The organism is Azospirillum mesophilum (genome assembly GCF_053470405.2).
In genome coordinates this window covers 1-112350 of the sequence record NZ_JBPXMQ020000006.1, presented here as the reverse complement: position 1 = coordinate 112350, position 112350 = coordinate 1, and the positions used below count along the sequence as shown (strand labels likewise).

General features: G+C 68.0%; 107 protein-coding genes and 2 tRNA genes (1 of these 109 only partly in view). 28 read left to right on the top strand and 81 right to left on the bottom strand.

Going from position 1 to position 112350, the window contains the following annotated elements:
- Both ACSVC7_RS08930 and ACSVC7_RS08925 read left to right on the top strand, forming a co-directional pair.
- On the top strand, positions 1–3117 hold the 3' portion of the coding sequence (locus ACSVC7_RS08930; protein ID WP_448205587.1) for a tetratricopeptide repeat protein. 462 nt of this gene lie to the left of the window's left edge; the window shows 3117 of its 3579 coding nt (coding positions 463–3579); the start codon falls outside the window, past its left edge; its stop codon occupies positions 3115–3117.
- Positions 3118–3342: 225 nt separating this feature from the next.
- The gene (locus ACSVC7_RS08925; RefSeq protein ID WP_448205588.1) at positions 3343–3525 is read left to right on the top strand and encodes a YdcH family protein; all 183 of its coding nucleotides are present in this window, start codon (positions 3343–3345) and stop codon (positions 3523–3525) included.
- A gap of 71 nt (positions 3526–3596) precedes the next feature.
- Here the strand turns inward: ACSVC7_RS08925 and ACSVC7_RS08920 are convergent, their stop codons facing one another.
- The 12 genes from ACSVC7_RS08920 to ACSVC7_RS08865 form a co-directional block, all read right to left on the bottom strand.
- Positions 3597–9584 (bottom strand): tetratricopeptide repeat protein, encoded by a 5988-nt coding sequence (locus ACSVC7_RS08920; protein ID WP_448205589.1) that lies wholly within the window; start codon positions 9582–9584, stop codon positions 3597–3599.
- A 47-nt stretch (positions 9585–9631) separates the two neighbouring features.
- Entirely contained in the window at positions 9632–10060 is a 429-nt protein-coding gene (locus tag ACSVC7_RS08915) for a flagellar biosynthesis repressor FlbT (protein ID WP_448205590.1), read from the bottom strand.
- Between the two features lie 132 nt (positions 10061–10192).
- Positions 10193–12064: a flagellin N-terminal helical domain-containing protein gene (locus ACSVC7_RS08910; protein WP_483508195.1), complete on the bottom strand. Its 1872-nt coding sequence runs from the start codon at positions 12062–12064 to the stop codon at positions 10193–10195.
- A 163-nt stretch (positions 12065–12227) separates the two neighbouring features.
- The gene (locus tag ACSVC7_RS08905) at positions 12228–13325 is read right to left on the bottom strand and encodes a 3-oxoacyl-ACP synthase III family protein (RefSeq protein ID WP_448206566.1); all 1098 of its coding nucleotides are present in this window, start codon (positions 13323–13325) and stop codon (positions 12228–12230) included.
- A gap of 21 nt (positions 13326–13346) precedes the next feature.
- Positions 13347–14081: an SDR family NAD(P)-dependent oxidoreductase gene (locus ACSVC7_RS08900; protein ID WP_448206565.1), complete on the bottom strand. Its 735-nt coding sequence runs from the start codon at positions 14079–14081 to the stop codon at positions 13347–13349.
- Positions 14078–15307 carry a class I adenylate-forming enzyme family protein gene (locus tag ACSVC7_RS08895; RefSeq protein ID WP_448206564.1) on the bottom strand — a complete coding sequence of 410 codons (1230 nt, stop codon included), beginning with the start codon at positions 15305–15307 and terminating at the stop codon, positions 14078–14080. The genes ACSVC7_RS08900 and ACSVC7_RS08895 overlap by 4 nt, the downstream gene beginning before the upstream one ends.
- On the bottom strand, positions 15304–15567 hold the full coding sequence (locus ACSVC7_RS08890) for a phosphopantetheine-binding protein (RefSeq protein WP_448206563.1): 264 nt from the start codon (positions 15565–15567) through the stop codon (positions 15304–15306). The genes ACSVC7_RS08895 and ACSVC7_RS08890 overlap by 4 nt, the downstream gene beginning before the upstream one ends.
- Positions 15564–16424 carry an alpha/beta fold hydrolase gene (locus ACSVC7_RS08885; protein ID WP_448206562.1) on the bottom strand — a complete coding sequence of 287 codons (861 nt, stop codon included), beginning with the start codon at positions 16422–16424 and terminating at the stop codon, positions 15564–15566. The genes ACSVC7_RS08890 and ACSVC7_RS08885 overlap by 4 nt, the downstream gene beginning before the upstream one ends.
- A 6-nt stretch (positions 16425–16430) precedes the next feature.
- Positions 16431–16664 (bottom strand): acyl carrier protein, encoded by a 234-nt coding sequence (locus ACSVC7_RS08880; RefSeq protein WP_448206561.1) that lies wholly within the window; start codon positions 16662–16664, stop codon positions 16431–16433.
- 15 nt (positions 16665–16679) lie between these two features.
- Positions 16680–17456: a cytidylyltransferase domain-containing protein gene (locus ACSVC7_RS08875; RefSeq protein ID WP_448206560.1), complete on the bottom strand. Its 777-nt coding sequence runs from the start codon at positions 17454–17456 to the stop codon at positions 16680–16682.
- Entirely contained in the window at positions 17453–18505 is a 1053-nt protein-coding gene (pseI, locus tag ACSVC7_RS08870) for a pseudaminic acid synthase (RefSeq protein ID WP_448206559.1), read from the bottom strand. The genes ACSVC7_RS08875 and pseI overlap by 4 nt, the downstream gene beginning before the upstream one ends.
- A 59-nt stretch (positions 18506–18564) precedes the next feature.
- Positions 18565–20163, bottom strand: a complete 1599-nt coding sequence (locus tag ACSVC7_RS08865) for a glycosyltransferase (RefSeq protein ID WP_448206558.1) — start codon at positions 20161–20163, stop codon at positions 18565–18567.
- A gap of 176 nt (positions 20164–20339) precedes the next feature.
- Here ACSVC7_RS08865 and ACSVC7_RS08860 point away from each other — a divergent pair, with 176 nt between their 5' ends.
- A complete protein-coding gene (locus ACSVC7_RS08860; RefSeq protein ID WP_448206557.1) occupies positions 20340–21146 on the top strand; it encodes a transporter substrate-binding domain-containing protein in 807 nt (268 codons plus the stop codon).
- On the opposite strand, the gene ACSVC7_RS08855 is transcribed toward ACSVC7_RS08860, so the two are convergent.
- The 5 genes from ACSVC7_RS08855 to ACSVC7_RS08835 all read right to left on the bottom strand — a co-directional run bounded on the left by ACSVC7_RS08855 (position 21124) and on the right by ACSVC7_RS08835 (position 26346).
- Complete coding sequence (locus ACSVC7_RS08855; RefSeq protein WP_448206556.1) at positions 21124–22899, bottom strand: tetratricopeptide repeat protein; 1776 nt, start codon at positions 22897–22899, stop codon at positions 21124–21126. The genes ACSVC7_RS08860 and ACSVC7_RS08855 overlap by 23 nt on opposite strands.
- 13 nt (positions 22900–22912) lie before the next feature.
- On the bottom strand, positions 22913–23620 hold the full coding sequence (locus ACSVC7_RS08850; RefSeq protein WP_448206555.1) for a sugar phosphate nucleotidyltransferase: 708 nt from the start codon (positions 23618–23620) through the stop codon (positions 22913–22915).
- A 137-nt stretch (positions 23621–23757) separates the two neighbouring features.
- The gene (locus ACSVC7_RS08845; protein WP_448206554.1) at positions 23758–24309 is read right to left on the bottom strand and encodes a GNAT family N-acetyltransferase; all 552 of its coding nucleotides are present in this window, start codon (positions 24307–24309) and stop codon (positions 23758–23760) included.
- A 127-nt stretch (positions 24310–24436) separates the two neighbouring features.
- Complete coding sequence (locus tag ACSVC7_RS08840) at positions 24437–25207, bottom strand: SDR family NAD(P)-dependent oxidoreductase (RefSeq protein WP_448206553.1); 771 nt, start codon at positions 25205–25207, stop codon at positions 24437–24439.
- Positions 25204–26346 (bottom strand): aromatic ring-hydroxylating oxygenase subunit alpha, encoded by a 1143-nt coding sequence (locus tag ACSVC7_RS08835; protein ID WP_448206552.1) that lies wholly within the window; start codon positions 26344–26346, stop codon positions 25204–25206. The genes ACSVC7_RS08840 and ACSVC7_RS08835 overlap by 4 nt, the downstream gene beginning before the upstream one ends.
- Before the next feature lie 112 nt (positions 26347–26458).
- On the opposite strand from ACSVC7_RS08835, the gene ACSVC7_RS08830 reads away from it, so the two are divergent.
- On the top strand, positions 26459–27541 hold the full coding sequence (locus ACSVC7_RS08830) for a 3-oxoacyl-ACP synthase III family protein (RefSeq protein WP_448206551.1): 1083 nt from the start codon (positions 26459–26461) through the stop codon (positions 27539–27541).
- A 6-nt stretch (positions 27542–27547) separates the two neighbouring features.
- The gene (locus ACSVC7_RS08825) at positions 27548–28318 is read left to right on the top strand and encodes an SDR family NAD(P)-dependent oxidoreductase (RefSeq protein WP_448206550.1); all 771 of its coding nucleotides are present in this window, start codon (positions 27548–27550) and stop codon (positions 28316–28318) included.
- Here the strand turns inward: ACSVC7_RS08825 and pseG are convergent.
- The 4 genes from pseG to ACSVC7_RS08805 are packed head-to-tail and all read right to left on the bottom strand — an operon-like array spanning position 28305 to position 32517.
- Complete coding sequence (gene pseG / locus ACSVC7_RS08820) at positions 28305–29354, bottom strand: UDP-2,4-diacetamido-2,4,6-trideoxy-beta-L-altropyranose hydrolase (protein WP_448206549.1); 1050 nt, start codon at positions 29352–29354, stop codon at positions 28305–28307. The genes ACSVC7_RS08825 and pseG overlap by 14 nt on opposite strands.
- Before the next feature lie 14 nt (positions 29355–29368).
- Complete coding sequence (locus tag ACSVC7_RS08815) at positions 29369–30046, bottom strand: hypothetical protein (RefSeq protein WP_448206548.1); 678 nt, start codon at positions 30044–30046, stop codon at positions 29369–29371.
- A 49-nt stretch (positions 30047–30095) separates the two neighbouring features.
- Positions 30096–31103 (bottom strand): cytochrome d ubiquinol oxidase subunit II, encoded by a 1008-nt coding sequence (cydB, locus tag ACSVC7_RS08810; RefSeq protein WP_448206547.1) that lies wholly within the window; start codon positions 31101–31103, stop codon positions 30096–30098.
- Between the two features lie 4 nt (positions 31104–31107).
- Positions 31108–32517 (bottom strand): cytochrome ubiquinol oxidase subunit I, encoded by a 1410-nt coding sequence (locus ACSVC7_RS08805; RefSeq protein ID WP_448206546.1) that lies wholly within the window; start codon positions 32515–32517, stop codon positions 31108–31110.
- 312 nt (positions 32518–32829) lie between these two features.
- Between ACSVC7_RS08805 and rpoH the strand changes: the two genes are divergently transcribed.
- The gene (gene rpoH / locus ACSVC7_RS08800; RefSeq protein WP_448206545.1) at positions 32830–33714 is read left to right on the top strand and encodes an RNA polymerase sigma factor RpoH; all 885 of its coding nucleotides are present in this window, start codon (positions 32830–32832) and stop codon (positions 33712–33714) included.
- Positions 33715–33825: 111 nt separating this feature from the next.
- Here rpoH and ACSVC7_RS08795 read toward each other — a convergent pair.
- The 4 genes from ACSVC7_RS08795 to ACSVC7_RS08780 all read right to left on the bottom strand — a co-directional run bounded on the left by ACSVC7_RS08795 (position 33826) and on the right by ACSVC7_RS08780 (position 38972).
- Positions 33826–33901: transfer RNA gene (locus tag ACSVC7_RS08795), tRNA-Lys, on the bottom strand.
- A gap of 167 nt (positions 33902–34068) precedes the next feature.
- Positions 34069–34614 (bottom strand): pantetheine-phosphate adenylyltransferase, encoded by a 546-nt coding sequence (gene coaD, locus ACSVC7_RS08790; RefSeq protein ID WP_448206544.1) that lies wholly within the window; start codon positions 34612–34614, stop codon positions 34069–34071.
- A gap of 22 nt (positions 34615–34636) precedes the next feature.
- Positions 34637–37438, bottom strand: a complete 2802-nt coding sequence (gene gyrA / locus ACSVC7_RS08785; protein WP_448206543.1) for a DNA gyrase subunit A — start codon at positions 37436–37438, stop codon at positions 34637–34639.
- 178 nt (positions 37439–37616) lie between these two features.
- Positions 37617–38972, bottom strand: a complete 1356-nt coding sequence (locus ACSVC7_RS08780) for an MATE family efflux transporter (protein WP_448206542.1) — start codon at positions 38970–38972, stop codon at positions 37617–37619.
- 188 nt (positions 38973–39160) lie between these two features.
- On the opposite strand from ACSVC7_RS08780, the gene ACSVC7_RS08775 reads away from it, so the two are divergent.
- From ACSVC7_RS08775 to ACSVC7_RS08760, 4 genes are all read left to right on the top strand, one after another.
- The gene (locus ACSVC7_RS08775; RefSeq protein WP_448206541.1) at positions 39161–39313 is read left to right on the top strand and encodes an entericidin A/B family lipoprotein; all 153 of its coding nucleotides are present in this window, start codon (positions 39161–39163) and stop codon (positions 39311–39313) included.
- Positions 39314–39377: 64 nt separating this feature from the next.
- A complete protein-coding gene (locus ACSVC7_RS08770) occupies positions 39378–39566 on the top strand; it encodes a hypothetical protein (protein ID WP_448206540.1) in 189 nt (62 codons plus the stop codon).
- Between the two features lie 294 nt (positions 39567–39860).
- On the top strand, positions 39861–40487 hold the full coding sequence (locus ACSVC7_RS08765; RefSeq protein WP_448206539.1) for a calcium-binding protein: 627 nt from the start codon (positions 39861–39863) through the stop codon (positions 40485–40487).
- A gap of 119 nt (positions 40488–40606) precedes the next feature.
- The gene (locus ACSVC7_RS08760; RefSeq protein WP_448206538.1) at positions 40607–41089 is read left to right on the top strand and encodes a hypothetical protein; all 483 of its coding nucleotides are present in this window, start codon (positions 40607–40609) and stop codon (positions 41087–41089) included.
- Positions 41090–41193: 104 nt separating this feature from the next.
- Here the strand turns inward: ACSVC7_RS08760 and ACSVC7_RS08755 are convergent, their stop codons facing one another.
- The gene (locus tag ACSVC7_RS08755) at positions 41194–41694 is read right to left on the bottom strand and encodes a single-stranded DNA-binding protein (RefSeq protein WP_448206537.1); all 501 of its coding nucleotides are present in this window, start codon (positions 41692–41694) and stop codon (positions 41194–41196) included.
- 451 nt (positions 41695–42145) lie between these two features.
- On the opposite strand from ACSVC7_RS08755, the gene uvrA reads away from it, so the two are divergent.
- The 5 genes from uvrA (at position 42146) to ACSVC7_RS08730 (ending at position 49218) form a co-directional block, all read left to right on the top strand.
- The gene (uvrA, locus tag ACSVC7_RS08750) at positions 42146–44998 is read left to right on the top strand and encodes an excinuclease ABC subunit UvrA (protein WP_448206536.1); all 2853 of its coding nucleotides are present in this window, start codon (positions 42146–42148) and stop codon (positions 44996–44998) included.
- A gap of 101 nt (positions 44999–45099) precedes the next feature.
- Positions 45100–45300: a hypothetical protein gene (locus ACSVC7_RS08745; protein ID WP_448206535.1), complete on the top strand. Its 201-nt coding sequence runs from the start codon at positions 45100–45102 to the stop codon at positions 45298–45300.
- Between the two features lie 91 nt (positions 45301–45391).
- Positions 45392–45619, top strand: coding sequence for a nucleotidyltransferase domain-containing protein (locus ACSVC7_RS08740; protein ID WP_448206534.1), 228 nt, complete (start codon positions 45392–45394; stop codon positions 45617–45619).
- Positions 45620–45656: 37 nt separating this feature from the next.
- Positions 45657–47021 (top strand): methylenetetrahydrofolate--tRNA-(uracil(54)-C(5))-methyltransferase (FADH(2)-oxidizing) TrmFO, encoded by a 1365-nt coding sequence (gene trmFO, locus ACSVC7_RS08735; protein ID WP_448206533.1) that lies wholly within the window; start codon positions 45657–45659, stop codon positions 47019–47021.
- A gap of 202 nt (positions 47022–47223) precedes the next feature.
- A complete protein-coding gene (locus tag ACSVC7_RS08730) occupies positions 47224–49218 on the top strand; it encodes a methyl-accepting chemotaxis protein (RefSeq protein ID WP_448206532.1) in 1995 nt (664 codons plus the stop codon).
- A 22-nt stretch (positions 49219–49240) separates the two neighbouring features.
- Here the strand turns inward: ACSVC7_RS08730 and ACSVC7_RS08725 are convergent, their stop codons facing one another.
- Positions 49241–50095 carry a phytoene/squalene synthase family protein gene (locus ACSVC7_RS08725; protein WP_448206531.1) on the bottom strand — a complete coding sequence of 285 codons (855 nt, stop codon included), beginning with the start codon at positions 50093–50095 and terminating at the stop codon, positions 49241–49243.
- A gap of 122 nt (positions 50096–50217) precedes the next feature.
- On the opposite strand from ACSVC7_RS08725, the gene hpnC reads away from it, so the two are divergent.
- The 4 genes from hpnC (at position 50218) to ACSVC7_RS08705 (ending at position 54017) form a co-directional block, all read left to right on the top strand.
- Positions 50218–51090 (top strand): squalene synthase HpnC, encoded by an 873-nt coding sequence (gene hpnC / locus ACSVC7_RS08720; protein ID WP_448206530.1) that lies wholly within the window; start codon positions 50218–50220, stop codon positions 51088–51090.
- 43 nt (positions 51091–51133) lie between these two features.
- Complete coding sequence (hpnD, locus tag ACSVC7_RS08715; RefSeq protein WP_448206529.1) at positions 51134–52039, top strand: presqualene diphosphate synthase HpnD; 906 nt, start codon at positions 51134–51136, stop codon at positions 52037–52039.
- Positions 51988–53343 (top strand): hydroxysqualene dehydroxylase HpnE, encoded by a 1356-nt coding sequence (gene hpnE / locus ACSVC7_RS08710; RefSeq protein WP_448206528.1) that lies wholly within the window; start codon positions 51988–51990, stop codon positions 53341–53343. Before hpnD ends, hpnE begins: the two co-directional genes overlap by 52 nt.
- A gap of 68 nt (positions 53344–53411) precedes the next feature.
- Positions 53412–54017 carry a superoxide dismutase gene (locus ACSVC7_RS08705; protein ID WP_448206527.1) on the top strand — a complete coding sequence of 202 codons (606 nt, stop codon included), beginning with the start codon at positions 53412–53414 and terminating at the stop codon, positions 54015–54017.
- Between the two features lie 186 nt (positions 54018–54203).
- Here the strand turns inward: ACSVC7_RS08705 and ACSVC7_RS08700 are convergent, their stop codons facing one another.
- From ACSVC7_RS08700 to yajC, 4 genes are all read right to left on the bottom strand, one after another.
- A complete protein-coding gene (locus ACSVC7_RS08700) occupies positions 54204–54581 on the bottom strand; it encodes an Mth938-like domain-containing protein (protein WP_448206526.1) in 378 nt (125 codons plus the stop codon).
- Between the two features lie 26 nt (positions 54582–54607).
- Positions 54608–55558 carry a protein translocase subunit SecF gene (gene secF, locus ACSVC7_RS08695; RefSeq protein WP_448206525.1) on the bottom strand — a complete coding sequence of 317 codons (951 nt, stop codon included), beginning with the start codon at positions 55556–55558 and terminating at the stop codon, positions 54608–54610.
- Between the two features lie 128 nt (positions 55559–55686).
- The gene (secD, locus tag ACSVC7_RS08690; RefSeq protein ID WP_448206524.1) at positions 55687–57285 is read right to left on the bottom strand and encodes a protein translocase subunit SecD; all 1599 of its coding nucleotides are present in this window, start codon (positions 57283–57285) and stop codon (positions 55687–55689) included.
- A 36-nt stretch (positions 57286–57321) separates the two neighbouring features.
- Entirely contained in the window at positions 57322–57729 is a 408-nt protein-coding gene (gene yajC, locus ACSVC7_RS08685) for a preprotein translocase subunit YajC (RefSeq protein ID WP_448206523.1), read from the bottom strand.
- Between the two features lie 206 nt (positions 57730–57935).
- Between yajC and ACSVC7_RS08680 the strand changes: the two genes are divergently transcribed.
- The gene (locus ACSVC7_RS08680; protein ID WP_448206522.1) at positions 57936–58796 is read left to right on the top strand and encodes an ATP-binding protein; all 861 of its coding nucleotides are present in this window, start codon (positions 57936–57938) and stop codon (positions 58794–58796) included.
- On the opposite strand, the gene ACSVC7_RS08675 is transcribed toward ACSVC7_RS08680, so the two are convergent.
- From ACSVC7_RS08675 to serS, 4 genes are read right to left on the bottom strand one after another with little or no spacing between them, the layout of a single operon-like run.
- Positions 58753–60069 (bottom strand): peptidoglycan DD-metalloendopeptidase family protein, encoded by a 1317-nt coding sequence (locus ACSVC7_RS08675; protein ID WP_448206521.1) that lies wholly within the window; start codon positions 60067–60069, stop codon positions 58753–58755. The genes ACSVC7_RS08680 and ACSVC7_RS08675 overlap by 44 nt on opposite strands.
- Positions 60066–60755, bottom strand: a complete 690-nt coding sequence (locus ACSVC7_RS08670; RefSeq protein ID WP_448206520.1) for a protein-L-isoaspartate(D-aspartate) O-methyltransferase — start codon at positions 60753–60755, stop codon at positions 60066–60068. Before ACSVC7_RS08670 ends, ACSVC7_RS08675 begins: the two co-directional genes overlap by 4 nt.
- Positions 60752–61534, bottom strand: coding sequence for a 5'/3'-nucleotidase SurE (surE, locus tag ACSVC7_RS08665; RefSeq protein WP_448206519.1), 783 nt, complete (start codon positions 61532–61534; stop codon positions 60752–60754). Before surE ends, ACSVC7_RS08670 begins: the two co-directional genes overlap by 4 nt.
- Positions 61534–62805: a serine--tRNA ligase gene (gene serS, locus ACSVC7_RS08660; protein WP_448206518.1), complete on the bottom strand. Its 1272-nt coding sequence runs from the start codon at positions 62803–62805 to the stop codon at positions 61534–61536. Before serS ends, surE begins: the two co-directional genes overlap by 1 nt.
- A 195-nt stretch (positions 62806–63000) precedes the next feature.
- Between serS and ACSVC7_RS08655 the strand changes: the two genes are divergently transcribed.
- Entirely contained in the window at positions 63001–64164 is a 1164-nt protein-coding gene (locus ACSVC7_RS08655; protein WP_448206517.1) for a GGDEF domain-containing protein, read from the top strand.
- Between the two features lie 13 nt (positions 64165–64177).
- Here the strand turns inward: ACSVC7_RS08655 and tatC are convergent, their stop codons facing one another.
- From tatC to ACSVC7_RS08600, 11 genes are all read right to left on the bottom strand, one after another.
- Positions 64178–64972: a twin-arginine translocase subunit TatC gene (gene tatC, locus ACSVC7_RS08650; RefSeq protein ID WP_448206516.1), complete on the bottom strand. Its 795-nt coding sequence runs from the start codon at positions 64970–64972 to the stop codon at positions 64178–64180.
- Positions 64973–64995: 23 nt separating this feature from the next.
- Complete coding sequence (tatB, locus tag ACSVC7_RS08645) at positions 64996–65478, bottom strand: Sec-independent protein translocase protein TatB (protein WP_448206515.1); 483 nt, start codon at positions 65476–65478, stop codon at positions 64996–64998.
- 49 nt (positions 65479–65527) lie between these two features.
- Positions 65528–65779, bottom strand: coding sequence for a twin-arginine translocase TatA/TatE family subunit (locus ACSVC7_RS08640; protein WP_448206514.1), 252 nt, complete (start codon positions 65777–65779; stop codon positions 65528–65530).
- Between the two features lie 113 nt (positions 65780–65892).
- Positions 65893–67026: an ABC transporter ATP-binding protein gene (locus ACSVC7_RS08635; protein WP_448206513.1), complete on the bottom strand. Its 1134-nt coding sequence runs from the start codon at positions 67024–67026 to the stop codon at positions 65893–65895.
- A gap of 93 nt (positions 67027–67119) precedes the next feature.
- Positions 67120–67755 carry an SMC-Scp complex subunit ScpB gene (scpB, locus tag ACSVC7_RS08630; RefSeq protein ID WP_448206512.1) on the bottom strand — a complete coding sequence of 212 codons (636 nt, stop codon included), beginning with the start codon at positions 67753–67755 and terminating at the stop codon, positions 67120–67122.
- Positions 67756–67769: 14 nt separating this feature from the next.
- Positions 67770–68552, bottom strand: a complete 783-nt coding sequence (locus ACSVC7_RS08625; RefSeq protein WP_448206511.1) for a segregation and condensation protein A — start codon at positions 68550–68552, stop codon at positions 67770–67772.
- Between the two features lie 2 nt (positions 68553–68554).
- Positions 68555–69214: a site-2 protease family protein gene (locus tag ACSVC7_RS08620; protein WP_448206568.1), complete on the bottom strand. Its 660-nt coding sequence runs from the start codon at positions 69212–69214 to the stop codon at positions 68555–68557.
- A 43-nt stretch (positions 69215–69257) separates the two neighbouring features.
- Entirely contained in the window at positions 69258–70343 is a 1086-nt protein-coding gene (gene nagZ, locus ACSVC7_RS08615) for a beta-N-acetylhexosaminidase (protein ID WP_448206510.1), read from the bottom strand.
- Entirely contained in the window at positions 70330–71394 is a 1065-nt protein-coding gene (locus tag ACSVC7_RS08610; protein WP_448206509.1) for an SPOR domain-containing protein, read from the bottom strand. Before ACSVC7_RS08610 ends, nagZ begins: the two co-directional genes overlap by 14 nt.
- The gene (argS, locus tag ACSVC7_RS08605; protein WP_448206508.1) at positions 71391–73154 is read right to left on the bottom strand and encodes an arginine--tRNA ligase; all 1764 of its coding nucleotides are present in this window, start codon (positions 73152–73154) and stop codon (positions 71391–71393) included. Before argS ends, ACSVC7_RS08610 begins: the two co-directional genes overlap by 4 nt.
- Positions 73155–73169: 15 nt before the next feature.
- Positions 73170–74369: a deoxyguanosinetriphosphate triphosphohydrolase gene (locus tag ACSVC7_RS08600; RefSeq protein WP_448206507.1), complete on the bottom strand. Its 1200-nt coding sequence runs from the start codon at positions 74367–74369 to the stop codon at positions 73170–73172.
- A gap of 200 nt (positions 74370–74569) precedes the next feature.
- On the opposite strand from ACSVC7_RS08600, the gene erpA reads away from it, so the two are divergent.
- From erpA to ACSVC7_RS08580, 4 genes are all read left to right on the top strand, one after another.
- On the top strand, positions 74570–74938 hold the full coding sequence (gene erpA, locus ACSVC7_RS08595; RefSeq protein ID WP_448206506.1) for an iron-sulfur cluster insertion protein ErpA: 369 nt from the start codon (positions 74570–74572) through the stop codon (positions 74936–74938).
- Between the two features lie 35 nt (positions 74939–74973).
- The gene (gene xth, locus ACSVC7_RS08590) at positions 74974–75747 is read left to right on the top strand and encodes an exodeoxyribonuclease III (protein ID WP_448206505.1); all 774 of its coding nucleotides are present in this window, start codon (positions 74974–74976) and stop codon (positions 75745–75747) included.
- A gap of 16 nt (positions 75748–75763) precedes the next feature.
- The gene (locus ACSVC7_RS08585) at positions 75764–76336 is read left to right on the top strand and encodes a hypothetical protein (protein WP_448206504.1); all 573 of its coding nucleotides are present in this window, start codon (positions 75764–75766) and stop codon (positions 76334–76336) included.
- Between the two features lie 60 nt (positions 76337–76396).
- A tRNA-Ser gene (locus tag ACSVC7_RS08580) sits at positions 76397–76486 on the top strand.
- A gap of 490 nt (positions 76487–76976) precedes the next feature.
- Here ACSVC7_RS08580 and ACSVC7_RS08575 read toward each other — a convergent pair.
- A complete protein-coding gene (locus tag ACSVC7_RS08575; protein WP_448206503.1) occupies positions 76977–77720 on the bottom strand; it encodes a hypothetical protein in 744 nt (247 codons plus the stop codon).
- 643 nt (positions 77721–78363) lie between these two features.
- On the opposite strand from ACSVC7_RS08575, the gene ACSVC7_RS08570 reads away from it, so the two are divergent.
- The 3 genes from ACSVC7_RS08570 to ACSVC7_RS08560 all read left to right on the top strand — a co-directional run bounded on the left by ACSVC7_RS08570 (position 78364) and on the right by ACSVC7_RS08560 (position 81503).
- Complete coding sequence (locus ACSVC7_RS08570) at positions 78364–78909, top strand: hypothetical protein (protein WP_448206502.1); 546 nt, start codon at positions 78364–78366, stop codon at positions 78907–78909.
- 89 nt (positions 78910–78998) lie between these two features.
- Positions 78999–80993: a hypothetical protein gene (locus ACSVC7_RS08565; protein ID WP_448206501.1), complete on the top strand. Its 1995-nt coding sequence runs from the start codon at positions 78999–79001 to the stop codon at positions 80991–80993.
- Positions 80994–81503 carry a hypothetical protein gene (locus tag ACSVC7_RS08560; protein ID WP_483508182.1) on the top strand — a complete coding sequence of 170 codons (510 nt, stop codon included), beginning with the start codon at positions 80994–80996 and terminating at the stop codon, positions 81501–81503. It begins immediately after the preceding gene.
- Here the strand turns inward: ACSVC7_RS08560 and ACSVC7_RS08555 are convergent.
- From ACSVC7_RS08555 to ACSVC7_RS08390, 34 genes are all read right to left on the bottom strand, one after another.
- Entirely contained in the window at positions 81447–82238 is a 792-nt protein-coding gene (locus ACSVC7_RS08555; protein ID WP_448206499.1) for a hypothetical protein, read from the bottom strand. The genes ACSVC7_RS08560 and ACSVC7_RS08555 overlap by 57 nt on opposite strands.
- A 77-nt stretch (positions 82239–82315) precedes the next feature.
- Positions 82316–82867: a hypothetical protein gene (locus ACSVC7_RS08550; RefSeq protein WP_448206498.1), complete on the bottom strand. Its 552-nt coding sequence runs from the start codon at positions 82865–82867 to the stop codon at positions 82316–82318.
- 191 nt (positions 82868–83058) lie between these two features.
- Positions 83059–85191, bottom strand: coding sequence for a hypothetical protein (locus ACSVC7_RS08545; RefSeq protein ID WP_448206497.1), 2133 nt, complete (start codon positions 85189–85191; stop codon positions 83059–83061).
- Positions 85191–87005 carry a lytic transglycosylase domain-containing protein gene (locus ACSVC7_RS08540; RefSeq protein WP_448206496.1) on the bottom strand — a complete coding sequence of 605 codons (1815 nt, stop codon included), beginning with the start codon at positions 87003–87005 and terminating at the stop codon, positions 85191–85193. The genes ACSVC7_RS08545 and ACSVC7_RS08540 overlap by 1 nt, the downstream gene beginning before the upstream one ends.
- Positions 87002–87751: a phosphoadenosine phosphosulfate reductase domain-containing protein gene (locus ACSVC7_RS08535; protein ID WP_448206495.1), complete on the bottom strand. Its 750-nt coding sequence runs from the start codon at positions 87749–87751 to the stop codon at positions 87002–87004. The genes ACSVC7_RS08540 and ACSVC7_RS08535 overlap by 4 nt, the downstream gene beginning before the upstream one ends.
- A complete protein-coding gene (locus ACSVC7_RS08530; protein ID WP_448206494.1) occupies positions 87751–87990 on the bottom strand; it encodes a hypothetical protein in 240 nt (79 codons plus the stop codon). Before ACSVC7_RS08530 ends, ACSVC7_RS08535 begins: the two co-directional genes overlap by 1 nt.
- A gap of 10 nt (positions 87991–88000) precedes the next feature.
- Complete coding sequence (locus ACSVC7_RS08525; protein ID WP_448206493.1) at positions 88001–89041, bottom strand: hypothetical protein; 1041 nt, start codon at positions 89039–89041, stop codon at positions 88001–88003.
- A gap of 3 nt (positions 89042–89044) precedes the next feature.
- Positions 89045–89467 carry a GNAT family N-acetyltransferase gene (locus ACSVC7_RS08520; protein ID WP_448206492.1) on the bottom strand — a complete coding sequence of 141 codons (423 nt, stop codon included), beginning with the start codon at positions 89465–89467 and terminating at the stop codon, positions 89045–89047.
- The gene (locus ACSVC7_RS08515) at positions 89464–90999 is read right to left on the bottom strand and encodes a hypothetical protein (RefSeq protein WP_448206491.1); all 1536 of its coding nucleotides are present in this window, start codon (positions 90997–90999) and stop codon (positions 89464–89466) included. The genes ACSVC7_RS08520 and ACSVC7_RS08515 overlap by 4 nt, the downstream gene beginning before the upstream one ends.
- The gene (locus ACSVC7_RS08510) at positions 90996–91706 is read right to left on the bottom strand and encodes a hypothetical protein (protein ID WP_448206490.1); all 711 of its coding nucleotides are present in this window, start codon (positions 91704–91706) and stop codon (positions 90996–90998) included. Before ACSVC7_RS08510 ends, ACSVC7_RS08515 begins: the two co-directional genes overlap by 4 nt.
- A gap of 3 nt (positions 91707–91709) precedes the next feature.
- On the bottom strand, positions 91710–92279 hold the full coding sequence (locus ACSVC7_RS08505; protein ID WP_448206489.1) for a hypothetical protein: 570 nt from the start codon (positions 92277–92279) through the stop codon (positions 91710–91712).
- 94 nt (positions 92280–92373) lie between these two features.
- Positions 92374–92643 (bottom strand): hypothetical protein, encoded by a 270-nt coding sequence (locus tag ACSVC7_RS08500; RefSeq protein WP_448206488.1) that lies wholly within the window; start codon positions 92641–92643, stop codon positions 92374–92376.
- 24 nt (positions 92644–92667) lie between these two features.
- Positions 92668–93648 carry a phage major capsid protein gene (locus tag ACSVC7_RS08495; RefSeq protein ID WP_448206487.1) on the bottom strand — a complete coding sequence of 327 codons (981 nt, stop codon included), beginning with the start codon at positions 93646–93648 and terminating at the stop codon, positions 92668–92670.
- Positions 93649–93675: 27 nt separating this feature from the next.
- A complete protein-coding gene (locus ACSVC7_RS08490) occupies positions 93676–94728 on the bottom strand; it encodes a hypothetical protein (RefSeq protein ID WP_448206486.1) in 1053 nt (350 codons plus the stop codon).
- A gap of 39 nt (positions 94729–94767) precedes the next feature.
- The gene (locus tag ACSVC7_RS08485; RefSeq protein WP_448206485.1) at positions 94768–95088 is read right to left on the bottom strand and encodes a hypothetical protein; all 321 of its coding nucleotides are present in this window, start codon (positions 95086–95088) and stop codon (positions 94768–94770) included.
- Positions 95085–97328 (bottom strand): hypothetical protein, encoded by a 2244-nt coding sequence (locus ACSVC7_RS08480; RefSeq protein WP_448206484.1) that lies wholly within the window; start codon positions 97326–97328, stop codon positions 95085–95087. Before ACSVC7_RS08480 ends, ACSVC7_RS08485 begins: the two co-directional genes overlap by 4 nt.
- Positions 97329–97330: 2 nt before the next feature.
- On the bottom strand, positions 97331–97615 hold the full coding sequence (locus ACSVC7_RS08475; RefSeq protein ID WP_448206483.1) for a hypothetical protein: 285 nt from the start codon (positions 97613–97615) through the stop codon (positions 97331–97333).
- A 10-nt stretch (positions 97616–97625) separates the two neighbouring features.
- On the bottom strand, positions 97626–99551 hold the full coding sequence (locus tag ACSVC7_RS08470; protein ID WP_448206482.1) for a right-handed parallel beta-helix repeat-containing protein: 1926 nt from the start codon (positions 99549–99551) through the stop codon (positions 97626–97628).
- Entirely contained in the window at positions 99548–100906 is a 1359-nt protein-coding gene (locus tag ACSVC7_RS08465; RefSeq protein WP_448206481.1) for a hypothetical protein, read from the bottom strand. The genes ACSVC7_RS08470 and ACSVC7_RS08465 overlap by 4 nt, the downstream gene beginning before the upstream one ends.
- 3 nt (positions 100907–100909) lie before the next feature.
- On the bottom strand, positions 100910–101482 hold the full coding sequence (locus ACSVC7_RS08460; protein ID WP_448206480.1) for a hypothetical protein: 573 nt from the start codon (positions 101480–101482) through the stop codon (positions 100910–100912).
- Positions 101483–101485: 3 nt separating this feature from the next.
- Positions 101486–101827: a hypothetical protein gene (locus tag ACSVC7_RS08455; protein ID WP_448206479.1), complete on the bottom strand. Its 342-nt coding sequence runs from the start codon at positions 101825–101827 to the stop codon at positions 101486–101488.
- A 130-nt stretch (positions 101828–101957) separates the two neighbouring features.
- The gene (locus ACSVC7_RS08450) at positions 101958–102692 is read right to left on the bottom strand and encodes a hypothetical protein (protein WP_448206478.1); all 735 of its coding nucleotides are present in this window, start codon (positions 102690–102692) and stop codon (positions 101958–101960) included.
- Between the two features lie 38 nt (positions 102693–102730).
- Positions 102731–102973: a response regulator transcription factor gene (locus tag ACSVC7_RS08445; RefSeq protein WP_448206477.1), complete on the bottom strand. Its 243-nt coding sequence runs from the start codon at positions 102971–102973 to the stop codon at positions 102731–102733.
- Positions 102974–102984: 11 nt separating this feature from the next.
- Complete coding sequence (locus tag ACSVC7_RS08440; protein WP_448206476.1) at positions 102985–104754, bottom strand: toprim domain-containing protein; 1770 nt, start codon at positions 104752–104754, stop codon at positions 102985–102987.
- On the bottom strand, positions 104751–105782 hold the full coding sequence (locus ACSVC7_RS08435) for a hypothetical protein (RefSeq protein WP_448206475.1): 1032 nt from the start codon (positions 105780–105782) through the stop codon (positions 104751–104753). The genes ACSVC7_RS08440 and ACSVC7_RS08435 overlap by 4 nt, the downstream gene beginning before the upstream one ends.
- A 4-nt stretch (positions 105783–105786) precedes the next feature.
- Complete coding sequence (locus ACSVC7_RS08430; RefSeq protein WP_448206474.1) at positions 105787–105981, bottom strand: hypothetical protein; 195 nt, start codon at positions 105979–105981, stop codon at positions 105787–105789.
- Positions 105978–106721 carry a hypothetical protein gene (locus ACSVC7_RS08425; RefSeq protein WP_448206473.1) on the bottom strand — a complete coding sequence of 248 codons (744 nt, stop codon included), beginning with the start codon at positions 106719–106721 and terminating at the stop codon, positions 105978–105980. The genes ACSVC7_RS08430 and ACSVC7_RS08425 overlap by 4 nt, the downstream gene beginning before the upstream one ends.
- Before the next feature lie 155 nt (positions 106722–106876).
- Entirely contained in the window at positions 106877–107740 is an 864-nt protein-coding gene (locus ACSVC7_RS08420) for a hypothetical protein (protein ID WP_448206472.1), read from the bottom strand.
- A 2-nt stretch (positions 107741–107742) separates the two neighbouring features.
- The gene (locus ACSVC7_RS08415) at positions 107743–108528 is read right to left on the bottom strand and encodes a phage antirepressor KilAC domain-containing protein (RefSeq protein WP_448206471.1); all 786 of its coding nucleotides are present in this window, start codon (positions 108526–108528) and stop codon (positions 107743–107745) included.
- 2 nt (positions 108529–108530) lie between these two features.
- Complete coding sequence (locus tag ACSVC7_RS08410; protein WP_448206470.1) at positions 108531–108695, bottom strand: helix-turn-helix domain-containing protein; 165 nt, start codon at positions 108693–108695, stop codon at positions 108531–108533.
- Positions 108696–108807: 112 nt separating this feature from the next.
- Positions 108808–109512, bottom strand: coding sequence for a hypothetical protein (locus ACSVC7_RS08405; RefSeq protein ID WP_448206469.1), 705 nt, complete (start codon positions 109510–109512; stop codon positions 108808–108810).
- A 19-nt stretch (positions 109513–109531) separates the two neighbouring features.
- Positions 109532–110230 (bottom strand): hypothetical protein, encoded by a 699-nt coding sequence (locus ACSVC7_RS08400; protein ID WP_448206468.1) that lies wholly within the window; start codon positions 110228–110230, stop codon positions 109532–109534.
- A 128-nt stretch (positions 110231–110358) separates the two neighbouring features.
- A complete protein-coding gene (locus ACSVC7_RS08395; protein ID WP_448206467.1) occupies positions 110359–111570 on the bottom strand; it encodes a tyrosine-type recombinase/integrase in 1212 nt (403 codons plus the stop codon).
- Between the two features lie 348 nt (positions 111571–111918).
- The gene (locus ACSVC7_RS08390) at positions 111919–112218 is read right to left on the bottom strand and encodes a transposase (protein WP_448206466.1); all 300 of its coding nucleotides are present in this window, start codon (positions 112216–112218) and stop codon (positions 111919–111921) included.
- Positions 112219–112350: the final 132 nt, after the last annotated feature.

The window sequence follows — 112350 nt, the reverse complement described above, 5'->3', positions numbered from 1 at the left end:
TGGTACAATCTCGGAAACGCGCTGCGCGCCCAGCACCGGACCGCCGACGCCCTGCGTGCGCTGGCGCGCGCGGTGGCGCTGTCCCCCGGCATGGTGGAGGCGCACAACAACCTGAGCGACGCGCTGGTGGCCGCCGGCCGGCTGGACGAGGCGCTGGCGCAGACCCGCCTCGCGCTGCGGCTTCGCCCCGACGACGCCAAGGCCCACTACAACCTGGGCGCCGTCCTTCAGAAGAAGGAAGCCTATGAGGGGGCGGAGATCGCCTACCGCCAGGCCCTGCGGCGCGATCCGAACCATCTGATGGCCCTGAACAATCTGGGCGGCGTGTTGCAGAAGCTGGGCCACCCGGAACAGGCGGAGCTGTGCTATCGGCAGGCCCTGAGGCTGCACCCCCATTTCGTCGAGGCGATCTACAACCTCGGCAACGCCTTGCAGGCACAAGGCAAGCTCGACAAGGCGGAGGTCTGCTACGAGGAGGCGCTGGCGCAAAACCCTGAACTTGCCACCGCCAGCTACAACCTCGCGCTGCTGGCGCTGCTGCACGGGCAGATCGAGCGCGGCTGGCACGGCTATGGGACGCGCTTCGCGGCTGGACAGGCCGTTCCGGACCGCCGCATCGACGCCCCCCTTTGGCAGGGCGAGGGGTTGCGCGGGCGCCGCCTGCTGATCTGGCGGGAGCAGGGCGTGGGCGACGAGATCCTGTTCGCCTCCTGCTACGCCGACGTGATCGCCTGGGGCGGCGGGCCGGTGACGATCGAGACCGACCGCCGGCTGGTGGGCCTGTTCGCCCGCTCCTTCCCCCGCGCGACGGTGCGGGCGCAGACGATCGATCCCGAGGGGCGGGAGACGGTGGTGCCGCCCGATTGCGACCTTCAGATCCCCGCCGGCTCCCTGCCGCTCCTGCTCCGCTCGACCCTCGGCGGATTCGACCAGACCGGCCCCTGGATGAGGCCGGACCCGGCGCGGGTGGCGCTGTGGCGCGAACGGCTGGACGCCCTGGGGCCGGGGCTGAAGGTCGGCATCGGCTGGCGTTCCCAGCTGATCACGCGAGAGCGCAAGGGCGCCTACACCACGCTGGACCAGTGGGGCCCGATCTTCGCGGTGCCCGGCGTGGTCTTCGTAAACCTGCAGTACGACGACTGCGCGGCGGAGATCGCGGCGGCGGAGGCGCGCTTCGGCGTGCGCATCCACCGCTGGGACGATTTGGACCTGAAGGACGATTTCGAAGGGGCGGCGGCCCTGACCGCGAACCTGGACCTCGTGATCTCGCCGGCGATGTCGGCGGGCGAACTCGCGGGCGCGCTGGGCGTGCCGGTCTGGCGCTTCGGCGCCCAGGACTGGACGCAGCTCGGCTGCGCTGTCCGCCCCTGGTTCCCGACCATGCGGCTGTTCCAGCCCCGGACCGGCGAAAGCTTCGATGACGTGCTGGCCCACATGGCCGCAACGCTCAAGACGCTCCGCGGGCCGCTGCCCGTGCCGACGGAGGCCGAAACGCCCACCCCCGATGCGCCCACCCTCAACGCCGAGGAATGGCTGACGCAGGCCATCGCCCTGCATCGGCGCGGCCATCTGGCCGACGCCATGACCGCCTACCGGAACGTCCTCAATCGCGACCCGGGCAACAGCGACGCGCTGCATCTGCTGGGCCTTGCCGCGCATCAGGCCGGCCGGCATGCGGAGGCGGAGACCCACATCGCCGAAGCCCTGCGGCTCGATCCGGACTTCCCCGCCGCCTGGAACCACCTGGGGCTGGTCCTTCAAGCGCTGGACCGCACGGACCGGGCGCGGGCCTGCTTCAGCCGCGCCCTGGCCCTGCGGCCGGACTTCCCGGAGGCGCTGACCCATCTCGGCCTCGGGCTCCACAAGCCGGCAAGCGTCGCCGCGGCCAAGCGCTGGCACCGGCGATCCATCGCGCTGGCTCCGGAAAACCCGGCGGCGCACACGAACCTCGGGCACGCCTGCGAGGTCGAGGGGCGCTTGGCCGACGCGACCATCCAGTACCGCAAGGCGCTGGCGCTGCGGCCGGATTCGGCGGAAACGCTCAACAATCTCGGCGCGATGGCGAAGGCGGACGACCGGATGGCGGACTCCCGCAAATACGTCCGGCGCGCCTTCCACACCGAGCCGGGATCGGCGCTGGCGGCCTGGAACCTGGGCCTTCTGCAACTGATGGACGGGAATCTGGACGCCGGCTGGACCGGTTACGAGCGGCGCTTCTCCGCGCGGCAGCTTCAGCGGGCGCGCCGCATTCCGCGCCCGTTCTGGCGCGGCGACGATCTCGCCGGCCGGCGCCTGCTGGTGTGGCCGGAACAGGGGCTCGGCGACGAGATCCTGTTCGCCTCCTGCTTCGACGGACTGAAGGATCGCGGCGGGCCGGTGGTGCTGGAATGCGACCGACGGCTGGTTCCGCTGTTCGCCCGCGCCTTCCCCTGGGCTCATGTGCGGGCGGAGTCCGTCAACCGGTCCGGCGGCGAGGCGATCGATTCCCCGGACTGCGACCTCCAGATCCCGGCCGGCTCCCTGCCCTCCCTGCTTCGCCGGCGACTGGACGCCTTCCCCACCCGCCCCGCCTTCCTGCACGCGGATCCGGCCCTGGCGGCGCTGTGGAAAGAGCGGGTGGACGCGCTCGGTCCCGGTCTGAAGGTCGGCATCGCCTGGCGCAGCCAAGTGGTCACCGCGCTTCGCCAGTCCGCCTACACACAGGTCGAGGACTGGTTCCCGGTGCTGGATCTGCCCAACGTCCAGGTGGTGAACCTGCAATACGGCGACTGCACTGCGGAGCTCGCCGCCGTCGAGCGGTCCGGGCGGCGGCTGCACGGCTGGGACGACCTGAACCTCAAGGACGATCTGGACGGGGTGGCGGCGCTGACGTCCGCCCTCGACCTCGTCATCCTCCCCGCGACCGCGGCGGGCGAACTGGCCGGGGCTCTGGGCGTGCCGGTCTGGCGCATTGGCGGTCAGGACTGGACGCAACTCGGAAGTGCGGTCCGCCCCTGGTTCCCGGCCCAGCGCCTGTTCCAGCCGAGCGTCGGCGAACCGCTCGCCGACGTCGTCGGCCGGATCGCCGCTCTTTTGGCCCGGATCACGGCACCGGCGACCCTGGCCGAAAGGCCGTAACCCCGCAAGGAAACTCCGCCGAACGGGGAATTCACGCAACGAATGGCATGTTTGGGTCTTATGCGACGTATTGTCCCACCCTCTATCGTTCGGTGCGGTGATTCCCCGTCTTTGGAGTACTAGGCTGAAAGTTTAGGGTTGTTTGGCGGCTCGTATGGGTGAACACTATGGTCTCCGGCCTGCCGGGCTTGGCAGGAGCCGGTTCGATCCGACGGAGAGCAGCCCATGCACACCGATGCTCGCCTATCTTCCCTGCAGGAAAAGCACCTTCGCCTCGACCGCGCGATCCTCGACGAGGAAAAGCGCTCCTGGCCTGATGAAAGCGCCATCAAGCGCCTGAAGCTTGAGAAGCTGCACATCAAGGAAGAGATTGATCGTTTGGCCAGAACCAGCCGCAGGGTGAATTAACACCCTAAAGAACTCCCCCACCGACGAGAAGCCAGGGGCGGTTTTCGCGGCCGTCCTTGGCTTTTTTTATTTTAAAATCCTGCCTTCTTGTCGGAATTCGAAAGAGTCCGCAGGCGGCGGGCGATCGCCTCCAACGCACTGGATAGGGAACTGCCGCGCGGCGGGACGATAAGGTCCATGCTGGGAAACCAGGGGCGCACGCAGGTGCCGAGGGCGGTCCAATCGCCCGCATGCCCGAACCGCCAGACCGGAACGCCGAGCGCGCCGGCCATCTCCCCCACCGAACTGGACGGCGCGATGACGAGGTCGAGCCCGGACATCAGGGCCGCCACCTCGTCAAGATCGTCCTTGAGGTCGATGTCCGGCCAGCGGTGGAGCGCGACCCCGAAGCGCCGCTCCGCGTCCTGAAGTTCCTGGACGCAATCGCCGTATTGCAGGTTGACGAAGGTCACGCCGGGGATGGCGAAGACTGGCCCCCAGTCGTCCAGCGTGGTGTAGGCACCGAGGCGCTCCGCCGTCATCAGCCCGCTGCGCCACGCGATCCCCACCCTCAGCCCCGTCCCGAGCGCGGCGAGCCGTTCCTTCCAATGACTCACGCGCTCCGGATCGGCGACGAGATAGGACCGCCGCGCCGGGAAATCGGCCAGCCGGGACCGGGTCCATCGGGGGAGGGAGCCCATGCCGGCGTGACGGTCGATGCCGGCGCAGGGCGCCTCCGGATCGGCGGGCGATGGCCGGACCTCGGCCGTAGGGAAAGACCGGGCGAACAAGGGAACCAGCCGCCGGTCGCATTCCACGATCACCGAGCCCGCCCGCGCGATCACCTCGGGCAGGCAGCCGGCGAACAGGATCTCGTCGCCGACCCCCTGCTCCCGCCACACCAGCAGCCTGCGGCTTGAAAGATCCTCCCCCCGCCATTCGGGAACGGGAAGAACGCGCGCCGCCCCGGCAAGCTCCCGCGCGCGGAAGCGGCCGTCGCAGTTCCTCCACCCCTCCTCCAGATCGCCACGGGCCAGAGCGAGCAGCCCTTTGTTGAAGGCGGCGGCGGGGTGGCCGGGCTCCAGCGCGAGGGCGCGGTCGCTCCACCGCTCGGCCTCGGCCATCTGGTCCATGCTCCGCAGCAGCCGGCCCAGGTTGGCAAGTCCGTCCGCAGCGTCCGGCTCCAGGGCGAGCGCCCGGTGCAGCGCATGGCACGCGCCGTTCAGCCGCCCGGCCCGGCGCAAGACCACGCCGAGGTTGAGCCAGCCGGTGCCCCGCGTCGGCGCGAGCGCCACGGCGCGGCGGTGGCGGGCCTCCCCCTCGTCCAGGCGGCCGAGTCGGGTCAACACGGCGCCCCAATTGTCGTGGGCCTCCGCCAGGGCCGGGTCGACCGCCGCGGCGCGGCCGTGGGCCGTCGCCGCGCCGGCAAGGTCATGCCCGGCCTCCAGAGCGTTCCCAAGATTGGTCAGGGCTGCGGCCGAGGACGGTTGCAGCGCGAGCGCCCGCCGGAATCGCCCGGCCGCGGCACTGGCCCGCCCCAGCGCCAAAAGGACGGTGCCGAGGCTGGCCTGCGCGGCGGCGTAGTCCGGCATCCGCGCGATGGCTTGGCCGATCCGCTCCGCCCCCATTTCGGAATCGCCGGTCTGGTGGGCGAGCAGCCCGGATAGGTGGAGCGCCACGGGATGGTTCGGCTGCGCCTGGAGCACCCGCTCATACAGCGGGGCAGCCTCGGCAAGGCGGCCGGCGCGATGGTGATCCGCCGCCTGCTCCAGCAGCCGATCGACCTCCGGCGCGGGAGTCGGGGCGGAAGCGGACACGCAACGGCGAAGCTGCTCCGCGATCTGGGGAAGCACGTCGCCCATGGACATGCCGGCCCGGGGCTGGAACAGCCGCATGGTCGGAAACCAGGGGCGCACGCCGGTGCCGAGCTGCGTCCAATCCTGGACCCCAAAGCGCCAAGCCGGCACGCCCAACGCCCCGGCCAGTTCCCCCGCCGACATCGCCGGCGAGATCACGAGGTCGAGATTGGCCATCAAGGCCGCGACGCCTTCGAAATCATCCTTCAGGTTCAGGTCGTCCCAGCGGTGGATGCGCACGCCGAAGCGCGCTTCCGCAGCCGCAATATCCGCCGCGCAATCGCCATACTGCACGGTGACGAAGGTGATGCCGGGCAACGCAAAGACGGGTCCCCATTGGTCCAGGGCGGTGTAGAGCGCCCTGCGTTCGCCGGTCATGAGCTGACTGCGCCACGCGATGCCGACCTTCAGCCCCGGCCCCAGGGCGTCCAGCCGCTTGCGCCACAGCGCCACCCGCACCGGGTCGGGAACCAGCCACGGCCGCGCGGGAAAGCGTTTCAGGTCGGGCCGCAAAAGGCGCGGCAGGCTGCCGGCGGCAATCTGGACGTCCACGTCGCGGGGATCGACCGTCGGCGCGCGGACCGTGGCGCCGGGGAACGACCGCGCGAACAGGGTGACAAGGCGCCGGTCGCACTCGATGACCAGATGCCCCGCGCGGTTCATCAGGTCAGGGTAGCAGGACGCGAGGAAAATCTCGTCGCCCACCCCCTGCTCGCGCCAGACGAGGAGGCGTGCGGACGCGACGTTCTCGCCACGCCACGTCCGCGCCGCGAAGCGCCGGGCATGGCCGCGGAACTGCGGGGTGTCAAAGCGCCATTCATGCTCCGCCCAGCCCTGGCGCAACACGCCGCCTTCCAAAAGCAAAAGCGCCAGGTTGTAGTGGGCGGTCGGCAGGTTCGGATCGGCCTGAACGGCCTGGAGATAGGCCTCCCTGGCCTCGTCCAAACGCAACTGGCGGGCATGATGCATGCCCAGGTTGGCGAGGGCTTCGGCCATGGCGGGCGCGCGGTCCAGCGCCCGCCGGTGACAGTGCAGCGCCTCCTCCACACGGCCGAGGCGGTCCAGGACGCTGCCGAGATGGCTCCAGGCCGCGGCCTGCTCCGGGGCGACGACGGTCGCGCGCCGCAGCAGGCGCTCGGCATCCGGCAGGCGCTCGCCCTCTTGAAGGATGGAGCCGAGATTGACCAGCGCGTCGGCGCCCGCCGGCGACAGGGCGAGCGCCCGGCGATGGCTGCGCACAGCCCCCTCCGCATCGCCGAGCCCGCCGCGCAGAAGCCCGAGATGCGTGTGCGCCAGCGCCACGGTGGGACGGAGCCGCAGGGCACGGCGGATGCTCCGCTCCGCATCCGGGGCGCTCCCCAGACGGCGCAGCAGTGCGGTGCGGTTCACCCAATGCTCCGCCGCGTCGGGCCGCGCCGCGATGGCGTGGCGTTGCGCGGCCTCCGCGGCGTCGAACCGGCCCAGCGCCTGCAGCGCGTCGGACAAGGCCGCGTGGGCGGCGGCGTTGCCTGGATCGCTGGCCGTCGCCCGCACAAGCGTCTCGGTCGCTTCCGTCGCTTCCCCCCGGCGCAGCAACAGAACGCCCAGCAGATGCAGCGCCACGCCATGCCCCGGCGCAGCGTCGAGAGCCGCGCGGCACAGCCGCTCCACCTCGTCCGCCTCGCCGGCCCGGTAACGGGCGACAGCGTCCGTGACAAGCGACTCCGCGTCCGCCGGCTCCACGTTTGCAGGCTCCGCGTTCGCTGGTTCCGATGCGGCGGGTGCATCGTGTGGTCGGAGCCGCTCCAACGCCCGCGCCATTCGGTGGAGGCTGTCGGCGAGCGCTTCCCCCTCGCATGGTTGGAACAGGCGTTGCGTCGGAAACCAGGGACGGACGGCGGTGCCGAGCTGTGTCCAGTCGACGAAGCCGAAGCGCCACACCGGCACGCCCAGCGCCCCGGCCAGTTCGCCCGCCGACATCGCCGGGGTGATGACCAAATCCAGGTTCACCGTCAGGGCCGCCGCCCCCTCGAAGTCATCCTTCAGGTTCAAATCGTCCCAGCAATGGATGCGCGGGCCGAAGCGCGCCTCCGCCGCCGCGATCTCCGCCGCGCAATCGCCGTATTGCAGGTTCACGAAGACCAGCCCCGGCACGGCGAACAGGGGCGCAAAGGCGTCCAGGGTGACGTAGGCGGCCTTGCGGTCGGTCGTCATCATCTGGCTGCGCCACGCGATGCCGACCTTCAGCCCCGGCCCCAGGGCCTCCACCCGCTCCCGCCACTGCTCCACGCGCTGCGGATCGGGAACGAGCCATGGACGGTCATGGGGAAAGGCGGTGATCGTCGGGCGCAGTAGGCGCGGCAAGGCACCAGCCGCGATGTGGGCGTCGCAGTCCAAGGGGACGATGGTCTCCCGCCCCTCGGCGTCGAGCGATTCCGGACGCACGGTGGCGTCGGGGAACGACCGGGCGAACAGGCTGACGAGGCGGCGATCACACTCGATCACCAGATGGCCGATCACCAGATGGCCGCCCTTCAGATGGCCGCCCATCAGATGGCCGCCCATCAGATGGTCGGTGTGGCCGGCCAGCGCCGGGAAGCAGGAGGCGAACAGAATCTCGTCGCCCACGCCCTGCTCCCGCCAGACCAGCAGGCGTTTGCCGGGCATGGGCTCCCCCTGCCAGACGGGAGCGTCGATGGCCCGGTCCTGATACCCCTTGGCGCGGAAACGCCAGGCGTAGTCGTCCCAACCAATGCCAAGCTTGCCCTTGGCCAGAGTGACGAGGGCGAAGTTGAGATGCGCCGCGCCCAGCGACGGGTCGGCCTCGATCGCGCGCCGCAGGGAGACTTCCGCTTCCTCGACGCGGTTGCTCTGCCACTGAAGCATGCCAAGGTTGGCGTAGGCTTCCGCATGCCGGTCATCAATCGCCAAGGCCGCAAGATGGGCAGCCTCGGCCTCCGCTATCTGGCCGAGCATATGGAGCGCCAGCCCCAGTCCGGTCAGCGCACCCGTGTGGGACGGCGCCAGTTGGATCGCGCGCCGATGCAGGCGCTCCGCCTCCGCCCACCGGTCCAGATCCTGCACCGCCACGCCAAGGCTGGTGTACGCGTCGGAGAAGTCCGGTGACGACGCAATGGCCATGCGGTGCAGCCGAAGCGCCTCATCATGCCGCCGGCAGTTCTTGCAGACATTGCCGAGATTGTTCAGCGCTTTCTCGTATTCCGGCCGGATGAGAAGGGAGCGGCGATACACCCGCATCGCCTCGTCCGGGCGCGCCAGGCTTTCAAGGCTGGTGCCGAGGTTGTTGAGCGCCACCGCGTGGCTTGGGCTCAGCGCCAGACAGACGCGCAGGGCCACCACGGCCTCGTCGTTGCGGTCGAGTTCCGCAAGCACCATCCCAAGGTTGTTCCATGGGCCGCTGAGGTGCGGCTCCCCCGCCAGGGTACGCCGGTAGCAGGCCGCGGCAGGCTCGAAGCGGCGCAGGCCCTGCCACGCGCTGCCAAGCGCGAAATGAAGGCGCGAATGCGCAGGGTTGGCGGCAATGGAGGGCCGAAGCACGGCCGCCGCCTCGTCGTAACGGTGCTGCTCGTTCAGGAGCGTGCCCAACTCCAACGCGAGTTGGGCGTCGCCGGGGGTGTCGGACAGGGCGCGCCGAAGGCAAAGCTCCGCATCGGGATGATCCAGCGACCGCATCGACAACGCCAGGGCTCGCCATGCCCCGGCATGATCCGGGGACGCCGTGACGACCGCATAGAAACAGGCCGCCGCCTGCTCCAATCGCCCCATGCGCTCGTGCATGCGGCCAAGGTTGTAACGGGCACCGATGCTGCCGGGATCGAGCCTGTGCGCCTCGTCGTAGACCGCCAGGGCATCCGCGAAGCGGTCTTGAGCCTCGAAAACGGTTCCGAGATTCACCAGCGCGTCGGCGTAGCCGTCCTGCAAGCGGGTGGCTCGGCGATAAGCCTCGATGGCCCCCTCGAACTGCCCGGCATCGGCCAGAATGTTGCCCAGGCTGTTGTAGGCCCCGGCGAAGTCCGGACGGGCGGCGAGCGCGCACCGGACACGCCCCAGGGCCATGGCCGGCTGGCCCGCCTGATGCCGCAGGATACCCGACAGATGCAGGGCGTCGACGTGTTCGCGCTCCACGCCGAGAATTTCGGCGTAGAGTCGTTCCGCCTCGTCAAGCCGGCCCATCCGATGGTGCGCGATGGCCAGATTCAGCGCATCGTCCAAGCACTCGGTCATGGGCGTCAAATCCGTCGATCCGGCAGGACGTCCGGTCTCGGCATCCGTTACGGTGCCGGATCGTTGGAGGAATCGCCCCCCACGCCGCGCGCCCCGTCGTCGGAGGCATCGAGCCCGCCCTTGAACATCTTCCGGCACAGTTTCAGGGCGCGGTAGTAGTTCCGGGCCTCCACCAATTGCTCGATCTCGTCGAGATCCTTGCGGCAGTCGGGGCGTGCCTCGCGCGTTTCGGCCAGGATCGAGGCGAAGCGCTGCAGGTTCAGCACCGCGTCTTCCGGGAAGATGTAGACGAGCTGGATGACGAAGTAGAGCTTCTTCTCGATGCAGTCGATCTGCTCTTCCTTCAGCACCTCGCGACCGCGCAGGAAGTTGGCGGTGTTGTAGAGGAAGAACGAGCCCGGGCGATCGCCGGCGCCGATGACGGCACCGTTGATGATGACTTTTTCGTTGGGACGGAGGACGAACTTCAGAGGCATGGAAACGGACCCGGTCTTTGCTGTGCGGCGCATGGCACCGGGGGCCGAGCCCCGGCGCGCCGAGCGCCAAATGGAACGGGCGGCGGCTTGCGCCGCCGCCCGCCGGGCGTGATCCTACCCGAAGTCCCTGGCTTAGAACAGGCGCAGGATGGACTGCTGCGACTGGTTGGCCAGCGAGAGAGCGATGGTGCCGAGCTGCTGACGGGTCTGCAGCATCAGCAGGTTGGCGCCTTCCTCGTTCTGGTCGGCCAGCGTCAGCTTGCTGGCACCTTCCTGCAGCACGTCGCTGAACTCCTTGGTGAAGTTCTCGCGGGTCGTGATGACGTTCAGGTTGGTCGACAGCGTCTGCGAGGCCGAACGCAGGTTCTGCTTCGCATAGTCGATGCCGGAGACCGCCTTGTCGATGTCCGAGCGGTCGGTCCAGTCGTTCTGCGCGTAGTCAATGCGCAGGCCCTGGCCGCTGGTCGTCAGGTTCTGCGCCTTCACCGTGATCGCGTTGGTGTTGCGCTCGTTCAGCTGGACGCTCAGGTCGTTCGACGTGTTGGCGTCGGTCACCTGCACCGTCACCAGGTTCGCCGCCGAGTTGGCCGAGGCGGCCTGCTTGATGGTCTTCTGGTCGACGTTGAAGCGCACCGTGCCGGTGTCGAACGCGAAGGCGTTCTCGCCCTGCGACAGCTTGCCCTCGCCGCGGTTGGCCATGCCGTCGCGGGTCTGGGTGGCGCCGCTGAGGTTGGTCACGCTGATCTGGATGTCGACCTTCTTCTCGATGGTCGAGATGCCGTTGCCGCCGTTGGCGGCCTGCTCCAGCAGCTTGCGGTCGACCGTGAAGGAGACGATCGTGCCCGAGGCGAAGCTCTCGGAGATGCGCTTGGTCAGGGCGTTTTCCTGGGTCGCCTTGACCGTCATCTCACGGGCGGAGTTGGACGCGGTGGCGCCCGACAGGGTGATCGTGCCGCCGGTCGAGTTGACCGTCACCGAGGCCACGTCCTTGCCGCTCAGGCGGCCGCCGGAGGTGGTCAGCGCGTTGTTGATCGAGGCCTTCAGCTGGTTGGCGATGTTGATCCGGGCCGTCTGGCCGGTGGCGACGTCGCCGGCGGTCGTGGTGTAGGTGAAGGTCTGGTCTTCGACCGTGATGGTGAAGCTGTCGCCCGCCTCGATCGTGCCGCCGATCTGCACGTTGGTGACCTGGGCGGTGCCGCTGGTGGCCGCCCGGGTGGTGTTGGCGGCGATGGTCTGGCTGTTGTCGAAGTACTTGATCGTGCGCGATTCGTTGCCGTCGGTCACGATGAACGAGCGCTCACGGCCAGCCGCGCCGCGCACCTCGATCTGCACGTCGGAGAAGCTGCCCTGGGTGGTCGCCATCGTGCCGGACAGCTTCAGGCCGACCAGGCCGTGGTCCATTTCGGCGCTGTTGATGTCGCCGGCCGCACCCTCGATGGAGCCGTCGCCCTTGACGCGGACCGTGTAGGTATCGGCCGCCACCACGTTGGTCACGCGGGCGTTCTCGATGCCCTGGATGGTGTTCACCGCCTGGCGCGAGGAGCTGGTCGAATCCATGCGCAGGCCGTTGCCGGCCAGCAGGTTCTTGCCACCGTAGGCGCTGTCACCGGCCAGCTTGTCGATCTGGTCCTTCAGCGAGTTGAACTGCGAGGCCAGCGTCTTGCGGGTGGCCACCGAACCGGCGTCGGTGCCGAGCGCCGCATACGCGGCGGTCGTCAGACCGCGGGCCTGTTCGATCATGTTGTCGATGGAGCTGAGGCCCTTGTCAGCCGCCTTGATGGTGCTGATCGCCTGGCCCATCGTGTCCTTCAGCGCGGTCAGGTCGCCGGCGCGCTGGTTCAGGCCCTTCGCCGCGAAGAAGGCGGTCGGGCCGTCGAGGGCGGTGTTGATCTTGTTACCGGTCGCGAGGACGTTCTGCTTCGACGCGATCTTTTCCTGGACGCCCTGCAGCTGCAGCAGGTTCGTGCGCATCGACGCAGAGAGGGAGATGTCGCCAACAGCCATGGTAGTCACTCCTTTTGGAGGATTTCGGTCCGGCCCGACGTTTTCGGGCGGAGAGGGACTAATTCCCTTGGGACTACGCTAGGCAAAAAGCGGGCCAGTTCAAAATTGCCGCCCGCCCGTGGTAATTCCTTCCTCCCGGCAGAATAAGGCCGGCAAATTTTGCCTAGAGGCCGGCAGAAGTTGCCGGGTCCCCGGCACCCTTTGCCTCCCGCCGGGTGCGATCGGCAGAATCTGCCGGGTCCCCGCCGGTGCCCAGCCGCATGGCTTCGCACACGGCAAGCGGGCCGGTCGCCACCGCCGCACTTCCCCAGGACCAGCCGACGCCGAAGCCCGACAGCAGCAGCCGGGACGGGCCGGCCCGCAACGCTCCGCCGAGTTCCGACGCGAGCGCCAGCGGGATGGAGGCGGAACTGGTGTTGCCGTAGCCGGCCAGCCCCAGAACCGTCTGGGCGGGCGTGGCGCCGAGCTTCTGCGCCAGATGGCGGATCATCTGCGCGTTGGCCTGATGCAGGACGAGGTGGTCCACCGCCTCCATCCCCCAGCCCGCGAGGTCCAGCGCCGCTCGGACGTTGCCCGGCACCTCCCGGAGCGTGAAGGCGAAGACCTGCGTGCCGTCCATGAACAGGTGTGCCGGCGCCTCGGGCTCGCGCATCCCCCCGCCGGCCACGGTCAGGTAGGGCGCACCGGCGCCGTCGCTGCCGAGCGCGAAAGCCATGGGCGCAGCACCGTCGTCGGCTTCCAGCGCCGTGGCCGCGGCGGCGTCGCCGAACAGGGGCGCCACCGCGCGGTCGTCGGGGTCGAGCACGCGCGAGGTGGTGTCGCCCGCGATCAACAGCGCCCGACGCCCACCGGCCGCCTTGAGCATCGCCGCGGCCGTCCACAGGCCGTAGACGTAGCCCGAACAGCCGAGCGTCAGGTCCAGGACGGCCGCCCCCTTGCCCAGCCCCAGCCGTTGGTGCAGCAGAAGGCCCGTTCCCGGCATGATGCGGTCGTGGGTCTGGGTGACCATGACCAGCAGGTCGACGGAAGCCGGGTCCCACCCTATCCCGTCGAGCAGGCGCCGCGCCGCGGCCTCCGCGAGGTCGGAGGTGCATTGGTGCGGGGGCACGAGGTGCCGGGCCTCGATCCCCGTCGCCTTGGCGATCTTGCGGGCGGCATCCTCGCCGAAGCGGGCGGCCAGATCCTCCACGGTCTCGCGCCGGTCCGGCACGCAGGCGACGACCCCCTTCAGCCCGACGCCCTCGATCACGCTGGCGACCATGGGGTGCTCCTTCTCTCGGCGTCAGCCGGTGATGCCGCCATCCACCACGATGGTCTGGCCGGTGATGAAGGCGGCACCGTCGCCCAGCAGGAAACGGACCACGGGCACCACGTCGGCCACCTCGCCCAGCCGGCCGAGCGGCGTGCGGCGCACGATCTGGTCCCGCTGCCCCTCCGCCAGGGTGCCGGACATCTCCGTGGTCAGATAGCCCGGCGCCACCGAATTGACCGTCACCTGAAGCCGCCCGACCTCGCGCGCCAGCGCGCGGGTCAGCCCGTCCAGCCCGGCCTTGGACGCCGAATAGGCCGCAAGGCCGGTGTAGCCGCGCTGCCCGATGATGGAGGAGATGTTGACGATCCGCCCCGGCCCCCGCTTCAGCAGCTTGGCGCGCAGGAAGGCACGGGCAACCTGGATTGCGCCGGTGAGGTTGGTCTGGATGACCTCCTCCACATCGATCTCCGGGAAGGTGGCGAGCACCCCTTCCCGGGCGATGCCGGCGTTGTTGACCACCCCCCACAGCGGCGACGCCCCGCCCCACTCGACCGCCGCGTCGATGAAGGCGCGCACCTCCGCCCCGTCGCCGACGCGGCAGGGCTGCCAGAACAGGTCTGGGCCGGCCAGCCGCTCCAGCGCCTCGCTGCCGGAGCGGCTGCAGGTGGACACGCGGTAGCCGTCGGCCAGCAGCGCTTCCACCAGCCCGAGGCCGAGCCCCCGGCTGCCGCCGGTGACGATGACGTGACGCTTGGTGTCGGTCATGCGGTCCCTTCCCGCTTCTTCTTGCCCGCCGAACCCAGCGGGATGCGCTCCACCAAGGTGAGAATCCGGGGCCGCGCGGCCGCCGGGAGGGCGCCCATCGCTTCGCGGATGGCGGCGCGCAACGCGGGCTCTTCCGCGCCGGGCTGCGCGACGATGGAGGCGGTCAGGATGTGGCCGGTGATCGGGTTGGCCACCGCCTGCACCAGCGCGTCCTGCACGCCGGGCACGGCCAGCAGCGCCTGCTCCACCGCCTCGGGCGAGACCTTCACGCCGCCGACGTTCACCCGGCCGTCCAGGCGCCCGGCGAACAGCACGCGGTCTCCCCGGACCTCCACCACGTCGCCGGTGGACAGCCACGGTCCGGCCGGAGCCTCCGCGCCGTCGTAGCCGAGCATGGCGCGGGGGCTGGCGACCTCCAGAACGCCGTCGCGGACGCGCAGCCGCACGCCGTCCACCGCCGTCTCCAGCCACGCCGCCGGGAAGCCGGCGCGCCCGTCGGTGACGGCGAACAGCGCCCCCGCCTCGGTCGAGGCGTAGATGTGCCGGATCTTCGCCGGGGGAAACCGCTCCGCCAGCCGGTCGAGCAAGGGCTGATCCGCCGCCTCCCCGCCCAGCGTGATGGAGGCCAGCGGAGGCTGCTCCCCGCCGAGGGTCAGGAGAAAAGCGCGCCAGAAGCTGGGCGTTCCGCTGACGTGGGTAACGCCGTGCTCCAGTGCCGCAAGGGCGAGGTCGGCCGCTCCAGCACCGGGCACGGTGACGAGGGTCGCTCCGGAGGCCAGCGCGGTCAGGATGACCTGAAGGCCGGCGAAGGCCGCCGGCTCGTAGGTCAGCAACCAGCGCGCACCCGGATCGCCGGTGCCGCGCAGCCGGCCGCACAGCTTTTGGAAGTCGTGCCGCGCGCGCTTCGGCGTCCCAGTCGTGCCGGAGGTCTCCAGCAGCACCGCAAAGCCGGGCGAGGCCGGCGTTGCGTCTTCAGCGACGGCGCATTCACCGACGGGGCCGGGAAAGCGTGTCAGGAACAGTTCGACGCCGGCCCGCTCGGCGGCCACCAGGGCGGCCACGACCGTGGACACGCGATTGCCCGCCACCGTCGCGCGACCGGCGGTCCGGCGAAACTCCGCCTCAAGCCCGGCGGCGCGTGCGGCGATGTCGATCCAGGAGAGGGAGGCGCCGCCTTCGATCAGACGGAAGCTGGGTATAATCCAGGGCGGCGGGGCGGCCGTCATGCCGCGCCGACGGGCGTGTCGGAGCGGTAGAGCGCGGCGAGTTCGCCCACCGTCGTGAACTGGATGAAACCGGCGCGGAAGGGGTCCTGCCCTGTGCGCTGCTCCAGCACCACAAGCAGCGTGGCGAGGTCCAGGGAGTCGATCGGCAGGTCGCCGCCGAGAAAGCGCGTGTCCGGCCCGATGACCGGCAAGCTCTCCCCCTTGTCGGAGGCGATGCGGGCAAGCTCTTCGGCGATCAGGGCAAGCATGGAGTCGGTCATTGGCAATGGGCGTTGGGAGAATCGCAGCGGGAGAGGAAATCGCGCAGGAGGGTCGTGACGGGGGTCGCAGCCTCAATATGCGGCAAGTGCCCTGCCTTGTCGAAGACATGAAACGGGGCGGAGGGCGGCAGCTGGTCGCGGGACGGCGGCGGGATGACGCGGTCGTCGCGCCCCCACAGCAGTTGGATGGGCATGGCGAAGGCCGTCCAGTCTACGGGCCGCCAGCGCTCCGCCGCGTCGGCGAAGGAGCCCGCGATGATCCGATCCAGCGCCGCGCGCCGGGCCGGATCGGCGGCCTGGGCGTGCAAATCCTCGCCGATGCGTTCCGCCAGCGGCGAGGGCTGGGCGAACAGGTGGGCGGCGCAGGCTTCTCCCTCCGCCACCGATCCCAGGGTGGTGACGCGCCGCAGGAAACCCAGGTCGAAATCGGGGCCGATCCCGGCACCGGCGATCAGTGACAGGCTCGCCACCCGCTCCGGGGCGTGGCGCGCCAGTTCCAGCGCGACGAAGCCGCCCATGGAGTGGCCAACCGCATGAACGCGCGGGATTTCCAACGCGTTCAGCAGCCGCACCAGCCATGGCGCGAAGCCGCCGACCCGCCCGTCCCCGACGTCGAGAGTCGAGCCGCCATGCCCCGGCAGGTCGACCGCCAGCACCCGGCGCCGGGCGCCGATCGGCGAGAGCGTGTATTGCCAGGTCAGCGAATCCCCGGCGAAGCCGTGCAGCAGCAAGGCCGGAACGCCACCGTGCCCGAGCGACAGGTAGGCGGCGGGGCCGCCTTCGATGTCGGCCCGCGCGCGGCGGAGACGGCCGACGGGTCCAAGCGAATTGCTGTCGGTCGGATTGATCTGGGGCACGGGAGATCAGGCTTCGACGGCAACGCCGGCCAGTTCCAGCAGGTCGTTCACAGTCTTCGCCTTGGCCAGCTTTTCGCCCGCGACGACGAGGCCCAGCTTCTCGTCCACCAGCGCGATGAAGCTGATGACGGCCAGCGAATCCCAGTTGTCGAGGGAGTCCAGCGCCTCCGCCCCGGTCAGGGTGCCGGCGTCCAGTTCCAGCATCTCGTCGAGGGCGAGCAGAAAGTCCTTGCGGTCCATGGAAATAACTCCGTGTCAGTGAAGCGTGTTCTGACGCACGCTGCGGTTGATGTCGGCCCAATCGGGATGCTGACGCAGGAGATTGCAACAATCCTGCCAGCCGAAGTCGGGCTGTTCGGGAAGAAGCGCTTCCAGCAGGCGCCGGACGAGGGCGAGGTCGCTCGGCTCGTCCACGCACCAGCGCTGCTCGACCGGCTCGCCGTCCGGCTGGACGGGATGGCCGAGGCGGAAACGCTCCGGGCGGCGGTAGAGATGGGCGGTGACGTGCTCCCGCTCGGCCGGGTCGGTCGCGTTGGCGGCGGCCTCGTCGAGCGCGGCGCGGGAGAAAGCCTCCGCGTCCAGCCCGCGCGGGAAGCGCGTCACGTCGAGGTGCAGGTAATCGACCGGCGGGTCGGCGTCCAGGAAGGCCGCGACAACGCGGTCCACCAGCTCCGGGTCGATCAGCGGGCAGTCGGCCGTGACGCGGACGACCACGTCGGCGTCCGCCATCGCAGCGGCCCCGGCGAAGCGCGACAGCACGTCATGCTCGCTGCCCCGGAAGACCGGCACGCCGAGGACGGCGGCAAGCTCCGCCACCGGATCGTCGGTGGCGTTCACGGTGGTCGCCAGCACCAGCCCGTCGAGACGGCGGCAGCGGGACAGCCGGCCCAGATGGTGCGCCAGCAGCGGCTTGCCCGCCGCCTCCATCAGCACCTTGCCGGGCAGGCGGGTCGAGGTCATGCGCGCCTGCGAGATGCAGACGACGCGGGGCTTGGCAGTCTTCGTTCCAGAAGTCTTCGTTCCAGGGGTCATGAGCCCTCCGGCAGCAGCATGTCCCAGCGCAGCGGCTCGCCGCGCGACAGCGCGCGGGCGGTCCGGCGGCCGAGGACGGCGGGAAGATGCTTCGGCTCCATGCCGAAGCCGGGACGGATGGAGCGGACGTTGGCCGGGGTCAGCGGCGCCCCCGCCGGCACGTCGGCCACGACGTAGAGCGACCGGCGGTAGTCGCGCCCACCCGCCTCGCTCGGCTCCACGCCGTAATGGACGCGGCCCAGCGCCGCCCAGGCGGTGCGGACGGACTCGGCCATCGCCTTGAACTCGGCGGGCTCCAGGGAGAAGGCGCTGTCCACCCCGCCCTCGGACCGGGACAGGGTGAAATGCTTTTCGATCACCACCGCCCCCAGCGCCGCCGCCGCCACGGGCACGGCGACGCCATGGGTGTGGTCGGACAGGCCCACGCCAGCCCCGAACGCCTCCGCCAGATGGGGGATGGTGCGCAGGTTGCAGTCTTCCGGCGGGGTGGGATAGCCGCTGACGCAGTGCAGCAGGACCAGCGGAACGTTGCCCGCCGCCTCCACCGCTTCCCCCACCTCGCCCAGCGTGGCGAGGCCGGTGGACATGATCAGCGGCCTGCCCGACCGGGCGGCGCGGCGGATCAGCGGCAGGTCGTTCAGCTCGAAGGAGGCGATCTTGAAGGCCGGCGCGTCCAGCCGCTCCAGCACCTCCACCGCCGTTTCGTCGAAGGGGGAGCTGAAGATGGTCAGGCCGATGGCGCGGGCGTGGGCGAACAGGGGCTCGTGCCATTCCCAGGGGGTGTGCGCCTCGCGGTAGAGGTCGTGCAGCGTGCGCCCCTGCCATAGCCCGCCCTCCAGCCGGAAGCCGGGGCCGTCGTGGTCGATGGTGATGGTGTCGGCGGTGTAGGTCTGAAGCTTCACCGCGTCGGCGCCCGCCGCCTTCGCGGCGTCGACCAGCGCGAGCGCGCGGCCGAGGTCGCCGTTGTGGTTGCCCGACAACTCGGCGATCAGATAGGGCGGGTGGCTGGGGCCGATGGGGCGGCCCCCGATGACGACGTCGCGCGGCACGGGGCGGGTTCTCGGACTGGTGGTTGCGGCCACTTTGCCACGGCTTGGGTTAACAGGTATTAATTTTGTGCGGGTTCGGTTTCGTGTGCATGCAGAGGGCGCAGCAGGTCGCGGGCCTCCTCGCCATAGGCCAGCAGGCGGGCGGTGCAGCGGTGGCGGTCGCCGACCGTCTCGAACCGGATGCGCGACAGCTCGGACTGGCGGGCGCGCGTCTCGGGATCGGCGAACAGGGCGGCGGCGCGCTCCACGAAGGCGGCGTTGTCCGGCACCGGGATGCCCGCCCCCGCGACGCTCGCCACGTCGCCCCAGGCCAGCGTCACCACGGGCAGCCCTTCCGCGATGGCGTAGGCGGCGCTGCCCCCGCCGCCCTGGCGGGACGGGTTGAGGTAGGCGTGGCTGCGCCGGTAAAAGGCGCGGATGTCCGTCAGATGGCCGAGGCTGCGCATGCGCGTGGCGTTGCGCGTGGCGGCAAGGCGTTGCGGAAGCTGCTCCGCCGCGCCGGCGAAGGCGATGACGGCACCGGGGCAGTGGTCCAGGATCCGGTCGGCCAGATCCAGGAACTCCGCCGTCACCTCCAGGTCGAGGCGGGTGCCGACCACCGCGAAGACGAAGGGCGCGTCGCCCAGCCCGAAGTCGCCCGCGTCGCCCGCCGTCGGCGGCGGGGAGAAGCCCAGCGTGAAGGGCCGGAAGCGCCGCGCAAAGGGTTCCCGGTAAAGCGCCGGCATATGGTCGGTGTGGTTGCCCTCCTCGTAGCCGAGCACGAGGTGGGCGAGCGAGATGGTCATGCCGGAGGTGGTCGGCAGGCACACCACGGGCCGCGCGTCGGTGTCGGCGTACAGGTCGCCCACGACGTTGGCGCCGCCGAAGCACACCAGCAGGTCCGGGTCATAGCCGTCGATGGCCTCGACGATGGCGGACAGCTTGTCCCGCGAGAAGGCCCGGTCGGTGAAGGACGCCACCTTGACCTGCCGCCCGAACATGCGCAGGGCCAGCACGCCTTCGTAGGACTCGACCATCTCGGCGGACATGGGCGGGATGAACAGGTTTTCCACCCGCAGGGGCATGGTGTTGCAATTGATGATGGCGACGTCGAGCCCGAAGTCGTCCTGCAGGCGGCTGGCGTAGTCGAAACAGTCGCGGGTCGGCTGGTGCTGGTCGTTGGTGAACTGGTTCGTCAGGACCGCCACCTTGCGGATCGGCCCGTCGCGCGGGATGTGGCACGCCGGCACGACGCCCCAGCGCCGCGCCACCGCGCGCACCAGCTCCTCGTAGAAGCGGAACAGGTCGCAGACGCCGAAGCTGGCCGCCTTTTCCGGTGCGGCGGCGCCCAGGAAGAGCTGCCGCGCGATGCACCAGTAGGTGTAGTGCATCAGCTCCGGCCCCACCCGCTCCCCGCCCAGCAGCAGGTAGTGCAGGATGCGCTCGTAATGGTAGAGGTCGCCGGTCAGCTGGAACAGGACCGAGTGCAGCAGCACCGTGTCGCCGGCCGGGGCGCTCCGGCGCAGCCGTTCGGCAATGGCGCGGCGCGTTTCGGCGTCCAGGTCGCGGCGCAGCGCATCGCACTGGGCCGTCAGGGCGTTGATCCGGTCGGCGTTGAACTGGCGGTCGGCCAGGAAGCCCAAAAGGGTGGCGGTCTGTGCCTCGACGATGCCGGACATTGTTGTTCTCCGCGCCTTCCGCGTGCTGCCTGTCGATTCCACCCCTGATAGGTCCGGCATGGTTAAGGATTCGAGAATGCGGACACGCCCGCCCGGCGGGCCGGAAATCGCTTTCCTAGCCACGGCGGGGCGGTAAAGTCGTCGTCCGACAACGAAAAATATCGGGAGGGTTCCCCATGCTCCGTTTCACCCGCCGGATCGTCCTGGCGCTTTGCCTCGCCGCCGCGCCGGTGGCCGCCATGGCCCAATCGGCCGCGCCCGCCGCGCAGCAGCCGGCGGCCTCGAAGCTCGACTCGATCCTGGCGTCCGGCGTGCTGCGCGTCGGCATGACCGGCGACTACAAGCCCTTCACCTACCTGAACCCGACGACCCAGGCCTTCGAGGGCATCGACGTCGATCTGGCGCAATCGCTCGGCAAGGCGCTGGGCGTGAAGGTTGAGTTCGTGAAGACCAGCTGGTCGACCCTGATGGCCGACCTTGATGGCGACAAGTACGATGTCGGGGTCGGCGGCGTCTCCGTGACGCTGGAGCGCCAGAAGAAGGCCTATTTCTCCGACCCGATCATGCGCGACGGCAAGACGCCGATCACCCGCTGCGAGAACAAGGACCGCTTCCAGACCATCGCCGACATCGACAAGCCCGGCGTACGCCTGATCGTCAACCCCGGCGGCACGAACGAGAAGTTCGCCAAGGCCAACGTCCACACCGCCTCCGTCGAGGTCTTTCCGGACAACGTCTCGATCTTCGAGCAGATCGTCCAGGGCAAGGCGGACCTGATGATCACCGACGCGGTGGAGACGAAGCTCCAGCAGAAACTGCACCCGGAGCTGTGCGCCGTGCACCCGGACCAGCCCTTCGACTTCTCGGAGAAGGCGTATCTGCTGCCGCGCGACATGCCGCTGAAGCAGTTCGTGGACCAGTGGCTGCGCCGCGCGCAGATGACCGGGGAGCTTCAGGCGGTCAACGACCACTGGCTGAAGTAGCCGCCACCCGCTCCGCCAGGGCCGCCGTCACGTCGCGCGCGACGGCGGCCCAGTCGCCGGGGTGCTTCTGCCGGAACAGGCGGGCGGTAGGGTACCAGGGGCTGTCGTCGCGGTCGAGCAGCCAGCGCCAGTCCGGGACGTAGGACAGCAGCACCCACACCGGCACGCCCAGCGCCCCGGCCAGATGCGCGGTCACGGTGCAAGAGGTGACCACCACGTCCAACGCCAGGATCGCCGCCGCGTTGTCGCGGAAATCCACGATGTCCTGACCGAGGTCGATGAAGGACGCCGGCAGGACCCGCCCGGCCAGCGCGTCCCGGCCGGGGCCGAACTGGAGCCCGAACACGCGGCACCCTGCCACCTCCAGCACCGGCAGCAGGGGCTCCAGGCCCGGCGAGCGCTCCCGGTCGCCGGCGAAATTCGGGTTGCCGGCCCACACTAACCCGATCTTCAATTCCGGTCCGGCCAGCCGCTCCCGCCAGGCCGCCGCCCGCTCCGGCTCCACGCTCAGGTAGGGAACCTCGGCCGGGATGCTGTCCAGCGTGGTGCCGAAGGCGCGCGGCAGGCTCAGCAGCGGGCAGTGCAGGTCAAAGGCGGGCAGCGCCTCCCCGCGCGCGAAAACCCGCTCGACGCCCGGCAGCGACTGGAGCAGGGGGACGAGGTCCGCGCCGGCCTCCAGCAGCACGCGGGCGCCCCGGCAGGCCACCATCGGGGCGTAGCGGACGAACTGGATGGCGTCGCCGCGCCCCTGTTCCTCGTGCAGCAGGATGGTGCGCCCCGCGATGTCCTCCCCCTGCCAGAGCGGCTGGGAAAACCCGCGCGGCTTGGTCGGAAAACCGGGGGCGCTCCAGCGCGCCTCGTAATCCTCCCACCCCTCGGGCAAGCGGCCGGCCAGCAGGCGGGTGAGCGACCGGCTCCACCGCGCGTCGGTGCTCTCGGGGCGGGCGTGGAGGGCGCGGTCGTGCAGGGCAAGGGCCGTGTCGATCTCCCGCCGGCCGCGCGCGCCCTTCGCGAGGCCGCTCAGCGCTTCCGCCGATGCGGGGTCGAGCGCCAGCGCGCGCCGCAAGGCCCTTTCCGCCGCGTCCTCCCCGCCGGCGTCGGACAGCGCGTGGGCGAGGTTCACATGGACATTGGCGTCCTGCGGCAGAAGCCCCGCCGCCCGGCACAGCGCGTCCAGAGCGTCCAAATCCTTGGCCTGCTGCAAGGCGACGCCGAGGTGGTGCCACGCCTCCCCAAGGTCGGGGCGGAGGCGGACGGCGTGGCGGAGCGCGGCGACCGCTTGGGCGCCCCGCCCGGTCCGGCGCCCCAGGATGCCGACCTGGGCAGTGGCCTCGCCGTGGTCGGGCTGGATGACCAGCGTGCGGCGATAAGCGGCCAGGGCGCGCTCATTCCGGCCGCACCGCCGGTCGAGCTGGGCGAGCGGAAAGGACAGCGCCGCCGAATCGGGACAGAGCGCCAGCGCCGCGCAATATTCGTCCGCCGCCGCCGAAAGATCGCCTCGCGCCTGATGAAGCTTGGCGAGGTTGGCGCGGTACTCGGCCACGTCGGGCCGCACCGCCACGGCCTTCCCGATCAGCGCGACCGCCTCGTCCAGCCGTTGTCCTTGCGCGCACAGCAGGCCATGCAGGTGGAGAGCGTTCGGCTCCTCCGGAACGGCGTCGAGGATGCGGACGTACAACTCCTCCGCCTCCTCCAGCCGGCCCGCGGTGTGGAGGTCGAGCGCCAGGGCGAGCGCCTCGTCGAGCGTCGCCACGACGCCGGCCCTCTCAGGTGTCGCGGCCGCCGATCACGCTGGCCGCGACGGCCAGGCTTTCGGGCGTGCCCATGTCGATGAAGCGGGCCTTGGCGATGTGGGCGTTCAGCGTGCCCGGCGGCGCCTTGTGCAGCACGTCGCGGGTGAGCGACCCGGCGTCGGCAGCCACCAGCCGGTCGAGGAAGGCGGCGGAAAACAGATAGACCCCGGCGTTGATGACGCCGCGTCCGGGTTCCTTGTCGGAGAAGCGGCGGACACGGCTGTCCGGACCGACCTCGACCCGGCCGAATCGAGCGGCATCCTCCACCTCCACGCAGAGGACAGACGCCTCCGCCCCCGATAAGCGGTGCGAGGCCACGAAGGCGCGCAGGTCCGCGTCAAGGAAGGTGTGGCCGCTCATCACCAGCACGGTGCCGGTCCGCAGATCCTTGCGGATGTACTTCAGCGCCTCCGCCGAGCCGAGGGGGCTCGGTTCGATCTGGCAGACGACGTCGAGCGACCCGTTGGTGTCGCCCTGGGCCAGCCAGGCGGTCACACGGTCGGCAAGATGGCCCAGGCACAGCACCACCCGGCGCGCGCCGTAGGCGGCCAGATGGTCCAGCACATGGCCGAGAAAGGCGCGGCCCGCAATGGGAGCCAGCACCTTCGGCGCGTCGCCGGACACGCCCCGCATGCGCGAGCCGAGCCCGCCGGCCAGCAGCGTGACGTCGATATCCGCCAAGGCTTCCTCAGGCCGCACCGGTGGTCCCCTTCCTGCTCTCGGCGCCGCAGCGCCGCCCGACACCCGCCGCATACCGCGTTGACGGTGGACAGGTCAAACATTCGGTAGGGGTGTACACGAGTTTCGCGCGCCGGGGGCTACTCCGCGAAGGCCGCCAGCGTGGTTTCGCGGGGGAACAGGTGGGGGTGGGACTCCCACTCGCTGCGCAGCGTTTCGAAGACGAACACGTCGTGGAAGCGGCCGTACTTGAAGACATGCTGCCGCAAAACGCCGACCTCGTGTGCCTTCAGAAGACGCTGGATGCGGATGACGCCGTCGTTCCCTTCCATGAAGTAGTTGACGATCTTGTTCATCCCCAACCCATAGAAGCAATAATCCATGATGAATGGGTGCAGCAGGCCGGCGACCGCACGCCGGTCCTTCTCCTCCACGATGTAGGATCCGGAGGAGCAGCGCTGGTGGATCGCGTCAATGTCGGAGTAGGACAAATATCCGACGGGGCGTTCCTCATGCTCGATGATGAAGTGGCGGAAGTCCCGGCGCTGCTCCATGGCCTGGAGCCAGGCGCGCTGCCGCTCCACGTCGGGGTTCTCCAGATCGGTGAACATGAAGCGGGTGATCCCCGGATCCGTGCGCCAGCGCAGCAGCATCTCAGCATCGTCGAGCGTCGGGCGGCGGAAGCGAATCATCAAATCCCCTTCATCTTAAATTTGTAGGTTGGGTTGAGCCGCAGGCGAAACCCAACGTCGTTCGCTTGGCGGCGTGTGTTGGGTTTCGCTGCACTCAACCCAACCTACGAACTAAAAACTGCAATCGCTACTTGGCGAGGTAACCGCCATCCACCGGCAGCATCACGCCGTTGATCCAGCGGCTGGCGTCCGACAGCAGGAAGGCGATGGCGCCGGCGACGTCCTCCGGCTTGCCGAAGCCCATGGGGTGGGCAGCGCGGATGGCGTCGAACTGCTCCGCCGTGGTGGTCTGGCGGAAGCGCTCCATCATCTCCGTCTCGACCATGGCCGGGGCCACGCAGTTGACACGGATGCCGTCGCGCAGGAATTCCATGGCAAGGCCGCGCGTCGCCGACACCAGCCCGCCCTTGGCCGCCGAATAGACCACGTTGCCCGGCTGCCCGATCTCCGCCGCGACGGAGGAGACGAGCACCAGGGCCGCCGTTTCCGCGTGGCAGCCCTTCTGCCGGAAGCCGCGGGCCAGCGCCAGGGCGCTCAGCAGGTTGGTGTGCAGGATCTGGTCGAAAAAGGCTTGGTCCACGCTGCGCACCGGCTTGCCGACCTGCACGCCGGCGCAATGGACCAGCCCGTCGAACGGCCCGCCGGCCTCGGCCTGCGCCTTGATCCAGCCGGGGATTGCGTCGGTGTCGGACAGGTCGAAGGGGGCGGCCCGGTGCCCCTCCCCCGTCAGCAGGGCCAGCGTTTCGGTCAGCCGGGCGGCGTCGCGGCCGTTCGCCGTCACCCGCGCGCCGAGCCTTGCGGCCAGGACCGCTGTCGCCCGCCCTATGCCGGCGGAGGCGCCGGTGACCAGGACATGCCGGCCGGACAGGTCGACCAGCGGAGCGCCAGAGCCTGTCATTCCGCCGCCATGCGGTCGAGATAGGCCTTGTGGAAGGCGTGGATGCGCTCCTCGCACCAGCCGGGCACGGCGGGGCGGCTGACCTGCTTCAGGCCCTTGTGCGCGGCCTCCGACACGATCTGATCCTCGCGCAGGACCTGGCTGTTGAAGCCGCGCAGGTTGTCCTCCACCGCCTTGCGGGCGGCCCCGCCCTTGGTCTGCGGCTTGGAGGTCTCGCCCAGGAACAGCCGGTAATGCAGGTTGCAGTGGTCGGGGTCGACCGGGTCGTAGGTCTGCACGCTCATCAGCGACCCGTGCGTGATGCCGATGGCGAGGTTCGGGAAGATGAAGAAGTGGTCGTAGTTCCGCAGCATCTCGCTGCGCGGCAGGCCCATCTTCTGGATCACGCCGTCCCACCAGCGCACGCTGCCGTCGGCGAGGTGGGTCGTGCCGCGCGAATGCTCCTTCTCGTAGGAGCAGATCCAGACCTTCTTGGTGAACTTCTTGAAGGTTTCCGGGTGGGTGGCGTCGACGTGGTAGACCTCCAGCACGCTTTCCACGCCGGCCTTCCAGTTGGCCGCCCAGGGCAGCACCTCGTCCCCGATGCGGTCGGTGAAGGTCTCCGACAGGTGGTCGAGCACGATGCCGTAGGCGCCGAGCTGGTCGTCCAGGCTTGGGCCGCCGGCGTCCAGCCGGACGAAGACGAAGCGGCCGCGCGTCGCCACCTCGAACCGCGGCAAGGCGAGGCGGCGCTTGGCCTCCTCATCGAAGCCGAAATGCTCTTTGTTGCCGGGGATGCCGACCGGCACGCCGTCCTTGTTGAAGACCCAGCCGTGATAGGGGCAGACCGGCTTGCCGTTGCCGCAGGGCTTCAGGTGGATCAGCGAGTAGCGGTGCGTGCAGACGTTGTGGTAGGCCCGCAGCTCCCCATCGAAGTTCTGGACGAGAACCGAGGTGCCCGCGATGTCCGCCGTGATGAAATCGTTGTCGTTGCGCAAATCGTCGGTAAATCCAACGAACATCCAGGACTGGCGGAAGATCTTCGCCACTTCGTCGGCATAAGCCGCGTCACCGGAATAGCGCTGGGGCGGGATGACCGTGGTCGGCAAGGGGGGAAGCTGGCCCGGTGAAAGCTGGCTCGGCAAAACCCGGTCGTCCATGGTTTTTCCCATTTATCGGTTCGTTAATCATTCGAGCCTAGCGTCGGGTCGGTTAATATTTCCCGAATTCGCGCCGCTGGCGGCCGTCAGCATATGATAGAGGGAGTAGGCGGTGAAGGGGATCATCGAAGGCGTGCGCATCGCGGGGTTCCGGGCCGCCGTGCCGCCGCACCGTCATTCCTTCATGGAAGACCATTCGCTTTTCACCGCCGAGGAGGCGGAAAAGCTGCTGGCCACCATCGGCGTGTACGAACGCCGGATCGCCCCGCCGCACATCTGCGCGTCGGACATGTGCGTGGCGGCGGCGGAAGGGCTGCTGGCGCAGCTCGGCTGGGATCCGGCCAGCGTCGACGTGCTGATCTTCGTGTCGCAGGACCCGGACTACAACGTCCCGGCGACGTCCTGCGTCATGCAGAAGCGGCTCGGCCTGCCGACCAGCGCGGCCTGCTTTGACGTGAACCTCGGCTGCTCGGGATTCGTCTACGGGTTGTGGATGGCCGGGCGGCTGCTCGGCGGGTCGTCGGGGAAGCGGGCCTTGGTTCTGTGCGGCGACACCAGCTCGCGCCACCTGCTGCCGGGCGACCGCTCCACCCTGCCCCTGTTCGGCGACGCGGGCGGGGCCGCCGCACTGGAATGCACCCCGGACGCCACGCCGATCCACGTCGTGGTCGGCACGGACGGCGGCGGGGCAAGCAACATCTGGGTCAAGGCCGGCGGCCGGCGCAACTCCCTGGTGCCCGGCAAGGAGCCCTGGCCGCCGGAGAAGCAGGAGCGGATGTTCGCCGATTCCCGCCTGTCGCTGAACGGGGCGGAGGTCTTCGCCTTCACGCTGCGCGCGGTCCCGCCGCTGGTCCGCGAGGCGCTGGAGTTCGCCGGCGTGGGCGTTGAGGACATCGACCTGTGCGTCATGCACCAGGCGAACGCCTTCATGCTGGAGCATCTGCGCAAAAAGACCAAGTTCCCGCCGGAGAAGTTCGTCGTGGACATGCACGACTTCGGCAACACCAGCTCCGCCTCCATCCCGCTGGCGGTCAGCCATCGCCTGGGCGAGGCGCTGTCCACGGGCACCCGCAAGATACTGCTGGCCGGCTTTGGGGTGGGTTGGTCCTGGGGCGCGGTGGTGGCCGACGTCGGCCCGATCCCGGCACCGGAAATTCAGGAAATTCCCGATGACTTCCCCGTCCTGACGCCGTAATCCGCCATGCGCAACCCGCTCGACCTCACCGGCCGGCGCGTCCTGGTGACCGGGGCCTCCGCCGACAGCGACATCGGCCGGGAGCTGTGCCGCACGCTGGCCGACCTCGGCGCCGCGCTGACGCTGGTCGGCCGCCGGGCGGAGGCGCTGGAGGCCACGCGCGCCCTGCTGGCGGACCCGGACCGGCACGCCGTCGCTCCCTTCGACCTGACCGACCTGGACGCGATCCCCGGCTGGATGAAGGGGCTGGCCGAGGCCGGCGGCCCGTTCGACGGGCTGGTGCACTCCGCGTCGGAGCAGGGCTATTCGGTGTTGCGGCAGGTCAACCGCGCGCAGTTCGACCGCTATTTCACCCTGAACGTCGGGGCGGCGCTGATGCTGGCGCGGGGGTTCCACCAGAAGGGCGTGTTCGCGCCCGGCGGCGGATCCATCGTCTATGTCGGCTCGGTCGCCGGACTGAAGGGGCAGAAGGGGCGCTCCCTCTACGCGGCCAGCAAGGCGGCGCTGGTGTCGGTGGCGCAATCGCTGGCCCTGGAACTGGCCGACCGCAAGATTCGGGTCAATGTGGTGGCCCCCGCCGTCGTGCTGGGCGCCAAGGCCGAGAAGCAGTTCGCGATGCTGCCCGCCGAGCAGAACGCCGCGCTCGCGGCGGCCCACCCGCTGGGCTACGGCGCGCCGCAGGACGTGGCGGACGCGGTGGCCTATCTGCTGGCCGACAGCGGGCGCTGGATCACCGGAACGGCCCTGCCCGTGGATGGCGGCTTCACCGCCCAGTAAGGCTTTCGCGCAGGGCCTCGGCGATCCGCACCGCGCCCTGACCATCGACGATCCCGGCCAGCCGTTCGGCCATGGACAGCCGCCGCGCCGGATTGGCCCAGAGCGCCAGCGCCACCTCTGCAATCCGCTCCGGCGCGTCGGATGACCGCCCATCGACCAGCGCGCACCAGCCGAGCGCTTCGGACTGACGGGCGGCCTCGTCCTGGTTGTCGGCGATGGTGACGAGAACGGCCGGCGTGCCGATGGCCGCCAGTTCCGCCGTGGTGGTGCCCGCCGCCGACACGGCGAGCCCGGCCTCGGCCATCAGGTGCCCCATGCGGGGCGTGTCGCGGTGAACACGAACCCGGTCGCCGAGCCGGCGGGCCGCCGCCTCGACCGCGCCCGCGTTGGGCGCGGCCCCGCCGACCACCACATCGAGCCGGACACCGGCCGGCAGCGCCGGGGCGAGGCGGACCATGACAGGCTCCGTCAGGCCGAGCGGGTCGGATCCGCCGAAGGTCACCAGCAGGGCGCGGCGGTCCGGCAGAGGGGCCTTAGGCGATGCCGCCGCCTCCCGCACCTCGCGCCGCAGCGGGGCGTGGGCCGGGCCGAGCAGCAGGACGGCCTCCGGGTTCCCGCGCCGATAGGGCAAGCGGTGTGCGTCCGGCGCGGCGTTCACGATCAGGCCGGCGTGCAGCGGCTCCCCCGTCCCGGCGTCATCGAAGGTGAGCACGCACAGTCCGGATTTTGCCAGCCCGGCCCGCCAATCCTCGCCGAATCGATAGCCGTCCACAATGGCCGCCACCGCTCCGGTCGCCCGCGCCACAGCCAGTGTGCCGGCGAGGTCCGCCCCGCTGCCGGCTTCGGCATCGATGCGGTGGACGCCCATCCCGGCGGTCCGCAGGCGCTCCTCCAGGGCCGGGGACAGCGCGGCGGCCACGAAATGGGGGGTGAAGCCCTGGTCCTGCAAGGCCTCGGCGAGCGCAAGGCAGCGCATGACATGCCCGGTGCCAATGGACGCGCTCGCGTCCGCGCGCAGCAGGATCGCGGAATCCATGAGGCGCCAGCCGGTCAGTGCAGCGTCGGCGCGTTGGGTCCCGTCGGCCGCAGCCGGGCGCGGGCGCTGGACAGGAAGAAAGCGTGCCAGAACAGCGCCACCAGAGCCGCCGGCAGGCCGGTGACCTCGTGCCCCGGCAGGGCGTTGATGCCGGCCGCGTGCGCCATGGCGGCGTTGGCCGCGTTCACGCTCTTCTGCGCGGCCGGGCCGATCAGGGCCAGCGTCTGCCCCAGCGCCTTGGCGTCGAAGCGCAGGGTCGCCGGGGCGACAGTCATTTGCGCGGCGCCGTCGCGCATGCGGCCGATGGCGATGTAGGCTTCCAGCAGGTCATGCCGTTCGCCGGGGCGCAGGACGGCGGCCACGACACGGTTGCCGGTCAGCGGGCCGGTGCCGTCGAACTCGAAGACCACCGCGCGCTCCACCTGCCGGGCCTCGGCGAGCGCCGCGGCGCGCTCCCCCGCCGACGCGCCGGTGAGGCGCATGGCCTCCGCGAACATTTCCGGCCGCTCCCCGCCCTCAGCGTGGACGACCAGCGGCGCGTCCACCGTCGCCGCGACGGCGAGGCGGCGGGCCATGATGTCCACCGCGTCCTCCGGCCCCTCGCCCATGGTCTCCTGGAGCAGTTCGGCCCCCTTGCGCAGCATGACCTCGGCGAAACTGATCTCCGGGGCGAAGGCGGTCTGTTGGTTCATGGCGCTGTCTCCTGCCGCAAGGGGTGAATGTTGTACGCCAGCCGCGTGGTCAATGATAGCCGATCGCGCCCGTCACCTTGCCGCGGAATACCCAATAGCTGTAGGCGGTGTAGATCAGAATCGTCGGGATCAGGAACGCCATGCCGACCAGCAGGAAGACCTGCGTTTCCGGCGGGGCCGCCGCCTGCCAGATGGTGATCGACGGCGGGATCAGGTTCGGCCACAGGCTGATCGCCAGCCCCAGGTAGGACAGCGCGAACAGCCCCATGGACAGCACGAAGGGCAGAGCCTCCCTCCCCTCGTCCAGCGCGCGCCACAGGGCGACGGCCAGCACGCCGACCATGATCGGCACCGGCGACAGCAGCAGGATGTTCGGGACGGAGAACCAGCGCTGGGCGATGGCCGGCGCCAGGAAGGGCGTCCACAGGCTGACGATGCCGACGAGCAGCAGCACCGCGATCATCAGCCGCCGCGCCACGCGGAAGCACCAGTCCTGCAATCGCCCGATGGTCCGCCAGATCAGCCACGTGCTGCCCAGCAGGGCATAGCCGGCGATGAGCGCCAGCCCGCAGAACAGGCTGAAGGGCGTCAGCCAGTCGAGCATCCCGCCGGCGAAGCTGCGCCCCTTCACCTCGATCCCCTGGATGAAGGTGCCCAGCACCACCCCCTGCGCGAAGGTGGCGAGCAGCGAGCCCAGGAAGAAGGCCTTGTTCCACCAGTGCCGGCTGGTGCGCGCCTTGAACCGGAACTCGAAGGCCACGCCGCGGAAGACCAGGGCGATCAGCATCAGCAGCAGTGGCAGGTACATGGCCGGCAGCACCACCGCGTAGGCGATGGGAAAGGCGGCGAACAGCCCCGCTCCGCCCAGGATCAGCCAGGTCTCGTTGAAGTCCCAGACCGGCGCCACGGAGTTCATCATGACGTCGCGGTCCTCCTCCCTCGGCACGAAGGGATAGAGGATGCCGATTCCCAGGTCGAAGCCGTCCATCAGCACATACATGAAGACGGCGAAGCCGACGATGCCGACCCAGGCGAGGGTGAGGAGACTGCCTTCCATGGGCTTACTCCGCCGGTTCGATGGATTCGTCGGGGAGCGACAAGGGCCGCTTGGGCCGCAGCGCCTCCTGCACGGCCTGGGGCTCCAGATCCTCGTCGTGCATCACGGTCGGCCCGATCTTCAGCAGCCGGATCAGGTAGTATGTCCCGGACCCGTAGATGATCGCATAGACCACCATGAAGGTGATGAGCGAGGTCAGCACCGCCCCCGTGGTCAGCGCCGGCGTCACGCCGTCCGACGTGCGGATCAGGCCGTAGACCACCCAGGGCTGGCGCCCGATCTCCGTGGTGAACCAGCCGGCCAGGATCGCCACGAAGCCGATGGGCATGCAGGCCACCAGAACCCGGTGGAACCAGCCGGGCCGGTAGAGCCGCCCCATCACCCGCAGCACCAGATGGACCACGGCGATCAGCAGCATCAGCAGGCCAATCCCAACCATGATGCGGAAGGTCCAGAACAGGATCTCCGGGTTGGGGCGCTGGTCGGCGGGGAAATTCTTCAGGCCCGGCACCTTGCCCTCGATCTCGTGGGTCAGGATGATGCTGGACAGGCCGGGGATGGCGACCTCCCAGTGGTTCTTCTCCTGCTCCACGTCGGGGATGGCGAAGAGGATCAGCGGCGCCCGCGCCCCACCCTCCCAATGGCCTTCCATGGCGGCGATCTTGGCCGGCTGGTGGTCCAGCGTGTTCAGCCCGTGCATGTCGCCCAGAAAAATCTGGAGCGGCGCCAGCACCGTGATCAGCCCCAGCGCCATGTTGAGCCCCACGCGCGCATGGTCCAGATAGCGGTTCTTCAGCAGGTAGAAGGCGCTGATGCCCGCCACCACGAAGCTGGTGGTCAGGAACATCGCCGTCAGCATGTGGCTGAGCCGGTAGGGGAAGGAGGGATTGAAGACCACCTGCCACCAGTCGGTGACGTAGAACTTCCCATCCCGCAGCTCCGCCCCCGCCGGGGTGTGCATCCAGCTGTTGGCCGACAGGATCCAGAAGGAGGACAGCACCGTCCCCGACGCCACCAGCACCGCCGACAGGAAATGGATCCCGCGCGGCACGCGGTCGCGGCCGAACAGCAGGATGCCAAGGAAGGCGGCCTCCAGGAAGAAGGCGGTCACCACCTCGTACTGGATCAGCGGTCCCAGCACGTTGCCCACGATGTCCGACCAGCGGGACCAGTTGGTGCCGAACTGGTAGGTCATCACGATGCCCGACACCACCCCCATGCCGAAGGAGATGGCGAAGATCTTGGTCCAGAACTCGGCCAGGCTGCGGTAGAGCGCCCGGCCGCTGAACAGCCAGCGCGCCTCCAGCACCGCGATCCAGCAGGCCAGCCCCACGGTGAACGCCGGAAACAGGATGTGGAAGGAGATCACGAAGGCGAACTGGATTCGCGATAGGATCAGCGGGTCGAGGTCCATGGGCAAGGGCCCTTCGGCAACGGCATCATGGGGCGGATCACGGGGGCGGCTTTTGCCTGCCAACGCAACCGCAGCCGTCGGGTTCCCGGTCTCCCGCGGGGTAATTTATTCTCCCCACGCCCTCTTGAAGGACAGCCTCCCCTGACCATTTATAAGCTCTTCCCGACATCCACCCATTGACTGGCTGGCCCTGGGCCAAAAGCCGACCGTTCCCCGTTCCCCTGGTCCTTACGCGGCTGACCGAAGGGGAAATCGACCGGGGTCCGGCGGAGTTCGCAGGGCGTTCACGGATGCCGGAACGGGAGATGGTCTTTGACGGAACAGGTTGTTTCTGGCGAACCCCTCAACCTCTTTTTGAAGGAAACCCGCAAGTACCAGTACCTGACGCCCGAGCAGGAGCGTGACCTCGCCGTCCGCTGGCGGGACGCGCAGGACCGGGCGGCGCTCGACACGCTGGTGGGCAGCCACCTGCGCCTTGTCTTCAAGATGGCACGGGGCTATCAGGGCTATGGCCTGCCCCTAACCGACCTGATCGCCGAGGGCAACGTCGGCCTGATGCAGGCGGCGCAGAAGTTCGACCCCGACAAGGGGTTCCGCTTCGCCACCTACGCCAGCTGGTGGATCCGCGCGGCGATCCAGGAATACGTGCTGCACAACTGGTCGCTGGTGAAGATCGGCACCACCGCGGCGCAGAAGAAGCTGTTTTTCAGCCTGCGCCGCCTGAAGGCCCGCATGCACGACCTGGAGACCGGCGACCTGTCGCCGGAGGCGGTGGACAGCATCGCCACGGAGTTGAGCGTGTCCAAGGCCGAGGTGGTGGAGATGAACCGCCGCCTGGGCTACGACCGCTCGCTGAACGCCCCTCTGGCCGAGGACGGCGACAGCGAATGGCAGGACCTGCTGACCGACGAGCGCCCGGACCAGGAAGCCATCCTGGCCGGCACCGAGGAACGCGCCCGTCGCGCCCAGTTCCTGAAGCTGGGCTTGGGCGTGCTGGACGACCGAGAGCGGCAGATCCTGGTTGCCCGCCGCTTGCGCGAGGAACCGCTGACCCTGGAAGAGCTGAGCCAGCACTTCCACGTCTCGCGCGAGCGCGTCCGCCAGTTGGAGGTTCGCGCCTTCGAAAAGGTCCAGAAGGCCGTAATGGCCCAGGCCCGCCAGCAGGCGGGCGGCGGCAAGGTGCTTGCGAACGCGTGAGTGACAGCCCGAGGGGACGCCGACCGTCCCCTCGGGCGTTGCTTTGTGCCCCAAAACGCCGAAGGGGCCGCCGAAGCGACCCCTTCAGGAAGGCCAAAGCCTTGAATCGGTTGGTGATCCGGGTGGGATTCGAACCCACGACCACATGATTAAAAGTCACGTGCTCTACCGACTGAGCTACCGGATCACAGATCGCGGCACCCTGGCTGGTGCGGGTGGCGGTGAGGGCCGCACCATAGGGGGGGATGGCTTTTCGGTCAACCATCGGGTTGGGCTTGGCGCACAAAAATTGCCCGTCAACCCCAGGCCTTTCCCCAGGCTTTTCCGATAGCCCCTCCGGCACGCCCCGGCCGGTTACTGCTTCAGCGTCTGGACCTGCTTGCTGTTGTCGCCGTTGCCGGCTTCCAGGGCGAAACGCTCGGTGAGGTGCTCGGCAACGCGGGGGCTCACGAAGTGGCGGATGTCGCCGCCGAGGCGCCCGATCTCCTTCACGAAACGTGAGGAGATGAACTGGTGCTTCTCCGAGGCCATGAGGAACATGGTCTCGACCTTCGGGTTCAGGCGCGCGTTCATGCCCGCCATCTGGAACTCGTACTCGAAGTCCGAGACGGCGCGCAGGCCGCGGATGATGACGTTGGCGTTGCTCTCCACCGCGAACTGCATCAGCAGCGTGTCGAAAGCCCGCACCTCGATGCTGGCGCCGTTGTTCAGGGCGGCCACATCCTCCTGCACCATGGCGACCCGCTCGTCGGTGGAGAAGAGCGGGCCTTTGCCGGCGTTGCGGGCAACGCCGACGATCAGGTGATCGACCAGCCGCGAGGCGCGCTGGATGATGTCCAGGTGCCCGTTGGTGATCGGGTCGAAGGTGCCGGGATAGACACCGATGCGGCGCTTCGCCATGGGAGTACCCTTCCGCCCTTTCTTATTCGCTCAGACCGTCGGAGTCGCTTTCGGTAACGCCGGCATCCGTGGCGCCGTTCTCGCCGGCACCGTTTTCGGACAGGCCGTTGCCGTTCCCGCCGTTGGTGCCGTTCCCGTTGTCCTCATCCTCCGCGATGGAGGCGACGGAGACCACGCGCTCCTCCGCGCCGACGCGGAACAGGGTGACGCCCAGCGTCTTGCGGCCGGCGATGCGCACGTCGTGGATGGGCATGCGGATGACCTGGCCGCCGTTGGTGACCATCATCACCTGGTGCGTGCCTTCCACCGGGAAGGCCGCGACGATGGCGCCGTTGCGCTCGCCCATCTCCATGTTCCAGATGCCCTGGCCGCCGCGGCCGGTCACCCGGTACTCGTAGGAGGAAGTGCGCTTGCCATAGCCGCGCTCGGTCACCGTCAGGATGTACTGTTCCTGGCGCTTCAGATCCTCGTAGCGCTCCTGCGTCAGCGTGACGGCCTCGGTCGGGACCTCGTCGGCCTCCGGCGCCGCCTCGCCTTCCATGTCCACGCCTTCCTCGCGCTTGCGCTTCAGGTAGGCGGCGCGCTCCTCCGGCGTGGCGTCGACGTGGTGCAGCGTGGTCATGGAGATGACCTCGTCACCGTCCGACAGGCGGATGCCGCGCACACCGGTGGAGGTACGGCCGGCGAAGACGCGCACGTCGCCAACCTCGAAGCGGATGCACTTGCCGCCGTTGGTCGCCAGCAGCACGTCGTCGGCTTCCGAGCAGGTGCGAACGGCGATCAGGCGCTCGCCCTCTTCCTCCAGCTTCATGGCGATCAGGCCGTTGGAGCGGATGTTGGCGAAGTCCGACATGCGGTTGCGGCGCACGTTGCCCTTCGACGTGGCGAAGACCACGTGCAGGTTGGCCCAGACGGCCTCGTCCTCGGGCAGCGGCAGGACGGTGGTGATCGTCTCGCCGTCGATCAGCGGCAGCAGGTTGACGAAGGCCTTGCCGCGCGCCTGCGGGTTGCCCAGTGGCAGGCGGTAGACCTTCAGCTTGTAGACCATGCCGCGCGATGAGAAGAGCAGCAGCGGCGTGTGCGTGTTGGCGACGAACAGGTCGCTGACCGCGTCCTCCGCCTTCATCGACATGCCGGACCGGCCCTTGCCGCCGCGCTTCTGCGCGCGGTAGGTGGACAGCGGCACGCGCTTCACATAGCCGGACTGGCTGACCGTGACGACCATGTCCTCGCGCTGGATCAGGTCCTCGATGTCGGCCTCGAACTCCAGCTCCTGGATCTCGGTGCGGCGCGGGGTGCCGAACCGCTCCTTCATCTCCACGAGCTCGTCGCGCAGGATGCCCAGCAGCTTCGCGCGGTTCGCCAGCGTCTCCAGGTAATCGGCGATCTGGTCGGTGACGTCCGTCAGCTCGGCGCCGATCTTGTCGCGCTCCAGCCCGGTCAGGCGGTGCAGGCGCAGGTCGAGGATGGCGCGGGCCTGCTCTTCGGACAGGCGGTAGGTGCCGTTCTCGCTGACGCCCCGGCCCGGCTCGTCGATCAGCTCGATCAGCGGGGCGACGTCCATCGCCGGCCACTCGCGCTCCATCATCCGCTCGCGCGCCCAGACGGGGTCGGGGGCGCTGCGGATCAGCGCGATCATGTCGTCCAGGTTGGCGACGGCGACCGCCAGACCGACCAAGGTGTGGGCACGCTCGCGCGCCTTGCCCAGCAGGAACTCCGTGCGGCGGGTGATGACCTGCTCGCGGAACCGGACGAACGCCTCGATGATCTGGCGCAGGTTCATCAGCTCCGGACGGCCACCGTTCAGCGCCAGCATGTTGACGCCGAAGGAGGTCTGGAGCTGCGTGTGCCGGAACAGCTGGGCCAGCACCACGTCGGGCACGGCGTCGCGCTTCAGCTCGACGACCACGCGCACGCCGTCGCGGTCGGATTCGTCGCGCAGGTCGGCGATGCCCTCGATGGTCTTGTCGTTGACCACCTCGCCGATGCGTTCCAGCAGCTTGGACTTGTTGACCTGGTACGGGATTTCCGTCGCGACGATGGCAAGGCGGTCCTTGCGGATCTCCTCGATCTCGGTCTTGGCGCGGATGATGACCGAGCCGCGGCCGGTCGTCAGCGCCGAGCGGATGCCCGAGCGGCCCAGGATCAGGCCGCCGGTCGGGAAGTCCGGCCCCGGCACGAACTCCATCAGCTCGTCGTCGGTGATGTCGTTGTTGTCGATGTAGGCGCAGCAGGCGTCCACCACCTCGCCCAGATTGTGGGTCGGGATGTTGGTCGCCATGCCGACGGCGATGCCGCCGGCGCCGTTCACCAGCAGGTTCGGGAAGCGCGCCGGGACGACCGTGGGCTCCTTGCCCGAATCGTCGTAGTTGGCCTGGAAATCGACCGTGTCCTTGTCGATGTCGTCGAGCAGCGCCTCCGCCGCCTTGGCCAGCCGCGCCTCGGTGTAGCGCATGGCCGCCGGCGGGTCGCCGTCCATCGAGCCGAAGTTGCCCTGCCCGTCGATCAGCGGCAGGCGCATGGAGAAGTCCTGCGCCATGCGGACCATGGCGTCGTAGATCGCGCTGTCGCCGTGCGGGTGGTATTTACCCATCACGTCGCCGACGATGCGCGCCGACTTCTTGTAGGGCTTGGTCGAGTCGTACCCGCCCTCCTTCATCGCGTAGAGGATGCGCCGGTGGACGGGCTTCAGGCCGTCGCGGACGTCGGGCAGCGCGCGGCTGACGATCACGCTCATCGCGTAATCGAGATACGACCGGCGCATCTCGTCTTCGATCGTGACCGGCGCGATATCGGAGGCGGGAGGAAGGGGCGTCGTGCTCAAGGAGACAAACTCATTCTACGGGCTGCGGCGATGCTCAAGCGGCTCGAAAATTGGCACTTCCGCACGGCCCAGCGGGCCGCTGCATGTAATATAGGAATCCCTACCAGCTTTCGCATGTGCACACAACGTCCCGGCCGGTTCCCGAATTCTGGAGTTCCCAGGGTCTGGTTTTCCCAATTCAGCGACGGCACAGGAGCGCGAAGCGCGATGCGAGCACGGTGACGGATACCACACTGGCGATGAGAATTCCCTCAAAAAGACCACGCTCGCCCCGTTCCAGTCCGAACGCGAGCAGCGCGGAGACCGGAATCATCACCACCGCGTAGGAAACGAAGTGCAGGGCCGTGGGAATCCAGGCGTCGTTCCGCCCACGCAACGCGCTGGCCATGACCGTCTGCCCGCCGTCGGCGACCAGCACCCAGGCCGTGAAGGCGATCAGCGGCGCCACGCGCCCCAGCAGATCCGGGTCGGAGGTGTAGATGCCGGCGAGCATTTCGGGCGCCCAGCGGTACAGCACGCCCACGCCGGTCAGAATCAGGCTGGTGACCGCCAGCCCGGTCCAGCCGGCCAGCGCCATATCCAGCCGGTCGCGCCGGCCGTAGGCAACGCCGACGCGCACCGCCGTCGCCGAGGCCAGCCCCACCGCCGCCATGAAGGGCAGCGCCGTCAGGTTCAGGCCCACCGTGTAGGCGCCGAGCGCCAGCGGCGAGATCATGCCGGCGAACAGGCCCAGCGTCCCGAAGGCCCCGCTCTCCACCGCCTGGCTGAGACCGGCGGCGTAGCCGAGATGGCGCTGGGCGTGGCTGTCGCGCCACCAATGCCCCACCCGGTCCCGCAAGCCCCAGCGCGCGTGGTCGCCCATGCGCCAGGCGTAAGCGAACAGCCCCAACCCCATGCCCCAGCGCACCGTCGTCGTCGCCCAGGCGGACCCGACCGCGCCCATGGCCGGGAAGCCCAGATGCCCCCAGACCAGCGCCCAGGCCAGCAGCGCGTTGGCCAGATTGCCGGCGATCATCGCGACCATGCCCGGCAGGGGGCGCTTCAGCCCTTCCAGGAAAAAGCCGGTGGCGATGTACAGCATCATGCCCGGCGCACCCAGCCCCAGCACGGCCAGCACCGCCCCGCCACCGACGGCCAGTTCCGGCGACTGGCCGGTCAGGCGGAAGAAGGGCGCCCCGGCCAGAGAGGCCAGCCCGAACAGGACGCCCAGCAACAGCGCGTAGGGAATCGAGCGGCGCCAGACGCGCCCGCACTCCTTATCGTCCCCGGCGCCCAGCGCGTGGGCAGTCATGGCGACCACCCCCATCAGCAGGCCGACTCCGGTCGCCACCATGATGTTTCCCGGAAGGTGGGCAAGGCCGTAATAGGCAAGCTCCTGCGCGCTGAAACGGCCGACGATGGCCGTGTCCACCGCCATCATCACGATCAGCCCGGCCCGAGAGACGATCACGGGCGTCGCCAAACGCAGCAGTTCGCCCGCATGGGCGCGCAGGCGGTCGGCGGAACTGGGGGACGGCAGCGCGGTTTCGGTCATGATGGGTCAGGTGGTGGGTGTGGGGGATTGGTCGGGGCGAAGCCGGCCATCTTGACCGCGCGGCGTACCACGTCAAGTGGTAGCCCATTCGCCTTCCGCCCTGTTGCAAAATGGACGCGCCCGTCCGGAACCAACCCGCCACGCACGGCGTTGAAAAGCCAGACGCATTCACTGAGGAGTTCGGGATCATGAGCCGCACGATGCAGTTCCCCGTGCGCCAAATCGCGCTCGCCAGCTTCATTCTGACCTTCGCTGCGCTGCTTGCCGGCTGCAACACGGTCGAGGGAGCGGGGCAGGATCTGAAGGCCGGCGGCCGCGCCATTGAACGCACCGTCCAGTAGCGCGCGGATCCAAGAGCGGACTGACCACCAAGCGCGCCGGCTTCCACAACCAAAGGCTTGTTTCATGAGCGATCCGATGACGCCGGGCGGCCCCGGCGAGATTCCCAGCCCGTCCACGCCCAGCACGCCCGAACCCTACCAGCCGAACACGCCGCAGCCCTACCCCGTGCCGTCCAACCCGGACGTGCCGCCGGAAATGCCCCCGCCTGCCGGCGAACCGGTGCCGGGCGAGCCGACCCCGACTCAGGCTTGAGAATCGGCAACCGGAAGAACGGTTGAGCCTCCCCAACGACGGCCGGCGCTCCACAAGGGCGCCGGCCGTTTCGCGTCTGCGGGGGTGTTGCGCCGGAAACATTCACTCAATGAAGAAGCGCGATGCCACTCCGGCTTTCGAAGATTCGAATCTGGAAACAAGACCAAAACGAAGCGACAACAAGCATCGCGCAGCGCGTGGCAAATTTCAGATGATTCGAATCAATCGTTTTTTTACCTTTCATCCTCTCCACCTCGATGTTAACAATTCGTTAACCACAAATGGAGAGGAACCATGGCCAGTTTCTGGGGGAAAGACACCGCCGACCGGTTCACCGGGACCAGCGACGCCGACTCCATCTATGGCGGGGGCGGCAATGATTCGCTCGCGGGCGGCCTCGGCAACGATCTGCTCGACGGCGGCGCCGGAAACGACTGGCTCGGCGATCCCTACACCGGCGATCCGGGCAACGACCGCATGTACGGGCGCGCGGGGAACGACCAGATCTTCGGCGGCGAGGGCAACGACTATGTGGACGGCGGCGCGGACGCCGACACGGTGAAGGGCGGGCGAGGCGACGACACGCTGGTTGGCGGGTCCGGGGACGACTGGCTGGTGGACACGCTGCGCGACGGCGGAACCGACCTGTTCCTGCCCGGCACCGGGAACGACCACATGGTCAGCTATTTCGACGGCTTGGCCGACGTCTTCCGCATGCAGGCCGCGCCGGGGGGGTTCGGCCATGACAGCATCCAGTATTTCGAACGGGGCATCGACCGGATCCAGTTCCAGGGCTACACGGCCGGGGGCATGACCGTATCGTCCAGCCAGACCGGCACGACCTTCTCCTTCCAGGACGGGTCGAGCCTGACCGTGGACAGCACCGGCCTCCAGGCCGGCCGAGACTACGTGTTCGTCTGACCCTATCGGGTGAAATCCCAGGTGATTCCGGGGGTCGGCGGCGCGGCCGGCCCCTTTTCCGCACCCGTTCGGCCTCCAGCCGCGTTATCGCTTCATCAACGCGATGGAGGAGGCAAACCATGCACACCCCCTGGACGGGTTCATCGTCGAAGAGAGTGCCGCCGACAGGACGGCCGGCGGCGCGCCTGCTGGCGGCCGGCGCGATCCTGGCGCTCGGCGCTTGCGCGGAGGCCGGCGACCCGCCGCGGCCGATGGCGTCCATCTCCCCGCTGGAACTCGTCGGCCTGTCCGTGGAAACCATCGAGCCCGACCGCATCCTGGGCACGGTGGAGGACGTCGTCCTCACCCCGAACCGCGAGCCGGTCCAGCTGCTGGTGGCGAGCGGCGCCCCCATGTACCCGCTGAAACGCCGCGTCGCGGTGGACACCGGAAACGTGCGCTATTCGGGGGAACGGCAGGCGCTGGTCCTGGTCGGCATGACGCCGGAACAGTTCGCCGCCCTGCCCGACCGGTCCGGCGCCATCCCGGCGGGGCTCGCCCCACTTCCCGGAGCGACGGACGCCACCAACTGGTACCGGGCCACAGCCCCGGCTCCCCGCTGACCGCACAAGCCCATTGGCCGCACAGCCCCATTACCGCACAAACGAACAGCGCCGCGAGGGATGCTCGCGGCGCTGTCGATTCGGGATCGTCCGACGCGGAGGCGTCAGAACGGGATCTCGTCGTCGAGGTCGTCGTGCCGGGGCGGAGCGCCACCGCCGCTGCGGCCACCACCCCCGCCGCCGCCATAACCGCCGCCGCCGCTACCCCCACCGGAGTAGCCGCCACCGCCGCCACCGCGCGACTCGTAGCCCCCGCCGCCACCGCCGCCGTAGCCGCCACCACCGCCGCCTTCCTCACGGCTGCCGCCGGTGAAGTCGATCTCGGCGACACGCACGGAGAGGCCGGCGCCACGGGTGCCGTCGCGCTTCTCATACTCGCGGATCGTCACCTCGCCGGAGACGACGACCTGCTTGCCCTTGGTCAGGTGCGGAGCCAGTGCTTCCGCGCGGCGGCCCCAGATGGAGCAATCGACCCACTGGGTGGTCTTGCGCTCGCCGAAGCCAACGTCGTTGGCGACGCGGAAGCCAAGGACCTTCTCGCCGCTCTGCGTCGAGCGCAGCTCGCCATCCGCGCCCAGGCGCCCCGTAAACGTCCATACATTCATCGCACGTGTCTCCTAGCGCGAGTGCCCGGCATCCTGTCCGACCCGTTCGGGCGCCCGGCGGAGGAGCGTCCAGATGCCGACGGTTCCTGTTCGCAGGGTCGGTTTCGTGTGTGTCCCCCCGCCCCGCTCACGCTCCGTAGAGCATGCGCCGGGGGCGCGGGTCAACCGCCGTGGAGCGCTGTTTCCCCTCCGCACCGGCCCACTCGCCCGACCGGCACGAAAGAGAACACTCCATGAACATTTATAGCAGACTGCGCGCCTCGAAGAAACCGATTCCTTCGCCGTCACCCGGCTTTTCCGGCCGAATCATCCCCTTGCCCAACCGAATCGGGTGAGGTGCGCGGCGCGGAGGTGGCAATTCTGTCGCATCCTCCACATATCTGACCGGCCTCATATGTGTCCGTACTCCGAACCGCTTCCCTTCCCTATGAGTTTCGGCTAAGAACACTCCATGAACAAGCACATCAGCGTCCGCGGCGCGCGGGAACACAATCTCAAGAACGTCGACGTCGATCTGCCGCGCGACGAGCTGATCGTCATCACCGGCCTGTCGGGATCGGGCAAATCCTCGCTCGCCTTCGACACGATCTACGCCGAGGGACAGCGCCGCTACGTGGAAAGCCTGTCGGCCTACGCGCGCCAGTTCCTGGAACTGATGCAGAAGCCGGACGTCGATTCGATCGAGGGGCTGTCGCCGGCCATCTCCATCGAGCAGAAGACGACCTCCAAGAACCCGCGCTCCACCGTCGGCACGGTGACGGAGATCTACGACTACATGCGCCTGCTCTGGGCGCGGGTCGGCATCCCCTACTCGCCCGCCACCGGCCTGCCCATCGAAAGCCAGACGGTCAGCCAGATGGTGGACCGCATCCTAGCCATGCCGGAGGGCACGCGCCTGCTTCTCCTGGCGCCGCTGATTCGCGGCCGCAAGGGCGAGTACAAGAAGGAAATCCAGGACCTCCGCAAGCGCGGCTTCCAGCGCGTGCGCGTGGACGGGACCATGCACGAGATCGATGAGGTCCCGGCGCTCAACAAGAAGCTGAAGCACGACATCGACGTGGTGGTGGACCGCATCGTCGTGCGCGACGGGCTGGGCAACCGGCTTGCCGATTCGCTGGAGACGGCGCTCGGGCTGGCCGACGGCATCGTCTTCGTCGAGAACGCCGACAGCCACGAGCAGACCGTCTTCTCCCAGAAGTTCGCCTGCCCGGTCAGCGGCTTCACGATCCCGGAGATCGAGCCGCGCCTGTTCTCCTTCAACAACCCCTTCGGCGCCTGCCCGGCCTGCGACGGGCTGGGCAGCAAGATCTATTTCGACCCCATGCTGGTCGTGCCGGACGAGCGGCTGTCGCTGAAGAAGGGTGCCATCGCCCCCTGGGCCGGCTCCACCTCGCAATATTACGTCCAGACGCTGGAGAGCATCGCCAAGCACTTCAACGTCAGCATGGACACGCCCTGGGAGGACCTGCCGGAGGCGGTCAAGCAGACCATCCTCTACGGCTCCGACGGCGCATCGATCACGATGACCTACGACGACGGCCTGCGCAGCTATGAGACGCACAAGGCTTTCGAGGGCATCGTCAACAACCTGGAGCGCCGCTACCGCGAGACGGAAAGCGCCTTCATGCGGGAGGAGCTGTCGAAGTACCAGTCCTCCCAGCCCTGCGAGACCTGCAAGGGCGCCCGCCTGAAGCCGGAGGCGCTGGCCGTGAAGGTGAACGGCCTGCACATCTCCCAGGCGTCCGAAATGTCCATCGCCGACGCGGCGACCTGGTTCAGCACCCTGAACGAGCATCTGCGCCCGAAGGACAAGGAGATCGCCTACCGCATCCTGAAGGAAATCAACGAGCGGCTGGGCTTTCTCAACGCGGTGGGGCTGGAGTATCTGACGCTCAGCCGCGGGTCCGGCTCCCTGTCCGGCGGCGAGAGCCAGCGCATCCGCCTCGCCTCGCAGATCGGGTCGGGGCTGACCGGCGTGCTCTACGTGCTGGACGAGCCGTCCATCGGCCTGCACCAGCGCGACAACGACCGGCTGCTCGCGACGCTGAAGCGCCTGCGCGACCTCGGCAACACCGTGATCGTGGTGGAGCATGACGAGGACGCCATCCGCACCGCCGACTATCTGGTGGACATGGGGCCGGGTGCGGGCCAGCACGGCGGCACCGTGATCGCCCAGGGCAAGCCGGAGGAGGTGCGGAAGAACCCCAACAGCGTCACCGCCCAGTTCCTGAACGGCACCCGCTTCGTGCCGGTGCCGGACCAGCGCCGCCCCGGCCACAAGGGCCAGTTCCTGGAGGTGAAGGGCGCCCGCGCCAACAACCTGAAGGACGTGTCGGCGCGCATCCCGCTGGGCACCTTCACCTGCGTCACCGGCGTGTCGGGCGGCGGCAAGTCCACGCTGATCATCGAGACGCTCTACAAGGCCGTGGCGCGCAAGCTGATGGGTGCCCGCGAGCATCCGGCGGAGCACGACGCGCTGCTGGGGCTGGAGCATCTGGACAAGGTCATCGACATCGACCAGTCCCCCATCGGCCGCACCCCGCGTTCGAACCCCGCGACCTACACCGGGGCCTTCACCCCGATCCGCGACTGGTTCGCCGGCCTGCCGGAGGCGAAGGCGCGCGGCTACGGTCCCGGCCGCTTCTCCTTCAACGTGAAGGGCGGGCGGTGCGAGGCCTGCCAGGGTGACGGCGTCATCAAGATCGAGATGCACTTCCTGCCCGACGTCTACGTCACCTGCGACGTTTGCCACGGCAAGCGCTACAACCGCGAGACGCTGGAGGTCACCTACCGCGACAAGACCATCGCGGACGTGCTCGACATGACGGTCGAAGAGGGCAAGGAGTTCTTCAAGGCCGTGCCCGGCATCCGCGACAAGCTGGAAACGCTGGAGCGGGTGGGCCTCGGCTACATCCACATCGGCCAGCCCGCCACCACGCTGTCCGGCGGCGAGGCGCAGCGCGTGAAGCTGTCCAAGGAACTGAGCCGCCGCGCTACCGGCCGCACCCTCTACATCCTCGACGAGCCGACCACCGGCCTGCACTTCGCCGACGTGGAAAAGCTGATGGAGGTGCTCCACGCGCTGGTCGACCAGGGCAACACGGTGCTGGTGATCGAACACAATCTGGAGGTCATCAAGACCGCCGACTGGATCATCGACCTCGGCCCCGAAGGCGGCACCGGCGGTGGCGAGATCGTCGCCGAAGGCACGCCGGAAGACGTGGTGAAGGTCGCCCGGAGCTACACCGGGCAGTATCTGGCGCCCTACCTGAAAGCGAAGCCGAAGGCGCGAAAGAGAGCGTAAAGGCGGGCCGGGGTTTCCCGGCCCTTCCTTATCGACCGGAAACAAACGCGCCGGGCGCGCGTTCCTTCTCCACACTTCGCCAATCAGGAGGGAGAAGGACCATGACCAAGAGCTTGCTGTCCGGTGTGGCGCTGGCGTTCGGCGCGGCTTTGCTCGTCAGCGCCTGCGGTTCGGACGACACGACCCGCAGCACCACGACGACGACCACGACGACCTCGCCCAGCTACGGCTCCACGCTCACCACCCCGCCGCCGGCCGCCGGCACCACCACCGAGCGCACAACGACGACGCGCACAAAGTAAGCCGTCGCGCACGCCTGGAAACGGCCGGCACCCGCCTCCGCGGAGCCGGCCGTTTCGTTTGCGGCGCAAGCCGCCCATGTTATGGTGCGCCATGATGAACGATGTTCGACGGCGCGCGCTCGATACTGTGAGACGCATCGTGCTCGGCCGGCTTGCCGGCCACCCCGCGCGCGTGTACCTGTTCGGCTCCTGCGCGCGCGGCGACATGCAGCGTTGGAGCGACATCGACGTCGCGATCGATCCGTTTCGGCCACTGCCCACCGGATTGCGGACGGACATCGAGGAAGGCCTCGAAGAGGGCGCCGTCGCCGTTTCCTGACCCGCACACGCACTTTTCTGTTTTGGATACACGTCCCATGACCGACTCCTCTCCCCGCCCCGTCCATGTCATCGGCGGCGGTCTCGCCGGGTCCGAGGCCGCTTGGCAGCTCGCCTCGCGCGGCGTGCCCGTGGTGCTGCACGAGATGCGCCCCGTCCGCGCGACGGAGGCGCACAGCACCGACCAGTTCGCGGAGCTGGTCTGCTCCAATTCCTTCCGGTCGGACGATGCGGAGTACAACGCGGTCGGGCTGCTGCACGAGGAGATGCGGCGCTGCGGGTCGCTGATCCTGCGCTGCGCCGACGCACACAAGGTTCCGGCGGGCGGCGCGCTCGCCATGGACCGCGACGGCTTCGCCGGCGCGGTGACCGAGGCGATCAGCGGCCATCCGCTCATCACCGTGCAGCGCGAGGAGGTCGCCGGCCTGCCGCCGGAGGAGTGGGACAGCGTCATCATCGCGACCGGCCCCCTCACCTCCCCGCCGCTGGCGGAGGCGATCCGCTCCTTCACGGGGGAGGAGTCTCTGGCCTTCTTCGACGCCATCGCCCCCATCGTCTATCTGGAGAGCATCGACCTGTCCAAGGCGTGGTTCCAGTCGCGCTACGACAAGCCCGGCCCGGGCGGCACCGGCAAGGACTACATCAACTGCGCCTTCGAGAAGGACGAGTACCGGGCCTTCATCGACGCCCTGTTGACCGCCGAGAAGCTCGACTTCAAGGAGTGGGAGAAGACCACCCCCTATTTCGAAGGCTGCCTGCCCATCGAGGTGATGGCCCAGCGCGGCGTGGACACGCTGCGCTACGGCCCCATGAAGCCGGTCGGCCTGACCAACCCGCACAAGCCGGAACGCCGCCCCTACGCGGTGGTGCAGCTGCGCCAGGACAACGCCCTGGGCACGCTCTACAACCTCGTGGGCTTCCAGACCAAGCTGCGCCACGCCGAGCAGACCCGCATCTTCCGCATGATCCCCGGCCTGGAAAAGGCGGAGTTCGCGCGGCTGGGCGGCATGCACCGCAACACCTTCCTGAACAGCCCGCGCCTGCTCGACGCGCACCTGCGCCTGAAGTCGCAGCCGCGCATCCGCTTCGCCGGGCAGGTCACGGGCTGCGAGGGTTATGTGGAAAGCGCCGCCGTAGGCCTGATGGCCGGCCGCTTCGCCGCCGCAGAACGGCTGGGGCGATCCCTGTCCAACCCGCCGCCGACCACGGCGCTGGGCGCCATCCTCGGCCACATCACCGGCGGGGCGAACGCCGAGACCTACCAGCCCATGAACGTGAACTTCGGCCTGTTTCCCCCGGTGGACGACCGCATCCGCGGCCGCGACCGCAAGCTCGCCTACACCCGCCGGGCCACGGAGGATCTGGAGGTTTGGCTAAGGGAGACGGCCGACACCCTCGCGTGACGGCCAACACCCATGCGGATGGGGCATAAATCCGAAATACATCCGTACAGCATCTCTTAACCGGAACTGTGGAACCATCGGCCCCAACGGTAGCGGGTATTCGGGTGGGCCTACGATGTTCCAGTCAAAATCACTTGTAGTCAAACAACTTGTCGTCATCGTCCTGGTGACCGTCGTCGCGTTGGCGGCGGGTGTCTTTGCCTTGACCGCCAAAAGTGGCGCGGACATCGAGAACCTCGCCTTCAAGGGGGGCGAACAGATCGGTTACCGCTACGCGGAAAAGGCCCAGGCGCAGTTGAACGACGCGATGAGCGCCAGCCGCTTCATCGCGTCGTCGCTGGTCAGCCTGAAGGCGTCCGGGCGGGCCGACCGGGCTCAACTCACCGCATGGCTGAAGAGCATCCTTGAGTCGCACCCGGAGTTCTTCGGCGTCTGGGTCGGTCTTGAGCCCAACGCGCTGGACGGGCGCGACGCACAATTCGCCGACACGCCGGGCACCGACAAGAGCGGCCGCTTCCTGCCCTACTGGAACCGCGCGGGAGGCGGGGTCGCGCTGGACGCGATCACCGGCTACGACGATCCGGGTCCGGACGGCGCCTATTATCAGGTTCCCAAGCGCACCCGGCATTCCATAGTGGTCGAGCCGTACGCCTACGTGGTGGGCGGCAAAAGCGTGCTGATGGTGTCGATGTCCGTTCCGATCATCGAGAACGACCGGGTCATCGGCGTGGCCGGCATCGACCTGACGACCGACGGCATCTGGGAGATGCTGAAGCCGGTGAAGCCCTTCGACACCGGCGCGGTTTACCTGGTCTCCAACGGTGGTCTCTGGGCCGGCTACGCCAACGCCGACCACATGGGCAAACCCATCGAGCAGACCAACCCGCGCCTGGAAGCGGCGAAGACCGCCATCCGGGAGGGGCGCCCCTTCGAGCATTTCTCGGTCACCGCCAGCGGTCTTGAGGTGAAGCAGCTGTTCCTCCCGGTGACCGTCACCGGAACGGACACGCCCTGGTCGATTCTGGTCAACCTGCCGCTCGACAAGGTGAACGCCCCGGTCACCAGCCTGCGCAACGCCACCATCGCCGGGGGCCTCGCCCTGCTGGCGGCTCTTGTCGCCGCCCTGCTGATCGCCAGCCGGCTCATCATCGGCACGCCGCTTCGCCGCACCATCGCCACACTTGACGCTGTGGTCGCCGGCAACCGCAACGCGACCATTACCGACACCGATCGCGCCGACGAGATCGGCGCCATCAACAAGGCGCTGAAGCTGTTCCAGGAAAACACCGTCCGGATGGCCGCACTGGAGGAGGAGCGCCGCCGCGAGGAACGGAACGCTACCGAACGCCGCAAGCGCGAGCTTGCGGACATGGCGGACCGTTTCGAGGCGACCGTCGGCGGCGTGGTGCGCAACGTCTCGGATCAGTCCAGCCACATGCGCACCACGGCGCAGAGCCTTTCCGCCATCGCCACGCAGACCGACCATCAGGCCGCGGCCGTGGCCGCCGCCGCCACGGAAGCCAGCCACAACGTCCAGACGGTGGCCGCCGCGGCGGAGGAACTGTCCGGCTCCATCCGCGATATCAACGAGCGGATCAGCCGCTCCTCGCAGATGGCGTCGGAGGCCGTGGGCGAGGTGGAACGGACCAACAGCACCCTGGAAGGACTGGCGGCCGCCGCGCAGAAAATCGGCGACGTCGTCAACCTGATCCAGGGCATCGCCGGCCAGACCAACCTTCTGGCGCTGAACGCCACCATCGAAGCGGCGCGCGCCGGCGAAGCTGGCAAGGGCTTCGCCGTCGTCGCCAGCGAGGTCAAGAACCTCGCCAACCAGACCGCCAGGGCCACAGAGGAAATCTCCGCCCAGATTGCCGAAATGCAGGCGGTCAGCGGCACGGTGGTGACCGTGATCCAGACCGTCGGCCGCCGCATCGTCGGCATCGACGAGACCATCACCGCCATCGCCGCGGCGGCGGAGGAACAGGGTGCGGCCACGCGGGAGATCAGCCGCAACGTCCAGCAGGCGTCCTCCGGGACGGACGCCGTCTCCGTCAACATCGGTGGCGTGACCGAAGCGGCCAGGAACACCGGGTCGGCGGCGGAACAGGCCCTGGCCGCGGCCGGCGACCTGTCCCGCGAGGCCGACCAGCTCCGTCAGGAGGTGGAACGCTTCGTCGCGATGATTCGCGCCGCCTGACCGCGCCGGCTGTGCGGACGGCTCAATACCGTCCCCGCACGGCCGCCCAGGCCAGCTTGGCCTGACGGAAGGGATTCGGCATCAGCACGCGCGCGGCGAAGGGGTCGTTCCCTTCCCGCGCGATCACGTCCAGGTAGGTGTCGGCCAGCACCGCCGGCAGCAGGGCTGGCAGGGCGGCGCGCGGCACCTCCCGACGCAGGGCACGGGCCTGGGACAGGTGGTCGCGGGCGACCTGCGCCACCTCCGCCACCACCGGGCGCAGCTCGAGTGGGGAGCGCAGCTCGAACAGGGCGCCGGTGTTCAGGCCGTGCGCCTCCGTCCGGTCGGCGGGCAGCATCACGCGGTGCTGGCGGGCGTGGAAGGGCACGGCACGCAGGATGCCGGTCAGCGCGTAGGCGATGCCCACATGCCGCGCGGCCTTCCCCGGCGCCTCGTCCCGCACGCCCAGCGCTTCCAGCGCGAGCTGGACGAGCGGCGCGCCGGTCACCTCGGCGTAGTTCACCAGACACTCCAGGCTGGCCGGCGGGCTGTCCTCCAGGTCGGCCTCGCGGGCGTCGATCAGGCGCTCGAACAGGGCGCGGGTCAGCCCATGCTCCCTGGCGGCGGCGGCCAGCGGCTCCATCACGCCGTGCTTGGGCACCGGCCCGCCCTCGTAAACCTTCTCGATGCCGTCGCGCCAGAATTGCAGGCGCATCTGGCCCAGAACCGGTTCGGTCACCACCTCGCGGGTCTTGGCGATCTCCAGGTTGAAGGCGTAGAGCGCGAACAGCGCCTCGCGCCGTTCGGCTGGCGCGAAGAGGCTGGTCAGAAAACGGTCGTTGTCATATTTCCTCACCTCCTGTCCGCTATAGGACAGGTCGGGGGTCGCCTTCGCCATGTGATGCCTGTTTGGGAAAAATGGGGGTGGCACGGTTAGAGGGACAGGGCAAAGCCCGCCCGCGCCTTATATTAGGCAGACAGGCTTCACACGCCAGCCCAGACGCGCAGCAGGCACGGAACATGGCCGATTTCAACATCGCCCCCACCAAGCCCCGCCGACCCAGCCCGATCGCCCGCAAGGACGCCGGGTCCGAGAACTTTCCCGTGGCATCCCGCCTGTTACCAAAACACCTGCGCCCTCACGTGATGGCGTTCTACAATTTCGTCCGGCTGGGCGACGACATCGCCGACGACCCGGATCTGGAGCCGGAGACCAAGCTCGCCTACCTGGAGGCGCTGGAACGGACGCTCACCACCGGGCAGGCGAAGCACGCCTACCTGAAGCCGGCGCTGGACCTGCGCGCCAGCCTCCAGTCCACGGGGGTCAGCGACCGCCACGCCCGGCAGGTGCTGCGGGCCTTCCGGCGCGACGCGGTCGGGGCGCGCTGCCACACCTGGAGCGACCTGCTGCTCTACTGCCGCTTCTCCGCAAACCCGGTCGGGCGCTACCTGCTCGACTTGCATGGCGAGGGCGTGGCGGCCGGACCGGCGTCGGACGCGCTCTGCTCCGCGTTGCAGGTGCTGAACCACCTTCAGGACTGCCGCGAGGACTGGGCGCAGCTCGGCCGCTGTTACATCCCGCTGGCCTGGTTCGACGAGGGCGGCATCAGCGTCGAGCGGCTGGTGGAGTCGGAGAGCGACGCCAAGCTGCGCGCCATCTTCGACCGCACGCTGGAGCACACCGACCGGCTGCTGGAGCGGGCCGCCCCGCTGCCCAGCCTGATCCAGCACCGCGGCCTGCGGCTGGAGGCATCGGTGATCCTCAGCCTCGCGGAATCGCTGGCGAACCGGCTGCGCGCGCGAGACCCGCTGAAGAAGCGGGTGGCGCTGGGCACGCACCACAAGCTGTTCGCCGCCGCGCGCGGGCTGGCGCGGGCCATCGGCACGGCTTAGGATCGGGTGACCAGGACCAAGGACAACCGGACGGGACCATAGCATGCCGCAGCCGCTGCTGGATTCGACGCAAAGCGACGCCGCCGAGACCCCGGCGGTGGTGGCCGAGCGTTCCGGCAGCACCTTCTACTGGCCGATGCTGCTGCTGCCCCGGTCCAAACGCGCGGCGATGTTCGCCATCTACGCCTTCTGCCGCCGCATCGACGACATTGCCGACGAGCCGGGGGAGCCCGCCGCCAAGCGGGAGGCGCTGGACGTCTGGCGGCGGGAGATCCGCAGCCTGTATGGCGGCGGCGCGCCCACCAGTTCGCTGGCCGCTGCGCTGAAGGGCGCCATCGAGCGCTACGGCCTGCCGCGCGGAGAGCTGGAAGCGCTGATCGACGGCATGGCGATGGACATTCCCGGCGACACCGGCGCCGGACTTCGCGCACCGGCCCTGCCCACGCTGCGGCTCTACTGCCGGCGGGTGGCCGGGGCCGTCGGCATGCTGGCGATTCGCGTCTTCGACCGCGCCGACACCGGCACGGAGGCCTTCGCCCTGGCCTTGGGCGAGGCGTTGCAGCTGACCAACATCCTGCGCGACCTTGCCGAGGACGCGCAGCTCGGCCGGCTCTACCTGCCGCGGGAGCTGCTGGATGAGGCCGGCATCGACGCCTCCGACCCCGACGCGGTGCTGGCCCACCCGAACCTGCCCAAGGCTTGCGAGGCGCTGGCCGATCTGGCCGAGGAGCGCTTTGCCGAGGCCCGCCGGGCGATTGGCAACGGCCGGGCCAGCGGGCAGCGTGGGTCGCTGTGGGCGGCGGTCGCCATGATGGTGCTCTACCACCGCCTGCTCGTGCGGCTGCGCGCGCGGGGCTGGGGCGACCCGACGCGGCGGGTGCGCGTCGGCAAGCGCGAATGCGCACTGGTGGCGATGCGCTGCGCGCTCGGCTATCCGCCCGCCTCGTGACCACCGTTCACCTCATCGGCGCCGGTCTCGCCGGCCTGTCCGCCGCCGTCCGCCTGACCGCCGCCGGTCGGCGGGTGATCGTGCATGAGAGCGCGCCGCAGGCCGGCGGGCGCAGCCGGTCCTTCTTCGATTCGACGCTCGGCCGCACGGTGGACAACGGCAGCCATCTGGCGCTGAGCGGCAACCGCGCCCTGCTGGGCTACCTGGACCGAATCGGCGCTCGCGACGGGCTGAGGGAGTTGCGCCCCGCGGCCTTCCCGTTCCTGGATCTCCGCACCGGGGAACGCTGGACACTGCGGCCCGGCGGGCTCTGGCTGTTCGACAGGGCGCGGCGGGTGCCGGGCAGCCGTCCAGCGGATTATCTGTCGGCGCTGCGGACGCTCGCCGCCGGGCCGGACGCGACCATCGCACAAGCCCTGCCCCCCGATGGCCCCTTGCAGGACCGGCTGTGGCAGCCGCTGGCCGTGTCGGTGATGAACGGCGCGCCCGACCGCTCCTCCGCCCGGCTGTTCGGCGCGGTCCTAAAGGAGACGCTTTTGCGCGGCGAGGCCGCCTGCCGCCCGCTGTTCGCAGACCGAGGCCTGTCCGCGGCGCTGATTGACCCCGCCGTGGCGTGGCTGGAGCGGAACGGGGCGGAGTTTCGGTTCGGCGCGCGGGTGGACGGGCTGGAGCGCGACGACGGACGCGTCACGGCCCTGTCGGTCTCTGGCACACGGCTGGTGTTGGGGGCCGGCGATTCGGTCGTGCTCGCCGCGCCGGCCTGGATCGCGGGACGCCTTCTGCCCGACCTTCCGGTCCCCGCCGCCGGGCGCGCCATCGTGAACGCCCATTTCCGGCTGGCGCAGCCCCCGGCCCTGCCCGGCGGCCTGCCCTTTCTCGGCCTTGTCGGGGGCACGGCGGAGTGGCTGTTCCTGCGCGGGGACGTCGCTTCCGTGACGGTCAGCGACGCCGACGCCCTGGCCGACGAGCCCACCGACGCGATCACCGCGCGCCTGTGGGGCGACGTGGCCCGCGCGCTGGGCGTGGACGGCCCGGCGGCGCCCTGCCGAGTCGTCAAGGAACGCCGCGCCACCCCCGACCAAGCGCCGGAGCAGGTCGCCAAGCGTCCAGGCCCACGCGTGGCCGGGCTGGCCAACCTTGCGCTGGCCGGCGACTGGACGGACACCGGCCTTCCGGCCACGCTGGAAGGCGCGGCGCGGTCCGGCGAGCGGGCGGCGCGGGCGCTTCTGCGCCCAGGGGTTACCACCTTTTCGCGCCTCGGCCTTTTTCCGGCCTTCACTTTGCCGCGTCGCGGGCCTATTTGAGCCAACGGAGGCGCCGCGCCGCCAAGGCTCGGCCCGAGAGTGGAAATCCAAGAAGAGAGGGTAACTCAATGGCGTTCGAACTTCCGCCGCTCCCCTACGCGTACGACGCGCTGGAGCCGTTCATGTCGTCGCAGACTCTCCACCTGCACCACGACAAGCACCACCAGACCTACGTCACCAACCTGAACAACCTGACCAAGGACAGCCCGCTGGCCAACGCCAGCCTGGAAGACGTGGTCAAGCAGAGCTACGGCGACCCGGCCAAGCAGGGCATCTTCAACAACGCCGGGCAGGTGTGGAACCACACCTTCTATTGGCAGAGCATGAAGAAGAACGGCGGCGGCAACATCCCGGGTGAGCTGGAGAAGCGCCTGATCGCCGACTTCGGCAGCATCGACAAGTTCAAGGAAGAGTTCTCGAACGCCGCCATCACGCAGTTCGGCTCCGGCTGGGCGTGGCTGTACATCGACAACGGCAAGCTGAAGGTCACCAAGACCCCGAACGCCGACACGCCGCTGGCCCAGGGCCACTACCCGCTGCTGACCGCCGACGTGTGGGAGCACGCCTACTACGTCGACTACCAGAACCGCCGCGCGGACTTCGTGAAGGCGTTCCTGGAAAGCCTGGTGAACTGGGAATTCGTCGCCGAGCGCCTGTCGAAGGCCCCGGCCTGATTCCGATAGGATCGCCAAAACGGAAAAGGACCCCGAAAGGGGTCCTTTTTTATTCCGCAAAGCCTTCGCGAGAATAACTTACCGCCGTAGGTTGGGTTAAGCGTCAGCGCAACCCAACATCTTCGACTCCGCGGAGTGTGTTGGGTTGCGCTGACGCTTAACCCAACCTACGAAACTCTTTTATTGTCAAACCGGCAGCAACGCCGCCCCCACGCGCCGCCCTTCGGCGAGCAGGACGTTGTAGGTGCGGCAGGCGGCACCCGTGTCCATCACCTCCACCACCACGCCGGCCTCGCGCAGGCCCTGGCGCAGGGCCTTGGGCAGAAGCTGCATCTTCGGGCCGGAGCCCAGCAGCAGAATCTCCACGCGCGGCTGCGCCTGGATGACGGCGGCGAAATGCTCCACCGTCAGGGCGGCGAACTCCGGCGCGTCCCAAGGCTGCGTCCGATCGGGCAGCACGATCACCGCACCGGGCCGCCACTGCCCCGACACGCAGAACTGCCCGTCCCCGTATCCGTCGATGACCTGACGGTCCGACGGGATGATCGGCGTGATGTCCGCCATCGCTTACCTGCTTCCAGCCTGTCCGGTCAGGGCGTCGGGGCCGGCTGCGCGGCCTCGGTGGCCGGCGCGTTGCGGCGCAGCCGGTTTTCGCCCAGGAACAACAAGATGGGGGCGGCGATGAAGATGGACGAGGAGGTCGCCAGGAAAATGCCGAAGATCAGCACGATGCCGAAGTCCTGCAGCGCCTCGCCGCCGAAGAAGGCCAGCGGAATGATCGACAGCAGCGTGGACATCGAGGTGCCGAGCGTGCGGTTCAGCGTCTCGTTGATCGACCGGTCGATCAGCTCGCGCAGCGGCATCTTCTTGTAGATGCGCAGGTTCTCGCGCATGCGGTCGTACACGACCACCTTATCGTTGATCGAGTAACCCATGATCGTCAGAATCGCCGCGATCGCCGTCAGGTTGAACTGCATCCCGGTGACCGCGTAGAAGCCGACGATCTTGGTCACGTCCAGCAGCAGCGTGACGATGGCGCCGAAGCCGAACTGCCATTCGAAGCGGAACCAGATGTAGACGAGCATCGCCAGCATGGCGAGGCCGAGCGCCAGCATGCCGTTGAAGAACAGCTCGCCGCTGACCGACGCGCCCACCGCCTCCACGCGGCGCACGGTGGTGCCGGGGATTTCCTTGGCGAGCGTGGCGCGCACCTTGTCGGCCGCCACCTGCTGCGCCGCGTCGTCGCCCGGCTGACGCTCCAGGCGGATCAGCACGTCCTGCGTGGAGCCGAACTCCTGCAGCGCCACCTGCCCCATGCCGAGGCCGCCCAGCGTGTGGCGGAGCTGCGCGAAGTCGGCGGCCTGCGGCGTGCGGGCCTCGATCACGATGCCGCCCCGGAAGTCGATGCCGTAGTTCAGGCCGGGGTAGAAGAACAGAATCACCGACGCGATGGACAGCAACGCCGACACGATCAGGCCGGCGTAGCGGCCGCGCATGAAGGGGATGTTGGTGTTGTCGGGAACCAGACGAAGCCGGAACATGGGGAAACCTCTCAGATGGGCGACTGATGATGCCTGTTGTCATCAGTCGCCCGTTTAACCCGACAGATCAATGCCGCAGGCATTGATTGAAAGGGTGAAGCGGAGGGTGCCTTCAGGCGCCGTCCGCTTCAGACCGGCAGGGCCGCCGGCCGCGACTGGCGCAGCCAACTGACCATCATGAGACGCACGAGCACGGTCGCGGTGAACATCGAAATCAGGATGCCGAAGGTGATGGTGACGGCGAAGCCCTTGATGGTGCCGGTGCCGAAGATGAACAGCAGCGCCATCTTGATGGCCGTCGTCAGGTTGGCGTCCACGATGGTGGAGTAGGCACGGCTGAAGCCGGCCTCCACCGCGCCGAACACGCCACGGCCCTTCTTCGTCTCCTCACGGATGCGCTCGTTGATGAGGATGTTGGCGTCCACCGACAGGCCCAGCGTCAGCAGGATGCCGGCGATGCCCGGCAGCGTCAGCGTGGCGTGCAGCATCGACAGCGCCGCCACCGTCAGCACGATGTTGAACAGCAGCGCGACGCAGGCGAAGGCGCCGAACAGCCCGTAGGAGGCGATGATGTAGGCGCAGACCAGCGCGAAGCCAATGGACACCGCCATCAGGCCGGCGCGGATCGAATCGGCGCCGAGGTCGGGGCCGACCGTGCGTTCCTCGATCACCTTCAGCGGGGCCGGCAGGGCGCCGGCGCGCAGCAGGACGGCGAGGTCGTTGGCGCTGGCGGCGGTGAAGTTGCCGCTGATCTGGCCCCGGCCGCCGGTGATCGGCTCGCGGATCACAGGGGCGCTGATGACCTTGTTGTCGAGCACGATGGCGAAGGGACGGCTGACGTTGGCCTTCGTCACATCGGCGAAGCGGCGCGCGCCCAGGCTGTCGAATTCAAAATTCACCACCCACTCGCCGGTCTGGGGGTTGGTGCCGGCGGTGGCGTTCTTCAGGTTGGCGCCGTCCACCTCGACCTTCTTGCGCACCACGTAGGAGGGCTGGTTGCGCCCACCCTCGGTCGAGGGCAGCACTTCCGAGCCCGGAGGGGCGCGGCCGGTGGCCGGGTCGGCGTTCATGTCCACCAGACGGAAGGTCATCTTCGCGGTGGTGCCGAGCAGCCGCTTGATGCGGTCCGGATCCTCGACGCCCGGAAGCTGGACGAGGATGCGGTCGTTGCCCTGGCGGGCGATGGTCGGCTCGTTGACGCCGGTCTCGTCGATTCGGCGCCGGACGATCTCGATGGACTGCTCCACCGCCTGGGTGGCGCGGTCGCGCAGCGCGACCTCGCTCAACGCCACGGTGACGGTGCCGCCGTTGGCGCTGACGTCCAGGTCCGGCTGGCCGCCGCCGAGCGCGCCGCCTCCGATGCGGTTGGCGAGCTGGCGCAGAGCCTTCACCGCATCATCGGCCTGGGCCGGGTCGCGCAGCTGCACGGTGATGCCCCGGTCGCCGGGATTGATCGCCGTGTAGCCGATGTTGGCGGTGCGGAGCTGGGTGCGGGCCGAATCGACCAGACCTTCGACGCGGTCACGGATGACCGCGCCCATGTCCACCTCCAGCAGCAGGTGCGAGCCGCCGCGCAGGTCGAGGCCGAGGCTGACCCGGTTGTTGGCGTACCAGCCCGGCAGGGCCGCCAGCGTCTCGCGGCTGAGGAAGTTCGGCAGCGTGAGGATGGCCCCGAGCACGCAGGTCGCGATGATCAGGTAAATCTTCCAGCGCGGAAAATACAGCATGCGTCAACCAGTCCCGTTCACTACCGAAGGGCCGCCTTACTTGCGGCCCGCAACCTTCGCTTCGCCGGCCTTCTCGCCATCCGCGGCCTCGGTGGTGCCGCCGCCCGTGCCGCTCTTGCCGGCCGGCTCGGTCTTGGCGAGCACGAGGTTCACGGTGGAGCGCACGCAGCGCACGCGGACATTGTCGGCGATCTCGACGGTGACCTCGTCCTCCGGACCGACCTTGATCACGGTGCCGATGATGCCGCCGCCGGTCACGACGCGGTCGCCGCGGCGGATGGACTCCAGCATCGCCTTGTGTTCCTTCATCTTCTTCTGCTGCGGACGGATCAGCAGGAAGTAGAAGACGACGAAGATCAGAATCAGCGGCAGGAACTGCACGATCATGTCGCCACCGCCGGCGGCGGGCGCGGCGGTCTGTGCATAGGCCGTCGAAACGAACATCTGGAGGCTCCTTATGGTTGGTCCCGGACCGCTAGCCAAGGGTTCGGGACGCCGCGACTATAACGGGCCGCGCCCGCGATGCAACGGGATACGGAAAAAGGACGGCGGCTTGTGCCGAGCCGCCCGTGTGATACCGTGCGCTTGCGACGAAAAAATGGCCGCGCACGCGGCCGGTTTCCACGAAAATCTGCGCAAAGCCCGGAACGATGACGACTGATTCCCAACTGCTGCCGCTGCTGACCCGCATCGCCGAGGCGCTGGAGCGCCTGGCCCCGCCGCCCCAGACCCGGCTGGACCTCGCCGCCGCCGACGCCTTCACCTGGCATGCCGACCCCGACCGGCTGGACCCGGTGCCGGTCGTGAACCGGGTGGAGATCGGGCTGCTCCAGGGTGTGGAGCGGCAGCGCGACATCCTGCTGGACAACACGGAGCGCTTCGCCGCCGGGCTGCCGGCCAACAACGCGCTGCTGTGGGGCTCGCGCGGCATGGGCAAAAGCTCGCTGGTGAAGTCGGTGCACGCCTCTGTGGCGGAGAAGCACCCCGGCACGCTGGCCCTGGTGGAAATCCACCGCGAGGACATCCCCACCCTGCCCCGCCTGCTCGCCCGCCTGAAGGACGAGCCGCGCCGCTTCATCCTGTTCTGCGACGACCTGTCCTTTGACCACGACGACGCGCATTACAAGTCGCTGAAGGCCGTGCTGGACGGCGGCATCGAGGGCCGGCCGGACAATGTGGTCTTCTACGCCACCTCCAACCGGCGCCACCTGATGCCGCGCGACATGATCGAGAACGAGCGGTCCACCGCCATCAACCCGGCCGAGGCCGTGGAGGAGAAGGTGTCGCTGTCTGACCGGTTCGGCCTGTGGCTGGGCTTCCACAACTGCGACCAGCCGACCTATTTCGCGATGATCGAGGGCTACGCCCGGCGCTTCGGCCTCGACATCCCGGTCGAGCAGCTGCACGCCGAGGCCGTGGAGTGGTCGATGACGCGCGGCAGCCGGTCCGGCCGCGTCGCCTGGCAGTTCATCCAGGACCTGGCCGGCCGGATGGGGAAACCCCTTCGCTGACCCGCGCGGGATCCAGGCGGTCGCGCGGATCGACCGCCTGGCTTCCCTTGCGCAGTTCGAAATGGAGCTGCGGGCTGGTGACGGAGCCGGTCTGCCCGACCGTCCCGATGGCCTGCCCCCGCTTCACCCGGGCGCCCCGCTCCACGTCGATGCGGTCGAGATGGGCGTAGGCGGTGATGTAGCCGTCGGAATGCTTCACCAAAAGCAGGTTGCCGAAGCCGCGCAGCTCGTTGCCGGCGTAGGCGACGATCCCGTTGTCGGATGCCAGCACCGGCGTCCCCCGCGCGGCGGCGATGTTGACGCCATCGTTGTGCAGCCCGTCGGGCTTCGGCCCGTAGGTCGAGATCACCTTGCCCTTCACCGGCCACAACAGCCGGCCTCCGGACGAGCGCGGCGCGGGCGCTTCCTCCGCCGGGGGCGGCGGAGCCGCGGCGGCCTCCTGGGTGGGAGCGGGAGCGGCGGGCGGAGGCTCAGCAGCGCGCGGCGGGGCTGCGGGGGCCGGCGTGGGAGTGGGAGTGGGAGTGGGCGCCGCCTCGGCGACGATGGCGGGTTTCTGCCCCGGCAGGCGCAGCGAGGTCGGAGCCTGCCCCGGCTGGTAGGTGGTGCCGCCGGCGGCGGACTCGCTGCCCATGGCCGGCTTGGAGCCGGGAACCGGTGCGGCCGCGACGCCGGACGGCGCCGGGGCGGGAGTGGCGGCCGGCGCGGGAGCGCCCGACGGGGGCGGCAGTTCCTCCCCCTTGATCGAACCACGCGACACCTGCTTGACCGGCGCGGTCGCCACCACCGGGCCGGAGCCGGACGATGCGGCGGCGCCACCGCCGGCCTGACCGGCGTCCGCCACCACCGTCCCCTCCGTCCGGGCGCCGCCGTTGCCGGGCAGGCGCAGCGGCTGGCCGGTCTGGACGGCGTAGGGCGGGGTCAGGCCGTTGATGCGCGTCAGCTCGCTGACGTCGACGTTGAACATGCGGGAGACGCCATAAAGCGTGTCCCCCTTCTGCACGATGTACTGGCGAGACGTCGGCAGGACGAGCCGCTGCCCGACCTCCAGCGTGTAGGGCGGGGTCAGGTGGTTGGCCTCGATCAGGTCGCGCAGGGGCACGTTGTAGCGGCGCGACAGGGTGTAGGCGCTGTCGCCGCGCGACACGATGATCGCCCCGCCGGCGGAGTCCGGGGAGTTGCCGACGGTCGTCACCGGGGCAAGCCCGCCGGTGCGCTGGCAGGCGGTCACCAGCGGCAGCATCAGCAGCGCCGCAAGAAGGAAGCGCGACTTCACGCCGAACGGGCCGGCTGATCCGTCTCGGGCGGCGGCTCCGAGGGCGGTTCCGAGGGCGGATCGGACAGCAACGGTACGAAGCGGACGGGCCACAGGTCCTCCCGAATGAGACCGGTTTCGGTCCGCCGGAAGCGGACCACCCGCTGTTCGCGGTAGTCCCCACCCAGCGGGATGACCATGACACCACCAATGGCGAGCTGATCCGTCAAGTCCTTTGGCGGTTCCGGACCGCCAGCGGCCGTGACCAGTATGCGCTCGAAGGGGGCCTGCTCCGGCCATCCCCTGGTCCCGTCGCCGTGCCGGGTCGTGATGTTGTGCAGGCGGAGTGCCTGGAATCGCTTCTCCGCGTCCATCAGCAGCGGCCTCAGCCGCTCGATCGTGTAGAGGCGACGGCACAGGCGCGACAAAATCGCCGCCTGATAGCCGGAGCCGGTCCCGATCTCCAGCACCTTCTGGCGGTCGTTCAGCTCCAGCGCCTGGGTCATCAGACCGACGATCAGCGGCTGGCTGATCGTCTGGCCGAGGTCGATGGGCAGGGCCGTGTCCTCCCAGGCCTTGTCCTGGAAGGCGTTGGGGACGAACAACTCGCGCGGGACCCGTTCGATGGCGGCCAAAACCCTGGTGTCGGTCACGCCGTTGCGGCGCAACGCCATCAGCAAACGGATCTTGCGCGCGTCGACCGTCACACGAATGCCTGTCGCAGCGTCTGAAGCGTCGGGGTGTGCGTCAGGTCCAGGAAGACCGGCGTCACCGAGATACCACCCGAGAATACCACATGGATGTCCGTGTCGGGAGCCACATCGGCCTCCCCGCGCAGCGTGCCGATCCAGATGTAGGGCTTGCCGCGCGGATCGACGCGCTCCAGCAGCTCGTCGCCGATCTTGCGCTTGCCGTGGCGGACCACCTGGATGCCGGTGACCTCCTCGGCCTTGCGGGCCGGGAAGTTCACGTTCAGCAGCACGTTCTTCGGCCAGGCGACGGTCACCGCCTTGCGGATCACGTCGGCGCCCCAGGCCTCCGCCGCCGACCAGTCGATGGGGTTGCCGTTCTCGTAATGCTGGCTCATGGCGATGGACGGCACGCCGAGCAGGGTGGCCTCCATGGCGGCGGCGATTGTGCCCGAATAGGTCACGTCCTCGCCTATGTTGGAGCCCTGGTTGACGCCCGACAGCACCAGCGTCGGGCGCGCGTCCTTCATGACGTGGTTCACGGCCAGCAGCACGCAGTCGGTCGGCGTGCCGTCCACCGTGAAGCGCTTCTCGTCCAGCTTGCGCAGGCGCAGCGGCCGGTTGATGGTCAGCGAGTGGCTGGCGGCCGACTGCTCCATCTCCGGTGCCACGACCCACACGTCGTCGCTGAGCGACCTGGCGATCTTCTCAAGGACCTTCAGTCCCTGGGCGTGGATGCCGTCGTCGTTGGTGACGAGGATGCGGGTCTTGGACAGGTCGAGGGGGAGTTCGAACATCAGAGGGAAATCCTCTCCAGCCCGCGCATGTAGGGCCGGAGCGCTTCGGGGACGAGGATCGAGCCGTCGGGCTGCTGGTAGTTTTCCAGCACCGCGATGAGGCAGCGCCCGACCGCGACGCCCGATCCGTTGAGGGTGTGGACGAACTGCGTCTGCTTCTCGCCCTTGGGCCGGCAGCGCGCCTTCATGCGCCGGGCCTGGAAGTCGCCGCAGTTCGAGCAGCTGGAGATCTCGCGGTACATGTTCTGCCCCGGCAGCCAGACCTCGATGTCGTAGGTCTTGCGGGCGGAGAAGCCCATGTCGCCGGTGCACAGCGTCACCACGCGGTACGGCAGGCCGAGCCGCTGCAGGATGGTCTCCGCGCATTTGGTCATGCGCTCATGCTCCGCCTCCGACTGGTCGGGGGCGGTGATGCTGACCATTTCGACCTTCCAGAACTGGTGCTGGCGGATCATGCCGCGCGTGTCGCGTCCGGCCGAGCCGGCCTCCGCGCGGAAGCAGGGGGTCAGCGCGGTGTAGCGGTAGGGCAGCTCCTCCGTCGCCACGATCTGGTCGTTGACGAGGTTGGTCAACGGCACCTCGGAGGTCGGGATCAGGTAATGGTCCGTGCCGGTGGTGCGGAACAGGTCTTCCTCGAACTTCGGCAGCTGACCGGTGCCGAACAGGGCGTTGTCGCGCACCATCAGCGGCGGCGCGATTTCCGTGTAGCCGTGCTCGGCCGTGTGCACGTCCAGCATGAAGTCGGCGAGCGCGCGTTCCAGCCGCGCGAGCCCACCCTTCAGCACCGTGAAGCGCGCGCCGGACATGCGGGCGGCGGCCTCGAAGTCCATCAGGCCCAGGGCCTCGCCCAGCTCGAAATGCTGCTTGGCGTTGGCGATGGACTTCGGCTCGCCCCAGCGGCGGATCTCGACGTTGGCGGTCTCGTCCGGCCCGTCGGGCACGTCGTCGGCCGGCAGGTTCGGGATGGTGGCGAGCAGCCGGTCGAGTTCGGCGCCGAGCGCCTTCTCCTCCTCCTCGACCTGCGGCAGGCGCACCTTCAGCTGCGCCATCTCGTCCATCAGCGGCTGGGCGTCGCGGCCCTCGCGCTTGGCGACGCCGATCTCCTTCGCCGCCTCGTTGCGGCGGGCCTGCATCTCCTGCAGCTGGGTCTGCGCGGCGCGGCGGCGCGAATCCAGGTCCAGCAGCGTCGGCGACATCGGCTCAAGGCCCCGGCGGGCGAGGCCGCGGTCGAAGGCGTCGGGGTTCTCACGGATGGCGCGAAGGTCGTGCATGGCTCACGGCAAAACGGAATGGGTGGGAGGCTGGTTATAGTGCGCCACCGGGGGAAGGTCCAGTGGCGCGGCCAAACCGGATGTTAACGCATACGGGGCTATTCGCGTGGTGCCCGCCATTTATCGGTGGCGCGGCCCCTCGGGAACGTTGCAGAACCGCGCCCTGTCTCACTCGCTGGCCATCGCATCCCGGACATGCCTCTCGACTCCCGCACCCTCGTCGTCGTTCTGGTCGGACTCGGAGTCCTGCTGACCATCGCCGTCTTCCTGACTTGGCGCGCGCACCGGCACATCCGCGCGCTCGGCTATTGGACGCTGGGCGCCCTGCTGGGCGTGATGGGCATGGCGCTGGTCACCTTGCACGGCGTGGCGCCCGCGGGCTTCATCGTGCCGGTCAGCAACGCCGCGGTGATGACCACCTACATCCTGATTTGGTCCGGCGTGCGGAGCTTCGCGGAGCGCCCGGTTCTCGTCCGGGCGGGCATCGCCCTGTTCGCGGTGCTGGCCTTCGGCAACGGTTATTTCCTGTTCGTGGACGACAACATCGTCGCGCGGATCCTCGTCAATTCGGCGGGGATCACCGGCCTGTCGCTGCTGATCGCGGCGGAACTGCTGCGCGCCGGGCCGACGGGCTCTCCGGGCCTCGCCAAGCGCATGACGGCGCTGATCTTCCTGGGCCACGCCCTGTTCGCCGCGGCCCGCGGGCTGATGACGCCGGGGGCCGGGCCGCTGGAAAACGTGCTGTCGCCCAGCGCGCTGCAGGGCATCGCCTTCCTGGAGACCATCCTGGCCGTGACGGCCTGGAGCTTCGGCTTCCTCGCCATGACCAGCGAGCGGTTGCAGGGCGACCTGGACCGGCTGGCGACCATCGACCCGCTGACCGGCGCCTACAACCGCCGCGCCTTCTTCGCCCATGCGGAGCGCGAGTTGCTGCGGGCGCAACGCACCGGATCGCCCACGGCGCTGCTGCTGCTCGACCTGGACCGGTTCAAGCGGATCAACGACGGCTTCGGCCATCTGGCCGGCGACGCGCTGCTGCGGACCTTCGCCGCGACGGTCACCGCGCGGCTGCGCGCCAGCGACCTGTTCGGCCGCTATGGCGGGGAGGAGTTCTGCCTGCTGCTGCCCGATACGGACCGCACCGGCGCCCTCGCCCTGGCCGAATGCCTGCGCGCCAACGTCGCCGCGCAGGCGCTGGAGTTCGACGGCCAGCGCATCGCGGTAAGCGTCAGCATCGGCGTCGCGGAATGCCGCAGCGGCGCCGACCTGGACACGGCCCTGGCTGACGCCGACAACGCGCTCTATCAGGCCAAAAGGAACGGCCGCGATCAGGTAGTGGTGGCGGAGCGGGCCGGCTGACCGGCCCATTCCTTTACGCCTGCTCGGCTTCCGCCTGTTCGCGCTTCTTCTCGATGCTGCGGCCGATCCAGATCGAGATTTCGTAAAGGGCCAGCAGCGGAATAGCGAGGCCGCACTGGCTGATGACGTCCGGGGGCGTCAGCACGGCGGCGATGATGAAGACGAACACGATGGCGTAGCGCCGCTTGGCGGCCAGCGTCTCCGTCGTCAGCAGGCCGGCGCGGACCAGCAGCGTCAGCAGCACCGGAAGCTGGAAGGCCAACCCGAACGCGAAGATCAGGTGCATCACCAGCCCGAGATACTCGCCCACGCGGGCCTCGAACTCGATCGGCAGGGCCGCCGTGTCGGTGCCGGGGTGGAACTCGAAGCCCAGGAAGAAGCGCCAAGCCAGCGGGAAGATGAAATAGTAGACCATCGCCCCGCCCAGGAAGAACAGGATCGGAGTGGCCACCAGGAAGGGCAGAAAGGCCTTGCGCTCGTGCTTGTACAGGCCGGGCGCCACGAACATCCAGATCTGGCTGGCGACGATGGGGAAGGACAGGAAGCAGCCGGCCCAGAAGGACACCTTCACATAGGTGAAGAAGGCCTCCGTCAGGCCGGTGTAGATCATCCGGCGCCCCTGCCCCGCCAAAATGTCGGCCAAGGGCTGGACCAGGAAATTGTAGATCCGGTCGGAGAAGGCGTAGCAGAGGAAGAACGCCACGACGATGGCGATGATCGCGTACATCAGCCGGTTGCGCAGCTCGACCAGATGGTCGATCAGCGGCATCTTGCTTTCTTCAAGCTCGTCTTCGGTCTCGCCGGTCATGCGGGTATCGCCGGACACTGGGGTCACGCCTGCTTGTTGGTCGTTTGCACCGGCACGGGTTCAGCCGCCGCCGGCGTGGGAGTGAACTCCACCGGAGCGGCGGGCGGCGGCGGAGCCGTCACCGGAGGCTCCGTGGCCGGCTGGGGCTGGGCCGCCGCGACCTGCGGGGAGCCGACGGGCGCCGGTTCCTCCTCCGGCGGGCTTCCGGGGTGGCCAGAGAAGCCGACATCGAAGGCGTTCTTCAGATCGCCCTTCGGATCGACCGTGTTCTCGACCATGCTCTTCAGGTTCGCGTCGCGGACCTTCAGCGCTTCGCGGCGCAGCTCGTCCAGCTCCGCCTCGCGCATCATGTCGTCGATGTGGCCCTGGAATTCGCGCGCGACCACGCGCGCCTTCCGCACCCATTTGCCCAGGGTGAAGATGGCTTTGGGCAGGTCTTTCGGGCCGATGACCACAAGGGCCACGACCGCGATGACCATCAGTTCCGACCAGGCGATGTCGAACATGGCTCCTCAGCCTTTTCGAGACGGCGCGTGGACCGACGACGCCGACCGGTCAGGTGCGGGCCGTCTCGTCCTTCTTCACGCCATGATCCGCGGGCGCCGCCGGCGGAACGGGCTGGTTCGGCAGCACCTTGGATTCGGTGGCTGGCGGAGTGGTCGCCTCGTCCTCGTCCTTCAGGCCGGCCTTGAAGTTCTTGATGCCCTTGGCGAGGTCGCCCATCACCTTCGGCAGCTTGCCGGCGCCGAACAGGAGCAGCACGATCAGCAGAACGATGACCCAATGCCAGATGCTGGAAAATCCCATGACACACTTTTCCTGAACGCTCGCCCCATCGGCGGGGCGGCACTATGGCAGAAAGGTTTCGCCACCGCAACGCTCGGCGGGGCGGCCGTTTCCGACGAAACCACCTTGGGGAATCAGGTGGTGCCTTGCGCCGGAAATACGAAGACCTGACGAAGGTCGAGGTCCACCGAAACGCGGCTTTCCTCCGCCGCCAGGAACTGCCCCGGCATGCGGGAATGCAGGTGGACCGACCCGCCCGCCCCGTCCGGCAGGTCGAGATGCACAAGGCTGGAGCGGCCCAGCAGGCGCGCCGCCGTCACGCGGGCCTGCATCGGCTGGGTGGCGTCCGGGGAAACGCTCAGCCGCAGCGCCTCCGGCCGGATCAGCACCTCGGCGGCCGTGCCATCGGACAGGCGGGTGGGCACCGGGCCAACGGGCGTGTCCACCGTACCGTCGCGCGCCACGCCGGCCAAGCGGTTGACCTCCCCGAAGAAGGCGGCGGCGTAGGCCGTGGCCGGGCGGGTGTAGAGGTCCACAGGGTTGCCGATCTGCTCGATCCGGCCGGCGCGCATCAGCACGATGCGGTCGGCGAGGAACATCGCCTCCTCCGGATCGTGGGTGACCAGCATGGTGGCTGCGCCGTTCTTCTTCAGGACATGCAGCGTCTCGTCCCGCACGCGGTCGCGCAGCCGGGCGTCGAGGCCGGAAAAAGGCTCGTCCAGCAACAGCACCGACGGGTTGGGCGCGAGCGCGCGGGCCAGCGCCACCCGCTGCTGCTGCCCACCCGAGAGGTGATGCGGGAAGGAGCCCGCATGGTCGGCCATGCCCACCTGCCCCAGCGTTTCCAGCGCGCGGCGGCGTTGCGCCTCGCCGGACAGGCTGGTCAGGCCGAAGCGCACGTTGTCGAGCACCGACAGGTGCGGGAACAGCGCGTAATCCTGGAAAACGAGTCCGACGCCGCGCTTTTCCGGTGGGACCGCGCCGCGCTCGTCGGCGACAAGCCGCCCGCCGATGCGCACCGCCCCCCTCTGCAAGGGCTCAAGCCCCGCCGCGACCCGCAACAGGGAGGACTTGCCGCAGCCCGATGGGCCGCACAGGCAGACGATCTCCCCCGCCGCGACGGTCAGGCTGACGTCGTCCACCGCGGTCACCCGGCCGTAGCGGTGGGTTACGAGGTCGAGCGCCAGGGCTGGCGGCGGGCCGTCCGGGCGCTCCCCGACGGTGCGGAGGGTGCTGCGGCGGTCGTGGGCGACGGTTGGACAATCCATGAGGATCCCGGTCGGAAGCGGCCAAGGGGTTCGGTTCCCGTGTACCCGCTCCAGGCGTGAAAATGCAAATGGTTCTTATTTGCGGAGCAGCGCCTACGAATCTCCGTCGTCGGACTCGCCCCTGTCCGCCGGTTCGTCCAGGCCGCCGCCGGCGATGCCCAGCAGGACGGGGCGCGAGTCGAGCAGGCCGGCGGCGCGCAGATCCTCCACGCCCGGCAGGTCGCGCAGGGATTCCAGCCCGAAATGGTCGAGGAAATGGTCGGTGGTGATCCAGGTCAGCGGGCGGCCGGGCGTCTCCCGGCGGCGGCCGGGGCGGATCCAGCCGTTCTCCATCAGGATGTCCAGCGTGCCCTTGCTGGTCGCCACACCGCGGATCGCCTCGATCTCCGCGCGGGTGACCGGCTGGTGGTAAGCGATGATCGCCAGTGTCTCGATGGCCGCGCGGGACAGCTTCTTGGAGACTTCCTCCTCCTGCCGGAGCAGAGGGGCGAGGTCCACCGCCGTGCGGAACGACCAGCCCGCCCCCGTGCGGATGAGGTTCACCCCGCGCGCCGCGTAATGCGCGCGAAGCTCCTCCAACAGGGCGCGCACGTCGGCCTCGCGGCCCAGCCGTCCGGCCAGCGTCTCCTCGTCCAGCGGGTCGGCGGAGGCGAACAGCAGCGCCTCCAGCAGCCGCAGCTTCTGAACGCGGGCTTCGGCCTCGTCGGAGTTTGTGGTTTCCTGGATCATCGTTTCGGAACCGTTCAGTCCGGCCGGCGCGCGGCGCGGCGGACGTAGATGGGGGTGAAGGCGCCGTCCTGGCGGAGTTCCACCTGCCCCGCCTTGGCAAGCTCCAGCGTTGCGGCAAAGTGCGCTGCCAGCGCGGAGCGGTTCAGCAGCGTCCCCCGCACGCCGTCCGGCAGGAAGCTGGACAGGGTCGCCCAGTCCGGCATGTGGCCCAGCAACTCCGACAGGCGGCGCACCGCATCCTCCAGCGAATAGAGCCGCACCGGCTCGATGTGCAGGACGCCGCCCTCCTTGCGCTTCTTGTGCTCGCCGTAGGCTTTCAGCAGGTCGTACAGCGTGACCTGGAAGACCGACTTGCGCTGGATGTCCACATCCTCCGGCGCGCCGCGCGCGAAGATATCGACGCCCAGGCGCGGGCGGTCGAACAGGCGACCGGCCGCCTCCTTCATCGCCTCCAGCCGTTGCAGCTGGAACGCCAGGGCCGCCGCCATGTCCTCGCCGCTCGGCTCCTCATCCTCGACCTCCGGGATCAGCAGGCGCGACTTCAGGTAGGCGAGCCATGCCGCCATGACGAGGTAGTCGGCGGCCAGCTCCAGCCGCACCTTGCGCGCCTCCGCGACGAAGGCGAGGTACTGGTCGGCAAGTTGCAGGATGGAGATCTTGGTCAGGTCCACCTTCTGCTCGCGCCCCAGCGCCAGCAGCATGTCGAGCGGCCCCTCGAACCCGTCCAGAACCAGGACCAATTGCTCCGCGGGAGTCGACGGGGTATCGCCGCCGTCCTGAGAAACGTCCTCCACCATGGTCAGGAATTGCCGCTGAGGACCTGGATCAGGTCGATCACGTAGTCGACCGGCGGGCCGAGCACCCAGCTCATGACGTTCAGGTTCACCCCGATCTCCCGCCCGATCATCGGCAGCAGGAAGAAGGCGCCAAGCAGGATCAACATGCCGTAGCGCTCCAGCCGCGCCAGCGGGAAGGCCAGCGCGTCGGGCAGGATGCCCACCGCCACCCGCCCGCCGTCCAGGGGCGGCAGCGGAATGAGGTTGAAAACCATCAGCACGACGTTGACGAGGACCGACACCTCCAGCGCGGCGCGGAACCACGTCTCGACGGCGCCGCCCTGCGCGCTCGTCAGTCCCCACAGGATGGCGGAGATCAGCGCCAGCACGAAGTTGATTCCCGGCCCGGCCAGCGCCACCCAAACCATGTCGCGACGCGGGCGGTACAGGCGGCCGAAATTCACCGGCACGGGCTTGGCCCAGCCGAACACGAAGCCGGTGGTGAAATACATCAGGGCCGGCAGGATAACCGTGCCGAACAGGTCGATGTGGCGGAGCGGGTTCAGCGTCACGCGGCCGAGTTGCCACGCCGTGTCGTCGCCGCGCCACCAGGCCACGAAGCCGTGCGCCGCCTCGTGCAGCGTGATGGCGAGGATCGCGGGGATGGCGACCGCGGCGATCATCGGAATGCGGTCGATCAAGCCGTCCACGCCCGTTCCTCCTGTTTTACGCCAGCTTGGTTCCTGGGGGGGTGCCGAGAAGCTCGGCCAGCCGCGCCGTCAGGGCGGCGACGTCCACCGGCTCCGGCGCGCAGCGCACCGCCTGGGCCAGCGCCCAGCGCTGGGCGGCGGCGTAGGTCATCGCCGGCACGGCCTCGGCCACGGCCTCCATCTCCTCCATCACGCCATTGCAGTGAAGCACGATGTCCAGCCCCGCCGCCAGCACGGCCTGCGCCCGGCTCCGCATGTCGCCGGCCAGCGCGCCCATGGAGAGGTCGTCGCTGAACAGCAGCCCGTCGAAGCCGATCGGCGCGCCGCGCACCACGTCGCGCACCACGGTGGCGGAGGTGCTGGCCGGGGCATCCGGGTCGATGGCCTTCAGCACCACATGGGCGACCATGCCCAGCGGCATGTCGGCCAGATCGCGGAAGGGCGCGAAGTCGGTGGTGTCCAGATCCTCGCGCGGGGCGTCCACCACCGGCAGCTCGGCGTGGCTGTCGGCGAAGGCGCGGCCGTGGCCGGGGATGTGCTTGACCACCGGCAGGACGCCGCCGGCGATCAACCCCTCGCAGGTCGCGCGGGCCAGAGCGGCCACCCGTGCCGGGTCGCGCGAGAAGGCGCGGTCGCCGATGATGTCGTGGGCACCCTCGACCGGCACGTCGCAGACCGGCGCGCAGTCCACCGTCACGCCGACATTCAGCAGCGTGTGGGCCAGCAGACGGGCGTTGATCCAGGCGGCCTCCCGCCCAGCCTCGGCATCGCGCTCGGCAAGCGCGCCGAACACGCGCATGGGCGGGAAGGACGGCCAGTGCGGCGGCCGCATGCGGGCCACGCGCCCGCCTTCCTGGTCGATCAGCACCGGCGCGTCGGGGCGCCCCACGGACTCCCGCATCGCGTCCACCAGCGCACGCACCTGATCGGGCGTGTCGCAGTTGCGCTTGAACAGGATGAAGCCCAGCGGGTCGGCGCCACGGAAGAACGCGCGTTCCTCCGCGGTCAGCACGGTGCCGGCGGCGCCGAAGACCACCGCGCGGGGGCGGCTGGCGTTCCCGGCCGCCTTCGCGGAGGCCTTGGACGGCTTACGGATGGACAACCACACACCCCACGTTCTGCGCCTTGAGCTGCGCGCAGGCCGCCTTGGCCCGCGCCTCGTCGAGGCCAACGCCCTGCACGCGGTAGAAAATGCCCTTTTCGCCGAGGTCGGCCTTGGCGACCGTCATGTTCACCCCGCCCAGCGCCGCGGCGTGACGGCCGGACAGGCGCTTCCACTCGGCGGCGGCTTCCGCCTCGCTGCGCACGGAGGCGAGCTGGATGCGCCAGCCACTCCCGCCAGCAGCGGCCTTGGCCGGAGCGGGAGGTGCAGCAGCAGCCGGAGGAGCCGCCGGGGCGGCGGCCGGCTTGGCCGCCTGCACCGAATTCTGGGGAGCCACCGAATTCTGGGGAGCCGTTGCCGTGCCCTGCGCGGGTGCGGGTTTCGGCGGGGCCGGGAGCGCCGCCGTCTGCACCGGCGCCGCCGGAGCAGCCTTCGGAGCACCCGGCTGCGCCTGGGCCGCCTGGGAGGGGGCCGGCTTGGCAGCCGGCGGCGCGACCGGCTTGGCCGCCGCAACGGCTGCCGGAGCCGGCGGCGCGGCGGCAACGGCCGGCGACGGCGCGGGCTGGGCGGCTTCGGCCGGCGGGACCTCGCCGTCCGACGGCAGGCGCGGCACGGTGGTCGTGGCGCCCGGCGGCGGGGGCGGAAGCTGGCCGACGGCGGGCACCACCGGCAACGACGGCGGCGGCGGCATCTGCGGGGTCACCACCGGGCGCGGCAGCGGCTCCTCCGGCGGCGGCAGCAGGCGCTCGACGCTCTGCTTCTGGCCGCGCTCGTTCAGCCGCTCGTAGACCAGCTTGTCCTGGTGCGGCACCTCGACGCCGCCCGGCTGTTCCGGGCGCATCTTGGTCGGTGTGCCGTCGGCGGTCAGCAGCGGCGGGCCGCCGTCCGGCCCGGCCCGCTCCCCTTTGGAGTAGTTGACGACGATGGCGCCCGCGAAGGCCACGATGCCGACCACGGCCATCCCGAGGCCCAGCAGCCCGCGCCGGCCTCCCCGCTGCGGCGGCGCGCCGTAGGGGTTGGTGGCGTAGTTGACATCGCCCTCGTACTTCATGACCGCATTTCCTCCACCGGCTCGACGCCCATGACCGCGAGACCTGAGGCGATCACCGTGGCGACCGCGCTGACCAGAGCCAGACGCGCCACGGTCACCTCCTCGTCGCCGTCGATCAGGAAGCGCAGGCTGGCGTCGTCGCGGCCCTTGTTCCACAGCGCGTGGAAGTCGCTGGCGAGGTCGTAGAGGTAGAAGGCGACGCGGTGCGGCTCATGCGCCTCCGCGGCCGATTCCACCAGACGCGGCCAGGTCGCCATGCGCTTGGCCAGCGCCATCTCCTCCTCCGTGTCGAGGCGGGCGAGGTTGGCCTTGGCGGCCAGCGCGGCCGGCGTCAGGTCCACGTCCGGCAGCGCGGCGGCCGCGTGGCGCAGGACCGAGCGGCAGCGGGCGTGCGCATACTGCACGTAGAAGACCGGGTTGTCCTTCGACTGCTCCACGACCTTGGCGAAGTCGAACTCCAGCGTCTGGTCGTTGCGGCGGGTCAGCATGATGAAGCGGACGACGTCCTTGCCGACCTCCTCGATCACGTCGCGCAGGGTCACGAAGGTGCCCGCGCGCTTGGACATCTTCACCGGCTCGCCGTTCTTCATCAGGTGGACGAGCTGGCACAGTTTCACGTCCAGCGCCGCCTTGCCCTCGGTGACCGCCGAGGTCGCGGCCTGCATGCGCTTGACGTAGCCGCCGTGGTCGGCGCCCCACACGTCGATCAGGTTGGCAAAGCCACGCCGATACTTATCAAAGTGATAGGCGATGTCGTTCGAGAAGTAGGTGAAGGAGCCATCCGACTTCTTCAGCGGCCGGTCCACGTCGTCGCCGAAGTCCGTAGACTTGAACAGGGTCTGCGGGCGCGGCTCCCAGTCGTCGGGCTTCTTGCCCTTCGGCGGCTCCAGCACGCCGACATAGATCAGGCCGCGATCCTCCAGCGTCTTCAGCGCCGTGTCCACCGCGCCGGCCTTCACCAGCGCGCGTTCGGAGCTGTAGACGTCCATCCGCACGCCGAGGACGCCCAGATCCTCCTTGATCCACTCCATGATCGTGGCGATGGCGAAGTCGCGGCAGGCCGGCAGCCACTCGGACTCGTCCTTGCCGACCCAGGCGTTGCCGTCGCGCTCGGCCAGCGCCTGACCGACCTCCTTCAGATATTCGCCCGGATAAAGGCCCGCCGGGATCTCGCCGATGTCCTCGCCCAGCGCCTCGCGGTAGCGCAGGAAGGTCGAGCGGCCCAGCACGTCCACCTGGGCGCCGGCATCGTTGATGTAGTACTCGCGCGTGACCGCGTAGCCGGCCTTCTCCAGCAGCGCCGCCAGCGCGTCGCCGAACACGGCGCCGCGGCCGTGCGCCGCGTGCAGCGGGCCGGTTGGGTTGGCCGACACATACTCGACGTTCACCGGCTCCTTGCCGCCCAGGTCGCTGTCGCCGTAGGCGCGGCCGGCGTTCAGCACGTCGCGGATGCGGTCGCGCCACACGTCGCACGACAGGCGCAGATTCACGAAGCCCGGCCCGGCGATCTCGACGCTCGCCACGTCCGGCCGGGCCTTCAGCTTCGCCACCAGCAGTTCCGCCAGCGCGCGCGGCGGCTTGCCCGCCGGCTTGGCCAAGATCATCGCCGCGTTGGTCGACAGGTCGCCGTGCGCCGCCTCGCGCGGCGGCTCCACCGTCAGGCGGCTGGTGTCGAGCCCCGCCGGAATCGCGCCTTCCGCGGCGAGTTCTTCCAGCAGCTTGCGAATATCGTTCTCGAAGGCCTTGAAAATGTTCGTCATCGTCGGTCTTGGGCCTTAGGTCTTGGCGTCCATGTCGAAAAGTCGGCCGTACTCGGCCAGCGCGTAGCGGTCGGTCATCCCGGCGATGTAGTCGGCGACCAGCCGGGCGCGCACCATCATGTCCGTGTCCCCGCCGAGCGCCGTCACGTCCGCCTGCCATTGGGTGGGCAGCGTGTTGGGCTCGGCCATGAACAGGTCGAACAGGGCGGCGACGACCCGCTTGCACTTGCTCATTTCCCGGTTGACCCGGTAATGGCGGTACATGCGCTGTTTCAGGAAGGCGCGCAAGGGGCGCTGCGCCTCGAACATCCCGTCGGAGAAGCTGACCACCGGCACCGGCAGCGCCCGCACCTCCGCGGCGCTGCCCGGCCGGAACTCGTCCAGGCGCTTGCGCGTCTCGGCCAGCAGGTCGGTGACCATGTTGTTGATCATGCGCCGGATCGTCTCGTGGATCAGGCGCGAGCGCTCCAGATTGGGGTAGCGGTCGCAGACTTGGCGGACCACCGGCCCGACCAGCGGCAGTTCGGCCACCTCGTCCACCGTGAAAAGGCCGGCGCGCAGGCCGTCGTCGATGTCGTGGTTGTTGTAGGCGATGTCGTCGGCCAGCGCGGCCACCTGCGCCTCGGCCCCCGGATTGGTGTGCAGTTCCAGGTCCCATTCGCCCTGGAAGGCCGCCAGCGTGGTCGGCAGGCGCTTGCCGTCCGGCAGAGGCAGCAGCGGGCCGTTGTGCTTGACCACGCCCTCCAGCGCTTCCCAGGTCAGGTTCAGCCCGTCGAACTCGGCGTAGCGGCGCTCCAGCTTCGTCAGGATGCGCAGCGTCTGGTCGTTGTGGGCGAAACCGCCGTAGGGCTCCATGCAGGCGTTCAGCGCGTCCTCGCCGGCGTGGCCGAAGGGGGTGTGGCCCAAGTCGTGGGCGAGCGCCACCGCCTCCGCCAGATCCTCGTTCAGTCCCAGCGTGCGGCTGATGGACCGCGCGATCTGCGCGACTTCCAGGCTGTGGGTCAGGCGCGTGCGGTAATAGTCGCCCTCGTGATAGACGAACACCTGCGTCTTGTACTTCAGCTTTCGGAAGGCGCCGGAATGCACGATGCGGTCGCGGTCGCGCTGGTAGCACGAGCGCGTCGGGCTTTCCGGTTCCCGCACCAGCCGCCCGCGCGTGTCCGCCGGGTTGCAGCCGTAGGGTGCCAGCCGATCCTGGAAGATGTCCGCCGTCATGGCGCGGACACTACCGGCGGGGGCCGATCGGCGCAACGGCGAAGGCGGGGACATTGCTTCAAGGATATGAAGCCACCGCTGGATTGACCGATGGATTCGCCGCTGGATTTCGCTGGGCTGACATGTCTTTGACGAACCGCCGCCTTGCCCTTACATTCCAGGTCGTGTCGTCCGTCATACGCATATTCGAGGACCGCCCCATGCCCGACACCGCTCTTCCCCCCGCCACGCAAGAGGGTGCGCGCGTGCTGCGCGTTTCCGACAGCGCCGCCAAGCGCGTTGCCTTCCTGATTGAGAACGAAGGCAACCCGGCCCTGATGCTGCGCCTGACCGTGTCGGGCGGCGGCTGCTCCGGCTTCCAGTACGGCTTCGGCTTCGACGACACGGTGAACGCCGACGACCACGTCTTCGAGAACGGCGGCGTGAAGGTGGTGACCGACGACTGCTCGCTGGACCTGCTGGCGGGCGCCACGCTCGACTATGTCGAGGATCTGATGGGCGCCTCCTTCCAGATCAAGAACCCGAACGCCACGGCCTCCTGCGGCTGCGGCAACTCCTTCGCGGCCTGAGCCCTGGAAAAGCCCCCTGGAAAAAAGATATCGACGTGAAGATCGCCACCTGGAACGTCAACTCGGCGAAGGCCCGCCTTCCGATCATCACCGACTGGCTGCTTGCGGCGTCTCCCGACGTCGTGCTGCTGCAGGAAATCAAGTGCGAGACGGCGGCCTTCCCCCGCGACGCGTTCGAGGAGATCGGCTACCACGTCACGCCGGTGGGGCAGAAGTCCTACAACGGCGTCGCCTTCCTCTCCAAGACGCCGCATGAGGACGTGCTGGCCCGCCTGCCCGGCGAGCCGGAGGACGAGCAGGCCCGCTATATCGAGGCGACCGTTAACGGCGTGCGCATCGCCTCGCTCTACCTGCCGAACGGCAACCCCATCGGCACGGAGAAGTTCGCCTACAAGCTGCGCTGGATGGACCGGTTGATCGCCCGCGCCCGCGACCTGCTGGCGCAGGAGGTGCCCTTCGTGCTGGGCGGCGACTACAACATCATCCCGGAGCCGCGCGACGTCTTCGACCCCCGCGCCTTCGCGGGCGACGCGCTGTTCCAGCCTGAATCGCGGGCGAAGTTCCGAGCCCTGCTGAACCTGGGCCTGACGGAGGCCTACCGGGCGCTGCACGACGACGACCACGCCTACACCTTCTGGGACTATCAGGGGGGAAGCTGGCCGCGCGACCTGGGCCTGCGCATCGATCATTTCCTGCTGTCCCCGCAAGCCGCCGACCGGCTGGAAGCCTGCACCATCGACCGCCGCCCGCGCGGCGCCGAAAAGGCCTCCGACCACACGCCGGTCGTGCTGGACATGCGGGACGCCTGAAGGGAGCCGCTGCGTCATGGTCTGGAGGCGCGACTACGGCCGTCGGGAAGTCGAGGAACTGCTGTCCGCCATCGAGCAGCAGGCCTCCGAGGCCGTGGCGCTGGCCACCACCGCCCAGCGCGACATTTCCGAGGATCGATTTTCCTCCTTCCTCGGCTTCCGGAAAAAGGTGGAGGAAGTGCGTGCCCTGGTCGCCCTGACGGAAGAGCGCCTGATGGGCGTCGGCGGCGCCAAGCTGACCGACCTGCGCACGGAGTTCGAACGCATCGACCTGCTGCTGACCGGCCTCCTCGCCCGCGCTACGCGCAACTATTTCGCCCAGATGCGGGACGACCAGGTGCTCCCCATGGGCGCGCGGGAAATGTTCGAGCCGGAACTGAAGATCATCGATGAACTGCGCACGAAGCTCGACCGTCCCCAATATTCCGGCAAGGTCCCGGCGACGGTGATCGAAGATTTGGAGGCGACCAGCGCCATGATCCGCAAGGTGATCAGCCGCGCCCCCAGCCTGCCCGACTTCTCCGACGCCCCCAGCCTGCCCAAACCGACCAAGCGCCTCTCCAACCTGGCCCGTCCAATCAGAACCTGACCCCGACCGCGCATCCACTGTTGACCGCCGCCGCGCAATCCTATATCCGCGATCCGTGCAGGATGGGTGGCCGAGCGGTTTAAGGCAGCGGTCTTGAAAACCGCCGTGGGTGCAAGCCCACCGTGGGTTCGAATCCCACCCCATCCGCCATTTTCTGCCGTTAAGATGCTGATATATTTACGGTTTTCGCGCCACGCTGGCGGAGCGTACCACACTCCGTCCCACAGTGGAGCACGATTGTTGGCGAACTGAGGCGAACAGACCGCAGCGTCCCACTGCCGTTGCTCTCTCTTCTGCGCCCTTCCCTGCCCACTCAGAACTTGGCCTTTGCCTATTCGTGACGATGCCCCTAGGGCGCGACTCGCGTGCGCTTGAGCCTACAGGATGACACACGTATGCTTCTACAGCGCCGGGCTCATACAAGCCGGCTGCACCGGCATGGTGCATGTGGAGGTATGGGCTATCCCCTCCGGCGCAGCCACGACTGGGAGGCTGATCGCCGCTGGCCGACCGTGGAGTTTCGCCGATGACCATCAAGAAACTACGGCCCCGCACGGGCCAACACGCTGGTATACTGCTGCCGCAGGATTTGTCCTGGATGGATTGCGCAACTGATAATCAAACCGATACGTGCGCCTTCCTAGTTCCCTGCACCATCCTCTGAAACGATTCGGTTGCGCAAATTGTGCCAGAGTTGTTCGAACTCCTCATTCACCGTAGCTGGTGAAAGCGTTATCGGGGTAAATATCCCGCCACCACCAATAGCTTTCAGTATATCTGGCGGAATTATCACCAATGCTACTCCACTAGTGTTTCCACCCACCGGCTTGAGCCAACTATTTTTATCGATCGGCAACAATGATCGCGGCGCAGGTGACCTCGATTCAGGCAGGTATCCTCTCTTTGAGAGAAACAAACTCAGGGATTCACGAGCACTCTCAACTTCCATTCCAAGATTGTTCGCAAAAGACTCATTCTCAAGATATTCAATAACCCTCTCGAACACACCTTGATTACGCCATTTATGCTCGATGTAAATTTTCGCAAGACAGACAGAAGATATTCGTTCGCCTTTATAGATAACTTTGGTGAATCTAACCATTATTTCATCGAACATAGCATCTGAATAAAATAGCCTCCGATCGAATTCGGTTGGATCGGCACCATTAAGAATCCATTTTTGCTCATGCTCCAAGCACGAACGTAGCCATGTATCAAAAACATCGAAGAAGTAGCCAATTTCTACGCCACCCCTCTTTGCAATTTTCACATGCCAGTCACGGCCATTAAGCCGCTTATTACTAAGTGCTTTCCGGATAAGCTCATTTCCTCTATTGGCCCGTGCATCACGAAAGCGATGCCGCCATTTTATCTTTGCCGTCATGATAAGCCCCAACCACATGCACCGTGATTTCCGACAAGACTGCCGGATAGTGGGGGGAAGATTTAGATCACTTAAAATGGCGCAGCGGGTGACTAAAATATGACTTCCCATCGGTTTTAGACACTTACCGCATACCTACATTGCGGCTTGAGTTGGCTAACTCTGCGGCTTGAACGCGGCCTGCCAGCGGCCGGGAGCGTCTGCATTCCACCGGATGCCCGGCCGTCCGCTATTGAGAAACTCGAAGCCCTCCGCCTCAAGCGTAAGCTGGAGTCGGCGAAGCGTCTCACCCCGACTATCCGAACCATTCTCAAATCGTGTGATAGCAGACACAGATACCGAGTCGGCCTTTCCGAACATAGCAACTGTGGCAGCGCTGAGTTCACGCACGCCCCATCCGCGCACCGTTCGTGCCGCTTTCACTTGGTCGCGCGTGAGCATGAAACCCCCTAGAAGACACACCCCGCAAGCATAAGCGCGGACGTGGTAGGCGTCAACGCGGACGGATTACCATTTTCGATTTGACCAGATCGGGCGCATAGGCATACAGTGTGCGCGTTTCGGCATTCGCGGTGCTCAAAGCGGGCACTCCGCCGCCTTTAATCGCCTGATTGCCAGGAATTGCCAGGAGGAACGGCACGCCATGACTGCGATGTTCGCCACCACCACGCCGCCGGGAGCCATTCCGCCCCGCCCCATCACGATCCACAAGGGCGACCACGCCGTGGTCAGCTTCGACGGTTTCGGCTCCGTCACCACCACCGGCCCGCGCCGCGCCGAACTCGCCGGCATGATTGCCGCCATGCCGCTGGTCCTGCGGCAGCTCGCCGCCATCACGAAAATTCTGCGGGAGCGGGATGGCGCGGCCAACCCGCACGTCATCGACCTGGAGAACGCCTTGGCCGAGGCCGGCATCAACCCCGACGCGCCGTTCGCGGAAGAGGTTCAGCCCATGTCCACCGTTGCCCCCGCCTCCACCGCGGAGCGCTACGCGCTTCTGCTGGGCAACGTCGCCGACCGCTTGGACGCCATCCTCTCCGACCGGAAGGCCCTGCACTCCACGCCCACCCCGATCCGTGACGCGCTGGGCGACATCGTGTCCCTGATCCGGGGCGCCTTGAGGGAGAACGGTAGCGGCGCGCTGACTGACGAGGCGAAGCAGGAAGCCCACGATGAGGGTGCCGCATAAGACGAACGCCCGACCTTTGCCGAGGCCGGGCGCCCATTCGCCGGGCGGTTGCCGCCGCCCAAGCATCAATCCGCACCAGGGACAATAAGATGCAGACTGAACACGATCATATCGCATTCCCCAGACCGGCGGGAAGATCGGGAGACGGGGCCATTCTCGACCTGTTCCGCCAGATGGTCGAGAACAAGGCCGAAATGCACAAGGTCGGGCTGACTGCCCCCGATGGGGACGCGGCCTATGAAGCGCTCGTTGAACGTGACTGCGCCTTCATCAAGGCCATCGCCGCGACCCCGGCCAGCGGCGCGCTTGGCTTTGCGATCAAGGCGTATCTGCGGCGCCAGCAGGATGCCGGCGAACCGGCCGGGAACCCGAACGGCATCGACCCGCCGCAGGACATCGGGAGCTTCGACGCGCTCAGCGACAAGATGCAGGAAAGCATGGCGTGGGATGCACTGCGCGTGTTCCCGGCCCTGGACGCGCTGCGCCTGCACGGCGCGGACGCTTTCCAGGCCGCCATCGCACCGCAGAGCCACGACACGCTGCGCCGCATCCTGTTCGACACGACGGCGCCGTTCGCGGCGGCCTTCGACGCCTACCGGATGGCGGAACGCGATCATCTCGGCAAGTTTGGTTCCGACGCGATCACGGGCGAAGGCGAGCCTTCGGAGGAATACGACCGGATTTGCGAGCGGTTCCGCGCCGCCGCAGAAGCGGCCCCCGCGCCGGCCACGCTGACGGAAGCCCTCGCGGCAATCGAATACATCAGCGCCAACGTGGACATGGACGTTGCGGCTGTCGAACTCCCCGACGACGTGAAGCTGAAGCTCCTGAATGGGGCGTGGAACACGGTCTATCAGGTGATGAAGGCCGGCCGAGCCGCCTTCGACCTGCCCGAACGCGGCTCCACCCCCATTCCGTCCATCGGCATGACCTTCTCCGAAGCCGCCGACCTGATCCGGCGGAAGTGGAAGGAGGCCGATGACGCCAGCTTTCAGGCTGCGGACAAGCTGGCGGCCGAATGCTCCCGCCTTACCGTCGCTATCCTCACCACCCCACCGCAGACCGTCACCGACGCGCGGGTGATCCTGGAGAGGCTTGCGGATCCGGACGATGGCTTTGACATCGGCGTGGGGCCGCACGACTCCGCCGCCGTGCGCCGCGTTGCCGCGTTCCTGTCCCGACTGCCTGGGCAAGGTGTCGCGCCCGGTGACGACACGGACCTTGCGCGCGCCTTCCTGCGAATGCGGGAAATCGACGGGTTGATGAACGCGGGCACCTGCACCGACGAGATGGAGGAGGAACACGACGCGCTTCTGAAGGTCATTACCTCCAGCGCCCCGGCCGGGCTTCTCGGCATTCTGGTGAAGGTGGCGGATATCCTGTCCATCATGCCGGACGGGATCCCCGACATTCGAACGCCGGGCGCCCCGTGCACGCTGGCTCTGCAAACCGCCATGAGCGCGGCGGAGCAGCTTCCGGACCAGACGGCCCGTTCCGTCGCCACCGCCACCATGGACGCCCTGGCCGGTGCCGTGCGCGCGCTGGAGGCCGAAACCGATGGGCGCGTGAGGGATCGGAAGAAGATGGCCGAGTGGGAGCGCTTGGAGGCCACGTTCCTGAAGTACGCCAGCACCGAGCAGCGGGAGCGGTGGACGCAGAAGTGCACGTCCACGACGCGGGCCGACCTGCCCGCAAGGGAGGCCAAATTTCTGGACAATGTGGCCGCTCTTCCGGACGACGAGCGGGAGCGCCTTTTCGAGCGCCTTACCCTGATGGTCGTTCAGGAGAAGGCCCACAGCGCGCAGATCGCAATCTGTCGCCTGAACAACACGCTACGGCTTTACCGCGACCAACTCGCCGCCGATCTGGCGGAGGTGGACGCCGCCATGGGCACCGGGCAGCCAGACCCCTTCATGGACACCATCGCCGCTTTCGACGACGCCGCGCCCAAGCCCCTCGCCATCCCAGACACCCCGACCGACGGCATGGTTCAGGCCGGGGCCGCCGCCGCTGGCATCGGCCAGGAGCAGGCCCGCGCGATGTTCGCCGCCATGGTCGAAGCCTACCGGAAGGAGGCCGCGTAAATGTCCGTCATCACCTTCCCGATGCAGGACCGGGGCGCCATGCGCCCCGCTTCCCTCGACATCGAGGCGCAGCGCCTCACCATGACCAGCGCGGCCGACTGGCAGCAGGACATCATCGCCGAATGCCGACGGCAACGCTCCCTGAACCCGGCCGTTTTCGCCTACCTGAAAGACGGCGGACTTCTGGACCGCTGCACCTTCCTCGCCAGCGAAGGCCCGTCCGATCCTCTGCGCTTCCGCTACATCGGCACGCCGACGCTCAGCGTCATGGGGCGCGCGTGGGGCCGCTCCGTCATCGGCCAGCCGGAGGAGGTGGACCCGCACACGGAGTTTGCCCACCGGATCGGCCTGGAATACGCCGAAGCCATGACGGCCGGGGAAGGCCTGTTCAACCACTTCGTCGTCACGGGACTTGGCAGGCCATTCGCGTTCACGCACGCGCTCTATGGCTGGTCAGATCGCGGCCGGCGCGCCGTGCTGTCCTGCATCGACGTGCATACCCTGCATTGATCCGGGGATCCCCAAGTCCAACAGCACGGCCGGGCGGCTCCACCGCATGAAGTGGAGGGGGAGCCGCCCGAGGCCGGATTGATGGTAGAGAATGCCGGGACGCTCCTCCAACCGGCGGCGCCCGGCGCCGCGCCCGCACCACACCGGAACCGTCTCGGGGTCGACCAGCCCGACGACCCAACGTGGGTTCCAGCGCGCCAGGGCCGCGAGCCGCGCGAGAGCGCCTAGGTCGTGGAACAACCCACGACCGCGCCAGTCCGGGCGAGTCCAGCCGGCCACGATCCAGGCCACGGATCCGTGCGTGTCGTGGGCCGCCTCGCTGGCGCAGAACGCCCACTCGTCCGCCGGCGCATCACCAGCATCATGGAAAGCCGAGAGGTCAGCCACGCGCGCGCCGAAACTGGACGCGGCGCAGTCAACCAGCACCACGCCATGGGTGGCGATGACCTCCCCTTCCCTGTCGACCAGCCCGAGCCAGAACGCGGGGGCGCTCGCCGGCTTCGGCAGGAGCGGGAACCAGCTGTCCCGATTGGTCGCGTTCAGCTCCTCCAGCGACTCCCAGCCTTCACACAAGATCGGCGTCACGCCGCGCGCAATAGCATCGGCGCACAGACGGTCACGCGCGGCGACAAGCGCCGGCACGAGCGGTCCAGCCCCCAAGTTGCAGGTTTCAACAAGGCGATAGTCGCGCGCGTGGTTTGAAGCCTCCGCGTCGCGAGCGGCAAGACTGATCATTCGGGAACTCCGGGCATGAAAAAGGCCGCTCGAGGCGGCCATCTGGACGGGGATGGAGTTTGGTCGCGGGGAAGCTTTCAGCCGCCGTAGATGGCGACATTGACGACGGGAAAATCGACCAGCCCGCCGGATGCGTTCGGGGTGACAACGCTCACCGACAGCGTAGAGCGGCTGGAGTTGATCGCCGACGGCGCGAGACCGTACGTCCCGGACGTCGTGTCCGTGCTCACCGACACGGCATACCCGCCGTTGTTCATCGGCCTGGCGAAGGTGATCGTGTAAAGGCCGGCGCTGTTGCGCGCGACGCCGGAAACGTTGTGGGCCGATACGATGGCGCCTGTCGCCCCCACGAAGCTCACCCAGGCCTTTGCCGACTGGGCATCGACATAGGCTTTCGTGGCGGCGTCGTTGTCGGTGGTCGGTGCTCCCACGTAAGTCAGCTTGTGACCGGCGAACGGAATGTCGGCAGTCACCGTGGTCTGCCCGTCGCGCGTGATGCACTGGGACAGGCCAGCGGCAAAGCCGGCCATCTCCTCGTCCATCCGACTGGCGTTGATCTTCACGCCGTTAGCCTTGTCGGTAGCCCAGGAATAGATGCGGTTGAAGACGCCGCTTCCGTTGAATGGCATGGTTGTCTCCTATACCTTGCTGGAGGCACGAAGGGAGAACGTGGCGATGGACATTCGACGGATCACCAAGCACCGTCTTTTCCCGCATGCGGTCGTGCTGCTGGCGATCCTGCCGCCCCAGGGCCTGTACGTGATCCCCGCCCTGTACTTCATCGTCGTGTTTGGCCTCCCGATGTGGGCAGCTCTGTGTGTCATCGACGAGGATTTGCGGAACTGGACGCTTGAGCGGTGGCGGGCATGGCGAAGCGCACCGCATCGTAGTATTGAGCCGCCGCATCCCGAAGATCGGGTTCAGCTTTCGCTATGGCCGTCAATCGCGCGAGATGTGACGCCACGCCGTTCGGATCGGACAGCGATACGCGCGCCCCGTCGGCGAGCCATCGAATCGTCCGCGGGTTCGTCAGCAGCTTTGCCATCACCCGAGGAGCGATGACGCCGGCCGTCAGGCCAAGCGCAGCGCCTCCGGGATTTCCATTCACCACCGCTTCGTTCGCGGCGGCGCCGATGCCGGCGGCGGCCAGCAGGTTTCGCGCCGTCCCGGATGGGTTCGCCATCCGTTGCGCGTCCTTCAGGCGGGCGGTGACCCGCGCCAAGTTCTCCAACTCGGGCACGATGTCGCCGTAACGGGTGCCGGCGAACAGGGCGCGGCGCGCTTCCGGGGACAGCTTGTTCCAGTTGGTCAGGAAGGTGTTGGCGCTGAACTCGTCCGCCATCTCCCCCAGATCCGATGCTCCCGCCGCGCCGGGCCGGGGACGGCCCAGCTTGTCGAATGCCGCTGCGGCCACCTCGTCCCACTCCTCCGGCCGCAGATTCCGGCGCAGCGCGAACAGGCGCGACCCGCCATCCTTCGACGCGGCCATGGCCCAGTTGAACGCTGCCTCCGCCCCAGCGGTGCGGTTGAGCGCGTTCAGCGCCGGCATGTTGATGTTCTGCTGCATGCGGATGTAGCGGTCGTGCAGATGCAGCGCCTTCACCGCGTTTGGCCCGGCATCCTCCGCCGCCTGCATCATGTCGCCGGTCAGGGCGGCGTACACCCGCCCAAGCTCCTCCCCGGTGACGCCCCGGTAATCCGAAGCGTCGGGTTGCGGCAGGGCCTCGCCCACCTTCATGCGCAGCCGGTGAAGGCCGCCGAAGGTGATCCCCCGTGGTGGAGAGTTCGGAACGCCGGGGGCCACCGGCATGTCCGCCCCGGCCACCACGTCCTCAAGCTCCCTCAGAATCGGTTGGTACGTTCGGCGCAATCCCGGATCGGCCGCCACCTTGTCCTGGAAGAACTCCAGAGCGTCACGCACGCCGGCACCATCGACACGGCGATCAGCGCCCACTGACCGGTACAGATCATTGCCGAGCTGCTGGACGCGATCTGCGAAGCGCTGCCCGGCCGCCTTGCCGCCCTCCTCAATGACTTCCCCCGCCCCCTGCGGAGACAGCACCCGCCCGGCGGGGTTGGCGCCGTCCGCCGTGGCGATGCGGCCGGCCAGGTCGTCGGCGGAACCGCGGAGCTGCAACAGCGACCGGTCGGCGGCCTCCTGCATCACCGACGAACCGCCCGGCGTGTTGGACATCGCGCTCTCCACGATCTGGAGGGAGCGGTTTCCGGTCACGGTGCCGGCGGTCGGCGGCTCAACGGCGGCGTTGGCGAAGTCGGTGAGAGCCTGTCGGCCGGGCGCCAGATCGGCGTTGCGGACGTAGCGGTTCGCCACCCCGGCCAAGGCCTCAATGCCTTTGCCGACCAGTTCGCCGGCCCGCTGCCCCACGGCGTTGACGCCGGTGGTGATGACGGTGTCCGTGAGGCGTTGCGCCAACCCACGGGTATCCTGCGTGCCCAGGAGGGCCTGTGCCAGCAGGTTATACCCCTCGCGCCCCGCCGCCGCGCCGAGTCCGGCCGCAGCCGGCGTGGTCAGCAGGGACGTCCCGCCGGTGACGGGGGTTGCCATGGTGGCCGCCGCCACGCCACCGGCCCCGCCGACCGCTTCGGCGATCTCCGGGCCGACGGAGATGACGTCGCCAACGGAGGGGATCGAGATGCCGAGGAATCGACGGTTCTCCTCGTTGTAGAGGGTGGGCCGCCCGCCATGGCGCGGATCGTTGAAGACGAAGTTGTCGTCCCCGTAGGGCTTGGCGTCCGGATAGAACCTCCGCAGCGTCGCAAGGCGGTCTTCGGGCGTGTTCGCCGCGCCGACGGCCGCGCGAACATTGATCGGAGCGCCGGTGCGCTTGTCGAGCACCGCGGACACGTCCTGCGTGACCAGCGGGGCGGACTGCCAGAAGGTGCCCGCATCGTCCTGTTTCAGGACCGGGGCGGCTTCCCAGAACTCGGGCATTACGGCTTCCTCCGGGTGGTGCCGTCGGGGGCGACGAAGACGGCGCCGCTGGGCAGGGCGTCATAGACGGCCTTGCCGGCGGCGTCGGCGGAGATGCGGGGCGGCTGGCCCTGCGGTTGCTGTTGCTGGGGCGCTGCCTGGGGTGCTTGTGGCGACGGCGCCGGCAGGGAGCGGGCCGCGTTGATCCGATCCTGTGCGGATCGCGGCAGTTGCACGTCGGTGATGACGCGGCGCGGATCGAGGCTGGCGGCGCGGGCGTTGTCCTCGAACTGGCGGACGATCTGACCGTAGGCGTCCTGATGCCCGGTCAGTCGACTCGTCGCTTCGGTGAGCAGCTTCTCGCGCATCTCGGTCGTGAGCCGCCCGCCGTTGGCGACGTAGTTGAACATGCCAGCGAAGCGCTCCGCCGGGGAACCGGTCGCCACGGCCATCTGCGTTTCGCCCTCGCGGACCACCGATGCCGGGTCCATGATCTTGGCAATGCCGTAGACGATGTTGAGATCCGCGGCGGGATCGTCACGGCCCATCGCGTCGACCATGCTCCCGTAGATCGGCACCACCTCGCGCCAGTTTTTGACCGGCTGGAGGCCGTTGAAGTCGTCCCGCAGCTTTCCTTCACGGTCAAAGGCCTTCCCCGGCTGCTGCGCCGCTTGGACGGCCTGCTCCTTCAGGCCGGCGATCTGCGGGGCATACTGAAGCTCCGCCATCTGCTTGGCTTCCGCCTCGCCGCCGGCCCGCGCGATCATCGCCGGGTTCTCCGCCTCCGCCTTCGCCTTGGCGAGCGCCGGCTCCGTCGCCAGCTTGATCTGGTTTTCCGCCAGCATCTTCTGGATCTGTATCTGCATTTCCTGCTTCGACTTGATGCCGGCCAGAGCGAACTGCATGCCCATGTCGCGTGTCCATGGGTCGGACAGCAGCTTGGCGAGCAGAGCGTTCTGTCCGGACGGCGTGGGCGCCTGCGGGGCGAGCGCAGAGCCCACCACCGCCGGATTGGCGATGCGTTGCGCCCCAGGCGTCGGGGCCGCGTCGGTGATGGTGCCGGCGTTGGCCTGCGCGACCTGGACCGGAGCCGGGGCGGCTCCCAGCACCTTCGGCACATACGCCTGCGTCTCGGCCGGGAGCTTGGACAGATCGCCGCCGGCCTCCTGCACGCGTCCAGGACCGGCGTTGTAGGCGGCCACGGCCTTCCGCTCGTCACCGCCGAACTGCTTCGTCAAGTCGGACAGGTAATGCGCCGCGCCGTCGATGCTGGATTTCGGGTCTGTCACATCCACGCCGTACTGCTTTGCCGTGGCCGGCATGAACTGCATGATGCCTTGGGCGCCAGCCGAGCTTGTGGCGTTGACTCGCCCACCGCTCTCCGCCATCAGCATGTTGGCGAGCGTGATCGGGTTCACGCCGTAGGCCGCCGCCGCGTCCTGGACGTGCGACCGGTAGATCTCCGGCACCTGCGCGATGGGCTGCGGTGCGTCTACCTTCGGCACCGGGGCCGGGGTTGCCGGGGGAATGGCGTCTGCCTTCGGCGTGGTCACGGTCCCGCCCGTCGGCGCGGGCGCGGGGGAGGCATCGGCGGCATTCAGGTAATCGATCAGCGCCTTCGCGGAACGGCCCTGCCCCTCCTGCTCCGCGTTCATGGCGCTGCCCATCATCCAGCCGGCGAGCGCGCCCTGGATGGCCTTCCCGAGCACGGCGCCGCCGCCGGTGCCTGCGCTCTGGTTCATCTGCCCCATGAGCATCTGCGCCATCAATTGGCGCTGCTTCACCTGTGCCGGGGACAGGAAGTCGGCGGCGTTCGCGTCAACAGCGGTGCTCATTCGGTGTCTCCCATCTCCAGCACGGCCATGTGACGGGCCTGCTCAGCCTTCAGCACGGCACTCACGGCGCGCATGCGGGGCGCCAGCTCGGCCCAGACTTCGGGGTGGTGGTCGCGGATGTAGGCGGTGCGGGCCTTGGCGTAGTGCGCGCCGGTGTGCCCGGTGCACAGGGTGCAATCCAGGCTGTCTTTGACGTGCTCATAGTGCTTGGGCAGCGTCACGCCTTCAGCCCGCAGGTAGGCCAGCACGTCGGCGTCGGTCCAATCCCACAGAGGGGAAGCGTACTCGATGCCGTCCAACAGGAAGCCCGGCCGCGCGCCGACCCGCTCGTCCGCCGCCTTGCTGCCGCGCAGGACCAGCGTGGCGCCGGAGGCCGTCACCGCGGCCATGGTCGGCTGCCACAGCATCGCGGCGCAGCAGGCCATGGTGGGCTGAAGCAGCGTGGCCGGCGGGTCCTTCTGCGTCCAGGCCATGTCCGCCGTGGCCCATTCCGGCGCGATGTCGGAGGGCAGGCCACGCGCGGTGTGCCAGTCGCGCACCGGCATCGGCGGCCGGATCACCTGGAGACGGGCGCCGAGCGCATCACAGGTGCGGTGGACGTGCTCCGCGACGTGCGGGAAGGTCGCTCCGGTGTCGGTGAACAGGACCGTGATGTGGTCGAGGTATGGCCGCGCCAGATACAGCAGGGCCGTGCTGTCGGCCCCTCCGCTGAACTGGAGCACGGCGCGGTCGTGCCGGCCGAGCATCAGCCGCCCCCTGCCGGCGTGGGGCCGCCCGGCGTTGGAGCCGTTCCGGTCATCATCTTGTTCATCAGAAGCCCTTGGAGGATGCCGCCAACGGCGCTCCCGATGGGGCTCTTGCCGTTCTGCTGGTTCATCCCGCCGAGCATCTGCGCCAGCATCATCCGCCGACGCGTCTCCTGCTCCGGGGTCATCGGGGCGTTCGCGTCGAAGGCCGAAGCCTGTGCGGCAATCGTCGGATCCATGGCTCACTCCTCAGAAGAACATCGCGGCGGCCATGGCGAGCGAGCCGACGGTGCCGCCAATGGCTTGGGTGTTGGCAGCGCTGGCCTGAGCCTGTGTCTGCGCGTTCTGCAACTGCCCTTGGTAGGCCGTGTTGGTCGCCCCCATGATGTCGGGGCTGCCGACGTTGACCGGCGTCACGTTTGAGAACTGCGGCATGCTCGGGCTGCCGCCCGTCCCCATCAGCGTGGCGATGTCTTGAAGCGGCAGGTTGCGCAGGTAGCTGCGCTCCTGAATGCCCTGCTGTCGGGTCTGCAACGCCATCTGCCGGAGGCGCTGCTGCTCCTGCCCGGCCTGCGCGACGGCGGCAAGGTTCAGGTCGTTTTCCTGCCGGCCCAAGTCGTCCTGTCCGGCCTGCCACGCCTCAGACCCGAGCGTAATGCCCTGGTTGGCAAGCTGGGCGGAAAGCTGCTGGCGGCGCTGGTCCATGTACGGGGTGAGGCGGGCCAGAAGCGCTTGCTGCACCTTGTCCCGGTCGGCGCTGAAGTCCTGCGTCAGGTCCGGCAGGCCGGACAGGTCGATGCCCTGCCCCATGGTGTCGCGGACGCGGCTCACCGCGTCACCGGCAAGGCCGTAGAGTCCGGCGGAGATGCCGCGCTGTTTGTCCAGAATGGCTTGCTCGGCGGGGTTCAGCTTGACCGTCTGCTGCCACTGGCCTTCGGTTGCCGGCGAAACCTCAACGTCCTGCCAACCGCCGCCGACGGACGACGGCTGATCCGGAACCCACGTTTCGCCCGCGTTCTCGCCGCCGTTGCGCACCCAATGCCCACCCCCTCCTGGCTGGGCTTCGGGGGGAGCGTCGTAGCGGTTGCCGGCGGCATCCACCCACAGGCGCTTGGTGACGGCGGGGGAGCCGGCAACCTGCGTCCACTCCGTGCTTCCCCACGGCGTGTACTGGTTCACGCGGTTCAGGCGCGCGGTCTCCTGCGCCGTCTCCTTGTTCATGGCGAGCTGAGCGTTCGCCGTGGCGACGGGATCGGGCGGGGGTGGGGTCGAGGGGGAGCTTTTGCCCATGGGTCACTCTCCAAGCCAGCGGGCCGCGTCGGAGCGCAGGAGCCCGTAAATCGTTGCGTCGTCGGTTCCGAAGCCCTGTCGGACGGTGCCTTCCAGCACGAAGCCCATGCTCTCGTTGAAGCGCCGCGCGCGGGCGTTGCGCGCCGGGATGACGGTGGTGATCCGGTGGCACCCGAGCTGCACAAAGGGGTAGGTGAGCAGCGCGCGCAGGTTCGCCGGCCGCGCCCACAGCGGCGTGTCGGAAGCCGCGGTGATCTCGCAGTCCCCCCCGCCCGGTAAGGGGCGGTAGTTGTGATAGACCACGCCGGCCCTGAGCCGCCCGCCCCTCTCCAGACCGATGGCTGCGCACTGGCCGAGGTCGGTGACGTGGGGGATGCGCTCCACCACCCACGCCACCACGGCGGGCCGGTCGAAGACGAGGTTCACAGCAGCCCGCCCTTCATCATCAGCACGTCGAAGGCCGCCACCGACACGTCCATGCCGCTGGTCGCCACGCGCATCCGGACGGCGGCGGCGTAGCCCAGCCCGTCGACGGCGTACCAGTCGCGGCGCAACGTCCGGTCGGCCGCCCAATCGGTTTCGTCCCAGTCGGACTCGTCCCACAGGCCGCCAGGCGCGGCGGTGGCGGTCAGTACGTTGGCCGGGGCCTCGTCGCCGAAGTCGACGTTGAGCGCCAGAGAGGGCTGTGGTTCCCCATCGGACGTCAGCAGCGGGCGAACCATAGTGAAGCGCTTCAGCTGCCCCGGCGTGCCGAAGTAGGTGAAGGCCGTCTTCAGGTCGGCGGTGATCACCGATCCGTCGTCGCTGTTGCCAGTGTCGGCCTTGTAAACCGTGCCGTTGTTGCCGCCGAAGAACAGGTCGTCCTGGAGCAGCCCCCAGCACCCGGCGTTCATGCCGGTAAACCGACACCATGCACCGGTGATGGTGTTCGCCACGTACTGCTGCTGCTCCACCCGCTCCCGGACCGGGACGTTGACGACCAGCCAGTTGCCCCGCGGGTACTCCTGCAGCTGCCATCCGAAGGAGGAGCCGTAGGACTGTGCCGCGGCGCTGAACGCCGGGCCGATCTTGTCGGTCAGGGCGCCCTTGCGCTGTGCGGCGCGCGGATAGGGCAGAATGGCGCTGATCGGCATCAGGCCGCCGGAGGTCAGCACCAGCAGCTCCGAACCCTGCGGGACGAGGCAGCGCCGGCCCACGGGCGTGTCGATGCGGAACACCCCGACCAGGCCCCAGGTTGCCGCGCTGGAGGGATCGGTGCCGCGGTAAATGACCACCTCGCCGCGGTCGGTGACGAACACGGCGGTGTCGTCCGCCCCGGCCCCACCGTCGTGGGTCCACGAGCCGCAGGCCACGATCTGGCCGCCCAACCGGCAGAGCGGCCCGAGGTCCAAGGAGGACGCCGGCCCGGCGATGCTGTTGGGCGGCAGGTACCAGACCCGCAGGCTGTCCTTCTCGACAAACCAGAGGCGGGCCATGTGGCTCATGACGGACACGAACTTGGAGGCTGTCGCGCCGGTGATGCCGGGCGTCGTCCAGGTCGTGCCGTCGAAGCAGCGGGGCATGTCCTGCCCGTTCACCGCGCACAGGAACTGCCCGCCCGGCGTGGCGAAGTTGACCCATTGCCAGCGGGGGCTGGTCACGCCGGACACGACCGCCGCGCCGACCGTTCCGGAAGCGGTCACGTCGTAGATGGCGGCATCGGCGGCGGCGAACAGCTTGCGCGCCGATGCGCCGCCCCACTCCATCAGCGTTTCGACGGCGGCCGGAATGCCGGTCACCCACGGCACGTAGCCGCGGCGCAGGCTGACCTGCGTGGCGTCGGGGAACCAGTTGTCGAGCGTCACCGCGTCGGACGGCTTCATGGCGGCCAAGCCGTCGCGCGTGTTCCAGCCGCCGACCGGCGCCGGGATGGACGCGCCGACCGCCGCAGGGCCTTTCGAGCGGATGGGCATCCTCATAGCGACCAGCTCCCTTCCGGAGCGGAGACGCGCGGCGGGAACCGCTCGCCCTCGCTCTGCCCGAGGTCCAGGGTGCGGCGCCCACCGTCGCGGCCCATGGCGTCGGCGGCCTGCCGCTCGTATGAGGCCATGTCTTCGCCGTAGTCGAGGCCGCGGCTCTGCTTGAAGCGCCACACCAGCCCCAGCGTCATCAGCCATTCGTCGAGGACGCCCGTGTCGGTGTCGGCGGCCCACCGGTCCTGCCCGGCGCCGCCGGCCGACTGGCACCAGAAGCGGGAGACGTATTCGAGCGCCATCACCTCCCCGGCCTGCTTCGGCGCCGGGATCAGCTTCAGGCGTCCGCCGACGATGCGGAACGAATAGAATGGGCCGAGCGCCGTCACGCTCTTGAGTTGCTGCCAATGCTGTGGGGAAACGGGACCGCCCAGCGGCCAACGCTTCGACCGGTCCCACTCCGTGCGGTTCAGCACATGGCCGAAGCCCGGCATCAGCGTCTCCAGCGCGCCCTGGTCCTCCTGCGCCTGGACCGTGACGACGGCTTCCTTCTGGAGCACCGTCCACGGCCAGCGGGCGGCGAGCGCGCGGCCTTCGGCGTTGGCGTGCGCCAGCATCTGCCGGACGGTGGTGTCGGCGCTGCTCACCACCACAGCGGGGCGCGGCAGGCCGATCAGGTCGGCGGCATCCTGGATGATGGTGAGCAGGCTCATGCGTTACCCCTTGGTCTTGGACAGCGCCTTGATCTGCGCTTCCAGCTCCTTGATTTTCTCGTCGCGGTCGGTCACCGCGTCGGCGAGCTGCTGGGCGGTGACCTTCAGCGCCGCCAGTTCCTCCGCGATCCGCCCGGTGTCGTTGTGGCTGGCGAGCCACGCGGCGGCCTTGTCTTTCAGCTTCCGGCCGCCCATGCCGAGCCGGCCAAGTTGTCCGTCGGGGAAGGCGGCGAGGTCTTCGATGGAACGGACGCCCGCGGCCTGCGCCTGCTTCACCTCCGCCGGCGTGAAGCACGTCGCGGCGGCGAGTGGCGTTCCGTCCACCGGGGGTTCTTGCCCCTCCTTCCAGGCGTCGTAGGCGCGCTTGAAGGCGTCATAAAAGGGGCTGCCCTCGTCGCGCTTGGCCTGGAGCCATTCGAGCGCCGGGCGCTCCACGATCAGGTTCCCGCCATGGGGCGTGACGATTGCGAAGTCGACGTCGCGGAAGGAACGATGCCCCTCCGCGTTCACGAATTCCTCGGCGCGCACCTCGAAGGCGACGTGGGGCGGCCGCTCGGCCATCTGCGTAATCATGCAACGTGTCCCGCTTGCTGTTTGCGATTTGCCCACGCACAAGGACCGGGCGCCGCTGGGACGCCCGGCCAAGTTTGCGGGAGGGTGGAAAGGGTCAGAGCGGCGAGGTCGTCTTGCGGACCCAGCCGTATTCGCCGGCGGCGAAGCCTTTGTCGGCGGTGTAGCTGCCGGCGGTGTTGTTCACCGCGAACGCGCCGGTCACGGTGCAGGTCGCGCCGTCGCCGATGGCGTTCGCGGCCGGGCCGACATAGACCCAGGTCGTGTTGTTGACGCCGGTCGCCGGAACGCCGGGGGTGAACTCGGCCACCGGGGTCCGGCGGTCGGTGTTGGCCGCCGCGAGGGGCGTGGACAGGATCGTCGCCATGCCGATGTCTCCTTCGTTCGGCGGTTACGGCTTCAGCACGCCCTGGAGCGAGCGGTTGGAGCAGACGAGGTTGCCCTGCCAGATCACCGGGACGACCACGGCGTCCTGGTTCACCGACACCTTGTCCTCCAGTTCGGTCATGTTGGCGTCCTTGTGCGCCACCATCCGCAAGAAGTCGGTGTTCAGGAAGTACATGCGGCTGTTCGGGATGCCGCCGCCCTTGGTGCCGCCGTCGAAGATGACGTCGGCGCCCTTGTACTTCAGCGAGACGAAGCCGCCGTCGCCCTTGGTCTCGTCGGTGTAGCGCTTGATACTCACCTGCGACTGCTCATAGGCCATGAAGTAGTCGTTGGACGAGACGATCAGGTCCGGCTTGTCGCCGCCGCGGGTCAGTTCCAGCCACAGCGCCAGCATCAGGGCTTCGATGGTGGTCTTGTCGACCGTGACCGCGCCCCCGCCCTGAAGCGGCGCGGACGCCGACTGCACGACGTTCTTCCAGAACGTGTAGGTGCCGGAGTTGATGCCGCCCACGGTGCCGGTGCCGGTGTCCGCGACCAGCGCCTGAAGGCCGTTGATCTGGTTGGCCGCCGTGCCGTCCGAATAGAGGTCGCGGCTGATGCCGTTCTTGAACGTCCGCATGGCGTTCATCAGGCGGGCCTTCGCCAGATTGATGATCTGGCTCTTGCCGTTGTTCTGGCGCAGTTCCAGGCCCGACGCAGTGATGTGGACGGCGGCCTGTTTCCAATCGTACTTGGCGGCGCTCAGCACGTCGGAGGCGGAGACGTTCAGCACGTCGTAGCCGCTGTAGCGCTGGTACGTGCTGTTCTCCGCGTAGTCGAGGGTTTCGACGATTTCGTAACCGCCGTCGACGATGTCCACACGCCCCTTGTCCGCCAGACGGCTGTACAGGGCGTTGTTCTTCGACACGTTGTCGGCCAGCTCCTTCTTGTGCTGGCGCAGGGTGGTGGTCACGATTTCCGTGAACACGCTGTTGGGCGATGTCATAGGGACCTGTCCTTCTCGGAATGGGGGTTACGCGCCGGTCGCGCGGTCGTAGGCTTCGGCCATCGTCTGTTCCAGCGAGCGGGGAGCGGCCCTGGTGGCAGCCGGGGCACCACGCTGCGTGAGCGGGGTGCCGGCGGCCTTGCGCGCGGCGGCGGCACGGTCTGCCGCCTCCTGCTGGGCCTTGGCCTGCCGGTCCTTCTCCTGCTGCTCCAGGAGGGCGTTCCGGATGTCCGGGCGAGCCCACACGGCCATGTCGTATGCCGTCTTCAGGTCGGTGGCCCGGCCAGCCTGGATCAGCGCGGCCATGTCGGCGCGCACCGCATCAAAGTGCTGGTTGCTCGGGTCCGCCTTGAAGCGGGCGATCTGGTCGGCGATGGACTCCTGCTCCGCGCGAACCGCGGCCTGCTGCTGGGACTGGATGATGGTCTGAAGCTGCTGAACCTGCTGTTGGACGGACGCGAGCTGCGGATCCACGTAGGTGTCCGCGGCCGGTTGGGTGGCGGTGCTCAGGTTGATGCCGCGCTGCTGAGCGAAGGCCTGGATAAAGCCCATCGGGTCGCGCGACGCTTGGTCCCAAGCCTGGAGCAGCGTTTCGATGGCCGCCGCTTCAGAGCCGTAGTGCTGAACCATGGCGTCGCGACGTGGCCCAAGAACATGGTCCAGCCGCTCGTAACGCTTGATCTCCTGCGCACGCTGCTCAAAGCCCTTCTGGACGTCGCCTTCCCGTTTCAGCACCTCCTGCTGAATGGCGGGCGGAAGCTTGGCCCATTCGGCTTTTGCAGTCGCCGACCACGAGGCGGGCGGGGCGTTGCTGGCCGGCTGTGCCGGTGCTTCGCTCTGCGGCTTCTGGTCGGTGTTCTGGTCGGCGCCGGCCGGCGCTGCCTCTTGGGGCGCGGCCTCCTGTCCGGCGGGGGGATTGGTCTGGGAGAAGCGGCCGGACGGGTCGCGCGACTGTTCCGGCGCGTCGGTCGTGGCGGCCTCGAAGGCTTCTTCCATTGTCTTGGATAGCGCTTCCTCCAGGGACAGCGCGGGGCTTTCGGCGCCGGCTTCGGCCGCGCCGTTCAGTTCGATGTCATCCATGTGCTTTCCCGCAGGTTGCGCCGGCCGGTGCCGGCTTGGTTAGACGAGGAGGTCTTTCGCCACCTCGTTGACGGCGCGATCCACCGCCGCCTCAATGGCCGCATCGCCACCGGTCCCCGCCGTGCGCATCGCCTCCGCACTCTCGCCGGGCTCCAGCAGCCGGCAGCCGGTGCGCGCTAGGTTCTCCCGATGCGCGGCCCGCCCTTCGATCCACCGCCCCGACACCGGGCACTCGTACCCAGCGTAGTCCCCGGCAATCATCGGTGTGGGGAGGTGGCTCCGCGCCGCGGGGCGCAGAGGCGGAGCCAGATGCTTCGGGATCAGTTCCCCGTTCCGGATGACGTAGGTCTCTCGGATCATGGCTGCGTCACCTGCTGCTGTGCGGCGGCCTGCTGCTCCGCCTGCTGGGCCTGCGTCCCCCGCTCGTGTTCGAGTTGGGCGCGCATGGCTTGGTTCTGCTGGTCGGCGTGGGCGTTGATGAGCGCCACCTGGATTTTCGTCTGGCTGTCCAGTTCGGCGATCCGCCACTTGAGGTCCGCCTCAAGCTGCGCCCGCTGCATGTCGGCTTGGGTGCGGGCTTGCAGTTCCATCGCCTTAGCCTGCATGTCAGCCTGCATCTGCGCCTGTTGCTGCTGGGCTTGCGCCTGCGCCGCGGCGTTCGGGTCGCCCTGCTGAACGGGCTGCTTCTCCAGGCTCTCCAGCGCGTCGTTCACCTCGCGCGGCAGCTTGAACATCCGCGACAGGCCGGCGAGGATCTTCACCGCCGCGTCACGGGGCACGTCACCGCTCTGCACCGCCGGGCCGATGGCCTGGAAGTACTGAGACACGCCCAAGAGCCACTTGCCGGCGGCCTCCTGCGCCTGCGTCATGTCCGCCGCGATGGTGCTGTCCGTCTCGACGTCCACCCGGAAGGACCGGAAGGCGTCGTTCTTCAGGACAGCCATCATCTCCGGCGTGACCTGGACGCCGGTCATCAGCGTGAGCGTCTGCGCGCCGAAGTGCTCGGCGATGATCTCCGCCTTCAGCCGCAGGAGGTCGCGGGCGTACCGCTGCACCTCGCGTTGCGCGCGCTGAAGACGAAGGCTCCCCCACTGCGCCTTGATGTTCTGCGCCGTGGCCGTCTCGCTGGCCGCCGTGCTGCCGCGCAGGATGTCGGAAATACCGGTGATTTCGTAGATGGTCTGCTTGACGGCCTCGCGCTGCTGGTACAGCGCCGTCAGCACCTTGGCCGCCGTCTCGACCGGCCAGAACCACACCGCCTTTTCCAGGCCGCCGGCATCGCGAAACACGGCCGTGTTGGCCGTCGGGATCAGCGCGTTGTCGTTGCCGGCCATCACCTCCGAGATTTCGCCCACGGTGCTGTCGTAGACGCCGCGGAGCTTCAGGCCGTTGATGATGGTGGTGATGCGCCCGGTGATGCGATCCAGCTCCTCCGCCTGGTCGCGGTAGGCCCGGTAGTCCTCCACCGGGACCAGCGTGTCCGTCTGCTCCAGCGCGTACAGCGGGCGCGGGATCGGAAAGAAGCCAGTCAGGCCGAGCGGGTCCGCCTCCACCTTCAGCGGCGCATCCTTGTAGCTCGGTGCGATGTAGAGGACCTGACGGCTTTCCTTGTCCCACACCTCCCACACGGTCAGGCGCTTGAACACGTCCGGCGGCGGGCCGCCGTCGTCCTTACTGCCCTTGCCCTCCTCCAAGCCCTCCGGCGTGACGTCAAGCTCGATGCCGGCGGCGATATCGTCGCCGAAGCGCTCAACCGCTTCTTCGCGGGTGATGTAGGCGCGGAACGCGATCCAGCAGACATCCTGCCACGTCCGGCCAGGACCACGGCGGAAATCCTTCCACTGGACATGTTCCGTCGGAGCGCTCTCCCAAGCGAGGTCTTCGAAGAACTCGCCGTCCTGCCCGCCTTCCGGCTGCGGCTCCGGCTCGTCCCCCGCCGATGCGCTGATCAGCGGCGGCTGGGACATTGGCTGGCCGGCGGACGTGGACAGGCGCGGGGCGTCGTCCACCATCTTCTTGGCCGCATCGGTGATGCGCGGAGCGGCCTGCCCTTCACCCGCCAGCATGGACAGGCGCGGCTTGGCCTCATCCGTCTGCGTTTCCTGCTGGCCGAACTGGTTCCGCGGTACCCGCGTGAAGGTCGGCACGTATCGGACGCGGGTCACACCACGGCCGGGAAGCAGCCGGTCCATCACGGCGCGCTGCATGTCGCCGTCGAAATCCGTCTGCTCCAGGTCGAAGGCAAGCGCCCGCTCCAGCATTTCGGCGATCGCGCGGCCCAAGGGGTCGGCGTCGCCGTACCGACGGCGGACATCGGGCTTCGGCACCGAGTTGTACAGCGCCGGGGCCAACGTCTCGATGTTGGAGCGCAGGATGTTGAAGCGGGTGCCAAGCTTACGGCCTTGCTGCTCACCCCTGCCGGCCTGCTCCTCGTCCCGGTAGCGCTTGACGGCATCGGCGGCCAGCTTGCGCCACGGCTCTTCTTCCTTCCCGGCGAGACGGATCTCCATCAGCCAGCGGGCGACGATCCCCGCCGGGCCTTTGCCCGCATCTGCGGTCGTCTCCAGCGCTCCGGCGGAGGTGTCGTTGGTCGTGGTCATGCTCACTCCGTCGATGCGCGAAGGTTTTCCAGTTCCTTCCGGATGGCGGCGAGTTCCGCGCGCGCCGCCTCCAGGTCGGCAAGAGCGGACGCCTGCACCTCCGACAGGATGTCGCCGAGCGGGAAGCCGTCCGCGGCGCCCAGGGCTACGGGCTGCGCCGGACCAAGGGTCTCGGAGGTGATGGAGCCGTCCAACGTGACGTAGCGGAACTGGACGTGCGCGCCGGCGAGATGTCCGTTGCGGTCCCAGCGCACAAGAAGCTCGTAGGGCTGTTTGGTTGTCTGCATCTCGCTATCCTCAGGAAACGGTGGCGCCGTCCGCGAACTTCCACGCGGCGCCCGTTGACCAAGCGGGCTTGTTGCGGTCGGAAACGTAGATTTGCTGAGCCGCGACGCTCGCGCTGGGCAGCGTCGCCACGGTGAAGGAGCGCAGGCAGACGACGCCGCCGGCATCGAAAAGAGGAGCGCTGCCGTTGGTGAGTGCGCCGTCCTTCTCGATGGTGAGGCGCGTCGTTGCTCCGACGACGCCGCCCCAACTCGTCTTGACCACCACTCGCTGGCTGGAGAACGTGCCGTCGTGAGTGTTCTCGACGAACACGCCGGAGACGCCGCCGCCATCCTCGACCGTCAGACCGACGCTGCCGACGTTGCCGACCTGATGGGCCGTGGTCGCGACCTGACCGATCCGCCACGTCGTCCCGGCGTTGCCCCGGATCGTCGTGTTGCCAGAGTTGAAGTAGTCGCCCTTCCCCGCGCCGGGGCTCGCGACGATGGTCTTGCGCGACCCGGTCGAACCATTGTCGTAAAAGTTGCCCAGCGTGTTCGTGCCGAAGGTCACGTTGTCGAGCACATAGCTGGCCGTGCCCGTCATGAGGACGCCGTACCCGGCGTTGGCCTGGAACGCGACGTTGTCGCTGTCCGTCGAACCGATGCGCACGCCGTCCAGAATGACGGTACCAGCCAGAGCGCCGACCCCCGATCCCGTGTTGCCGCCGATGCACCCGCCACGCAGCGCCAGGTACCGCGTGTTCGCCGCCTCGACGGCGACGCCGTTTCCGGCGTTGCTGGCTGCAATCAGGTTGGTCGCCTCGACATGGATGATCTGGCCGGTGCCGGCAAGCGCAACGCCATGGATGCCGTTGGATGCGCACCACACATCGCTCAGCACGACGTTGCGGATCTCACCCGTGTCGCCCAACAGAAGGCCATAGCCCGCCCCGGTGTCGAAGTCGCACCCGTCGATGATGAGGTGCTGGATCGTCTCCTTCTGGCCGAGCCCGCTGGCCGCAGCGGAGCGCGGGGCCACCGCGCAGCCCGCCGTGCAGTACAGGGTGTCGATGTCCTTGATGCGCAGGTCGCCGGCCGCCGTGACACGGATGCCGCGCGCCGCGTGCTGCCCTACCTTCCCCGCGATCCACATGCGCTCAATGGACGAGTCCACGATGCCCTGCCGGGCCGGGCCGGCACCGCCGCCCGTGGCCGAACTGGCGGTCACGTCCACGCCGTAGCGGATCACGCTGTCCATGATGTTGTCGTGGATGTGGACGCTCTGCACCACAGAGCCATCCACAACGATGCCGTCGTAAGGCGCCTCGAACCGGCAATTGCGAACGGTGGTGCCCTGCGCGCCGGTGGACCGGACGTAGGCGCCGCCGGTGCGGGTGACGCTGGCCGCGAAGGTCACCCCGTCCACGATGACGCCCGGAGCGTTCCCCACCCCAGCGATGGCGATGATGTCCGCAGTGGCGGAGGTGGTGACCAGCCGCGAGCCGTAGGCGTGGCCCTGGATCGTGACTTCGCCGGTGATGGTCAGCGTACCGGATACCTTGGTCGTGCCGGCGGGGAGCAGCACCGTCCCATGCGCAGCCTGCGCGGCGTTGATGGTCGCCTGGAGCTTTGCCGTATCGTCGGCGCTGCCGTTCGCCCGCACGCCGTAGTCCAGGGGGTCGAACGTGCGGGCGAAACGGTCGCCGAGCGTGCGGGCAGTCTCCGTACCGGTCGGCAGCACCGTGACGGCCGAGCCGTCACCGTCCCTCGACAGGACGGGCCTCCATACGGCGGCGCCCCGCGCTGCGCTGAAGCACTTCCAAAGGACGCCCGTGGACACGTTCAGCCACTCGGACCCGGCCTTCCACCCCGACACGAAGTCGTCGTTCACGCCCGGATCGGTCGTGGCGTCGGTCTTCTCGGGGTTGGCGGCGAGGATGCCCTGATAACCGGTCATGATTCGCGCTCCAATCGGCGGCGGCGGGCGGCGGCCACCAAATTGTTGAAGGCCAGCGGGTTGTCGGCGTTGGGGATCGGCGGCGGCGCCGGCTTGATGTCGCGCCACACCAGCCCGAGGTAGCGCCATGCAGAGCCGATGTGTTCGGCCCAGTCCTTCACCGGGTTGTCGCGGAACCGCTTGAGGTCGTCATCCCACTCGCGGCGATAGCTGCGCAGCCCTTCGATGCCGAGCGCGCAGCGTGTCTTGTCGAGGCGGGCGATCTTCAGCGTCTCGCGGCCGGCGGTGATGCCGTCGGCCACCGTGACCCGCTTCACCGGGCGCGGCTTCCGGCCGTAGTCGGTCATCATCTGGACGCGGGTGCGCTTGGCTCCCCAGCTCTGGTGAAAGATGTCGTGCGGGACGTAATCCTCACCCTTGTAGCCCTTGGCGTTGAGCCAGTCGCACCAGTCTTCCAGGTCTTCCGTCTCGGGGCGGTAGAAGTCCACGATGTGCGGGCGGCCGTCGACCACCTGGAAGCACCAGATCGGGTTGTTCGCCGGGGCGCCCAGGTCCCACACCGTGTGAACCGGGATGCCCTCCACCACCGGCACGTCGGTGATGCGGCCTTCCCGTTCAGCCTTGTTGACCTCCGCACCCCAGTATGCCCCGATCATCGCCCCGGCAAATGAGCACCGGAACTCCTGCTCAACCAGCAGTTCGGCCATCTCAGCGCCGAACAGCGCTTCATATTCGGCCCGCTGGTCGGCAATGGCCTGTTCCGTCACCGCGCCTGTATCGTCACAGGAAAGCACCTGCGTGAACCAGCGTGGGTCGTGCTGGAACCGGTCCAGCATGCCCTTGAGGTGGTTGTTGCCGCGGGGCGTGCTGATGAACGAGGCCCACCCTCCATTTTCCGCGAGGATTGGCGCCAGATAGCCCCAGGCCGTCGGGTTGGCGATGGCCCATTCGGAAAGCGTGATCCCGATTGGAGGCGTACCAACCAAGCTGTCGTAGTTGTCCGAGCCGACCACCTGGAACGTGGACCCGTTCACGAACCGGATGAACATGTCGTTGTCGCGCCGGCTTTCGATGATCTCCGGCGGGAACGCCTCGTCGATGCGCCGCTTCCCGGTGTGCGGGTTGACCGCCTCCCAGATCGCCTTTCGGGCCTGCGCATACTGCGGGAGCATGTGCCAGTAGGTGCCCACCCTGTTGAAGGCCCCGACCGCGTGCATGCGCAGGTTGATGTCGTCTTTGCCGGCCCGGCGGTGCCAGACGAGGAGTTGCCGGTTGCAGCCGCTCAGCCAGCTATCCCAGGCCGGCCGCTGGTAGTCGCGCGGCTGCCAGTTGTGCGGCAGGTTGATTTCCACCATGGGTCACCCGCGCTTCACCACGTTGATCGTGACCCCCTTCTTTTCGTCGTCGGGACCGTCACTGAGGTTGAAGGCCTGTCGCTCAAGCCCGATCAGGTTCTTCATCGCCATGGACAAGCTGGCGATGGTCTTGGCTCGGGACGGAAGGGCAACGGCCATCTGCATCATGGCGCGGCGCTTGCCGTTGCTGTCGTCGGCCGTCTCTTCCTCGATAACCTCTTCGATGTCGTCGATGTGAACCGTCGCCGTCTCCAACTCCTTCATCAGGAGCGAGACCATCTTGCGGCCCGACGCGATGTCCTGCCGATGGCTGCGGACGATCTCCACACCGCGCGCAGCGGCGAGTTCCACAGTTTCACGTGCGTTGGCCGCTGAAACCCCGTCTGAAACCAGCCGCGCTGAAACCTCTTCCCGGACCCGTTCCGCAAGGTTGCGTGTCCAGCCCTGCGACTTGGCCTTCTTGTTGATGGCCGTGTGGCTCACGCCGTACTGGCGCCCGATCTCCGACACGCTGAGCTGCCCGGCGCGGTATTCGCGCTCAATGGCCTCCCAGTCCGTGGGCTTGCGCTCAGCCATGGATCACCCCGCCTTGTTCTGATCGTCCCCGCCCTTGGCGACTTGGTTCCCCGGCAGCCGGGCCAGAAGGAGCTTCAGCACCTCGCTCCCGGCATACCCGGCGCAGGTCCCCATGCCGCAGGCCATGAGCGTGTCCGCCTGGAGCTGCTGGGCCAACACGCCGGAGGCGACGGTCAGCGCCAGGATGGACGGCACGTCCAGCACCACGACGCGCACCAGAGCCTTCCAGCCACCATCGCGGCTTTCACGAGCCCATCGGGCGAGCATGCCGATTACGACGCCCGCCAAGGTGGGGGTGAGGGCGCGCGCCATCTGGGCAAGGTCGGGGCTGTGGGGATCGGCCATGCTGGGCTCCGGGCACGAAAAAGCCCGCCACGGCAGAAGAACCGGGCGGGCGTGTCGCGAAATCGTACATAGAAATATGCCAAAAACGGCGTTGATCTGTTAAGGGAAAAATTCCCCTAGGGTATTTCACCTAGGCGGCGAGCGCGCCTCTATTGGGCTGCGAGTTCAGCGCCTTGACGATCTGGTCAACGGCCTTTCCTTCCCACTGCCTTGCGGTGACGTGGCTGATGCCGTCGCCTCCAGTACGACGGGCGATTTCCTCATTCAGCCGCTCCGAAACCTTCCGCCAACTCATGTCGGATGCCCGGAGCGAAACGCACAGGCGTTGCCGCCAGTCGGTGACGGCGAACAGCCACGGGAGCGTATCGTCCAGGGCCTTCAATTCGCGCGGCGACGGGCGGTGCACTGTGCCCCTTCCGTCGTCAGCACCTTCCGCCAGCATCGCCAAGATCTCTTCGGCGGAGCGGGCGAACTCGATGCAGGCGGCGACTTTCGTGCTCGGCACCTCGCCGCAAGGGAACCGCATTCGGCGCATGGTGTCCATAGTTTCACGGAGTTCGGCGCGCACGCTGTCGGCGTCCCATCGGATGCCGCGATTGTCCAGAGTCGCCGTGCGGCGGATGCTCATCGGCTCGTTGGGCGACAGGCTCGGGCGAGCCGTCACGGAGTTCGGCTGTCCGTCCGTCCATCGCTCGGCGTCGGGCGCGCTTGGATGCCGTGCCCGGTAGTCCGCGGGGGTCAACAGCGCGGCGGCGGCCATGCGCTCCTCTCGGGACAACTGGCCGGACTGCATTCGATCCAGCACCGCGGCGGCAAGCGCCGGGCGCGCCTTGTCGTTGGGCTTCAGGGCCGCCAGTTCGGCCACGATGCCCCCAGCGCCGCGCGACCGCTTGGACTTCCTGCTCATGCGGCCACCTGCTCAGCAGGCAGGTGATGGGCAGCCCAAACGGCCAACCCGACGCGGCCGGAGATGCCCAGCTTCTTCGACACGGACCGGAGGTGCGCGTCCACCGTCCGCTCAGAGCAACGGAGTTGAGCGGCGATCACCTTGTTCGAAGGCGAGCCACCGCCGGAGAGGAGGCGAAGCACGGTCGTTTCAGTGGGGGTCAAGTTCTGGTTTTCCGGAAGTTCCACATTCGCCGTCATGTCGTCGCTCCTCATGCCGGAATGCCCGTATAGGTGCCCGTCAGGCGGTGGTATTCGAAATCCGCCACACCGGGCATGCCGAGATCCTTGTCTCGGACCTTGTGCACCTTCACCAGCGTGGTCGACTGCGGGTTGCTCTTGTCGCGCCAGACGGCGAAGCCGATGTCTGCCTTGTTGTTCCAATGCGCGCCGCCACTGATGTCATAGAGGTCAGGGACCGGCTCTTGCCCATCGTTCAGCTTTTGCAGCTTCGTGGGGTGCGCAACAAAAATCACATCGACGGCGTGGTTCTCTCCAAAGCGACGGGCCTTCCCGAGAAGTTGAGACAGGTATTCCGTCTCGGTCATGCCGCTCGGCCTGCGGTGCTCAATCTCGTTGTACGGGTCGATAATCAAAGCCTTGATCCCATACCGTTGAACCGACCACTTCGCCTTTTCCAAAATCCAATCCATTGTTGGCGCATCATCTTGCGCTCTGATGAAATATACACGATCCTCAATCCACTCGAAAGCCATTTCTATTTCGCCTTCCGACATCCGCGGCACATTCACCCCCGGATATTCATAGAATGGCCTGCCCGTTACCTTTTCAGCGAGCTTCGCGATGTGCTTATGTGGACGGTTTTCAAACGAACAATAGGCGAAGCGCCAACCGTGATTTCTGGCGTAATTCACCATGAGCTGATCCAGGAACTCGCTTTTGCCATGGTTCGGGATTCCGGTGACCACGACCAGCAGGCCGGTGCCGGTCAGCTTCATCAGCGGGTCCAGGCAGTCGAACCCGGTGGACAGGCCGCGCGCCAGTTCGCCGCGGTACAGCGCCAGCACGTCAGCCCTGTAGTCCTCGGCGGTGTGAACGCCCTTAATCGGGTACGGGCGAGCGTTCTCGATGACGCTGCGGAGAGCATGGGCGCCGTAGGTCGCCAGCACCTCATTTGCGTCCTTGGTACCCTCGGGCCACCGCACGCGCCAGCAGCGCTCTTTGCCGATCCGACGCGCCAGCTCCTCCGCAAGGATGCCGCCGGGACCGTCGCCGTCCGTGGCGATGATGACCTTCTGCACCCGCTCCAGCCGGTCGGTCGCGTTTACGAATGCCTCGAAGCGCTTGTCATCCTCCCGCCGGGGATCGTCCTCGTCCTTGAGCTTCTGCGGCGCACCGTCGGGCAGCGTGGTCACGCTGCGGTAGCCGGCGGTCATGCAGGCGAGCACGTCCATCTCGCCCTCAACCCAAATCAGCACGTCGTCGGCGATCTGGTCGAGGTTGAACAGCGTGCGCTCCGCCCCCCTGTCCTGCGCAAACTCCTTCTGCGCCGAGCGGTACTTGTTGTTCACCAACACGCCGCCCTTGACGTACGGGAAGACGATACACGGCTTCTCCTGCCCGACCTGGGGGAAGAAGTGGGAGCCGCGGTAAACCCCTATCTCCTCAACCACCTCCCGGCTGATCGAGCGCTTGTCGAAGAAGGCCCAGAACGTGTCGGGGCGCGGCGTTTCGGTCGGCGGATCGGGCCGGCGCGGGGGTGCCTTCGGTTCGCGGCGCCGGGTCAGTCCGCGCTCCGCGCTCCGCCCAGGCACGTTTCCTGCCCATCCGCAATGGTGGCAGTTCCACACAGCCCCGCCGTCATCGTCCAGCTTCACCGACAGACAGGGCTTGGTCTTGTTGGCCCCGTGCCGGTGTTCCGAGCACTTCGGGCAGGTCGTGTAATTGTCGCCGTGACGGAAGCTTCCACCCCTCGGCGGGCGGATGCCCTGTTCGGCCAGTTCGTTCAGCAGATCGGTCATCGCAGGTACGCCCACGTTGTCGGGGTCTTTCGCCAGGGTCCACACAGAGTGCCAAGGGGCGCGTCAGGCCACGGTGGCGGGCGCTCCCGGTCTGTCCAAGCCTTCGGATCAGTGCGCCACGGCTCAAGCTGCTCGACGTTCGCGTAGTCCCGCCAGATTTCCTGGTTCAGGAACGTGACCGCCTGTTGGACGAACTCCGTCCCATCCTTTCCGGACTGGCGCATGGCCGAAGCGTAGACCCGCGCGCCGGAGATTATCTCGTCCGGCTTCACGCCCTTCTTGACGAAGCGGGCGAACTTTTCCCTGGCCGGCTTCTTCGGGTTGTTGGCCCGCCCCCTCTTGGGCATGGCCGACCAGAACTCCTCGAATTTGGCGTCAACCAAGCCCTGATCCGGACCAGAGGACTTCGTGTCGGTCGCGTCGGCACCGCCGACCGACCCACCAAAGAGATCTTCTTTCTTCCTTCCTCCTCCCTCCTCCATCTGGCGTGACATTTCCCCATCTGTCACATTTGAGCCGTGACGCTCGTCACCATCGCCGCCCTCTGTCACGCCCTGTCCGTGATTTTGCTGCGCTGCGTCACGCTCGCGCTTGCGACGCTGGCGCTCTGCCGCTGTCAGGTCGCGCGGGAACGTCATCACATTTTCGCCGTCCGTCACGGCTAGGCCGTTATCGTTTCCGGCCTTGATCCCGACAAACGGGGCGATGTCTGACGGGAGCGGGTGGACAACCTTCGGCGACTTAGGGCGCTGGTACTGGGTAAAGTTCCGGACAGCACCGAAGACCTTACCGTCAGCCTCAAAGCGCTTGATGATTCGGTTCTGCTCCAACTCTCCGAGAAGGTCCGACACGTTCACCGGATCGGCCGGCATGATGCGCATTTTGATCTGCAACGGCTTCCACTCGAACACGCCGTTGTCGTCGCTTTCCGTCCAAAGGCCGATGAGCATGATGCGGGCCGCCGGGCTGCTAGCCACAAACGCCTCATCGGTAAAAAGTCCAGGATGAACGCTGCGGATGCGAGCCATAGCTTCAGCCCTCCATCTCGTCGGCGAGCGCATCCAGGCGCCGCACGATTTCCCGCAGATCGTCGCGGTTCACCTCTGCTTCGGCGATGACCTCCCTGAGGTCGGCGGCGGCCCCACGCAGGCGCTTGGCCGGGGGCTGGGGCCGCACCATGCGGAGCCGGGGCTTGACCGAAAGGCGGGTGACGTTGCTATCCGTCATGCGCACACCTCCTCCGTCTGCCGCACCGCAAGCCGCTGGATCGCCATCTGGCGAGCTTTGAGCGTCCAAGGGGCGACATCAGGGGTTCGGGCGGCAAGCGCTTCCAGCGCGCCCACGGCGGCGCCGAAGGCTCCTTCGGTGAAGATTTCCAGGGTGAAGCCGCCACCGCACAGTATGCTCGCGGCAAACTCGCCCAAGCCGACATCGAGCTTGACCACCATGGACACGGGGCCTGCGATCTCCGCTAGCGCTATCGCGTCCTCCAGCGCCTCCAGGCGCCCCAGAACCGCTTTGTACCGCTTCCGCTGGGACCGAACGTGCCAGCCGCCGAGATTGTGGTAGGTGTCGTACCACGTCTTCAGACCCGACCATTCCCGGTGCAGTTCGAGCAGGCCGGCGGGTGCGCGACGATACTCCCGGATCATCAGCCCGATATCGCGGGCGATGGCTCCAAGAACCCGCTGTGGCTCGGTGTTCGGCGTCCAAACTTCCGCCAGAGCCAAGCCGAGCGCGGCCTTGGCATGCAGATCCTCAAGCGACCGAGACGGGGCGGACAGGGCCGCCGCCGCATGGCCGTCCGCATCGCGCCACCAGCGCGCCGCCTCCTCAGTGAGGGCGACGACGCCGGACTCTTCCTCCTCCTTCAGCCGCCCGGCTTCCAGTTGGTCGAATTCGGCAAGGAGTTGCTGCTTCTTGGCGTCGCCCAGGTCGGTCGCGGACTCGATTGACGAGCGGTTCATCGCGATCCATCCACCGGGCATCCGAACCATTGGGTATGGAGCGCTCAACGCCCCGCACCGGTCGTCGGCTTCGCTGTAGAGTTGGTTCCCACGGCGGTGGGAGGAACACCACCGCCGATAGGACGCCCGCACAGGGCTGTTCGACTCGGGGGCGATCATGCAGCGCCCCCATCGCCGTGGATGTCGCCAGCGTCGTGAACAAGGCTCAGGTGTCCACCGTCCGCCGGCCTTTCGACTGGCATTGCGGGCACGAACGACACGCCGAACATCGCTTCGAACATGCCCTTCACCCGCGGGTCACCGAACGCGAGGTCGATGACGAAGGCATGAAAGTCCGGGAACAGGAAGCATGCGTAATCCAGCGCCAGCTCGTGCTGGGCGTACCATGCTCCGCTCTCCGCCCGCCATGCGCCCTTGCCGCCATCCTCACCGACACGAGCGATGAACTCGCGATGACGGTGACGCCAGTGGCCGGGCGCCTTGCCCTTCGGTTTCCCGGCGCACTCGTGCAGAGCGGTAAGGCTCTCGAAGCTGGCGATCTCACCGCCTCGCCCGTCGTCGCCCAGACTGCTCTCTCCCAGCAGGTCGAACTCGCGCCGAAGCGCGCCGGCCGCCTCTTCCGAGAAAACCGCGTTCACAACCTTGCAGGCGACGAAGGCCGATATGGTGTCCACCGTGCCCGACCGGGTGATAATCGTCTGGACGTGCGTGAGAGGCACGCCACCGCGCAGCAACTCGCCCTTGAAGCTGACTGCGGCGTCGTTGGCTGCCGTATCGGCCTTCGCACGAATGGGCGCAACAGCGTCCAATCCAGCGGTTTGCTCGATGGAGTCCAGCGTCCTGTCGAGCCGGCCACCGATTACCGCTCGGACAAATGCTTCGACCGGCACGACCAGTTCATTAATGGGTATTCCCGGTACGAATACCGGGATCCCATTGTCACCATCACCTGTGGGGAAGACCGATCCGACGCAGCGGGAAATCAGGGTGCGCGGGCCGTTGAGGGGAATGGCAGTCATGGTCACGCCTCCCCCGCGCTCAGCAACTTAGCGAGCAGCGCGCGACCCTTGGGCGTCACCATGACCTGCTCCGCGATCTTGGTCCCGCCCTGCCCGTCTTCGACCTCCTGAAGCTTGTGCTCCAGGTGGCCGTACTGAATGCGATCCTGATATGCGACCATCCGCCGCCGGCTGCCTGCCCGACGGTAGACCCACCGGTTCTCTTCGAGGAACCGGGTCAGGGCGCGTGGCTTGACCTGGAGATCCTTTGCCGCATCGGTGATGCACATCGCGCCTTCGGTCGGCTTGGCGAGGCGTTCCAGCGCGGCCACCGCCGGCTGCATCTCATGCACACGCGCGAGGAGCTGCTTCTTGTCGCTGGCGTACTGCGCCAGCAGGGGCAGAAGGTTGTCCGGATTGGACAGATCAATCTGCGGCGCGCCGTAGCCCCCGGTGCGGCGGATGGTTGGCAGGACCTCGCCGACAACCTTTTCCTCGAACCGCTCGGCAGAAGGGAGGTTCGATCGCAGAATCAGCCGGTACAGGTCCCGCTCCGGAATCAAGATCAGACCGGACGGAGGCGGGCTCTCCATACCCAATTCCGCCAATTCGGCGGAATTAAATTTTTTCAATGCCTTACAGTGTTGGCGGAGCGCCTTGTCAGGGTCGGCATAGCCGAGAATGACAGCGACATCCTTCCCGATGAACCACAGTTCGCCGTCAATCTGCACGACGCCGAAGGTTGCGCCATCGAAGCTGAATGGGATCAACGCTGGCACGGCGGTGGAAGAGTAGAGCGGTGCGGCCATGCTTACGCCTCGCCCGCAACGGCCCGAACACTGGCGATCTTGATCAGCGTCCGCCGACCAATCTTTACAATCTCCAGCTTGCCTTCATTAATCAGCTTGTAGACGGACGTGCGCCCGACCCCGAGGGTGCGCTGAGTTTCTTCAACAGATAGACAGAGTTGGTTCATTGGTTTCCCTCGTCTTGGCCGCTGCCAATCAGCGGTGAACGAGGGAAACTTTGCGCGAACGATAGAGGTAAGTCGGCCGGAAAGGGCGAAAAGGGCGGAAAGGGTTTACCGCCTATTTCCGACCAAGAGTCTCCATGATCCGACGTGCGCGGTTCTTAACCTCCCCTTCTGTTGGCTCCTCGCCCCCATTGGCCTGAAACCATTCCTGCATCATCCGCATGATAGCCGCCTGCGCGCCGTGCCCTGCTGGCAGCCCATCAGGGGTATTCGCCACTGTTAGCACGTGGATCAGCGCCCCCTCCCAATCATGTTTCCGCGGGCGACCGGTTGGCCTAGCCGGGACCACGACTGGATTGTGGCGCAGATCTTCCTTTGCCGGTGGCGAGCCGTACGGCGCAAACATCTCAATCTGCGAAAGTTCAAATGAAAGTCCATTCAGCACAATCCGAAAATAACCATCTCCGTAGGCATCGCAAATCCATTCGTAATCGCTCCCATTCATATCATCGGTGACTAATTCACCGGAATCCCAATCAATATACATGTTATTTATCATTAACTCCGGGTTAATCATCCGAAATTCAGTTGACCATTCGTCCAATACCTCTTCACCATCAGACCGTTCAAAAGCTAAACCACTCTCCTGCGATTCTGTTGTTTCCCTCGCAATCCAATAGGTGCATTTAATCACCTTTCCCCGAAGGGAATAGGCGTTGAGCTTACCAACATACACCAAGTGTTCTAGAAGCCTCTTGCACCAAGGACGCGGCGCATGGGCTGCGAGCATATCAAGAGCTGCGGCAGATGGAATAAACATTACTTCCCCCATAAGTATGTTAAATGGCAGACTTGCACCGCTCCACTTCTTTCATAATTTGTTTGGCGTATTCTCTTAGGGTGCTATTCGAGGGTTCTTCGTGACCGTTGGCGGTGAACCACTCCGCTAATTTTTGGGCCAACTCGGCCTGCGTCTCCGGTAATCCGTTATTTGCTTCCGCCCAAGCAATAAGGTGAACGAGGGCGTTGACCATGAACCGAGGCGGCGGGCGGCCAATCGGCGCACACTTGGCTGCGGCGGCGGCTTGCTCAAGGCGTATTGAAACTCCGGTCAGGTCATCATTATCACCGCACCACCGAGCAATGTCTCTTGCCGAAAACCGAAAATTAAACGTCACCAGTTTGACGGCTTCGCACTCCGAGAAGGCTGACCCCAACGCCTCGCCACTTGTATATGTATAGACTTCTAATTCTCCGTTATTAATGAAGGGATAGATTGCAGGATCATACCCCTCGCGCAGCGGCCAAAACTCCATTCCTTCACACGAAAAAACGATATCGTCTGCCACGCCACCATATTCTGGATAAATGATCACCTGTCGCTCTGCCGTAAACATTACTTTTGTTTCCGGCGAACGCATGGCCCCCCACAGCCACTCCCATGCAAAGGCATAGGATGGGAGAACGCGGCGCAGGCGACGCAGTGCCTCACCTGCCGAGATAAGCGTGTCTTGGTCCGCCTTCGGTATTTCAGTCATCACCCTCTCCGCTGGGCATCTCCGCTTGTAGGCCGGCGGGGAAACGCGGGCGGAGTACCGCGCTTCTCGGGGGCCATCCTATCCCCACCGGTTTCGGTGCTCGGACGAGCCGAGCGTGTTTCATGGCCTTAGGCGGTCTTCCGGGGCATTGGAACGACTTTGCCGCTGCGGCCCTCGCAGTATCGCGCCCAGGCATCCATGAGCTTCCGGCGCTTTTCCAGCAGATCGGAACGGCGGTAAGCCGCCTCCACCCGGTTCTCAATAGCGTGGGCAAGCGCGGCCTCAGCGACCTCTCGGGGGAAGTTCGTGGACTCGGCCGCCCAATCGCGGAACGAGCTGCGAAACCCGTGTGCAGTGCATCCGGCTGGCATCCGGCGCAGCACCATCGTCAACGTCATGTCGGACATCGCACGTTCGGACCGGACTCCTTGGAACACCAGCGCACCTGGATCATCGTCGGTGCGCAGTTCCTGCATTCGCCCAAGAATTGCCAACGCCCGTTCAGACAGCGGCACCACATGCGCCTTACCGGCCTTCATTCTTTCCTTGGGAATCGCCCAGAGCTTCACACCAAGGTCGAACTCTCCCCAGGTAGCACCACGCATTTCCCCTGAGCGCACGGCGGTGAGGATCAGAAACTCCATCGCGAGCTTGACCGTCTCTCCGGCCTTCGTTGTCGCGCGCAGCCGCTCGATGAAGCTGGGGACCTCCTGCCAAGGTAGCGCGGCGAAGTGCTCCTTCTCCTTCGGCTGCCGCGGCAGTCCCTTGGAGATGCTGCGCATCGGCGCTTCTGACGGACGGTATCCCTTGGCATGCGCCCAATCGAGCACGACGCCAATTCGTTGGCGCACGCGCCGGGCCGTCTCAGGGATCTCAAGCCAGATTTCGGCCAACACATCCCGCACCATCGGGCCGGTGATCTCATCGACGGCAATTGCGCCCAGCTGGGGAAAGACGTGGCGCTCCATCGTGGCGAGCCACTGTGCACCGTGCTTTGCATTCTTCCACGTTGGCAGATGCTCCTTGTGGACCTCACGCGCGGCCTCTTTGAACGTCGGGGTCTTAGGTGGGGCCTCGCGCTCCTTCCTCTTCTCCGCCACCGGATCGACGCCCTTGCGCACCTGCCGGCGCATCTGTTCGGCGGCGTCGCGGGCGTCGGCGAGCGACACGTCCGCAGCCGATCCAAGCCCGAAGTCCCGGCGCTTGCCCTCGTGCTGGAGACGAAGCACCCATTTTCTGGAGCCATCGGCGGCGATGACCAGAGCCAGTCCGTCGCCGTCGCCATAGCGGCCGGGCTCCTTCAGATTTCGAACCTGCACCGCGGTAAGCCGTTTCGCCACGATCCCGCCCTCTCCGTCGAACTGGAGCGTCCCACACTGCGTCCCACACTTCGGCGCGAGTGGGCGCGAACAGTGCCGAACGAGAACAGCCAGAGAGTGGCGGAAATACTATCATTTGGCAAGGGATAGCGAACATCGGAGAACGTGGAAAACCGTAGGTTCTAAAGACACCCCATCCGCCATTTCCCCTTCCCTCATGGTTCTTCGCGGTTCGCGACTTTGGCGCGACCGCTTGAAAGCGCATCGCTTTCCACCCAAAGCCGTTCGCGATGGGTCGCACTTGAACGCCGGAATGCGTCGAGCGATGATGGGTGGCTCTTGTCGGGAAGCGGGGTGGTGGGTCGGCGGTCATGTGACGATGGCTCCCACCAGGGCAGCGAGCAGGGCCTTTCCGCGCCGCCGAGCGTTATGAACGAACTGGAAGAAGGCGAGATAGAGGGGCAACGTGTCCTGGGAGATGCCGCGGTGCGGGCGCAGCCAGGAGCACAGCAAGGACCAGACGCCCTCGATGGTGTTGACGTGAACCTCGCAAAAGCCGTCGCCATCCTCGTCGCGGGCGTCTTCACCGTGGGCGTGACAGACGGTCTTGTGCGCGTAGGCCCAGGTCTCCAGACGGGCGTAGATATCGTACTCGTCGGTGTGGATCATATGGCGCGACAATCACGGTGAGAACGGGTGTCAATCACGATGAGAATGAAGGACGCCGTCGTCGCGACGGAGGTCGGGCGTAGCCCGGCCGAAGACGCGCCGACGGCGTTGGCGTCCGTCCGAAGGGACAGA

Coding starts and splice junctions, on each gene's coding strand:
- ACSVC7_RS08925 (WP_448205588.1), top strand. CDS start 3,343: ATGCACACCGATGCTCGCCTATCTTCCCTGCAGGAAAAGCACCTTCGC.
- ACSVC7_RS08920 (WP_448205589.1), bottom strand. CDS start 9,584: ATGACCGAGTGCTTGGACGATGCGCTGAATCTGGCCATCGCGCACCAT.
- ACSVC7_RS08915 (WP_448205590.1), bottom strand. CDS start 10,060: ATGCCTCTGAAGTTCGTCCTCCGTCCCAACGAAAAAGTCATCATCAAC.
- ACSVC7_RS08910 (WP_483508195.1), bottom strand. CDS start 12,064: ATGGCTGTTGGCGACATCTCCCTCTCTGCGTCGATGCGCACGAACCTG.
- ACSVC7_RS08905 (WP_448206566.1), bottom strand. CDS start 13,325: ATGGTCGCCAGCGTGATCGAGGGCGTCGGGCTGAAGGGGGTCGTCGCC.
- ACSVC7_RS08900 (WP_448206565.1), bottom strand. CDS start 14,081: ATGACCGACACCAAGCGTCACGTCATCGTCACCGGCGGCAGCCGGGGG.
- ACSVC7_RS08895 (WP_448206564.1), bottom strand. CDS start 15,307: ATGACGGCCGCCCCGCCGCCCTGGATTATACCCAGCTTCCGTCTGATC.
- ACSVC7_RS08890 (WP_448206563.1), bottom strand. CDS start 15,567: ATGACCGACTCCATGCTTGCCCTGATCGCCGAAGAGCTTGCCCGCATC.
- ACSVC7_RS08880 (WP_448206561.1), bottom strand. CDS start 16,664: ATGGACCGCAAGGACTTTCTGCTCGCCCTCGACGAGATGCTGGAACTG.
- ACSVC7_RS08875 (WP_448206560.1), bottom strand. CDS start 17,456: ATGACCCCTGGAACGAAGACTTCTGGAACGAAGACTGCCAAGCCCCGC.
- ACSVC7_RS08865 (WP_448206558.1), bottom strand. CDS start 20,163: ATGTCCGGCATCGTCGAGGCACAGACCGCCACCCTTTTGGGCTTCCTG.
- ACSVC7_RS08860 (WP_448206557.1), top strand. CDS start 20,340: ATGCTCCGTTTCACCCGCCGGATCGTCCTGGCGCTTTGCCTCGCCGCC.
- ACSVC7_RS08845 (WP_448206554.1), bottom strand. CDS start 24,309: ATGATTCGCTTCCGCCGCCCGACGCTCGACGATGCTGAGATGCTGCTG.
- ACSVC7_RS08840 (WP_448206553.1), bottom strand. CDS start 25,207: ATGACAGGCTCTGGCGCTCCGCTGGTCGACCTGTCCGGCCGGCATGTC.
- ACSVC7_RS08835 (WP_448206552.1), bottom strand. CDS start 26,346: ATGGACGACCGGGTTTTGCCGAGCCAGCTTTCACCGGGCCAGCTTCCC.
- ACSVC7_RS08825 (WP_448206550.1), top strand. CDS start 27,548: ATGCGCAACCCGCTCGACCTCACCGGCCGGCGCGTCCTGGTGACCGGG.
- pseG (WP_448206549.1), bottom strand. CDS start 29,354: ATGGATTCCGCGATCCTGCTGCGCGCGGACGCGAGCGCGTCCATTGGC.
- ACSVC7_RS08815 (WP_448206548.1), bottom strand. CDS start 30,046: ATGAACCAACAGACCGCCTTCGCCCCGGAGATCAGTTTCGCCGAGGTC.
- cydB (WP_448206547.1), bottom strand. CDS start 31,103: ATGGAAGGCAGTCTCCTCACCCTCGCCTGGGTCGGCATCGTCGGCTTC.
- ACSVC7_RS08805 (WP_448206546.1), bottom strand. CDS start 32,517: ATGGACCTCGACCCGCTGATCCTATCGCGAATCCAGTTCGCCTTCGTG.
- coaD (WP_448206544.1), bottom strand. CDS start 34,614: ATGGCGAAGCGCCGCATCGGTGTCTATCCCGGCACCTTCGACCCGATC.
- ACSVC7_RS08780 (WP_448206542.1), bottom strand. CDS start 38,972: ATGACCGAAACCGCGCTGCCGTCCCCCAGTTCCGCCGACCGCCTGCGC.
- ACSVC7_RS08775 (WP_448206541.1), top strand. CDS start 39,161: ATGAGCCGCACGATGCAGTTCCCCGTGCGCCAAATCGCGCTCGCCAGC.
- ACSVC7_RS08770 (WP_448206540.1), top strand. CDS start 39,378: ATGAGCGATCCGATGACGCCGGGCGGCCCCGGCGAGATTCCCAGCCCG.
- ACSVC7_RS08765 (WP_448206539.1), top strand. CDS start 39,861: ATGGCCAGTTTCTGGGGGAAAGACACCGCCGACCGGTTCACCGGGACC.
- ACSVC7_RS08760 (WP_448206538.1), top strand. CDS start 40,607: ATGCACACCCCCTGGACGGGTTCATCGTCGAAGAGAGTGCCGCCGACA.
- ACSVC7_RS08755 (WP_448206537.1), bottom strand. CDS start 41,694: ATGAATGTATGGACGTTTACGGGGCGCCTGGGCGCGGATGGCGAGCTG.
- uvrA (WP_448206536.1), top strand. CDS start 42,146: ATGAACAAGCACATCAGCGTCCGCGGCGCGCGGGAACACAATCTCAAG.
- ACSVC7_RS08745 (WP_448206535.1), top strand. CDS start 45,100: ATGACCAAGAGCTTGCTGTCCGGTGTGGCGCTGGCGTTCGGCGCGGCT.
- ACSVC7_RS08740 (WP_448206534.1), top strand. CDS start 45,392: ATGATGAACGATGTTCGACGGCGCGCGCTCGATACTGTGAGACGCATC.
- trmFO (WP_448206533.1), top strand. CDS start 45,657: ATGACCGACTCCTCTCCCCGCCCCGTCCATGTCATCGGCGGCGGTCTC.
- ACSVC7_RS08725 (WP_448206531.1), bottom strand. CDS start 50,095: ATGGCGAAGGCGACCCCCGACCTGTCCTATAGCGGACAGGAGGTGAGG.
- hpnC (WP_448206530.1), top strand. CDS start 50,218: ATGGCCGATTTCAACATCGCCCCCACCAAGCCCCGCCGACCCAGCCCG.
- hpnD (WP_448206529.1), top strand. CDS start 51,134: ATGCCGCAGCCGCTGCTGGATTCGACGCAAAGCGACGCCGCCGAGACC.
- hpnE (WP_448206528.1), top strand. CDS start 51,988: ATGCGCACTGGTGGCGATGCGCTGCGCGCTCGGCTATCCGCCCGCCTC.
- ACSVC7_RS08705 (WP_448206527.1), top strand. CDS start 53,412: ATGGCGTTCGAACTTCCGCCGCTCCCCTACGCGTACGACGCGCTGGAG.
- ACSVC7_RS08700 (WP_448206526.1), bottom strand. CDS start 54,581: ATGGCGGACATCACGCCGATCATCCCGTCGGACCGTCAGGTCATCGAC.
- secF (WP_448206525.1), bottom strand. CDS start 55,558: ATGTTCCGGCTTCGTCTGGTTCCCGACAACACCAACATCCCCTTCATG.
- secD (WP_448206524.1), bottom strand. CDS start 57,285: ATGCTGTATTTTCCGCGCTGGAAGATTTACCTGATCATCGCGACCTGC.
- yajC (WP_448206523.1), bottom strand. CDS start 57,729: ATGTTCGTTTCGACGGCCTATGCACAGACCGCCGCGCCCGCCGCCGGC.
- ACSVC7_RS08680 (WP_448206522.1), top strand. CDS start 57,936: ATGACGACTGATTCCCAACTGCTGCCGCTGCTGACCCGCATCGCCGAG.
- surE (WP_448206519.1), bottom strand. CDS start 61,534: ATGTTCGAACTCCCCCTCGACCTGTCCAAGACCCGCATCCTCGTCACC.
- serS (WP_448206518.1), bottom strand. CDS start 62,805: ATGCACGACCTTCGCGCCATCCGTGAGAACCCCGACGCCTTCGACCGC.
- ACSVC7_RS08655 (WP_448206517.1), top strand. CDS start 63,001: ATGCCTCTCGACTCCCGCACCCTCGTCGTCGTTCTGGTCGGACTCGGA.
- tatC (WP_448206516.1), bottom strand. CDS start 64,972: ATGACCGGCGAGACCGAAGACGAGCTTGAAGAAAGCAAGATGCCGCTG.
- tatB (WP_448206515.1), bottom strand. CDS start 65,478: ATGTTCGACATCGCCTGGTCGGAACTGATGGTCATCGCGGTCGTGGCC.
- ACSVC7_RS08640 (WP_448206514.1), bottom strand. CDS start 65,779: ATGGGATTTTCCAGCATCTGGCATTGGGTCATCGTTCTGCTGATCGTG.
- ACSVC7_RS08635 (WP_448206513.1), bottom strand. CDS start 67,026: ATGGATTGTCCAACCGTCGCCCACGACCGCCGCAGCACCCTCCGCACC.
- scpB (WP_448206512.1), bottom strand. CDS start 67,755: ATGATCCAGGAAACCACAAACTCCGACGAGGCCGAAGCCCGCGTTCAG.
- ACSVC7_RS08625 (WP_448206511.1), bottom strand. CDS start 68,552: ATGGTGGAGGACGTTTCTCAGGACGGCGGCGATACCCCGTCGACTCCC.
- ACSVC7_RS08620 (WP_448206568.1), bottom strand. CDS start 69,214: ATGATCGCCGCGGTCGCCATCCCCGCGATCCTCGCCATCACGCTGCAC.
- ACSVC7_RS08610 (WP_448206509.1), bottom strand. CDS start 71,394: ATGAAGTACGAGGGCGATGTCAACTACGCCACCAACCCCTACGGCGCG.
- argS (WP_448206508.1), bottom strand. CDS start 73,154: ATGACGAACATTTTCAAGGCCTTCGAGAACGATATTCGCAAGCTGCTG.
- ACSVC7_RS08600 (WP_448206507.1), bottom strand. CDS start 74,369: ATGACGGCGGACATCTTCCAGGATCGGCTGGCACCCTACGGCTGCAAC.
- erpA (WP_448206506.1), top strand. CDS start 74,570: ATGCCCGACACCGCTCTTCCCCCCGCCACGCAAGAGGGTGCGCGCGTG.
- ACSVC7_RS08585 (WP_448206504.1), top strand. CDS start 75,764: ATGGTCTGGAGGCGCGACTACGGCCGTCGGGAAGTCGAGGAACTGCTG.
- ACSVC7_RS08575 (WP_448206503.1), bottom strand. CDS start 77,720: ATGACGGCAAAGATAAAATGGCGGCATCGCTTTCGTGATGCACGGGCC.
- ACSVC7_RS08570 (WP_448206502.1), top strand. CDS start 78,364: ATGACTGCGATGTTCGCCACCACCACGCCGCCGGGAGCCATTCCGCCC.
- ACSVC7_RS08565 (WP_448206501.1), top strand. CDS start 78,999: ATGCAGACTGAACACGATCATATCGCATTCCCCAGACCGGCGGGAAGA.
- ACSVC7_RS08560 (WP_483508182.1), top strand. CDS start 80,994: ATGTCCGTCATCACCTTCCCGATGCAGGACCGGGGCGCCATGCGCCCC.
- ACSVC7_RS08555 (WP_448206499.1), bottom strand. CDS start 82,238: ATGATCAGTCTTGCCGCTCGCGACGCGGAGGCTTCAAACCACGCGCGC.
- ACSVC7_RS08550 (WP_448206498.1), bottom strand. CDS start 82,867: ATGCCATTCAACGGAAGCGGCGTCTTCAACCGCATCTATTCCTGGGCT.
- ACSVC7_RS08545 (WP_448206497.1), bottom strand. CDS start 85,191: ATGCCCGAGTTCTGGGAAGCCGCCCCGGTCCTGAAACAGGACGATGCG.
- ACSVC7_RS08540 (WP_448206496.1), bottom strand. CDS start 87,005: ATGAGCACCGCTGTTGACGCGAACGCCGCCGACTTCCTGTCCCCGGCA.
- ACSVC7_RS08535 (WP_448206495.1), bottom strand. CDS start 87,751: ATGCTCGGCCGGCACGACCGCGCCGTGCTCCAGTTCAGCGGAGGGGCC.
- ACSVC7_RS08530 (WP_448206494.1), bottom strand. CDS start 87,990: ATGGATCCGACGATTGCCGCACAGGCTTCGGCCTTCGACGCGAACGCC.
- ACSVC7_RS08525 (WP_448206493.1), bottom strand. CDS start 89,041: ATGGGCAAAAGCTCCCCCTCGACCCCACCCCCGCCCGATCCCGTCGCC.
- ACSVC7_RS08515 (WP_448206491.1), bottom strand. CDS start 90,999: ATGAGGATGCCCATCCGCTCGAAAGGCCCTGCGGCGGTCGGCGCGTCC.
- ACSVC7_RS08510 (WP_448206490.1), bottom strand. CDS start 91,706: ATGAGCCTGCTCACCATCATCCAGGATGCCGCCGACCTGATCGGCCTG.
- ACSVC7_RS08505 (WP_448206489.1), bottom strand. CDS start 92,279: ATGATTACGCAGATGGCCGAGCGGCCGCCCCACGTCGCCTTCGAGGTG.
- ACSVC7_RS08500 (WP_448206488.1), bottom strand. CDS start 92,643: ATGGCGACGATCCTGTCCACGCCCCTCGCGGCGGCCAACACCGACCGC.
- ACSVC7_RS08495 (WP_448206487.1), bottom strand. CDS start 93,648: ATGACATCGCCCAACAGCGTGTTCACGGAAATCGTGACCACCACCCTG.
- ACSVC7_RS08490 (WP_448206486.1), bottom strand. CDS start 94,728: ATGGATGACATCGAACTGAACGGCGCGGCCGAAGCCGGCGCCGAAAGC.
- ACSVC7_RS08485 (WP_448206485.1), bottom strand. CDS start 95,088: ATGATCCGAGAGACCTACGTCATCCGGAACGGGGAACTGATCCCGAAG.
- ACSVC7_RS08480 (WP_448206484.1), bottom strand. CDS start 97,328: ATGACCACGACCAACGACACCTCCGCCGGAGCGCTGGAGACGACCGCA.
- ACSVC7_RS08475 (WP_448206483.1), bottom strand. CDS start 97,615: ATGCAGACAACCAAACAGCCCTACGAGCTTCTTGTGCGCTGGGACCGC.
- ACSVC7_RS08470 (WP_448206482.1), bottom strand. CDS start 99,551: ATGACCGGTTATCAGGGCATCCTCGCCGCCAACCCCGAGAAGACCGAC.
- ACSVC7_RS08465 (WP_448206481.1), bottom strand. CDS start 100,906: ATGGTGGAAATCAACCTGCCGCACAACTGGCAGCCGCGCGACTACCAG.
- ACSVC7_RS08460 (WP_448206480.1), bottom strand. CDS start 101,482: ATGGCTGAGCGCAAGCCCACGGACTGGGAGGCCATTGAGCGCGAATAC.
- ACSVC7_RS08455 (WP_448206479.1), bottom strand. CDS start 101,827: ATGGCCGATCCCCACAGCCCCGACCTTGCCCAGATGGCGCGCGCCCTC.
- ACSVC7_RS08445 (WP_448206477.1), bottom strand. CDS start 102,973: ATGACGGCGAATGTGGAACTTCCGGAAAACCAGAACTTGACCCCCACT.
- ACSVC7_RS08440 (WP_448206476.1), bottom strand. CDS start 104,754: ATGACCGATCTGCTGAACGAACTGGCCGAACAGGGCATCCGCCCGCCG.
- ACSVC7_RS08435 (WP_448206475.1), bottom strand. CDS start 105,782: ATGGCTCGCATCCGCAGCGTTCATCCTGGACTTTTTACCGATGAGGCG.
- ACSVC7_RS08430 (WP_448206474.1), bottom strand. CDS start 105,981: ATGACGGATAGCAACGTCACCCGCCTTTCGGTCAAGCCCCGGCTCCGC.
- ACSVC7_RS08425 (WP_448206473.1), bottom strand. CDS start 106,721: ATGAACCGCTCGTCAATCGAGTCCGCGACCGACCTGGGCGACGCCAAG.
- ACSVC7_RS08420 (WP_448206472.1), bottom strand. CDS start 107,740: ATGACTGCCATTCCCCTCAACGGCCCGCGCACCCTGATTTCCCGCTGC.
- ACSVC7_RS08415 (WP_448206471.1), bottom strand. CDS start 108,528: ATGGCCGCACCGCTCTACTCTTCCACCGCCGTGCCAGCGTTGATCCCA.
- ACSVC7_RS08410 (WP_448206470.1), bottom strand. CDS start 108,695: ATGAACCAACTCTGTCTATCTGTTGAAGAAACTCAGCGCACCCTCGGG.
- ACSVC7_RS08405 (WP_448206469.1), bottom strand. CDS start 109,512: ATGTTTATTCCATCTGCCGCAGCTCTTGATATGCTCGCAGCCCATGCG.
- ACSVC7_RS08400 (WP_448206468.1), bottom strand. CDS start 110,230: ATGACTGAAATACCGAAGGCGGACCAAGACACGCTTATCTCGGCAGGT.
- ACSVC7_RS08390 (WP_448206466.1), bottom strand. CDS start 112,218: ATGATCCACACCGACGAGTACGATATCTACGCCCGTCTGGAGACCTGG.